Here is a 115343-nt window from a genome sequence, read left to right on the forward strand (position 1 = left end):
CTTGCTCATACGTCATGCTAGCGAGAATTTTCATTCTCTATTTAACACTCACTCGTTGTTCAGTTTTCAAAGGACAATTTTTGTCAGCCATTCAAGCGGCGACTTTTACAATATACCACATTCACTCACTTCATTGCAAGTACTTTTTTAAAGTTTTTTTCTCGATGAGAACCAAACTTACTAAAAAAATCCTCGCCGCCGAAGCAGCGAAGATTAATATATCACAAGCTATTCGACCTAGTCAAGGCTAAACCACATTTTTTTTAAAACCGATTTCTTATATTAACCTTGAATGACATCCTGAATATAAAGACGCCGCTCCGTAGTCAGGTTGACAATCATCCCGTTTACATTAACCCAAGGCCGGGTCGGATGCGCGCGGTCGGAAAACACAATTTCTCCAATCGTGTTGTCACTTAGCTTGACCAGCATGCCGTTATGGAAAGAGGTCACTTTGTTTATAAAGGTTTGTACCATAGCCGGGTCCAGCTTGCCGAAGGCTTCGTTTTGCAGTTGCTCCAGTACCAAGTAGGGAGATATGCCTTTTTTGTGAAACCGATCCGTTGTCATAGCATGGAACATATCGGCAATGGCGACCACTTTGGCATAAAAATGAATTTTATCGCCACGGGTTCCAAGCGGATAACCTGATCCGTCTTCCCGCTCATGATGCTGCAGGGCACACAGTTTGACGCCTTCATTGATAGCAGGCACAGCTTTCAGCATATTATAGCCGATAACCGTATGCTGCTTCATCTCCTCCAATTCCGGCATCGTAAGCTTACTTGGTTTATACAAAATAGCGGAATCCACCTTGGCATTACCGATATCGTGGAATAACCCGCCCAAAGCAATCGGCATCAAGTCCTTGACGGCAATCCCTAACCATTTGGCCAAGCTGTAGGAGGTCAAGCTGACCATAATGCTGTTATGATAAACAAAATCCTGCAATTGAAAGTTTCGCGGACTGAAGGTGAGAATGTTGTAGTCATCCATATCCTTGATCAAGGCTTCCAAATTCGTCCGGATATCCAAAATCGGCAGGTTTTGCCCACCCGAATTAGCGGCGTTGAAAACACGACGAACTAATTGGAGCATCTTCTCATACGTTTCATGGAAAGGCTGCACGACTGCCGTCAGCTCCTGGCCGCCTGCTTCTTCGCCAATTTGCTCGCCTTCCGCCTTGGAATCGGTTTGCACCGTCGGGATCATGAAGGCGCGTAAAATTTCAAGGTCCCGCTCCGTTACGATTTTCCCCTTGGCAAATAGTACATTATTAAACTTGGTCATCACATTTTCGATGATACGTTCTCCTTGTTTCAATTGGGAAACAGGAACGGTTGCCATGGGTAACTCCTCATTTCAACTAGGGTAGCCAGAAGGGCCTCCATTCCCGGCGCTCGTACCAGACTTAGGACCTCATTCTGCCCTCATTATAAGAAAAGCTTCGGATTGAAGCACTTTCGATGATGCTGCATAATCTTAAAAAAGCTTCGAATCGAAGCACGTTCGACGATGCTGCATTCGTGTTTAGAGGCGGCTTTTCTTGAAATATCTGCATGGTTGAGCTACGCTCAAACTTATACATGCTGACATTATAAACGAAAAAGAATGGGGATGTAACCCCATTCTTCTCTGTTTCGCAAATTAAAGCGAAGGTGCCGACACGCTACTCCTCGCTGCCTTCTTCAAGTTCGCCATCCGAAGATTCGCCAGCATTCAGGTCTTCCTGAACATCCTCTTCCGGCTCCTCGTCGCTTTTGTCAACCCGAGCGAGCGTCGATACTTCGTCTTCCTCGCGGATATTAATGACACGGACCCCTTGCGTATTCCGTCCCATTAAGGAAATGCCGGACATACTTGTCCGTATGACCGTCCCGAGCGCGGTGATGACCATCAGGTCCTCATCGTCACGTACGACCTTCAGACCGACGACTGGGCCGTTCTTAGGCGTTACGTTTAATGTCTTGATCCCTTTGCCGCCCCGCGACTGCGTCCGGTAATCCGTTACCGGCGTACGCTTGCCGTAGCCTTTAGAGGTCACAATCAGCACGCTGTCATTGGCCTGTGCCACGTCCATATCAATAACGGCATCGCCCTCATCAAGCTGAATACCTTTGACTCCGGTCGCCGAACGTCCCATTGCCCGCACGTCTTCTTCTGGGAAGTGGATGGACATGCCTTCCTTCGTCCCCATCATAATCGACTGATTGCCGTCGGTCAGACGTACGCCGATTAAGTCATCATCCTCACGGAGGTTGATGGCGATGAGACCGACTTTCCGAATGTTGCCGTAGTCGTCAAGCGGCGTTTTCTTCACGATGCCGTTTTTTGTGGCAAAAAATAAGTATTGCTCCGACTCGAAGCTTTCCACTGGAATAACGGCGTTGATGGTCTCGCCTTGCTCGATCTGAATCAGGTTGATGATCGGCGTTCCGCGAGCCGTCCGGCTCAGATCAGGAATCTCATACGCCTTCAGCCGGTACACCTTACCTTTATTCGTAAAGAACATCAGATAATGATGGGAATTGGTTACGAACAGATGCTCGACAAAGTCGTTGTCCTTCGTATCCATCCCAATCACGCCTTTGCCTCCACGACGCTGGCTCCGGTAGGTCGTAACCGGCAGACGTTTAATGTAGCCGGTATGCGTAATGGTGATGACCACATCTGTCTGAGGAATCAAATCCTCATCCTCAATGTCGCCGCCCATCGTAATTTCAGAACGGCGGTCATCGCCGAATTTATCCTTAATTTCGTTCAGCTCATTGCTGATGATTTCCAGCACCAGCTGCTCGTCCGCGAGAATCGCCTTCAGCTCTGCAATACGCTGCATCAGTTCGGCGTACTCTTCCTCGATTTTCTCGCGCTCCAGTCCGGTAAGGCGCTGCAAACGCATATCCAAAATCGCCTGGGCCTGATCATGGCTTAATCCGAACCGGGCCATCAAGCCTTCGCGGGCCTGCTCGCCTGTGCGGGAGCTGCGGATCAACGCAATCACTTCGTCCAGATGATCGAGTGCAATGCGCAAGCCTTCGAGAATATGAGCCCGGGCTTCAGCCTTGCGAAGCTCAAACTCGGTGCGCCGACGAATGACAACCTTCTGGTGCTCCAGGTAGTGGTACAGCATATCGCGCAGGTTCAGTACCTTAGGCTCGCCATTGACTAGCGCCAGCATAATGATCCCGAAGTTGGACTGCATCGCCGTCTGCTTGAACAAGTTGTTCAGCACGACGTTCGGATTTACATCACGTCTCAGCTCAATGACGATCCGCATGCCGTTCCGGTCGGACTCGTCCCGCAGGTCTGTGATGCCTTCAATTTTCTTTTCGCGCACCAGCTCGGCGATTTTTTCGATCAGCCGCGCTTTGTTGACCTGGTAAGGCAGCTCATGAACGATAATGCGAGCTTTATTGCCGGATTCTTCAATATCGGCCTTGGCTCTCATCGTCACCGAGCCGCGTCCGGTCGCATACGCCTGACGGATCCCTTCGCGGCCCATAATATAAGCGCCGGTCGGGAAGTCCGGTCCCTTGATGGATTGCATCAGATCAAGCGCCGTAACATCCGGATTGGCGATCAGCTGCTGGACGCCGTTGATCACTTCGGTCAAATTATGCGGCGGAATATTGGTGGCCATCCCGACGGCAATACCTGACGAGCCGTTGACCAGCAGGTTCGGAAACCGGGACGGGAGCACAACCGGCTCCAACTCTTCACCATCATAGTTTGGAGCAAAATCAATCGTTTCCTTGTTGATGTCGCGCAGCAGCTCCATGGCAATTTTGGATAGACGCGCCTCGGTATAACGCATAGCAGCCGCCATATCGCCGTCAATGGAACCAAAATTACCGTGGCCGTCCACGAGCATGTACCGCAGCGAGAAATCCTGCGCCATCCGCACCATCGTTTCATAGACGGCGCTGTCGCCATGCGGATGATATTTACCAATGACTTCGCCGACGATTCTCGCTGATTTCTTGTAAGGCTTGTCCGGGGACATGCCCAGCTCCGACATCGCGTACAAAATACGGCGATGTACCGGCTTCAGGCCGTCACGAACGTCCGGCAGCGCACGGCTGACGATAATGCTCATCGCATAGTCCATAAAGGATGTGCGCATCTCCGAGCCGATATCAATTTCTTTAATCTGCGAACGTGGTTCTTCCGACATGTGTACCTCCTACAAGTTTACGGAGCAAACCGCTTCGTATGCGTTGTTATAATGCGGAATGATGGATAATCTTGCCTTGCAGCTTCTGCATGATCATGTTATTCAATGAGTTCGCTCGCACGTAAGGACTGCCTGCATTAAGACGGGGAAGCTGCATCGGATCAGAGCCCCGGTCAACGAGTCCAGGCTGTGTCGTGAAGCCGTACTTCATCCCCGCCTGCCGGAGCAGGTCCACACTGTGCGCATCGTAAGCGCCGAACGGATAGGCGTACGTATTAACCGGACCGCTCTGCAAAACGGCCAGCTTGCTGATCGCCGTGCGCGTATCTGCCAAAATGCGCTGGTCGTAAGCCTCGTCGGTCTCCATGCGATCGCCTTGCCCGAGCTTCGTTGTCAGCAGCGCGCCTCCGGCCGCCGTCTTGGCATGCAAACTGTCAGAATGGCATTGCACGTCGATGTCCGGGTCCTCCGCTTTCATAAGCCGAATCTGCTCAGCGGATAAGGACGGCAGCAGCGCTTCCCCGGGATGATCGAGATCGCGCGTAATGACGAAGTTAACCGCAGGCACGTGCAGCTCCTTCAAAACCGGAAAGGCGCGCGTGTAGAAGCTCTCGTAGCCGTCGTCGAACGTGATGAGGACCGCATTGGACGGAACCTGCTGCCCTTGCATGTAGGAACGGAACTGCTCCAGTGTAATAAACCGGTAACCGCGCAGCTGCAAATCGACCAGCTGCTCCCGGAGACGTTCAGTTGTGATCGTGACCTCGCCGACCAGCGTATCATCCACGTGATGATACGCGAGCACCGCTACCCGATCGGTGTAATAAACAGAGGAACCGCCCGAGTGAACAAACCCGGGCGCGAGAAACAAAACGGACAGTATCGAAATCAGCCAGAGCAGACTGTATTTTTTAACCATACGCCTCCGTCAATGACCGTTAAATATCAAGATTTTTGACATATTTGGCATGCTGCTGAATAAAGTCGCGCCGCGGCTCGACGTTGTCGCCCATCAGCGTATCAAACATAATATCCGCTTCGATCGCATCCTGAATGCTGACCTGCAGCATCGCCCGGCTTTCCGGGTCCATCGTCGTTTCCCACAGCTGGCCCGGATTCATCTCGCCCAGACCTTTATAGCGCTGCACATTCACTTTGGCGCCTTCGCCGAATTCCGCCATAATCAACTCGCGCTGCCTGTCATTATAGGCGTAACGAATCGTTTTGTTGCGCTCCAGCTTGTAAAGCGGCGGCTGCGCGATATAAATATAACCCGCTTCGATGATTTTCCGCATATACCGGTAGAAAAACGTCAGCAGCAGCGTCCGAATATGCGCTCCGTCCACGTCCGCATCGGTCATAATAATAATTTTGTGATAACGCGCCTTGGCCAGGTCGAAGTCATCGCCGATCCCTGTGCCCAAAGCGGTAATGATGGCGCGAATCTCCGCGTTGGACAAAATTTTGTCCAGCCGCGATTTCTCGACGTTCAAAATTTTACCGCGCAGCGGCAAAATCGCTTGGAAGTGACGGTCGCGGCCTTGCTTGGCCGAACCGCCTGCCGAGTCGCCCTCGACAATGTACACTTCGCTGATCGAGGCATCCTTCGATGAGCAGTCTGCCAGCTTGCCCGGCAGCGAGCTTACTTCCAGCGCACTCTTGCGGCGCGTCAGCTCGCGAGCTTTGCGCGCGGCTTCACGGGCCCGCTGGGCCTGAACGCCTTTTTCAACGATTTTTTTGGCGACCGCCGGATTTTCCTCCAGAAATTCCTGCAGCTTCTCCGCAAATAAAGACTCGACAATACCGCGAACCTCGCTGTTGCCAAGCTTTGTTTTGGTTTGCCCTTCGAATTGCGGCTCCGGAATTTTAACGGAAATAATCGCCGTCAAGCCTTCACGCACATCGTCGCCGGACAAGTTCGCATCGCTTTCCTTGATCGTGTTGTATTTCCGCGCGTATTCGTTCAAAATCCGGGTCAGCGCGCTCTTGAAGCCAGACTCATGCGTACCGCCCTCATGGGTGTTAATGTTGTTCGCGAACGAATATATGTTTTCCGTGTAGCTGTCGTTGTACTGCAGGGCGACCTCTACGTGGATATTGTCCTTGTTGCCCTCGACATAGATCGGCGACTCGTGCAGCGCTTCGCGGGTACGGTTCAGGTACTCGACGAATGAAATAATGCCGCCTTCGTAGATAAATGTCTGACTTTCATCGGTGCGTTCATCCGTCAGCACAATTTCGATACCGCGGTTCAGGAACGCCAGCTCGCGAATCCGTGATTGCAGCGTATCATAGTCGTACTCCGTCGTTTCGGTGAAAATAGTTTCATCCGGCCAGAAGGTGACGGTTGTCCCCGTATCCTCGGTTTCGCCAATTTCTCTAAGCTCATATTGCGGTGTGCCGCAGTGGTACTCTTGCTGATAAACCTTGCCCTTCAGCTTGACGGTAACAACCAGCTTCTTGGACAAAGCATTCACGACGGACACGCCTACGCCATGCAAGCCTCCGGACACCTTGTAGCCTTCGCCTCCGAATTTACCGCCGGCATGCAGCACCGTCAGTACGACCTCAACGGTCGATTTCTTCAGCTTCGTATTTTCCCCTACCGGAATGCCTCGTCCGTTATCCACGACGGTGATGCTGTTATCGGCATGCACGGTAACTTCGATTCTTGTACAAAATCCTGCCAAAGCCTCGTCGATACTGTTGTCGACGACTTCCCAGACCAGATGATGAAGTCCGCGGGCGCTTGTAGAGCCGATATACATCCCGGGTCTTTTGCGGACAGCTTCCAGACCCTCAAGTACCTGTATCTGACTTTCATCATAGGTTGTACCCGGATTTACAGACATGCAAACACCTACTTTTCCATGATAAAAACTGCGATTAGAGAGATTCTTGCCGCGCAAGCGCAAGATTCGGTCAAGTTGTGAGTAGCTGGTGCGCGCGCTTCTTCAGCGTCATGGAGGAGATCGGTGAATAGTACACCTTCGTCTGGGTAACGACAAGGGACTTGCTCTCTTCCTCGCCTATGATCTCGACCCGTTTTTCCTTGCTCGCATAAGTTACGAATTGCTTGGATATTTTCGAAGATTTCTCAATGGACAAGTCAAAAATGGCGATGAGCTCCGAGGTGCGGATAATCTTCTCCCCGCCTAAATGGATAAACATAAGCAACCCACTCCTTATCGGCCAAACCATCTATGTCAAGCTTCCGTCCCGGACATGAATCACGGAAGCACTTTCCAATTTTGACAAATTTATACTTTCAATTCCGGTCGTCGTAATGAATGTCTGAACCTTGCGCTGGAACGTCTCGATCAGCTGCGTCTGGCGAAACTGATCCAGCTCGGACAAAACATCATCGAGAAGCAGGAGGGGGTACTCGCCGACTTCCTCGCCGATCAGCTCGATCTCAGCCAGCTTCAAAGACAACGCGGTCGTGCGTTGCTGTCCTTGGGAACCAAACGTTTGCGCTTCCCGATCGTTGATATAAAAGCGCAAATCGTCCCGGTGCGGGCCGACTAAGGTGACGCCTCGTCGCAATTCCTGTTCTTTTGCCTGTGATAACTTTATCATAAATTGGTCAAATAAAACAGCTTCTTCTTGGTCGAGGAAGGGGGCCAGCGCGCTTTCGTAGTCGATTCGCAGCCTTTCCTGATCGTTCGTGATGCCCGCATGAATTTTTTCAGCCCAGTTTTGCAGCTTTTTAATAAAGCTTTGACGTTTTTTTATAATTTTAGTACCAAATTGCGCCAACTGCTCATTCCAGACGTCCAGCATAGCCGGTTTCCCCGTTGAACCGAATAGCTGCTTGAGGTAATTGTTGCGCTGCACGAGAATTTTATTGTACTGCGACAGGTCATACAAATAGGCCGGATGTACTTGTCCGATCTCCATATCGAGAAACCGGCGGCGTACGCCCGGCGAGCCCTTCACAATTTCCAGATCCTCCGGAGCAAACATGACCACATTCAGCGAGCCGATAAAGTTGCTCAGCTTGCGCTGCTCCAAACCGTTCACCTTGGCGCGCTTCCCCTGCGTCGAGACGGAAAGATCCAGCTGCACCGTGCCGTAGCGCTTCTCGATTTCCCCGTGAATCAGCGCCGCCTTCTCCTGCCAGCGAATCAGCTCCTTGTCCTGGTTCGTCCGGTGCGATTTCGTCAGCGCAAGCACATAGATGGATTCCAGCAGATTGGTTTTCCCCTGGGCGTTCGGCCCGACAATGATGTTAACCATCTGATCGGTTGCGAACTCCATCTGCTCGTAATTGCGGTAATTGCGGACAGACAGCTTTTTTAATAACACGGACGTGCTCCCCCCACCTACTCCTGAACAACCTGGAACTCGCCGCAGCCGTCGACGACGACGCGGTCGCCTGCGACCAGCTTGCGCCCGCGGCGGTTTTCCGCCTCTCCATTTACCGAAATCGCAGTTTCCTGTACAAAAAATTTCGCTTGTCCACCTGTGGATATGCAGTCGGACAGCTTCAAAAACTGCCCGAGCGTAATATAATCCGTGCGAATGGCAATAGGTTTCATGTGGATAACGATCTCCTTCCTGGCCTGAACGGCTCGTTTATGTCGTTGTCCGATATGGGAGGATGAGCTGCAGCAAGCTGCTGTTCCCCTCCGGACGGATAATGATCGGCTGCATCGCTCCGGTAAATCCGATATAAATTTGCTCGCTATCCATCACCTTGAGCGCATCCAGCATGTACTTGGAGTTAAATGAAATGCGCAGCAGCTCTCCGGTGAGGCTGACGGCATCGAGCTCTTCGGTAACCTTGCCCAGCTCAGAGGAGCTGGATGAAATTTCAATCGTCTGGTTTTCGCGCATCAGCAGCTTGACGATGTTGCTTTTATCCTCACGGGACAACAAATACGCCCGGTCAATCGCATCAACAAGCCGATCCGTCGGAACGACGAGTTCTGTTTGGAATGCCTGCGGAATCAGCTTTGAGGTATCCGGGTACGTGCCTTCCAGAATGCGGGTATAAAACAGGATGGAGCTCATTTTAAACAAAACCTGATTATCGGCAAATACGACGTCAATCAGCGTGTTTTGGTCGGGCAAAATTTTGGACAGCTCGTTAAGCGTTTTTCCGGCAATGGCTACGTTGGACAGTACAAGTCCTTCCTCTGTGTCGATCGGGGTTTCCCGCGTGGCCAGCCGGTGACGGTCACAGGCGATAAATTTAAGCTTTTTATTGCTGATCGTCCACAAAATGCCGGTCAAAATGGGCGTTGCTTCGTTAGTCGATACGGCAAAGGACGTTTGCTTGATCATCGTTTTGAGCACATCGCTAGGAATTTGGATTCGTTTGCTTTCCTCAATCCCAGGCATAATCGGATATTCTTCAGGGTCAAGACCCATCAGTTGAATTTCAGAAGAGCCGGAGCGGATGATCGTCTGGAAATGCTCCTTCACTTCGATTTCGATATGCTGCGCAGGCAGCTTGCGAATAATTTCCACAAAAAATTTGGAAGGCAAAACAACGCTGCCGGATTGCTTCAAGTCAATCACCTGCAGCTCGCCTTTTTCCAATGGAATAAAGCTTTGGATGGAAATGTCCGTATCGCTTGCCGTTAAAGTCATGCCGGATGAATCCGCATCTATTTTGATTCCTGTCAGAATCGGAATGGTCGTTTTGCTGGAAATGGCTTTGTATACATGCTGAATGGACTCGTTCAGGAAATCTTTCAGTACCGTTAATTTCATACGTGTCACTCCTACAGGTTCTAAAGTGGGACAAAGGGTCATATGCATCTATATTACATGTTTTTTTTATTTAGTTGAAGTAGTAGGGGCGTCTAATATGTGGATATGTGGGTGAACAGCGCAAAACCAAAGCCTATCCACATGTGAATAGTTTGTGCATAGGCTTTGGTTTATTCAGCTGTGAACCTGGTGACAGAAGACGATTTTCCGTTAGCTTTACAACGTCACGTTTTTCACTTTTTCGGTTATGTTTTGAATGATTTTGTACAATTCCTGATCAGCCTTGACCGCTTCCGATATTTTCTCATGCGCATGAATCACAGTCGTATGATCGCGCCCGCCGAACGCCTCGCCGATTTTCGGCAGCGAGAAGTCGGTCATCTCGCGTGCCATATACATCGCGATCTGCCGGGGAAAGGCGACCATTTTCGTCCGTTTCCGCGCTTTGAAATCTTCGATTTTGAGTCCGTAAAACTCGCCAACCTTCTGCTGGATGTCCTGAATCGTAATGACCCGCGGCCTGCTGCTCGGAATAATATCCTTGAGCGCCTCGGCGGCCAGATGGGACGTAATATCCTTGTTGATCAGCGACGAATACGCCACAACGCGGATCAAAGCCCCTTCCAATTCCCGGATGTTGGTATCAATCTGATTGGCGATGTACACCATAGCTTCATTGGGAATATCAAGGTTTTCCGCCTTGGCCTTCTTCCGCAAAATCGCAATCCGCGTCTCCAGGTCGGGAGGCTGGATATCCGTAATCAACCCCCATTCAAAGCGCGAGCGGAGCCGCTCCTCCAGCGTCGGAATCTCCTTGGGCGGCCGGTCGCTGGAAATGATGATTTGCTTGCGTTCCTCGTGCAGCGCGTTGAAGGTATGGAAAAATTCTTCCTGGGTTCCTTCTTTTCCGGCGAGAAACTGAATATCATCAATAAGCAGCACGTCGATCGTCCGGTATTTGTTGCGAAAATCCTCGCCGCGGTTATCCCGGACGGCATTGATGAATTCATTGGTGAATTTCTCGGATGAGATGTACATGACGCGGGCGCTCGGGTTGTGCTCCAGCACGTAATGCCCGATTGCATGCATCAGGTGAGTTTTTCCAAGTCCCACGCCTCCATACAAAAACAGCGGATTATACGCCTTGGCGGGCGCTTCCGCGACGGCCAGCGATGCGGCATGGGCGAATCTGTTCCCCGATCCGATAACGAAAGTATCAAAGGTGTATTTGGCGTTCATAGTATGGGCAATGGTTTCTTCAGCCGCAGACCTGGTTTTCGCTGGAGGAATGGCAGGTGCGGGAGGCGCCCCGAACGCATGAACGTCGTCGTCGGATTCAATGATGAACTTCAGCTCGACTTGCTTGCCGGTATAATCGTAGACCGCTTCCTTAATGTGCTTCGTATACCGATTCTCAAGCCAGTCGCGCGCGAAATTGTTAGGGGTACAGATGACGACGGTCGATTCGTTGAATGCGACAGCCCTTGTGGAGATCAGCCACGTTTCGTAGCTGGGTTTGCTCACCCTTTTTTGCAGAATGGAAAGGACTTGCTGCCATTGTTCGTTAGGATGGCTTTCCACAAATTATTCACTCCTTCAGCTAAGTACCGGTGCAGCGTCGAAGAGCGCCGCTGTAGAAAAAAATGAAAGGTGTCGAAACTCATCCACAATATGCAGATAAGCGACAAACCTTTTATCCAAGCCTCTTGTATTTTGTTCACAATTCTGTCCACAGGCTGTGCATAACTTTAGTTAGCCACATTCGTATCCACAACATAAAACATATTCATGATATCAAAAAAGCCCTTGCTCCGCAATGGAAAGTGATTATTTATCCACATCCCCAATACCTTGTGTATAAAAGTTATCAACAGCACAAGATATTGTTTATAGGCTGTTAACATTTCGACAAAAACCGGGGCCGGTCGTGCTTTTTTATGCACAGGGGGGTGCGAGGGGAGGCGGGCGGATGGCTGTGTATAACTTTTTATGCGATGCGCCGAAGGGGCCGGTTGACTTTTCGTCTGTAAAGTGGTTTAATGTTGTAAGGTATTTTCAGGGCCGGAATGATCCTGTCCTAGAGGAGGTGTACGCTCGAAATGAGACCGACATTTAAGCCGAATGTAAGAAAACGCAAGAAGGTTCACGGCTTCCGTAAAAGAATGAGCACAAAGAATGGCCGCAAGGTGCTTGCTGCTCGTCGCCTTAAAGGAAGAAAAGTACTGAGCGCCTAAGACGAAAGACCACTGCCCGGTGGTCTTTTTTGTTTTCCAATATATAACCGATCAGGTACGCCCGCGCCGGTGCGCGAATGTTTCGGTAGTCGAAGGAAGCTCGAATGCTGCAATGGGAGAGATTAAGCGTGGACAAAAAAAACCGGCTGACCAAACGGGAATATTTCGACAAGGTGTACAGGCACGGCAAGTCGGCGGCCAACCACCAATTTGTACTTTATTATAAAGCGCAGCCGCGCCAGGCGTCGTTCCGCTTCGGCGTATCTGTCAGCAAGAAGCTCGGCAACGCGGTTGTGCGCAACCGGATTCGCCGGGTGCTGAAGGAAATTGTCCGGCTGAATGCGGACCGGCTGCCTGGCGGGTACGATCTGATTTTGATCGCGCGCAAGCCGGTGACGGAGATGTCGTACCACGAGATGGAAAAGAGCGTTTTCCACGTGCTGAGGCGGGCTTCTTTGCTGCGTCGGCGGGAGGAAATACGGCCTGTGGATTAGTTTCTTTGTGAGCGTGAATGTGATATAGTTTATTATTGGAAAAGATGAAGCTGGGAGGATGTTCTTTTGACGCGTCAACTACTGAAATTTTTGCCTCTGACGGCGTTGCTGCTGCTGGCGGGATGTAGCAATCCGGCTACGGCAAAATTGGATCGCGAGAACAGCTTTTGGGACAAGTATTTCGTAGGCCCGCTGTCAGACGTGCTCGATTGGTTCGCCAATTTGATGGGCGGATCGTACGGGCTGTCGATTCTCGTCGTGACAATTATTATCCGTGTGATCATTTTGCCGTTGACGCTCAAGCAATACAAGAGCTCCAAACGGATGCAGGAAGTACAGCCTGAGATCAAGAAGCTGCAGGCTAAATATAAGGATGATCCGAAAAAAGTTCAGGAAGAAACGATGAAGCTGTTCCAGAGAGAAGGCGTAAATCCGCTCGCGGGCTGCTTTCCGATTCTCGTACAGATGCCGATTCTGATCGCGTTGTACAACGCCATTATGCGTAACCCGGACATCGGCACGCATTCCTTCCTCTGGCTGGAGCTTGGACAGAAGGATCCTTATTATATTTTGCCGCTGCTGGCGGCGCTGACGACGTTCCTGCAGCAGAAGATGATGTCTGCACAGATGACGGCGCAGATGCGGAGCCTGATGTTTATTTTCCCGGTATTGATTTTCGTCATGGCGATGAATTTCGCCTCGGCGTTGCCGCTGTACTGGGTATACAGCAACTTGTTCACCGTTGTACAAACTTATTTTATTTACGGAAAACCGGCGGCTGTAAATGGCGCGGAGGCTCTCGAAGGTACGGACACCAAAGCCAAGCCCAAATCCAAGTCTAAAAAATCCGGCGGATCTAAAAAATAAGGGTGGCCGATGAGATGAAAAAAATCGTGGTAACGGGTAAGACAATCGAAGACGCTGTGAAAAGCGGATTGCTGCAGCTCGGTGCAACGGAAGACCGGGTTAACGTACAAGTTTTGGAGCAGCCCTCCAAAGGGTTGTTCGGCCTTATTGGCGTGAAGCACGCCAAGGTTGAGCTGGAGCTGCTGCCCGATGCCATGGAAGAAGCCGTCAAGTTCCTGCAGGAGCTGCTGCGAACGATGAAGCTGGACGTGCGGATTGAACAAAAGCAGGACAAGGACGGCTTCGAGCTGCATCTGCACGGCCACGAGCTGGGGATGCTGATCGGACGCCGCGGACAGACGCTTGATGCGCTGCAGTATCTCGTGAATATTGTGGCGAATCGCTATTCCGACCGCCATCTGCGGGTGGTGCTGGATGCGGAGCAATTTCGGCAGCGCCGCAAAAAAACGCTGGAGGAGCTGGCCGATCGGCTGGCCGAGCGTGTCATCCGAACGAAGAAGGAGGTTGTGCTGGAGCCGATGTCGCCGCAGGAGCGCAAGGTGATTCATTACCAGCTGCAACAACATCCGCGAGTCCGAACGTTCAGCCGCGGCGATGAACCGAACCGCCGCGTAGTTATCGTATTGCGTTGATCTGATGCTGCAATGACGTCATGCTTGAATGACTTCATTGCTTTTTCTTTAGGCACGATAAGTTTGAATTCCAAGATGAGGTGCAGATGAAGATGATGCAAGACACAATCGCGGCCATCGCAACGCCTTCCGGCGAGGGCGGCATTGCGGTGATCCGCGTGAGCGGGGAGGAAGCCGTTGCGGTCAGCGACCGTCTGTTCAGCGGGAAGGCGAAGCTCGCGGACGTGCCGACGCACACCGTGCACTATGGATATATCCGCTCTCCGCAAACCGGCCTGCGGGTAGAGGAGGTTCTCGTCACCGTGATGCGCGGGCCGCGTTCGTTCACGAAGGAGGATGTCGTGGAGATTAGCTGTCACGGCGGCTTTGTATCGGTCCGCAAAGTGCTGGATTTGCTGCTGGAGAGCGGAGCCCGGTTGGCTGAGCCAGGGGAGTTCACGAAGCGGGCTTTTCTGAACGGGCGGATTGATCTGACGCAGGCCGAGGCGGTTATCGACCTGATTCGCGCCAAGTCGGACCGGGCGTTCCGGATTGCGCTCAAGCAGTCGGAGGGCAGCTTGTCCAGGCGGATCGGAGAGCTGCGGCACCGGCTGGTGGAGCTGATGGCGCATATTGAGGTAAACATTGATTACCCCGAGCATGACGTCGAGGAGCTGACCAACGCATTTATTCGAGACAAGTGCAGCTTGGCGCTGGAAGATATCGAGCGTTTACTGGCAACGGCCGAGCAGGGTAAAATCTTGCGTGAGGGCTTGGTTACGGCGATTATCGGACGGCCGAATGTCGGCAAGTCATCGTTGCTGAATACACTGGCTCAGGAGGATCGCGCGATTGTGACCGATATTGCCGGGACGACGCGTGATGTGGTTGAGGAATACGTGCATGTGAACGGCATTCCGCTCAAGCTGCTGGATACGGCCGGCATCCGCGAAACTAGTGATGTGGTGGAGAAAATCGGGGTGGAGAAGTCGCGGCAGGCATTGTCGGACGCGGATCTGATCCTGCTTGTCTTCAATGGCGCGGAAGCGCTGCTGGCCGAGGAACGCGAGATGATCGGCGAGCTGGCCGGTCGTCAGGTGATTGCCATTGTGAACAAGGTTGATTTGCCGCAGCAGTTGGATGAAGCCGAGCTGGCTGCCGCCTTCGGACCGGAGCGCGTCGTACGGATGTCACTGCTTGAGCAGCAGGGAATTGTGGATCTGGAGAAGGCGATCGCGGGAATTTTCTTCAGCGGACAAGTGGAGGCCAGCGACTTGACTTATGTGAGCAATGCGCGCCATATTCATCTGTTGAAGTCGGCCAAGTCGGATTTGCAGGAGGCTTATACGGCGGCCGAGTCATTTGTACCGATAGATATGATTCAGATTGATATTCGCAACGCGTGGGAGCATCTCGGCGAGGTGATCGGCGATTCGGTCAGCGAATCTTTGATTGATCAAATTTTCTCCCAGTTTTGTCTGGGTAAATAATAGACAACATAAAAAGTTAGGAGGATGACAGCATGAATTACAATGCAGGTGAATTCGATGTAATCGTAATCGGCGCAGGCCATGCAGGCTGCGAGGCTGCGCTGGCAGCGGCCCGGATGGGCTGCGAGACGCTGTTGTTGACGATTAATCTGGATATGGTCGCCTTCATGCCATGTAATCCGTCAGTGGGCGGACCGGCCAAAGGGCATGTTGTCCGCGAGATTGATGCGCTTGGCGGCGAGATGGGCCGAAATATTGACAAGACGTATATTCAGATGCGGATGCTGAACACAGGGAAGGGACCGGCGGTGCATGCGCTGCGCGCGCAGGCTGACAAGTTTCTGTACCAGCATAAGATGAAGGAAACGATCGAGCATACGGAGCATTTGACGCTGCGCCAGGGCATGGTGGAAACCTTGGTTGTCGAGGACGGCGTCTGCAAGGGCGTGGTGACCAAGACGGGAGCGACGTATCGGGGCAAGGCTGTCGTACTGACGACGGGCACTTACTTGCGCGGCAAAATAATTATGGGTGAGCTGATGTATGAGTCCGGCCCGAATAACCAGCAGCCAGCCGTCAAGCTGTCGGCCGATTTGCGCGAGCACGGGCTGGAGCTGGTCCGCTTCAAAACCGGAACGCCGCCGCGCGTGCACGAGGATACGATTGATTTCTCGCAAACGTCGATTCAGCCGGGCGATGACAAGCCGAAGTTTTTCTCTTACGAGACGACGGAGGAGGTGCCGAACCAATTGCCATGCTGGCTGACGTACACGTCAGAGGACACGCATCGCATTATTAATGATAATTTGCATCGCGCACCGATGTTCTCAGGAGCCATCGAAGGAACGGGGCCGCGTTACTGCCCGTCCATCGAAGATAAAATTGTCCGCTTCAGCGACAAGCCGAAGCATCAAATTTTCCTGGAGCCGGAAGGCCGTCATACGAAGGAATATTATGTGCAAGGGTTGTCAACCAGCATGCCGGAGGATGTACAGCTGCAAATTTTACGCTCGATTCCGGGGCTGGAGAAGGTCGAGATGATGCGGACCGGATACGCGATTGAATACGATGCGGTAGTACCTACGCAATTGTATCCGTCCCTGGAGACGAAACAAATTCCTGGGCTGTTTACAGCGGGGCAAATCAACGGCACCTCCGGTTATGAGGAAGCGGCAGGTCAAGGCATTATGGCCGGGATTAATGCTGCGCGGAAAGTGCAAGGGAAGGAGCCGGTCATTTTGGACCGTTCCGAGGCGTACATCGGCGTCTTGATCGACGATCTGGTGACGAAGGGAACAAGCGAGCCGTATCGTCTGCTCACCTCCCGCGCCGAATACCGTCTGCTGCTTCGCCATGACAATGCTGATCTGCGTCTGACGCAAACCGGTTATGAGATCGGGCTCATTACGGAGCAGCGTTATGCGCGTTATTTGGAGAAGGGTGCGCGTGTGGAGTCGGAGATCGAACGGCTGAAGACAACACGAGTGAAACCGGAAGAGGCAGCTTCCATGCTGCAAGCACTTGGCAGCGCGGAGCTGAATCAGTCCTCTGATTTGTTGTCGCTGCTCCGTCGTCCGGAAGTAACGTATGCCCACTTGCATGACCTATCGCCTTCACCGGAAGAGCTGACGGAAGATATGATGGAGCAGGTCGAAATTCAGGTGAAATACAGCGGTTATATCGAGAAGCAGCTGCTGCAGGTCGAACGTCTGCGCAAGATGGAGAAGAAGAAAATTCCTGACGACATCGTCTACGAGGATATTCACGGGATTGCGATGGAAGCGAAGCAAAAGCTGGCGAAAATTCGTCCGGTTTCCATTGGCCAAGCATCGCGTATTTCCGGTGTAACACCGGCCGACATTTCTATTTTGCTCGTTCATCTGGAGCATTATAACCGTGTTGTCGCGGCAAGGGCACAATAATGGATCACGTGCAGCAGTTATTTTCGGAGCTATTGCAAGCGAAAGGCATCCAGTTGACCGAGCAGCAGCTCGGTCAATACGAGGCCTATTATCGCGTGTTGGTCGACTGGAACGAACGGATGAATTTAACCGGAATTACGGATCGTGAGCAAGTGTATGTCAAGCATTTCTATGATTCGCTTTCTTTATCATTTTTTACTGACATTCCAAGTGTCGGCACGCTTGCCGACATCGGCTCAGGCGCAGGCTTTCCGAGCATTCCGCTGAAAATCGCGTTCCCGCATTTGCGGATTACGATCGTTGATTCCTTAAATAAACGGATTCAATTTTTACAGCAGGTCGTGCAAGAGCTCGGGCTGCAGCAGGTCGAGTGTGTGCATGGCCGGGCGGAGGACCTCGCAAGACTTCCGGAGCATCGCGACCGTTACGATTTAGTCACGGCGCGGGCTGTCGCCAGGCTGGCGGTATTGAACGAATTTTGCTTGCCGTTTGTTAAGCCAGGCGGCTTCTTTATGGCGATGAAAGGCCAGGATGTGCAGGCCGAGCTGAGCGAAGCGACATTCAGCTTGAAGGAGCTGCACGGTCAATGGGTCGAAACGCAGCAATTTCAGCTGCCTGTCGAGGATGCTGCGAGGCATATGATCCGGATTCGCAAAACAGCGGCAACGCCGCGCAAATACCCGCGGAAGGCAGGCACTCCGCTTAAAGCTCCGCTGCTTTAGCAGAGCAGGTTCAGAGTAAGCGTCCATGCGGTCTGCATTCGCTTGTTTCACGTGGAACGGATTTCCAATAATTCGAATGAATATATAGGCAAGCTGAATTAAAACGTCGCAAGACGTTTTTCTTTTTGGAGAAACCTACAAGAAAGTTATATATTTCCTTAAGCAGGAAAAGGGACCTTCCCCGGAGAATAAGAAAAGGCAAGGAAAGTTAGACAGGAAGCGTTGCAGCATTTGACGCGATCGGCGCATAGCCCTTATATAACAACATTAGCTGGTTCTATCATGATGAAAAAGATCGGGTGGTTATCGTTATGAAGGAACAGATTTCCAGATTATTTGGCTTTAATGAAAAAACGTCAACAGATGAAGTGAAGCATATCCCGGTTGATGAGATCATCGCTAGCCCTTATCAGCCACGGACCGTATTTGACGATGAACGAATCGAAGAGCTGTGCCAAACGATAAAAACACACGGAATTATTCAGCCGATCGTTGTCCGGATGCGGAATAACCGGTTTGAGCTGATTGCAGGCGAGCGCCGCTGGCGAGCGGTTAAGAAGCTGGGCCTGGATACGATTCCGGCCATTATCCGCGAATTTAACGATGCCCAGGCAGCTTCCATTGCGCTGATCGAAAATTTGCAGCGCGAAGGGTTAACCGCGATCGAGGAAGCCATTGCGTACCAGCAGCTGATTGATTTGCATAGTTTGACTCAGGAAAGCTTGGCTCAGCGGCTCGGTAAAAGCCAGTCCACGATTGCCAATAAGATTCGGCTGCTGCAGCTAAGCGAGCCGGTCAAGCAGGCATTAATGGAACGCAAAGTAACGGAACGCCATGCTCGTGCGCTGCTGTCGCTTGATCAAGAGGAAAAGCAGCTCAAGCTGTTGGAAGAAATCATAAGCAAAGAGCTGAACGTCAAGCAGACTGAAGCGCGGATTGCGCTGCTCAAGGAAGCGGAGCAAGTCAAAAGCAAATCGAAGCGGGTTTCGTTTTCCAAAGACGTGCGGCTGGCGCTGAATACGATCCGCCAATCGGTTGATCTGGTGACGTCCTCGGGCCTGCCGATTCATACCGAGGAAAGCGATAAGGATGATCACTATGAGATTGTAATTCGGATTCCAAAACGATAAAATAGATCGTAGACTTATCATTTTCCGGTCACTTGAGGCGTGGGTTTCACAACTCTCTAGTGATTTTTTTTTAAGGCGATCGCGCTATAGTCGTTCCAGTTAACCTCAAGTTGATATACGCTCGGGTGTTGGTAACGTTTTCGATTGGCAATAATTGAGCAAGCTGCAGTCAGGGCTCGGCTATCCTAGTAGTTATTTGAGGTGAAGTAGGTTGTCTAAAATAATCGCCATCACAAATCAAAAAGGTGGGGTTGGTAAAACAACGACATCCGTAAACTTGGGCGCATCGCTCGCTGCTTTGGGCAAGCGGGTGCTGCTTGTTGATATTGATCCGCAAGGCAATACGACAAGCGGGATCGGCGTGAACAAGGCGGATGTGCAATATTGCATCTACGACGTGCTGATTAACGATGTGCATCCTAAGGATGCGATGGTTGAAACAGCCAATCCCAATTTGAAAATTATTCCGGCTACCATTCAATTGGCGGGTGCTGAAATTGAGCTTGTCCCGACCATTTCGCGCGAGGTGCGGTTGAAGCGCTCCTTGCAGCTGGTGAAGCAGCAATTTGATTATATTTTAATTGATTGCCCGCCATCGCTCGGGATATTAACCGTCAATTCTTTGACAGCAGCCGATTCGGTCATTATTCCGATCCAATGCGAATATTATGCGCTGGAAGGGCTCAGCCAGTTGTTGAACACGGTGAGGCTTGTGCAGAAGCATTTGAATACAACATTGCAGATCGAGGGCGTATTGTTGACCATGTTTGACGCGCGTACGAACCTGGGCATGCAGGTCATTGAAGAAGTGAAGAAGTACTTCCAGCAAAAGGTGTATCAAACGATCATTCCGCGGAATGTCAGACTAAGCGAAGCTCCAAGTCATGGTCAGTCCATTATTACGTATGACCCAAGATCGAAAGGCGCTGAAGTGTACATGGAACTGGCGAAGGAAGTGATTGCAATTTGAGCAAGCGAGCAGGCACAGGTCTCGGCAAAGGATTGGGCGCATTGCTGCCCGCGTTAAGTATCAGCGATGATGATAAAGTGGTGGAGATCCCGTTGTCGCAATTGCGGCCGAATCCGTACCAGCCGCGTAAGCATTTTAACGACGAGTCGCTTCAGGAGCTGGCCGCTTCGATTAAAGAGCATGGCGTCATTCAGCCGATCATCGTGCGCAGCGTGCTGAAGGGCTTCGAAATTATTGCAGGCGAGCGGCGCTTTCGCGCTTCTGAGGTGAGCGGACAAGCGACGATTCCAGCCGTCGTCAAAAAGTTTACCGATCAGCAGGTAATGGAAATTGCGTTGATCGAAAATGTACAGCGTGAGGATTTGAATGCGATGGAAATCGCGGTTGCTTACCAGGCGCTGATTGACCAATTTTCGCTCACCCAGGAAGTGCTGTCTACGAAGGTAGGGAAAAGCCGCTCCCATATCGCCAATTTCCTGCGGCTGCTGCAGCTGCCTGAAGAAGTAAAGGACTATGTTTCACGTGGAACACTGTCGATGGGGCATGCCAAGGCGATTGTCGGCCTCAAGGATAAAAAGCTGATCAAAGCATTGGCCGATACGGCGATTCAGGAGCAATGGAGCGTACGGGAGCTTGAAGAGGAAGTCAAGAAGCTGGAGGAAAACAGCGACTCGAAGAAAGCCAAGCCGAAGTCCAAGCGCAAAGATCCGTACATTGATCAAATCGAAGAAAATTTACGGGAAGTATATCGAACGACGGTTAAAATCAAGCATAACAATAATAAGGGCAAAATTGAGTTATTGTATTTCTCTAATGATGATCTAAACCGGCTGTTGGAGCTTTTACAAGGCAAAATCTAGTAGATGGATCAGATAGCATACCAGGATCAGCCTGATTAGATCAGGGGGTTCGAGGTATGCTATATTTATGTAATGTGAAGATCAGATCAAACGTTGAGGGGATGTGTACGTTTCGTGGCTACGATATATCTGGATCATGCCGCTTCTTCATGGCCGAAGCCTCCGGAGGTAGTTCGGGCGATGGTGGAATGTATGGAGCAGTACTCGGCAAATCCTGGAAGAGGGAGTCATGAATTGGCAGTTCGGGCGAGCCGTACCTTGTTCGAAGGGCGCAAGCAGCTGGCTCGGCTGTTTCGGATTAAAAATCCGAATGATATTTCTTATGCATTAAATACGACGATGGCGCTTAATTTGGCCATTAAGGGATTTCTGAAGGAAGGCGATCATGTCATTTGCTCGGCTGTCGAGCATAACTCGGTCAGACGTCCGCTCGAATATGTGCGGCAGACGCGCGGGGTGCAGGTGACGTACGTTCAAACAGACCCGCGCGGTCATCTGCTGATTGACGATGTAGCGGCCGCAATCCGCCCGCAAACCCGGCTGATCGTCTGCAGCCATAGCTCCAATCTGCTGGGCAGCATACTGCCTCTGGAGGCGATTGGCGAGCTGTGCCGCAAGCATGGCATCAAGCTGCTCGTGGATGCGGCGCAGACGGCAGGTACCGTCGAAATTGATGTGCAGGCGCTGGGCATCCATATGCTTGCTTTTCCAGGCCATAAAGGACTGCTCGGTCCGCAAGGCACAGGAGGGCTGTATGTCCATCCTGAGCTGGAGCTGGACCCGCTGCTGCATGGCGGAACCGGGAGCCAGTCCGAGGCCGTGGAACAGCCAACCGTACGGCCTGACCGGTTTGAGGGCGGCACGCAAAATACGCCCGGCATCGCCGGACTGGCAGAAGGCGTCAAGTGGGTGCAGCAGACCGGCGTAGCAAGCATATACGAGCATGAATGGCAGCTGACGCAACAGCTGATGCACGGGCTGCTGGAAATCGAAGGCATTCAACTGCTGGGACCGGAAATAGGGCAGGCTAAAACGGGAATCGTCTCCTTTAATCTGGCGGAAGCCGATTCCTCGGAAATTGCGTTTATTCTCGACCAATCGTTCGGTATTGCGGTTCGGTCCGGGTATCACTGCACGCCGCTTGCGCATGAAACGGCGGGCACGCTGGAGCGCGGGGCGGTCCGGGCCAGTGTCGGCTGCTTTACCACTGCCGCGGAAATCGAGCAGCTGGTTGCAGCTATGCGCGAAATCGCGAAGCATTTGAAAAACACGTAAGGGCAAGGATGGGGGCGTTCAGATGGATGGAGTACCGATTGAAGTCGTTTTACTGGCGGTTGCCGCGCTTTTTTTAATTATTGTCATCATGCTGATTGTACTGGCAGTGAAGCTTCGCCGGATGAAGCGAAATTATGCCGCTCTGCTCAATGGATCGACGGGCCTCAATATGGAAGAGGTCGTGCTCCAATTGCAGGAGCGCTACAACGTCGTGAAGGCGCAAAACGACCAAGCGGACCAGTCGCTCCGGCTGCTCCGGGAGGACATGGCCCGTATGAAATCTCGTCTTGGCGTATACCGGTTTAATGCATTTTCCGAAAATGGCAGTGACCTGAGCTTCGCCGTCGCACTTGTGGATGAGGAGGGGACCGGCGTCGTGCTGAGCGGCATTCACAACCGCGAGCAAACGTACGTGTATGCAAAGCCGCTGGAGAAGGGGCGGTCCAAATATGCGCTGTCGCCGGAAGAGAAGGAAGCGATCAATCGATCTTCACTAAAGGAATAGGCGACCATCTCCGTTTGCGGTGAATCGCTGCATGAATAGATTTGGCGATCGTTTCGGCCATCGACATGACGAGACTGAGCCGCGTATTTTGCAGGACGAAGTACTCCATGAATCCGCCGACATTGACGATGCCGGTTACGTGCATATCGCCGACAGGCGGCAGCTCCTTGTTGACCCCGGCGCCCGGCTTCACCGGCCCATGTCCGAGCTGGATGCAACCGACGCTGGTCAGCTGCCCGAGGCAAGCGTCAACCGCCAAAATATACGGATTGTTATAGTGCTGGTAAATGGTCGTCAGCGTGTCGCTCAAGTTCATCGCATGAACCGGCTGATCAAGCGTTCCGTACAGATGAACGCCATCCGGCTCCATCCGTTTCAGATGCGTGCCAACAAGCGGGCCGAGGGAATCGCCCGTAGAGCGGTCCGTACCGACGCAGACAATAATAATCGGCTGCTGAGCGGGGACGTGCTGGATGCAGGCAAACAAGGATTCGGATAAGAGCTCGATACAGTTCGTTTCGGAGTGCAAAATTTTGAGCGCTTTTGCAGCGGGAGCCGGCTCTTTGGCTTGGGAGGCGTGGTGGTCCTTGGTAAAAGGCAGCTTCATCTCGGATTCCCTCCTTGGGAATGAGGATTTGGAAAGGCTAGCAACATCTGGTCGAATAGAGTAGTACTAGTATACGGATCATAGAAACGTTTTATACATGATTGGGCAACAAAAGCTGAGAGACTGCGCCGTTTTCAAAGATTGATCAGTTGCAAGATGGCGAGCGGTAGGGGGAGAGGTGGAAGTATGCTGCTAATGGCCTTCGATTCGACCCAGCAGGCGCTGCGCGCCGAGATGCTGCTGGAATACGCGGATATTGAAAATGATATGTGTCCGACGCCTAAGGAAATTACGGCCGGCTGCGCGTTGTCGCTGGAGTTTCCGAAGGAGGCGCTGGATGAGGTGCAGCAGATCGTGCGGGAGGAGCAGGTTGAAATCCGCGGGATTTTTTTCAAAAAGGACGGAAAATATGTTACGATGGATGAAACCTGAGTAGGAGGGAAGCCGAATGCAAGCAACTCTGCTTCCGCTCGTAACGGAAGTTAAGACGATCAAGGATTGGGAGCAAAGCCTGTTTACGTTCCGGGAGCAGCTGATCAGCTATGTGTCTGACCCGGAGGTGTGGCTCGGCCTGCTGTTTATTATCATTAAGCTTGTGCTGATCTATATCGGGGCGCGGGTTGCTGCAAAAATCGCTCACCGGGCCGTGGAGCGGATTATTGTTGCCCGGGATCGAAATCCGCTGAAGCTGGATGCCCGCCGTACCCGGACGATCGGCAAGCTGATGGGCAATATTTTGACCTATGTTATTAATTTCATTATGATTCTGATGATTTTAGGTCAGTTCAATATCAATCTCGGGCCGCTGCTGGCGGGAGCGGGGGTTGTCGGGCTGGCGATCGGCTTCGGCGCGCAAAGCTTGGTTAAGGACGTCATTACCGGCTTTTTTATTATTTTCGAAGATCAATTTGCCGTTGGAGACGTCGTACAGATTGGTACATATAAAGGCAATGTCGAGGAAATCGGTCTGCGCATTACCCGTATCCGGAGCTGGACCGGAGAGATTCATATCATACCGAACGGTACGATTGCTCAAGTGACGAACTTTTCGATCCATAATTCCTTGGCGGTTATTGATGTACCTGTCAGCAAAGACCTGGACATCGGCAAAGTTAAAGCGCTGCTGGAAGAAACGATTAAAAAAGGATATGAAACCAACCCGGATTTGGTGAAGGAACCTCAGGTTTTGGGCGTGCAAACGTTTGGAGGCGCGGAGGTTACGCTGCGCGTGACCGCGGAGTGTCGGCCGGATACAGCGAACCGTGTGACCCGGAAGCTGAACGAGCAAATCCGCAGGGCGCTTCAGGAGCTGCAGAGCAGCAGCACGTAACAGAGGGCACGTATGAGGCTTATATAGCTATACAGATCAAGGCTGCACATAGGCCAGGACGCATAGGCGCCGATCAAGGGAAGGGGAGCGGAAGCGATGGAGAGAAAGCAATACGAGCTGGGGGATGTTGTCCAGATGAAGAAGCCCCATCCCTGTGGCACCAATGAGATGGAGATTATTCGCATGGGCATGGATATCCGGATTAAATGCGTCGGCTGCAAGCACAGTGTGCTGGTACCGCGGGCCAAGTTCGAGAGCAAGCTGAAGAAGGTGCTCCGCTCCACGGCCGAACCGGCAGCCGGGCAGACAGCGGAAGACGCTTAGATAAGGAAATGTATGTTCCCACTTGCGCAATAGGGGGAAGTTGTGCTAATATACTACTTGTCCCTTTTGGAAATGCGGAAAGGTACCCAAGAGGCCCAAGGGGGCTGACTCGAAATCAGCTAGGCGGCTCGCGCCGTGCGTGGGTTCGAATCCCACTCTTTCCGCCATAATCTTTAACATCCAACCTCCTACAACTGTAGGAGGTTTTTGCTTGTTGTTTTCATGCAACCAGCTTGCTGTACTGCGTCTTGCTGCGGCTTTCAGCTGCAGCCCATGCATCTGTGGATAAGCCGGTTGCAGAAATAGGCGGGTTTGTGAGTGGGGATAAACCTAAGTAAAGATTCGTACGAGCAGTTATAAACATGTGGATAACCAAGGGGCGGCTGTTATTCGAATCGTTATGAACAGCTGTGCAAAAGTACGGCAGGGCTTGTTTTCCTATGCACGAACGAAAAAACGCGTCCTACCCGACAGCAGGGGGCAGGGCGCGTTTTGCATATAACGAGCTGAGATAACGACCTGAGCCGAGCGGGCCTCTCAGGTTAATGGCCTTGCGGCACCGTTAAGCCGGTGCGGTCGATCAAGGTGCGGCTCTCTTCATTGAGGCCGACCAGCGTAGCTTGCTTGCCGACGCTCTCATATTTGGCCACGGCTTTAGCCAAGGCATGAATCGCCGAATGATCCCACACATGCGAATCGGTGAGGTCCAGAATGACGTGCGCCGGGTCTTCCTGATAAGCGAGCGAGGCCAGCAGCGCAGACACGGTGCCGAAGAATAGCGGGCCTTTGATCCGGTAAACGCGCGTCCCGTCCGGCTGTAACGAGGCGACGGTACGAAGCTTGGACATTTTCCAGGCAAAGATCAGCGCACTCAGCACGATGCCGGCGAAAACGCCATAAGACAAGTCATGGGTCGCGACGACAATCGTCACCGTTACAAGCATAACGGCCGCATCCGGCAGCGGGATTTTGTTAATTCGGATCACCGAGCCCCAGTCGAACGTGCCGATCGACACCATCATCATCACGCCGACCAGCGCGGCCATCGGAATTTGCTTCACGACATCTCCCAGCACAAGAATAAGAAACAGCAGAAACAGACCGGCTGTAAGCGTGGACAGGCGAGTGCGGCCGCCAGACTTGATGTTAATGACAGATTGCCCGATCATCGCGCAGCCGGCCATGCCACCGAAAAATCCGGTGACGATGTTCGCGATGCCTTGTCCCCGCACCTCGCGGTTTTTATTGCTGGTCGTGTCCGTCATTTCATCCACGATGGTCGCCGTCAGCAGCGATTCGAGAATACCGACCATCGCAAGCGAGATCGAATACGGCAAAATAATCCATAACGTATCCAGGGTCAGCAGCACCTGCGGCAGATGAAACACCGGCAGCTCGCTGGTCAGCTTGCCCATATCGCCGACGGTTTTCACTTCAATGTTGAAGGTGATGGTCAGCACGGAAATGACGATGATGGCGACGAGGGCGGAGGGCACTGCTTTTGTAAGGCGCGGCAGTCCGTAAATAATGACGAGCGTCAGGCCGACCAGCGCATACATGATCCAGCCCTCTCCGCGGAAATGCACGAGCTGTGCCATAAAGATCAAAATGGCCAACGCGTTGACGAATCCGGTCATGACGGAATGAGGGACGAAGGTGACAAGCTGTCCGAACCGAAGCAGGCCAAGAATAATCTGGATGACGCCGGCTAACACCGTCGCAGCGAATAAATATTCCAGGCCGTGCTCCTTCACCAAATTAACCATAACCAGGGCCATCGCTCCGGTAGCCGCCGAGATCATGCCGGGCCGCCCGCCTACGAAGGCGATCACAACGGCAATCGAGAAGGACGCGTACAGCCCGACCATCGGATCGACACCGGCAATGATCGAAAATGCAATCGCTTCCGGGATTAAAGCCAGCGCCACAGTGATGCCGGATAATATGTCCGGCCGGATATTGCTGAACCAGCCGCCTGAAGACAAAGGTCTGTTCACAATCAATAAAACCTCCCTGGCTTGCCTGAGCAAGCCTGTAATGGTGACCTTCCACTTTCAGAAAAGTCGGGGACGATAAGTAACCTATGAAATTATACCTAATGATCAGCTCATAGAAGAAATGAATAATCCATCATGTAAGCGCTTAACAAAAAGGTTTATGGTAATTATCTAAATAATTCGCTTGTTTTCGTGGCTAAACAAAAAAGCTCCGAAACGGAGCCTGGTCGGGGGAAATCGGGAGATCGGAGGGCGTAACGGCCAAAACAAGATTGATACTGTCGCCTGGGGCGGTTTACTGCACATTCCGGTTGCTGCGGTAAACGGAAAACCTGTCCACTACATAGCCCATCAAAGCCCAGGACGCAGTCGTTAGTCCGTACAGCAGCAGCGGGTTCACATCGGTATAGGTAAAAATGGGGTAAAACCAGGCAGGTACACTCAAAGCGTAGAATAGCAAATAAACAGGATCATATTCGTGACCGAAATAATGAAGCAGACATAGGGCTGCGCCGATTACGGCAAATAGAGCGGTGCATTTATAGTTCATTCCAGCAACGGCTCCTTCCTTCATTAAGAAATACGAGGATTTGCAAACAAGCAATTCGCTCTGATTGTGTCGGACCAAAGGCACGCCTCGCCGTCTGCGCGGCGGAGCGCACCCTTAGCCCTTAGCTCCACAACGCGCTAATAGCTCTGTTCAGTGCAGGCTGGCTGGACAAGGGGGCGCTAGCCGCGGAACATGCGTTTCCACTTGCGGTTGTGATTGCTCGTTTCCGGGAACTCGTCCCCTTTCTTGAGCTTCACGATTTTGGGGTCGCTGATCCCCATATGGAAGGCTGCTTCGCCCACTTCCATATACTCGCCGTCATTTGGCGCTTTGTCGCCGGGACGGAACTGACTCCATTCACCCATCACAGGTCACCTCCTGCTCGTAGATGTACCTTTAGGTTGACCTGGATCAGTCCGGGCCATGTAGACTAATAACTGGAACATGAAGCTTGCTTCGGCGGGCCGTTTCTGGTATAGTATTCAGGTGCGAGTTTTGACCAGTTATTCATTCTCGCTCCTTGTTCCTGACGGTACAAGCCGGTCAGGGGCCATAGTCCAAAGGGAGGTGACAACATGCGCAAATATGAAGTGATGTACATCATCCGTCCTGATCTCGAGCAAGAGGCGATTCAGGCTACGGTAGAGAAGTTCCAAGGTATCATCAACAACGGTGGCGAAATTACGAAGCACGACGTGCTGGGTAAGCGCCGTCTTGCGTATGAGATCAACAAGCTGCGTGATGGTCATTATGTGTTGGTTCAATTCAACGCTAATAATGAAGTTATCACTGAGCTTGACCGTGTGATGAAGATTTCTGACGAAATCATTCGTTTCCTGATCACGAAAGACGTAGCTTAATCAGTCTCGTAATCGAGCAGGCTGCGGGCAGCGATGCCAGCAGTGAATCCGGGAGGGAATGCGGATGTTGAATCGTGTAATTCTGATCGGCAGACTGACGCGCGACCCTGAACTGCGCTATACGCCTGCAGGTGTAGCTGTAACCCAGTTTACGCTTGCGGTAGATCGGCCGTTCTCCAACCAAGGCGGACAGCGGGAAGCAGATTTTATCCCGATCGTCACTTGGCGCCAGCTGGCGGAGACTTGTGCGAATTATCTTCGCAAAGGTCGTTTGGCTGCTGTAGAAGGCAGAATCCAGGTACGCAATTATGACAACAATGAAGGAAAGCGCGTCTACGTGACAGAGGTCATTGCTGATAATGTGCGGTTTCTGGAATCTCCGAACAGCGGCAACCGTGAAGAAGGCGGAGCACCGGGCGGCGGCAATAATTACGGCGGCAGCAGCAATAGCGGCGGTGGCGGTAATTATGGCGGCGGAAGCGGAAGCAGCGGCAACCGTGGCGGCTACGGCGGCGGACGCGATAACAATCAAGATCCGTTCCAGGACGACGGGCGACCGATCGACATTTCCGATGATGATCTGCCGTTCTAAGGAACGGTACGGAATGAATCTAACGTAGAAAGGATGGAGAACAATGGCATTTGAAAAAAGAGAACGTTCTGAAGACCGCGGCGAGCGCGGCGAAAGAAAGTTCGGCGGACGTGGCAAAAAAGGCGGCAAGCGCCGTAAAGTTTGTTACTTCACCGTAAATAAAATCAAGCACATTGATTATAAAGACATCGAAACGCTGAAGAAGTTCATCAGCGAGCGCGGCAAGATTCTTCCGCGTCGTGTCACAGGAACTTCCGCGAAGTACCAACGCGCTCTGACGATTGCGATCAAACGCTCCCGTCAAGTAGCTTTGCTGCCGTACACAACGGAATAGGCTAACTGCCTAATCAACAAGCATCTATCCCACAGTTCAGTGGGGTGGGTGCTTGTTTTTTTTTGTGAAAAAATGCCTGTTAGGTATGCCAAACTTATTTTACTCATACCTAGTGGTATGAAGTAAGAAAAATCAGGACATATTAAGTGCGGGAAAAGCGTTAAGTGTAGCATTAAGTAAAAAATAGGTTTATTTAAGTAAAATTGATGGTTAAATAAACACAAAGATACCGCTTACATTCAGTTATAATGTTGGATTTAGACTTGTGAAAGGGGAAAAAAGATGAAAACAGCTTCGAAGTGGGCCATTACATTTATGACAGTTTCTTTAGCTTTAACGGCATGTTCTGGCGGAAATAAAGAAGAAGGAAAAGGCGGTCAAGGTGCAGCCGAAGGAGGAAAGGTTACGCTCACAGCTTGGGCATGGAACGTCAATGTAGGCGCTCTAAAGGAAGCGATGACCAGTTACCAGAAAACGAATCCGAATGTAGATATAAAAATCGAGGATATCGGCCGCCTGGATGTGTACGATAAGCTCTCAACAGGTCTTGCAGCCGGTGGAGCAGGTTTGCCTGACATTGTGCTTGTTGAAGATGACCGTATCCAAGGTTATCTGAGTGCATTTCCCAAAGGCTTCATGGAATTGAATTCAAAGGGATATGATAAAAAAATAACCCAATTCCCTAAATTCAAGCAAGATCTCGTGTCCAACGCAGGTAAAATTTATGGTTTTCCATTTGATGCAGGTCCTGCGGCAATGTTTTATCGGACAGATCTTTTCCAGAAGGCCGGTGTAGATGCTTCCAAGATTGAAACCTGGGATGATTATCTGGCTGCAGGCAAAACGATTAAGGAAAAGACGGGCGCTTCGATGCTGCCGATCGATAAATTTAAGGATGACGCTACCTTCCGTATTATGCAGAACCAATTGGGCGTTTTCTATTACGACAAGGATGGGAAAATCGATCTGAAAAATCCGAAAGTCGTCCAAGCCATGGACATGCAGAAAAAGCTGAACGATGCAGACCTCATTAAGGATGTGAACGGTTGGGACGGCACAGTTTCGGCTACGGTGAATGGCTCGATTGCTACCATTCCATTCGGCGCTTGGTATTACGGCACCATTTTGGATCAAGCCAAGGATGCCAAGGGCAAATGGGGCGTGTTCCCAATTCCTGCCTTCGAAAAAGGCGGCAACCGTGCGGCGAACCTGGGAGGAAGCAGCTGGTACGTGACAGCGAACTCCAAACAGACGGATGAGGCCTATAAGTTTATGGATTATTTCTCCACTAACCCGGATGTGCAGCTAATAGCTATGGAGAAATACGGCCTATTCCCGTCTCTGTCCAGCGTGTATAGCAAAGAGGTTTTCCAAAAACCGGATGAATTCTTCTCCAATCAAACGATCTGGAAGCTTTTCACCGATGAGATGTCCAAAATCCCAACACCGTATTACACCAAAGACTACTCCATCGGGAATGATGAGGGGATAAAAGCGCAAGCCGATGTATTCAATGGCAAAAAGCCTTTGGACGCTTTGACGGAAGCTGCTAACAGATTGAAGGATCGCGCCAAGCGTGAGGTTGCTGCTCACTAAATGAGGGACATCGTGGAAGAGATTCAGGATTTCCTGAATCTCTTCTTCTTACTTGGCTTAAACATTCAGTATTCATGCAGGAGGTACTAAAGTGCAAAAAAAATCTTATGTGCCCTATCTGTTTCTGCTGCCAGCCGTCGTCTTGTTTGCGGTGTTCATGGCTTATCCGATCCTGTATTCCTTTCTTCTCAGCTTCCAGAAGAGCGAGGGAGGGGTCATGGTTTATGCCGGAGTAGAAAATTACAAGCGCTTGTTTAGCGATAATATATTTTGGAAATCGCTTGGCAACACCTTCATTATCTTGATCATTCAGGTTCCCATCATGCTGTTTCTCTCCATGCTGCTTGCTTCGGTTATGAATTCTTTAAAGCATTGGAAAGGTTTTTTTCGTGTTTCGTACTTTATGCCGGCAGTTACTTCGCTTGTCGCTTGCTCCATTATTTTCTCCATTATGCTCATGGGGGATGGGATTGTGAACCAGGCTCTAAGCGAGCTTGGAATGGCTCCCATACCTTGGCTGTCCAATCCGATTTGGGCTAAAGTCGCATTGATTCTCGTCATGACCTGGCGTTGGACGGGGTATAATATGATCATTCATTTGGCTGCGATGCAAAATATTTCCGACTCCTTATACGAAGCGGCTGATTTGGACGGTGCAGGAAAGTTGAAGCAGTTTTTCAGCATTACGATTCCGCAGTTGAAGCCAGTGCTGCTGTTTACGGCCATTCTGTCTACGATCGGAACTTTACAGTTGTTTGACGAGCCTTACACGCTGACAAAAGGCGGACCGAGCGACGCTACGTTGACGGTGGGCATGTATTTGTACCAAACAGGCTTCCGTTTCTTTGACTTTGGTTATGCCTCTACGTTGGCCTATGTAATTGTGGTGCTGATTGGAATCATTTCATACGCACAATTTAAGTTAACGGGGGATGAATAATGAGACAGAGCAGCTTTAGTTCCTTTCCGAAATATATATTGCTCATCCTGGGAGCGTTCGTTTCTTTATTCCCGTTTTATTGGGCGGTAATCGGTGCGACTAACCCTAGCGGTAAAATATTTTCCAAACCTCCGTTACTGTGGCCTGGCAATCTGTTTATTCAGAATATCAAAAATCTGAACAGCGCCATTGGTATCGGCCAAGTTGTGACGAATTCGATCATTGTGGTGGTTATTTACACCGCACTTAGCCTGATCATTTGTTCGATGGCGGGGTATGCGTTTGCCAAGTTCAAATTTAAAGGGCGTGACTTGATTTTCGGTATCTTTTTAATATCCATGATGGTACCTACCCATGCACTGATTATTCCATTATTTAAAATGATGGCAGCCTGGGGCTGGTTAAATACGTATCAGGCGCTTATTTTGCCTAATCTGGCGTATCCATTTGCTATATTTCTAATGAGGCAGAATATGATTGCAGTTCCCGACGCATTAATGGAGGCCGGTCGCATTGACGGGATTAGCGAGTGGGGATTGTTTACCAAAATCATTTTGCCTTCGATGAAATCTGCTCTGGCGGCAACAGCTATCTTCTTGTTTATGTACCAATGGAACAGTTTTTTGTGGCCGCTCATCGTCATGAATACGAAGGAGATGTACACGCTGCCAATCGCATTGTCGAGTCTATTCGGATTATCCCGGATTGACTATGGTCAAGTTATGGCAGGGGTCACTATAGCAACAGGGCCTATCGTCATTTTTTTCTTGCTGCTGCAGCGGCATTTTATTTCCGGGATGCTCGGAACAGCTGTGAAGGAGTAGGTTGCCGCCGCCAGGGTTAAGCAAGACGGGCCGGGCATATTGTCAAACAACAGTAAATCTGTCATATTGAAAGTGAGGCTGGTCGATTGATCCGTTCATGTTGGCATGAAGGATTAAGTGATATTTTAACAATGATAAACGAGTCAAGGATGAGAGGGAACTGGCTTATACGGACTGGATGAAGTCCCACGGCTTGTTTCGCCCTGAAAATATTTATACAAGCAGCAGCCTGTTTCCGAGGATGGTTACCAGCTCATGAAAGAAGCCGTATTAAAGAAAAGGGCTGATAAGGCATTTTATCGGGTACAGCATCAAGCAGGCTGCAGACCGGTAGCTGTGATTTTTATATCGCGGAGAAAGTAGCTCACAGTGAACGTCCGCCAGTTGAACTGTGATCCATAAGAAGGACACTTTGAAAAAAGTGACTCTTTGGGTCACAGTTCAATTTGCTTATACCCTGTATGTCCTCGGACACTCGCGTTTCTTTTTCAATCCGGTCAGGAACATGATATGATGAAGGGGCAGGTAGCTTCGGCTGATTGGCGATCTAGAGAAAGGTTGGGAGCCCCTTGAATATTGCATTTTTCCTCGTACCGAAAGATCAGGTTGTTTATTTATCTCCGCAATCCACGATTCGCCAGGCGCTGGAGCGGATGGAGTATCACCGGTATTCAGCCGTTCCGTTGGTTGATGAATTCGGCCGATATGCCGGGACGTTGACGGAAGGCGATCTGCTCTGGAAGCTCAAGCGTTCTCCCGAGATCGGCTTCGAGCATGCGCACAGAGTTCAGCTAAAGGACGTAGCGCAGCATATGACCGTCCATCCGGTGCGGATCGACCAACAGATGCAGGACTTGATCACGCTCGCCACCCGGCAGAATTATGTGCCCGTCGTCGACGATCAAGAGGTGTTTATCGGCATTATCCGGCGCAGTGACATCATTGATTATTGCTTCAAGCTATGGCAGCCCGAACAAAAGCTCTAGAAAATATGATATACTAAGGGTCAGCATCGAGAGGTAACCGCAGCAGTTCATGTCCCGGGATAAGGGGAGAAGCGGCTTGTCATTCATGGATAAGGATGTTGACTTGGCCAAGCGGGCCAAAATTATTGAGTGGTTGAAAACGGAAATCGTTGACCACCTGTCGCATTTGCTCAAAGGCATCTGGGAAGGCAGCCACGCGAAGATGCTCGATGCTTTGGCGAGTATGGTCGCCTGCTGCTACATGCTCGGCAGACGGCTCGGCATTTCGCTGCGCAGTCTGGATGCGGCGGTGCTGGAGAAGCTGAAGAAGCATCGCGAGGAAGGTCATCAGCTTGAGGAATGGTACGGAGATATATCTGCCTTAGAAGATCACTTGCGTAAGAGGTGAAGGGTTTGCAGGAAACGCAGAAGCCGCGAATGCTCGTCTGGAGCATCGTGTACATGGTAACGTTATTATCGCTGTTCGTGCCGCCGGTGCTGCTGGTCACCTTATTTTTCTTGTGGGTGCCGGTGCTGGTGATGTATGTGCGGCTGGGGACCAAGGCGTTCTTCATTCATTATCTGGCCTGTCTGGCCATCGTATATGTGCTGGTGTCTGTTGTGCTGGCCGGTTGGGTCGGCGCGCTGCTGGTGGCCGTATCCTTATTTATGCTGCCCCCGGTGTTCCAGATGGGCAACCTGTATAAGAAGCGGGCGCCTGCCCGCAACGTGCTGACGGCCGGAGCGGTTACGCTGCTCGGAGAGCTGCTGGTCAGTCTCGTTGTCGCTCAGCTGTTCGGCTTGAATCCGATCGGCAAATTCAAGGCGCTTATGCAGGAGTCGTTTAATCTGTATTCACCGCAAATGCGCAATTTGGTCGGCATTGATGTGGATACGCTGGTACAGCTGTCCGTTCAGATGCTGCCGCTGTATATGATCGTATTTTCCATCGTGTACACGGTCATTTCCCATGTGCTGGCCAGACGCTTCCTCGTACGGGCGGGCGAAGCGATTCCGGGCTTCCGGGCGGTCAAGGATTGGATGCTGCCCAAGTCGTTCATCTGGATTTATGTCATCACGCTGGTGCTGGAAATGTTTGCCAAGGATACGAAGTCAACGATGTTTACGCTGGTGCTGAACCTGATGCCGCTGCTTAGCACGGTCTTCGCCATTCAAGCGATTTCTTTCCTGTTCTTCCTGGCACATGTCAAGCGCTGGAACAAGACGCTGCCGATTTTGGGCATTGTGCTGCTGTGTGTGTTTCCGCCGGCCTTTTTCCTGTTGAGTCTGGTCGGAGTGTTTGATGTGGCATTTCCCGTTCGGGACCGGATCAAGCCCAAGGGCTAAACGATTTATGAATCGGAACCTGCGCGATTCTGCAAGATTGGAGCGAATGAAATGCCGAAGTTCTTGTTGAAGCGATGGAGCGGCTTGCCTCTGTATTGGCTGTTTGGCCTGCTGTTCGTGTTGATCTTCTCCTTGTCGTTATTCGAATGGCGGCTCGGGGTTGTCGCCCTGATCTTAACTGCGGTACTCGTCTTGCTGATGATTCGGGCCGAGCAAGCCTTTCGCCAGCATGCGACGGACTATGTCAACACGCTTTCGCTTCGGGTAAAAAAGGCTGGCAGCGATGCCTTGCATGACCTGCCGCTTGGAATTGTGTTATATAACGAGGACAAGGACATCGAATGGCATAACCCGTTCGTCGCCCGGATGTTCGGCAAGGATACGCTGATCGGCGAATCGCTGCTGGAGCAATTTCCCGGCCTCAAAGGACGCAAGGAAAAAGAGCTCCGGATCGAGGTTACGCAGAACGGGCATATTTATGAGATTCAACTCAAGCCTGAGGAGCGGCTGCTTTATATTTCGGACATGACGCTGCTGCGGACGCTGCAGACGCAAGCGATTGAAGACCAGATTGCGATGGGCATCGTGATGATGGATAATCTGGATGAGGCGACGCAGGGGCTGGATGACCAGACCCGCAGCATTATGATGGCCAAGGTGACCGGGGAAATTACGGAATGGGCGCAGAAGTATGAGCTTTACTTGCGGAGAACGGCGTCGGACCGTTATTTTCTTGTGATGAATCATAAAAGCTTGAAGCTGCTGGAGCAGTCACGGTTTGAAATCCTCGATGAGGTTCGCGATATTACGATTGAAAACAAGCTGCCGATGACGCTCAGCATCGGGATTGCGTCGGGAACGTCAGAGCTGCCGCTGCTGGGCCACTGGGCGCAGACAAGCCTGGACATGGCGCTCGGCCGCGGCGGCGATCAAGCGGCAGTCAAGGTTGGCGAGCGGCTGTCCTTCTACGGCGGACGGTCCAATGCGATTGAGAAGCGGACGCGTGTCCGGGCGCGGGTGATCTCTCACGCGCTGCGCGACCTGATTCGCGACAGCGACAATGTGCTGATCATGGGCCACAAGCTGCCGGACATGGATTCGATCGGGGCCGCGATCGGCGTGCTCAAGATGACGCATGTAAGCAATAAGGAAGGCTACATCGTGATTGAGGGCATCAATCCGGCGATCCAGAAGCTGATGGAAGCGATCCATGAGGACGAGCGGCTGAACCGGTGGTTTATTACGCCGGAGCAGGCGCTGCAGATTACGACATCGCGTTCGCTCGTAGTCGTCGTAGACACGCATCGGGCGCCGATGACCAGCGAGCCGCGGCTGCTGCAGCTGACCCAGCGCAGAGTGGTGATTGATCACCACCGCCGCAGCGAGGACTTTATCCACGACGCGACGCTGGTGTACATGGAGCCGTATGCGTCCTCCACCTGTGAGCTGGTCACCGAGCTGCTGCCTTATTTCAATGACCGCATGACGATGGGCGTGCTGGAGGCTACAACGCTGCTGGCCGGCATCGTGGTCGATACCCGCAGCTTCAGTCTGCGGACCGGCGCACGGACGTTCGAAGCGGCATCGTATTTGCGGCGCAACGGGGCCGACTCCTCGCTGATCCAGCGGTTGTTGAAGGAGGATCTGGATCAGTACATCAAGAAATCCGAAATTATCAAAAATGCCGTTATCATCTTCGATCATATTGCACTTGCCGTATCCGAGCCGGGCTGTAAATATTCTCAGTTGAATATTGCGCAGGTTGCTGATACGTTGTTAACGATGACAGGAGTCATGGCTTCCTTCGTGATTAGCGAACGGACGGACGGGCTGATCGGGATCAGCGCACGTTCGCTGGGGCAGATGAATGTGCAGGTCGTGATGGAACGGATGGGCGGCGGCGGTCATTTGACCAATGCGGCTACGCAGCTGGAAGGGACGGTAGCGGAAGCTACACAGCGCCTGAAGCAACTATTAAATCAGATTCATGCTGAGGAGGGGCTTTTCGAATGAAGGTTATTTTGTTAAAGGATGTTAAAGGTCAAGGCAAGAAGGGCGACATCAAGGAAGTATCTGAGGGCTACGCAACAAATTTTTTGTTTAAGCAAAAGCTGGCTTTACCAGCTAACGACTCGGCGGTCAAAATGCTGGATCAACAGAAAAAAGCCGAGGATCGCAAAAAGGCGGAGGAAAAGGCTGCTGCCGAGGAGCTTGGCCGCAAAATTTCAGAGCTGACGGTGCAGTTGAAAGCGAAGTCCGGCACGGACGGCCGCCTGTTCGGCGCGGTTTCGAACAAGCAGGTAGCCGAAGGACTGGAGAAGCTCGGGATCAAGGTAGACAAACGTAAAATTGTCATGGACGACGCGATCCGTACGCTGGGCGTGACGGAAGTTGTGGTGAAGCTGCACCCTGAAGTAACGGCCAAGCTGAAGGTACAGGTGTCGGAGGAATAGGCAGCTTCTGCGGGCTTCGTCCCCTCTGGTCCGCTCGTACATGCGGGCGACGGCGGCGGAGACGGTTTGCAGCAACAGAACGTGTAGAGATGAGGGACGGGAGCCGGTGCGGATGTGCCGGTTCTTTGTCGTTAAGGGGACGGACGTGGAATAATAGCAGCCTGTATCCGTCCTCATTGCCCTCACCGACGACCGCAGGCTGCTCGAGCAAGAAAGCGGGGGAACAAACAGCAATGAACGACAATTTGTTTATGGATCGCGTGCCGCCGCAAAATTTGGAAGCCGAGCAGGCCGTGCTCGGCGCTATTTTGCTGGACGGAGATGCGTTGATCACCGCGATGGAGCGGATCACCGACGAGGACTTTTATCGCGGGGCGCATAAATTTATTTTCGAAGCGATGATCGAAATTGCCGAAGCCAACGAGCCGGTCGATCTGATTACGCTGACCGCTCGGCTGCAGGACAAGCAGCAGCTGGAGGAGGTCGGCGGCATCTCGTATTTGTCCCAGTTGGCCAATGCGGTGCCGACAGCAGCGAACGTCGATTACTACGCGCAAATCGTCGAGGAGAAATCTATGCTCCGGCGGCTGATCCGCACGGCGACCCAGATCGTCTCGAACGGCTATGCGGGTGAGGATGAAGTCGGCACGCTGCTCAGCGACGCCGAGGCACGGATTATGGAAATTTCCCAGGCGCGAGCCGGCTCCGGCTTTATTGCGATCCGCGACGTGCTGATGGAAGTATTTGAGAAGGTCGAGATGCTGTTTACCCAGAAGGGAAGCATGACGGGGATCAAGTCCGGCTTCTCCGACCTTGACAAGATGACCTCCGGCTTTCAGCGCTCCGACCTGATTATTGTGGCGGCCCGGCCTTCGGTCGGCAAGACGGCATTTGCGCTGAATGTCGCCCAAAATATCGGGGTGCGCGAGAAGGAAACGGTCGCCATCTTCTCTCTGGAGATGGGTGCGGCCCAGCTTGTGCAGCGGATGATCTGTGCGGAGGCGAATGTCGATGCGGGCCGGATGCGGACCGGATTTCTGGAGCCGGATGACTGGGAGAAGCTGACGATGGCGATCGGCTCGTTGTCCGAGGCGAATATTTATATTGATGACTCGCCGTCCGTAACGGTTGCGGACATTCGCGCCAAATGCCGCAGGCTCAAGAAGGAGAAAGGGCTCGGCATGATCCTGATCGACTACTTGCAGCTGATCCATGGACGCGGCAAGGGGGATAACCGGCAGCAGGAGGTTTCGGAAATTTCCCGTACGCTCAAGCAGATCGCCCGTGAGCTGGACGTGCCGGTGATCGCGCTGTCCCAGCTTAGCCGGGGGGTTGAGCAGCGGCAGGACAAGCGACCGATGATGTCCGACCTGCGGGAATCCGGTTCGATTGAGCAGGATGCTGATATCGTGGCGTTTTTGTACCGGGACGATTATTATGACAAGGAATCCGAGAAGAAAAACATTATCGAAATTATTATCGCCAAGCAGCGGAACGGGCCGGTCGGCACGGTTGAGCTGGCCTTTCTGAAAAACTTCAATAAATTCGTCGGGCTCGACCGGACTCATCAGGAGCCGGCGAGCTAGCAGAACCCCAGTTAGAAACAGCTTTGAACCCAAGTCGGGCCATTGAGAAGGTATAGCTACGTGTGCGAACATGCAACGAATTAAATCGGGGCTGCGTTCGCAGCCAAGATTTTAACACGGCGCAGCTTTTCAAGCTCCCCTTGAGTTTGAGGCTGTTTTTTGCTGTGCGGTGAACCTTGAGCGGCGTCAGCACATCTAATCCATAGCAAGTTACATGATAGGAGGCCAGGCCGTTGAAACTGGAGGAGGAGGTCAGACTTGCCCGGCAAGGAGACCGCGAGGCATTTACCCGCCTGATTCATCAGCTGGAGCATGGGCTGTACCGGGTGGCGCGCTCGATGGTCGGACAGGACGAGGATTGCGCTGACGCGCTTCAGGAGACGATTTTGAAGGCGTACCATGGGCTGCCTGCCCTGAAGGAGCCGCGGTACTTCAAGACGTGGCTGTACCGTATTTTGATCAATGAGTGCAACCTGATTTTGCGTCGTCGCAAGCGGCTGGCGCCCGCTTCGGCGCTGATAGAAGGCTATGCGGCAGACGCGGGAAGGGCCGGGGCGGCAAGCGAATATGACCATATCGACCTGCGGACGGTCGTCGACAGGCTGGATGACGCGCTGCGGATTGTCGTTACGCTGCATTATTTCGAGGATATGCCGATCAAGGAGATCTCGGAGGTGCTGGGCATACCGGGGGGAACGGTCAAGTCCCGTCTGCACCGGGCGCGTCTGCTGCTGGCTGAATGGCTGGAGCCCCCTGAAGGAGAAAGGATGATGAGCTATGAAGCATGAGCAAGCCGGTCCGAGGTGGGAGCAGTTGCTTCGCCAGGCCGGGCAGGAGACGGCTCAGGCGATTCCGTCCGTGGTCCGCGAGCGTATGGATCGGACGTTATCCTCCCTGCCCGCCCGCAAGCCGCGCAGCCGCTGGCCGAGAGCAGGGCTGGGGGCGGCAGGAGCCGCCGTACTGCTGGGGCTGACGATTGTCGGCTCAAGCTTTGTTTCGCCGGGGATGGCCGCCGCTTTACGGCAAGTACCGCTGATGTCATCCGTGTTTCAGTTCGCCGGAGACTTCGGCTTGCGGGCAGCGGATGAGCGAGGGATGGTGTCGGAGGTGAACCAGCTTGCTTCCGATCAGGGCATTACTTTACAAGTGACTGAGGTCATGTACGATGGAGTCCGGCTGTCGATCGGCTATGTGCAGGAAGCGGCTGCCGGTATCGGGGAGCTGATGGGGCCGGGGCTGGAGGCTGAGGTGGATGGGAAGCATTATGCAGGCGCGTGGAGCTCCAGCGGAAGCTATATCGACGCACATACGTATGCGGGCGTGCTGACGCTCATCCCGGACGAGCAGCTGCCGGAGCGATTTACGTTAGGGCTCAAGGCGTCCCGGATCGGCGAGGTGGACGGCTTGTGGGCATTTGAATTTCCGGTGCGCAAAATGGCCGCGAACAACTATGTCGTGATGCCGATGACGGTCCGGCAGGCCGATGCGATTACAGTAACGGTCAAGCGGATTAGCTTTACGCCAGGCTCTACGGAGCTAAGCGTCGAATACAGCCGGCCATTGGTTTCTGCGGACACGCCCCAGCTGCTTCAATTCGATATGCTCGACGACCAGGGCGTGATGCTGGAGCCGCGGGGCGGCTCGGGTCGCGGCGAGCGGAAGGGGGAGGTTGAGTATTCGTCGTGGACGCAGCAGTTCGGTCCGGCGGCGCGTATTCCCAAGTACGTGACGATTCGCGCTTACGTAGATGCTCATCAGGTCAAGGAGGAGCGGCCGCAGCCGCAGGAAACGCGTGTCCCGCTGGATCGTCTGCCTACCGCTGAGCAGCCCTTGATTTTATCCCAGGGGGCGGCGGGACGACTGCTGGTGACGCAGGTGGAGCGATTGTCGGACAAGACGCTGATCCATTACCGGGCCGAGGGCGATTCCCCGCATCTGCAAGGTACCTCGCTATGGCTGGAGGACGCAGCCGGGCGAAAGCATCTGCTGCTGGACGGGCGGACGAGGGTTGTTGATCCGTATGCGTACAAGTGGGTGCGCGAGTTTCCGGCATTTGCTCCAGACGAGCCGCTGACGCTTGTTACCCGGCAGCAGGAGCTGTCTGACCGCATACCGGGTCTGGAGGCTATCATTCCCGTACGGCCCGAGTAGACGCGGCGGAAGGCAGCCGATATCTTGGGAAATCGCGTCAATAGGGGTAATTTTGAGTATGAAGCGTGCCGGTTGGCTGCCTGCCGGAGCGCGTGGCCGTTTGTGGACGCAGCTTTTGGAACATTTTCCGAACATTGTAGAAGCATGCTTTATAATTGTTCGTTTTTATTGACTTTGCCACGGGTGACTGCTAAACTATTCATGGTGTCATGCGCCTATAAGGCAGATCATGGGTGGTTTCCACCTCGCGGGGGTAGTGCAAAATGTCAACGGTAGTAGTTGTCGGAACCCAATGGGGAGACGAAGGGAAAGGGAAGATTACCGATTTCCTGGCGGAGTCCGCAGATGTGGTAGCACGTTATCAAGGCGGTAACAATGCAGGGCATACGATTCTCATCGACGACAAAAAATATAAGCTGACGATGATTCCGTCAGGTATTTTCAATCAGGACAAGATTTGTGTCATCGGCAACGGTATGGTTATTAATCCGGGCGCCTTGCTCGAAGAAATTCAATATATTCATGACAACGGCTTCAAGACCGATAACCTGAAAATTAGCGACCGGGCGCATGTAATCATGCCGTACCACCTGGTGCTGGACGGACTTGAGGAAGATCGCAAGGGCGACAACAAGATCGGTACGACTCGCAAAGGGATCGGCCCTTGTTATATGGACAAAGCGGCGCGCAACGGAATCCGGATTGCCGACCTTATGGATGCGGAAGAGTTCGCAGGTAAGGTACGCCAGCTGGTGGCGGAGAAAAACGTGCTGATCGAGCAAGTGTATGCCTCCAAGGGGCTGGATGCGGAAGCGATCATTGCCGAATACCTCGGTTATGCGGAGCAAATCCGTCCGTACGTCACGGATACGTCGGTTGTGCTGAACGATCTGATCGACGAAGGTAAAAAGGTGCTGTTCGAAGGCGCACAAGGCGTTATGCTGGATATCGACCAAGGCACCTATCCGTTCGTAACGTCCTCGAATCCGTCCGCTGGCGGCGTATGTATCGGTTCAGGCGTTGGACCAACGAAAATTCATCAAATTATCGGCGTTGCGAAGTCGTACACGACCCGTGTCGGCGATGGTCCGTTCCCAACGGAGCAGATCAATGAGATTGGCGACTGGATTCGTGAGCGCGGTCATGAGTACGGAACGGTAACCGGCCGTCCGCGCCGTGTTGGCTGGTTCGACAGCGTTGTGGTTCGCCATGCGCGCCGGGTGAGCGGTATTACGGGCTTGTCGCTGAACTCTCTGGACGTGTTGGCTGGTCTGGAGACGGTGAAAATCTGTACGTCGTACAAATACCGCGGCGAAACGATCGAGCATTACCCGGCCAGTCTGAAGATGCTGGCGGAGTGCGAAGCGGTATATGAGGAGCTTCCAGGCTGGAGCGAGGACCTGACAGGCGTACGCAGTCTGGAGGAGCTTCCGGTGAACGCACGCCGTTATATCGAGCGCGTATCGGAACTGACAGGTATTCCAATCGCGATTTTCTCGGTCGGACGGAACCGTGAGCAGACGAACATCGTGAAGCCGATCTATTAAACATATATGGCTGTTATGCGGATGATGTCCCAAGTGTCAGGGCATTGTCTTGATGCAAGAGGAGCGGGCCTGCGGGCGCTGCTCCTTTTTTTCTTGTCCGGCAATCGGTTGATTTCCCAGAAACAGGTCAATACTAGAGGGGAATAGACTTGCAGGTCGGCAGGAAGGGGCGAATAACGGCGTGAGGGGATTGAAATGGCTGGTCAAGCTCGCGGTCAGCGCGGCGGTTACCGCAAGCTGCTGCGTCGCAATTACATTTGTAACGGTAAATACATACGTGGATCTGCTGCTGGAGCAGCTGCATATTGAGCGGCCGGCGTCGGCGCGGATCGAGTGGGCGCCGTTTCTGAACCGCTTCGCCGGCGGCTTTGGCGCGGGTATGAAGTCTGCTGACCCGGCGGATCAGGCGTCGCGTGTAGCCGGAGCCGGGCGTGTGAATAGCGCGGACGGTGTGACACGTGTGACTGGTTCAGGCGATGCGGCTGGCTCCGGTGGAGCCTCGCTGAACGGCAGCTCCAGCAGCACAATGCAGGAAGGGGCTGCTGCGGACAAGGAGCAGGCGCTGGCCGCAAACGGCACGGTTCCGTCTAGCGGTGCGGGGGCAAGCCGGGACAGGGGGACATCCTCTACGCCAAGCGCCGGGAATTCCGATCCGTATCGGGTGCCGGAGGATGCTGTTGCCGTATGGAGCCGCCAATCCTCGGGCCCAACAGAGTCAACCGGCTCGGCAGGCACAGCAAGGCCGACGGATGAGGAGCGGCGGGTGGTCGTGTCGGGTGAGCAGTTTACGAAGAAAAAGGAGCAGCTTTCCGAGCAGGCGAAGGGGAAAATTTTCGCGATGCTGGTGTCGCGTGTGCCGCAGGCCGATATGCAGACGCTCTCCCAACTGATGGAAGACGGATTGACGGCGGCTGAAATGAAGGAAGCGGAAGCGATTCTGCAGCAGCATCTGAAGCCGGAGGAATACCGCGACTTGCTCGCGATCATAGGAACGCCCTGAAGCGCAAGTCTTGCGCCTCAGGGCGTTTGTTCGTGTAGCGGTGCAGCGGCATTGCGATACGGCCGAAGCTGGAGCCCGCTGGCGCGGTGAGCCAGGTCGGGCTTGTACAGCCAAGGCGGGGCTGTCACGCCGCCGCTCCGTTAGCGCCACGACCCTCTGGCATGCCGCCACAGCTCCGTTAGCGCCGCGAATCGCCGCTCCGCCACTCCCGCTAATGGAGGCCCCCGCTTAACGCTACCCCTGCTGATAGCCGCCGTACCGGGCGATGGTGTCCTGCGCCTGACGGAGCCGCGACGATTCGACGACAATCTGCAAGCAGCGCGCGGCGTCGGCGGAGCCGCTTTCTCCGCTTGCCCCATGCGTCGGCTGCCACCCGGCAGTCAGGCTGCCTTCCGGCGCTTCGTCTGCACCTCCAGCCAGTAAATCGACAACGCCTTGCTCCCGCAGCTCATGGGCGGCATGCTCCAGATCGAGTTCATTTTCAAAATAAGCCGTTAAAGTTTCCATTGCTTCCCTTCACGCTCCCGCCATGTTTTTAGCTCATTCTGTGGTATAATATACAATTTTGTTGAAATGGGTAGAGACGATGTGTTAAATTTATTAAGTCAACTTTAGAATTCAGCTTCATGGGTATTGTTCCGAATTTTAGGTGTTTTTATGTGCAGATCGCAAGCACACCCAGTTGCAGCCATTGTGCCGGTCGTTTTTCAGCCGCAGGTTGCAGCATAACGTGCTGCGTGCAGATACCGGGGATCGGCGTTTCGGACGCGTTCCCAGGCCAGGCGCGACGTCCGCAAGCGGCGTCAGCAGGCTGATGGCAAGTGTCGACAGAAGGAATGCGGCAAAAAACGGCTTAAAAGGAGAAAAACATGACTATATTCAACAAAGGAAAGGATCGGTTCAGAAGCTTGATGGACAAGCTTCGCGCTGCAGGGCCGGGTGATCAGTCCAACGTGGCGGCTGAAGGCTCCGAAACCGTATCCCATCATAAAACGAATGAACACGGCAGCGCTACGATCGCAGAGCGTCTGCGTCAACATAAATGGTTATTCGGCAAATCCGCGGCAGCTTTTGGCTTGATGATTGCTGTAGTGTGGAGCGGTCACCATTATGTACAGGCGAGCATGGTTGATTATTACCAGGTATTTGTTAATGGCGAAGCGATTGGAAGCATTGCTGATCCATCCAAGGTGGAGCAGCTCAAGCAGGATAAGCGTACAGAGCTATCTGCAGCGGCATCGGATGTTAAAGTTGTCGTGGTGGAGCCCAGGATCGAATTGAAGCATGAAAAGGCTTTCAATGAACAGCTTGACGATGAGGCGTTGTTAAGCCGTTTGGGCGGATTTTTCAGCTCTTATCCGGTCGGCATGGAGCTGCTTGTTGACGGCAAGTCGATGGGCGTGCTGAAAAATGAATCCGAGGTCCAGCAAATGCTGGAGCAGCTGAAGGCGAATGCCGTTGCTTCCTTGTCCAAGAAGAAGGAATCCGGCAAGGTCGGCATTTTATCGGCCGCGGCCAAGGATGTACCGGTATCTACGGAGCTGGTGAAGGCGGATTTCGTCCAGCAGGTAGCGACGAAGGAAATCCGAATTCAGGAGGAAGACCTCGTCTCGCCTGATGCGTTGCTGACGAAGCTGGAAACCGGCAACGTGACGCCGACGAAATATACGGTGGAAGAAGGAGATTGCGTCTCCTGCATCGCCAAAAAGCTCGATATTCCAAAGCAGGTTATTTACCAGAATAATCCTTCTGTACAAAATGATATGATCAAGGTCGGCCAACAGCTCGATCTGACTGTGCTCCAGCCGACGCTGGCGGTGCGGACCGTCGAGAAGGTGGTAGAAAACCAGGAGCTTCAATTCGAAACGGAATATGTCAAGGACGACAACATGCGGCTTGGCGAGAACCAAACGATTACTACAGGCAAAAACGGGTTGAAAACCGTTACCTTCCAGCTGACCAAGGTCAACGGCATGCTGGAGGAGGAAACGGTACTGAGCGAAAATATCGTGATGCAGCCGGTGAAGGCCGTCGTGAAGCGCGGTACGAAGGTCATCAAGGGCGAAGGCACAGGCAAGTTTGCATGGCCGGTATTGTCGGCCAGTATCTCAAGCACATTCGGCACCCGCTGGGGCGCCTTCCATAAAGGAATCGACATTACAGGCAATAAAAATATTATGGCCGCCGATAACGGAAAAGTGATTGACGCGGGTTACAAAAGTGATTACGGCAATTATGTGATTCTTGATCATCTGAACGGATATACGACGATGTATGCGCATATGAGCAAAATTACGACGTCGAAGGGCTCCATTGTAGAGAAGGGCGAGAAAATCGGGATTATGGGCAGCACAGGCGATTCGACCGGCGTGCATCTGCATTTCGAGGTGCGGACGAACGATACGCCGCAGAACCCTCTCAAATTTCTTAACCGGTAAGCAGCATGTTTAAACGAGAAGCAGACAAAAAACGGGGGCATGGAAGTCGCAGGAAATGCGGCGGTTCCATGTCTCTTTTTGTATACGGATATGGTACACTTAATAGAATGAATAGGCTTTCGCAGGAGAGCTGGACAGGCGGGTGAACAGTACGATGGCAAAAATTTTAGTCGTAGACGACGAGCAGCCGATTGCTGATATTTTAAAGTTTAATTTGGAAAAAGAGGGGCATGAGGTTATTCTCGCTTATGACGGCGGGACGGCGGTTGAGCTGGCTTATTCCGAAAACCCCGATCTGATCTTGCTGGATCTGATGCTTCCGGTCAAGGACGGGATGGACGTCTGCCGGGACGTGCGAGCCAAGCTGAACACGCCGATTATTATGCTGACAGCCAAGGACAACGAGATCGACAAGGTGCTCGGACTGGAGCTGGGAGCGGATGATTATGTAACCAAGCCGTTTGGCACTCGCGAGCTGCTGGCCCGGGTAAAGGCGCATTTGCGCAGACAGCAGAAATCTGCGGCGCCTGCCGGAAACGGAGCTGCAGCAGCCGAGGAGCCGGCCAGACCGGGCTTGCGTGTACAGACGTTATTTATTGATACGGATATGTATGTGGTCTACAAGGACGGTGCGCCTCTGGACCTGACGCATCGGGAGTTCGAGCTGGTGCAGTATTTGGCTCGCAACAGCGGCAAGGTGATGACCCGCGAGCATTTGCTGCAGGCGGTGTGGGGCTTCGAATATTTCGGCGACGTGCGCACGGTTGATGTGACGATCCGCCGACTGCGCGAGAAGCTGGAGGACGATCCGAGCCGCCCTGAATATATCATTACCCGTCGGGGGCTTGGCTACATGATGCGGAATACGAAAAATGGCGCAGGCGGGTATTAAGGTGAACGGAAGGTGCTGCGAACGATGAAGGGCATCCGGTTTTTCCAGTCGATCCAGGCCAAGCTGATTATTATTTACCTGCTGATGATTATGATCGCGATGCAGCTGATTGCGGCGTATTTTATCCAGACGCTGGAAACGTCGCTGACGAAGGACTTTATCGACAATATGAACCGTCAGGCGCGGCTCCTGGCGCAGTATGCGGAGACGTATCTGAATGAAAATCAGACCCAGGACGCGGCCAAGGGCAGCGGCAATGAACGCGAGCCCAAGCGGACGTATGCGGACCTGAACCAGGTCGTCAACAGCTTGTTTGCCAGCATGCAGGCGGAAATTCAGGTCATTGACGCCAACGGACTGGTGGTAACGACGTCGCTGGAGTCGAACAAGTCGGTCATCGGCAGTAAAAACACGCAGACCGAGGTAACCCGCGCTTTGCAGGGCATCAAGGAAAATCAGCGTACGTACACCGATCCCGGAGGGACGCGGAAGCTGGTCATTGCGAAGCCGGTCGGCTCCGGCACGAAATATATCGGCGCTATTTATATCGTGTCTTCGATGGAAGAGGTTTACAACACGATGAACCGGATTAACCGGTTTTTTATTACCGGGACGCTGCTCGCGCTGGCGATGACAGCGGTGCTCGGGGTGATGCTGTCCTCTACGATTACGAACCCGATCAAGGCGCTGACGAAGCAGGCCGGGCGAGTGGCCGAGGGCCGGTTCGACGAGCAGGTGCGCATTCTCGGGCAGGATGAGCTGGGGCAGCTCGGTCATACGTTTAACTTTATGATGGAGCGATTGAAGGAAGCCCTTACGTTAAATGAAGAGGAGAAAGATAAGCTGGCCTCGATCCTCGCCAACATGAATGACGGGCTGATTGCTTCGGATGATAGCGGGCGGGTGATCGTCATTAATCGGCGGGCGAAGCAGCTGCTCCAGGTGGATGAAGAGAGGGCGCTGGGCAAGCCGCTCGCGGGGCTGCTCGGATTTACGCCGGATATTGTCCGCCAGCTGGAAACAAGCGAGGATCATTCGGCGCTGCTGCACGTGTATCACGATGAGGAGGATGAACCGCTGTTCGTCAGGGTGACGTATACGACGATTCATAGCAAGGGACGCGGGGCAGCCGGCACCATTGCGGTGCTGCAGGATGTGACCGGGCAGGAGAAGCTGGAGCAGTCCCGCCGGGAGTTCGTCGCTAACGTATCCCATGAGCTGCGGACGCCGCTGACGACGATCAAGAGTTATCTGGAGGCGCTGGAGGACGGGGCGCTGGAGGACCCGCAGCTGGCAGGCAAGTTTGTTAACGTCGCGCATAACGAGACGGAGCGGATGATACGGCTTGTTAACGATTTGCTGCAGCTGTCCAGACTCGATTCACGACGCGTCACGATTGTCAAGGAAGATACGGTTGTGGCGGAGCTGCTGGGCGGCGTGGCGGACCGGTTTTCCTTTCAACTGGAGCAGCGCAGCATCGCGATCCGCGTCAAGGTAGAGCCGGGTGTGCGCCGCATCCTGCTCGACCGTGACAAAATTGATCAGGTACTCGACAATCTCGTGTCCAACGCGATCAAATATACGCCGGAGGGCGGGCATATTACGATGCATGCGGTCTGTCCGGATCGGACCCGGCTGGAAATTTCGGTGCAGGATGACGGGATCGGGATTCCGCGTAAAGACTTGTCCCGCATCTTCGAGCGGTTTTACCGTGTAGACAAAGCCCGTTCCCGCGCGATGGGCGGTACAGGACTCGGTCTGTCCATTGCCCGGGAAATCGTCAAGGCGCACGGCGGCACGATGCTGCTCGATTCGGAGCTGGGTCAGGGGACGAAGGTGACATTTACGATTCCTTTCCACCAGGAGGAGGGCGGCCGATGATGGAGAAGCTCAAGACGGTGACGCTGGCCTGCCTGGTGCTGCTTAGCTTGCTGCAAAGCTATTTGCTGTCCTACAGCTACCCGCAGCCGGAGCAGCCGGTTACGGAAGCCGAGTATGTGAAGACAGAGATGCTGGGTGCGCAGGCTTCGCTGGATGACATGCTGTTCCCGGATCAAATCGTCGTTCATCTGGGCAACCAGCAGCATACGGTGCTGTATCCGCTCAGCCGGCAATATAGCGACATTATGGACACGGTCAAGCAGCGCAGTATGGACGGGCTTCGCAAAACAAGCGCGAGTGCGCTGGGCGTCAATTGGGAAGAGGTGCGGATGAAGCGGCCCGGCGTGGAGGTGCGCTTCCGCGATGGACTGCCGCTGCATGTGCTGAAGCGAATTATTCAGATTAAAGGCGATGTGCCGGTCGACAATGATGTGATTACCCGGATCTGGATTTTCGCACAGACGGATAATGAGGTACGGACAGTTTTGTTTACCGACACCTCGAATGTTGTGTACGAAGCGACCAAGGCCGATTACACGACGAAGGATATTGAGGAACGATTCGTCGGCGCAGTCGGCGCACATCTGCCGTATAAGCTGTTTCAGTCGGATATTTATTTGCCGGAGAAGCCGTTCCCGATGACCGCTTATACGATGGGGACGTCGCAGCTGACGATTGACCAGCTCAAGCGCACCTTCTTCGTGGACCCCGCATTGACGCGCAACTTGACCGAGCGCGACGGTTCGGAGATTTATACGGATTCCAAGCGGGGGCTGCAGCTGAAAAGCGACCAGCACTGGATGACGTATTCCGACCCGGTAGCGCCGTCTACGGATAACCGGATTGATTATGTGGGCGGGCTGCTGACGGCGGTGCAGTTTATCAACCAGCATGGCGGCTGGAACGGCGCTTACGGCGTGCAGCGGGTGCCGGAGCGGTTTCTGCCGGGCAGTCAGGCGTACGTGTTCCGGCAGTATTATCAATCATTTCCGCTGATCAACCCGCGCAATGAAAATATCGGCTTCATGAAAATTACGCTGCAAAAGGACATCGTCTCCGGCTATGAACGGTCAACCGTATCGCTGGAGCCGCGCAATCTGACCTCCAAGCAGATGGAGCTGCCCGGCGGCGAATCGCTGGACTTCCTGCTGGAAAAGTACGCGAAGCGCTCGCAGATCGTCTCGCTGTTCCCGTCGTACCGGCCGATCGTGACGGATAAGACGTTTGAGCTGGTGCCTAAGTGGGCAGTGGAGCTGTATACGGGCGAATATGAGTTTCTGGACTAGCGGAGCTGTCCGGGAGAAGGAGGAGTAGGCGTGGATTGGGGTCGGGCCAAAACAATTCTGATACTGTCCTTTCTTCTGCTGAACATCGTGCTGGCGATCCAACTGGGGACAAGCCGCTCCGATCTGCTGAATGATTTCGGCACGAATCCGGAGGCGCAGGCGCAGGAGGAGCTGCAGCGGCTGATGAAGCTGAACAATATTCAGCTCCCGTCGGACATTTCCAGGGAAACGCCCAAGCTGCGGGAGATCGTCGTGCGGTTCGATGAGCAGTCCAGTCCGGACAAGGCGAAGTCGCTGGCCGCGCCATTCAAGTTCGACCCGCTGATCAACAAGGGGACGTTCAAGGACATGCTCGCCAAAACCGGGATTCCCTATACGGAATCTTATCAATTCGATCCGGTCGGCAGCCGCAACGGGGCGTATGTATTTCACCAGCTGTACGGCTCGCTGCCGATGTTTGAGGTGCAGCTGGAGCTGCTGGAGAAGGACGGGATCGTCACCTCGTACAGGCAGGGGTATGTGGAGGTGCAGTCCGAAAGCGTGCAGAAGGAGCAGACCGTCATTTCACCGTATATCGTGCTGGCGAGTCTGATTGAAAATTATTTGCCGCCAGGCTCCGTTATTACGGGGGTGCGGCTTGGTTATCACGGGCAGGTGTACAACTCGCAGACGATGTATATGGTGCCGTCATGGCGCGTGTCGCTGAGCAACGGCGATCCGTATTTCATTCATGCGATCAACGGGGCGGTCGAGGCTCCGCAGAACAAGCGGCCTTGAGCGGGCTTGGGTTCGGTGTATATTACAGGTTAGGAGAACGAGATGGGCATACAATTTACGATATTGGGAAGCGGCTCGACGGGCAATGCGACGGTCGTCGCGACGGAAGAAGGCAAGGTGCTGATTGATGCCGGTCTGAGCGCCAAAAAGGTCGAGCAGCTGTTGAAGGAACGGGATATGTCGCTGGCGGACATGGATGCGATTCTCATCACCCACGAGCATGCCGACCACATTAAAGGACTAGGCGCGATCGCGCGCAAGTATGACCTGCCGGTCTACGCCAATGAGAAGACGTGGGAGGCGCTGGAGCGTCATATCGGCGAAATCGCCGAATCCAACCGCTGCGTGATGCAGACGGGCGAGGTGCGCGAGTTTGGCTCGCTGCAGGTAGAGTCGTTTGGCATCTCGCATGACGCGGCTGAGCCGGTCGGCTACTGCTTCTACCACGAGGAGCAGAAGCTGAGCGTAGCGACCGACCTCGGGTATATGAGCTCCAAGGTGAAGGAAAAGGTTCGGGACAGCGATGTGCTGGTGCTTGAGTCGAACCACGATATCGACATGCTGCGTGTTGGACGGTATCCATGGAACATCAAGCGGCGTATTTTGAGCGATGTCGGTCATTTATCGAATGAAGCGGCCGGGGAAGCGATGCTGGACATCGTCTCCGAACGTACGAAACGCGTCTATCTCGCGCATTTGAGCCGCGACCATAATCTGATGGATTTGGCCAGGCTGACGGTGAATAATGTGGTAGAAGACCGATTGGAACCGGACGATCACCGGGCGAAGCTGATGGACACCTACCACGACCGGGCTACGGCATGGGATCGGTTGGGCGAGGAGTAGGCGGGGCGTGAGGAGTGGGCCGGGTGCTCGTGGCTGCAGGTCGTTGGCAGGGGCAGGTGGCGGGAGCAGCATGCGCGAGGGATGAGCTTCGTTGAGCTGGGGCGGCGACAGGCTGGCTATAAGCCGCCGGGAAGCCGACTGTGAATCTCTGTGCTGTCCAACTGCTCCAGTTCGCGTGCTTTGTCGGCTAGCTCTTGTACGGTGAGAAGTCCCTTTTCCTGAAGCAGCTCGACGAGAGCGCTAAGCAGCAAGCTGCTGCTGTACTGATGCTCCTGCAGATCGGCCAGCTTGGCGATCCAGGCAATTTCATCAAGATGCGAATGAATGCGGTTGGTTGACATGAGCATCATCCTTTCCTAAAACCAGGCTTCGCTTGAGTGGCGTATGCTTCTATTCTAGTCCGCTTCGGGCGTATATATGCCTGGGGCACGCCTATTTATTTCGTAGATTCATAGGTTGCGTTCATCTGCAATACCATTCATAGCACGGGTCGCTTGGCAACAGGCGCCACACAAGGGGGCAGCGGCGGTGAGTTTATTTGATGACGATTTTTATTCGACGAAAATGTCCCCCAGGGAGGCTTGGCGTCTCCCGAAGCGTAAATTCCTGGGCTTGGAGAAGCTTCCTCGCTGGACAATTCCTGCTGCCGGCGGCGTGCTGACGCTCACGGTGCTGCTGGCGCTGTATGGCAGCGGCGCTTCCTCTGATCCGCAGCAGGAGGCGCTGCCAGCAATGGCTTCCTGGCCTGCAGGCTCTGGCGGAAGCGGCCAAGGCCAGGGCAGCCCATATGGCGTCGTTTCCCCGGGCGCGGGCGGGGGCGAGCGGCAAATGAGCGACACGGTCGTAGGCGCAGCCGCCAAGGTATGGCCCGCTGTAGTCAGCATTCTCGGCAGCGGCGCGGACGGCGGACGGTCGTCGTCCTCCGGCTCCGATTCGGGAGCTGGATCGGGTTCCGGTTCGAGTCCAGGACGCGGCCCCGGTTCGATGGGACTCGGTTCAGGGGTTATTTTTTCCCGTGCGGGAGATAAGGTGCGAATCGTCACAAACAGCCATGTCGTCGATGGCTTCAATCAGCTGGATGTCATTACGCTGACGGGCGAGCGGCGGAAGGCGGTGCTGCTTGGACAGGACGCGATTACCGATCTGGCGGTGCTGGAAATCGACGGGAGCGGGATCAAGCAAGTGGCCGAGTTCGGCGACTCGGATACGCTGCAGCCGGGCGAAACGGCGATTGCTGTCGGCAACCCGCTAGGCGTGGGCTTTGCGCCGACGGTGACGAAGGGCATCATCAGCTGGCCTAAGCAGACGATCCCGGTCACGGTCGGGCGGGAAGGCGAGCTGGATTGGGAAATGGACGTGATCCAGACGGATGCGGCGATCAACCACGGCAACAGCGGCGGCGCGCTGCTGAACCTGGACGGCAAGGTGGTCGGCATTAACACGCTCAAGGTGGCAGGCTCCGGCGTGGAAGGGCTCGGATTTGCCATTCCGATTAATCAGGCTAAGCTGGTCATCGAGCAGCTGATCAAGGATCAAAAGGTGCGCCGCCCGTTTATCGGCGTTGTGACGCAGAGCCTGCAGTCGTTTAAGGACATCGACAGCCTCAAGCTGCCCGGCAGTGTGAAGCAGGGCGTACTGATCGTTGAGGCCAGCGGCCCGGCTAAGGACGCGGGGCTGAAGGGCAGCGACGTAATTGTCGAGCTGGACGGCAACCCTGTCGACAGCACGCTATCGCTGCGCAAATATATTTATAATGCGAAGAAGGTCGGCGACAAGCTGGCTATCACCTTTTACCGCGCGGGTAAGAAGCAAACGGTGCAGGTGACGCTTGAGGAACTGAAAGATCGCTAAAAGGCTGTGACGCTGATTGGCTGGCGGATGCTGGCGCAGCGCAGGTGATGTTAGATGGTTGTGAGTTTGTCCGGATTGGGGTAAACTAGAGATATATGTTGGATTAAGCAGCAACTTAGGGAAGAAAAAGGGGTTTCGTTTATGCATGTGGTTTGTAAAGAACACCTGGAGCTAGCCATCGACATGTTCGTTGATGAATACGAGGATGCGCCCGATATCGTTGATTTGGAGCAGGTGGCATTCAGCGATTGGACACCGCCGGAGACATGCGAACGGTGCAAGGAAGCAGGCAAATTCCTGGTTGTTTAAGTGAAGCAGAGAGAGGGCCGGGAGCGGCCTTCTTTTTTTATGGGGATGGAATGCGAAAGTTCGTTAAAAGTTTTCCAAAGTGCTAAAACGGTAAGATGATAAGGATAAAGCGATAGGACGGGCATGCGAACTCATCGGATTAGATCGTTTGTGGACGTGGGGTTGTGAGGCTGTGTGGTGAAGGCGACCGAGAGACAGGCTAGGCTTGGTTGGTTACATATACGGATAACGGGCTATTGTGGATCTAAATGGAGAAAGCGAGGACAAGTTCGAATGAATATTCAAATTGTGTCGGTCGGGAAGCTGAAAGAATCGTATCTGGTGCAGGGCATCGCCGAATATGCAAAGCGGCTGGGCCCCTACGCCAAGCTGCAATTGGTCGAGGTGCCCGATGAACGGGCCCCTGAATCCATGAGCGCCGCCGAAGAGGCGCAGGTTAAGCAGCGCGAGGGCGAGCGTTTGCTCAGCCATCTGCGCAGCGATGCCTTTGTCGTGGCGCTCGCCATCGACGGTCGCCCTTTGTCCAGCGAGGAGCTGTCGCGGCAGCTGCAGGATTTGGCCACTTATGGGCGCAGCCATGTGGCCTTTATCATTGGCGGCTCGCTGGGGCTTGCCCCCGAGGTGCTGGCCCGCGCCGACCTGAAGCTATCGTTCGGGCGGATGACGCTGCCTCATCAGCTGATGCGGCTGGTGTTGGTGGAGCAGGTTTATCGGGCGTTTAAGATAATGCGGGGGGAACCCTACCATAAGTGAGGCGAAATTTTTGGTATTTAACGCTTACGGGGTGCGGAAACGTGCCCCGAAGGAGCAGGGTGGAGGTCCGGCCACCTTGGGGGAAGATCGTTGCGCAGGAGGGCTTGTGCGGGCTGTTTGGATATTTTTGAAGGTTTAGTGGTCTGTTTTAGAGTAGGTGTTCTACTTTGTCTGGTCGCATTACCAGACAATACTTTGTGGGGGGAAGTACGTGGAGACTTATAAGCATTTTTTTTGTATCGTGGAAGGACATAGGTATTCTTATGATAGTGTGGATAAGGCGGTAGATTTAATTGATATGATTTATTGTGAGGGAGCCCCCGCATATCCGAGACTTCTGGAAAACCTTCAATTTTCAGAAGACACTGCTGAACAAGTGGATCGTATAATTACGGGATTGAAAGAAAAGTTTGAACGAAAGAGGCTGTGGACTCATAGGGCGAAAAGGACCGTATCACCTACTGGATCATACGAAGCTAGTTTTCTTCATCCATTGTCGTATGGAAATTTATTCAAAAGCGAATACCCACAGGGGCGGCCAGTGCGCCGGGTGTTAGACAAATGCTTAAATGAAGCAGATACAATTATTTCAGACTTAAATCTGATCCTAGGTGAACCTGATTTTTGGTTTGGAAGAGGGAAAATAGAAGCGCAACGAATGTTTCACCCTAAAGCATGTGAAGAGTTCTATACACCACGAAAGGGAGGGTGGGGCAATGGCAATTAATTGTCCTGATTTTTACCTTGAACTTCTTCTGTTAAAGTAGAGGGGGATAGAGTTTTAGATGAGTCCGTGCTCCTTAAGACTGTAAAATCGATCATTGACCACAATGACATGGTCGAGAACCTCGATCCCGATAATATCCCCAGATTCGGACAAACGCTTTGTGAGTTGAACGTCCTCCGCAGAAGGCGTCGGGTCACCACTGGGATGGTTATGAGCGCAGATAACAGAGGCCGCAGACCGCTTGATCGCAGCGCGGAAGACCTCACGCGGATGCACTACCGCGGCGTTCAAGCTGCCGACCGAGATTGTCTCTTTAGCGATGACGTGGTTCTTCGTATTGAGAAACAGGCATACGAAGTGCTCCTTCTGCAAGAAGGCCATCTCAGGAGCAAGCAGTTGCCAGACGTCCTGCGGACTGCGTATGATGTATGGGTTGGAGGGTCTTACGTTCAGCATTCTTGCCAGCTGCACGGCAGAGACGATCTGCCGTGCCTTCGCCTTGCCGACCCCCTTGATGCTGGTCAGCTCTTGCTCGGTCGCGTCTAGCAGTTCGGGGACGGAGGGGAAACGGGCGAAGATCTCTTCGATGACGTAGCCGCAAGGCTTCTCGCGCAGGGTGTCCGCCAGCAGGTTTTTGAGTGAGTACAGGTCGTAGAATCCATTCATTGTCGTGTACCTCCAAAATAGAATATCTGTAGAGCAGCGGCGAAGGAGCAAGAAGATGCTTTCGCCCTTCTTTTTGTAATTTTCCGGCTGTTCAAATGGTGATAGTCAAACGTCGTTGTAGTTCAGGAACCTTTCCGTCAAACGGAAAAGCCCCTTCCGCCGCGAGGGCAGAAGGGGCTGCGCTTAAAAAATGGTGTTGGGTCGTTTCATCGAAGATAAGTTCGATTTTGTCAACCTGGCGCTTATCGTTTAGCGTAATCTTGTTGACAATCAGATGAAGCAGTGTTTTTCGCTGCTCAAGGGATGATTTTTGCAGGAGAGCCTCGAAGCGGGCCACCAGTGACCGGACTAATTCGTAATTTACTGTCTGGGTGTTGTTGCAGTGTAACTCGGACTCAATTTCAGACCTGCGAGAGGAAAGCCGGTCTCGCTCGGCATCAAGCTCCCCGATTTTGCCGGAAAGAAGCTCTCGATCGAATTCATCAAATTCGTACAGATCGAAGTATTTACGTTTCCTTTCTTCGATTTGCTCGAGCCGGGATTGGATTGAACCAAGTTCTTCTTTTAGAGGGCCAGTCCGGTTTGCTTGCCGGTCATTAATGCTTTTCACAATGGCTCGCAGGATGTGTGGTTTGGACAGCACTTCTTGCAAGCGGTCGATCAGATATTGCTCCGCTTCCAGCTTGCGAACGCTGTTGGCGCTACAGACGGAGCTTCCCATGCTTCGAAATCGGCTACAGGAGTAGTACATGCGGGTGATGGTACTTCCATCCTTTAGCTTGTTCTTTGTGCAGCTTGCCGTCATAGCTGCTCCGCACTGAGGGCATTTGATAAGGCCCGTAAGCAAGTATTCTCCGCTAAATTTTTTAATGGAGACAACCGACCGCTTTTTCCGGAGCATAAGAACTTTGTTCCAAAGCTCCTCGGAAATGATTGGCGGATGCACTCCGTTCGCGATAATCGGTGCAGCACTCTTTCCTTTGCGTCGTTTATCGCTCCAGTTCTCGTAACGGCTGTAGCGAATTTTTCCAACGTAAAACGGATTGTCTAAAATATCTTTGACCGAGCAGATCGAGAAAGCTTTTCCGGGTTTTGTCTTATGTCCGTCTTGATTCAACTGATTGGCGATGGAGCGGTATCCCTGGCCGGATACAAACCGTTCGAAAATTCTTTTTATGATTATGGCTTCTGTCGGAACGATTTCGACTTGGGTTTTACGCTTGTGCGAGCCATTGCTTCCCAAATCTACAATCTTGTAGCCGAGTGGTATCTTTCCGTTGTGTCTGCCTGTTTTAGCCCGATGTTTTAGCCCCATCTTGACGTTCTCAACAATCGTATTCCGCTCAAGTTCTCCTACGGAAGCCATCATTGATAACCCAAACTTACCCATTGGTGTGGAGGTGTCGAAGCTTTCCGAGACGGAGCGGAAGTCGACATTAAACTTCCGCAACTCTTCTACGATTTGCAAAAGGTTCAGGGTATTGCGGGCAAGACGGTTAAACTTCCAGACAAGAACAAGATTGAACAATTCTGATTTAGCATCCATCAGCATTTGCTGCAATTCAAAGCGTTTATCCATGCTCTTTCCGCTAACGCCCCGATCTACGTACTCCTTGAAGACGGTCATACCATACATTTGGCAGTAGCTACGCAACGTGTCTAGCTGTGCATCAATCGAATAGCCATGCTCTGCCTGTTCTTCCGTGCTGACCCGAACATAGAGGGCTACGAGTAAAGGGAGCTCTTTACTCATGCCGCTGCCCGCCTTTTCCGTTCGCTCCAATAACGTCGCCTTCAATTTGCTGGAATGCTTCAAGTAATGAGACGGCCAGCTTTCCCTTCGGAGTCGTTGCATCAATAGATTTCGATGTCCCATCTAAGGTCGTTCCATCCGCAGTAAGGCTCAGTATGTTTTCAAACATGGAAAGAACGAATTTGCCCATCGGTGTAGTCGATTCAAACTGTTCGGATACGGAAATTACACCAATGCTTTTCTGGGTGAGATACTCTATTGTTGCCAGCAATTCAACGGTTTCGCGGCTTATGCTGCTTAGGTTGTAGACCAACACATGACTAAAATCACCGGTAACTGACTCTTTCAGAAGCCTCCGCAGAGCCGGGCGCTCCGTAGAACTGCCGCTGTGGTCTAGGTCCATATAAACCTGCGCTGCTTCTCTTCCAGTTCGGGAGCACTCTGCCAGAAGAACATTGAGATGCTTTTCGGCTTGCGACGAATCGGCGGCTGCGGTGCGAATGTACAAAGCGACTTTTCCTTTTGTGTTAACCATGATGAATATCCTCCCAATTTTCATTTATTGTTAGATGGTATAGCGCTTCAGTACCGTAAAGAATTGCCTTTGTAATGCAGCGGTCCAGGGGCAGCGAAATTTTCTCGATGAACAGGCTCAGTACTTGTTTCTGCCTTTCTTGCGAATCTGCTTTGAAGACAGCGCTTATTTGCTCCAGCGCAGTACGGATCTTAGGCATTGATACCGTTTCTACAGGTTTCAGCTTTAAACGTCTCTCGGCATGATGCATTTCTTCAGCCAGTTCGTTGTTTCTTGCTTTTATGGTGGTCAGCCGCTGGGCCAACTCTTCCCGTGTAATTCGGCTGTTTTCGTATGCCTGGAAAAGGCTGGATTGTTCTGCAAGCAGCCTTTCATGCTCGTGTTTAAGGCTATCCAGCCTTTCCAATAGCGGTTTTCTGGTCGTATCCTGTTTCCGGCCAATTGCAAGCGAAATTTCCTGCAAGGCAAGCGGGGAACACAGAAGCCGCTGCATCTGGTCAAAGACCCACGTCTCTGCATCATCGGCACGTATTGCGTTGGTGCGGCAGGCGGCAGCGCCTGAATTGCTGAATCTGCCGCAGACGTAGTAATGGTTTCGTTTTATGCTGCCATTTTTGCGAAAGGCTTTTGTGTGGCAAGCAACCATGCTGCCGCCACACTGAGGACACTTCAACAGCCCGGTCAATGGATAAGTTCTGCTGACGAGCCGGACAGGAGTCCGTGAGTTTCTGGCAAGGACCGCTTGTGCCTGTTCCCAAAGCTTGAATGTGAGAATAGGCTTCTGTTCTCCATCCACCCATTCCACGGGGACAGAGCCCTTTGTTCGACGATTCTCGGTAACATTGAACCGAATTTTGCCGATATAATTCCGGTTTGTTAGTATATTTCGTACGCTGCTGATGGTAAAGAGAAGGCCCTTTTTCGTTCTATAACCTTGTTTGTTCAAAAGATTTGTAATAGCCTTATATCCGTACTGTCCCGTAGCATATCGTTCGAAAATATATCGAACCAGCGCAGCCTCTTCCGGCACAATTTCGGTTCTGCCTTCAATGGAGTCAGTGCCTTGCAACCAGTGATAGCCGAGAACGTTATTGCCGCAATTCCACTTGCCTTGTCTGACACGATGAAGCGAAGCGAGCTTTACGTTTTCAGAAATTTGCTCCCGCTCAAACTGCGCTGCGGCACCCATCATTTGAAGTGAGAAAAAGCCGTGAGGTGTCGTTGCGTCAAGCTGCTCAGTCAGGCTGTGAAGTGTTATGTTGTTGCTCCTCAACATGTTTACTACAGTGAGTAAATCAGTCTGGGAGCGGGAAAGGCGACTTAGCCGCCAAATGATGACCTTTTGAAACTTCCCGTTTTGAGCGTCTTCCAGAAGCCATTGCAGTTCCGGACGGTTTAAGGATGCGCCACTTACTCCGGCATCTACATAAGTGCGGTAAACACGAATACCGTTAGACGTGCAGTAATCCTGAAGCTCCTCCGTCTGAGCGTCAATGCTCAAGCCATCTCTGGCTTGTTCTTCTGTACTCACCCGTACGTACAGGGCAGCGAAAAGAGTGTCCATGATGCATCTCCTTCGGTCGGACTACGCAATCTGCCGGAAATCATTGCTTCCCAGCAGCATTGCGGTCAATTCAAGTTCCATGTCCTGCTCATCAGCAACCTCCATCAAGCGGAACACAGCATCCCGTACCTGCTGCGGAGCGCGGCGGCGTTCCTCCTTGGCGAGGAAGTCTAAAATCATGTCGGCAAGCAGGTCAAACGCGGGGCTTGCTTGTGTGTTAGAGTTGTCAGTTTCAGTCATGAGCGTATCCCTCCGTTTTTATCCTGCTACTTCTTTTTCTGATGCTCGATGATTTCAAGAACGAGCTGGGCTACAGCGGCGGCCAGGTTGATAATCGCTTTTTTCATGGCGATGAATACTCTTCCGACAGCTTTGTAGTGCGGTAAGTTTCGTAACCCGGAACGCAGTCATGTTCTGTATCTGTGAAAAGGCTGCGATCTGCAAGGTTAACAATAAGTTGAACTATTTTCATGATCTTGCTCCTTTCTAAATCTGCGTCACCAAATCTGCCTCTCGGCCCGCACAATCATGTCTCTGGAGCCCGTGACAGGCCCGGGAGATTGCAAGTCCCCCTTGCTGTTTGGCGGACATCACCTTCAAGAGCGAGGGCGGCAGAGGACCTGCGGCGTTCGGCTTCCCGTTCTGTGATCACTTGCGGTTTAGTGGGGCAGAGGGGGGGGGAGAGGAAATTTTTTTCTCCAGCCCCTTTTTTTCAATCTCCTCTCCCTCAAAAAACTTTCGTCTTCAAAATAGTTCTGAAAGTTTCCCCCACTCTCCGCCACTGGCACTGAAAAAGGCTACGCAGAGCTGCTGGGTGACCGCGAAAAGCTTCAGGTCTCGTCGGTCGGGTCTTCCTCGAACAGTTGTGGCATCGTGGAACTCTGCTCGGGGTTCCCTTTGCGTCGTTTTTTTAAGGTAATACCGCTAAAACAGTCGCGGCCATTGCTTTTAGTTTCTGTGTAGTCAATTCGTTCTTCGTCCAAAACATTGCGAAACTCTTGCCAAAACCTTTTGTCACTAAGTTCAGACAACCCCATATGTCGGTTCTCCTTACACCAGCGACCGAACTCTTCTCGTATCTGCTTTCGGAAAGAACCACCAGCGCCTGTAGTTGGTTCAAGGCACTCGGTGACAAACGAAAGCATCGGGTTAATGGTTTCGCGATATTCGGTCAGCACCTGTGTAGCCGCCTGCGAAGAGCTGAAATCATAATTTTGTATCCTCAGCCGCTTCAAGCCTCTCAAAGCAAAATTCAGGATGCCTGGTAGTTCAGCTTCCAGTTTTTCGCGGAGATGTTTGTCAGCCGATTTGCTATTAAACCTCGCACGAAAAGGAAGAATGATCAGTCTTCGCGGAAACGCGTGTGATTTGTCCCTGCTGTACGGAAGCCTGTTTGTGGCAAAAACAAGCTTGCAGATCGGCTCGTACATGAAGCCTTTAGCGTGTTTGACATCCACGTTAATGGGATCGCCGGAAACAATGGCTTTAAAATACTGCGTATTCAGCCCCTTATTGTCAACCTCGTTTTCAGCCGCAAGGTTCAGTATCTTTCCGACTATTTCATGGCGAGCGAAAGGGTTCTCCAGTTCGGCGAGTGGAACGCTGCTTACGTTTGCCTTGCCACAAAGTGCTTGCAGTACACTAAGAAGAACACTTTTGCCGTTACTGCCTTGGCCGTACAAGAGGAAGGCCTTTTCCGCCCGAGTCTCCGCAGTCAGACAGTATCCGAACATTTCCTGAACGATGTTTACAAGCTCCTGGTCCCCTTGAAAGACCTCGTTGAGAAACTTCAAAAATGTTGGACACTCGGCCTCCGGCGTGTAAGAAATCGGTAACTGAATGCTTGAATGATAGCTGTGATCATGCTGCAGCAGTTCAAAGCTATCCAGTGAGAGCATCCCGTTTTCAAGGTTGATATAGTCACGCTGTCCGTCCAGAATACCCAGGTACTCGGCCTCGCGAAGGAGGGCCCCGATGTACTGTTCCTCCAGCTTCTCCGTCCAGAAATCAGGAACGATATCGTGCAGGAAATCCCGCAGTTTACGCTTGACGTTCAGGTCGCTCAATTGATTCCAAATGCCCTTATCGTAAAGGTAGAATCGCTGCCCTTCGGCAATTCCGAATTGAAGCTGGGTCAGTACGTATCGGGCATACATGTTCTCATTCATTCCGACCGGTCTACTGATTCCAAATGCCCTTATCGTAAAGGTAGAATCGCTGCCCTTCGGCAATTCCGAATTGAAGCTGGGTCAGTACGTATCGGGCATACATGTTCTCATTCATTCCGACCGGTCTACTGATTCCAAATGCCCTTATCGTAAAGGTAGAATCGCTGCCCTTCGGCAATTCCGAATTGAAGCTGGGTCAGTACGTATCGGGCATACATGTTCTCATTCATTCCGACCGGTCTGCCGCTATCGTTAATATAAAAGCCTTTTTCCAGAAGCGATTTTCCACCAGCCTGTGTGTAGGCGAAAGTCCGTTTCAATTCCTTGAGTGCCTGCTGAAAGGTTCTAAGCGGTGCATTGGAAGAACGAATTCGCTGTTCTAGACGACCGTAGTCAGCAGGAAACCGATCTTTCAGTGTGAGAAATGCTTGCAGTGCCTGCGTTTCCAAGTGAGCCCCGTGATCCCCGGCTTCCATACGTGCGACTGCCTCTTGTGCCAGTTGTCGGGCTTTGCCTGCTTGATCGGGTTTTAAGAGTGCTGCCGGACTGTTCGCAGCGTTTCCGTCAGTGTCGTGTAGCTTCACTCCGTGGCAGCGTTCGATCTGCTCCAGGCCGCAGCCGAAGGTTGCGCAGCGGGTGGGTCCGGCTTGTTCTTCGTTCTTCTCAAGCAAGCGGATACGTGCTTCACTCTGTTCGTTGTGCTTGACCGAAGCCTCAGAGAACGCCAACGCCGCTTCCGTTTGGCCTGCACGGACGAGCAGACTCATCCAGAGGAACCAATCGTTGTAGCTCAGACCAGTTTCCTGCTGAACCTGCCAGCTTTCGGAGAACTTAGCACAGCCTTCGGTCAATTTACCCAGTGCCTCGTTAACCGGCTTAACGCTCTTTTGGTTCGATGGCACAGTCCGGGAGGTCATCTTTCTAATTAGCCATTCCGGAGCGTATGCACAGTCCATCGTTTCCGGAGAGCAGTTATCCTTCCACCAATATACCTTCCCTGTAGCGTGAATGGAGGGGGGGATGACAGTCTGACATCCTTCCCCGAGTAACGAGCATTCCTGATGATTTCCTCCATCAACAGACTGGGACAGCTTCCGCAAGGTCAATCCTTTGGGTATTTTATACAGAAGCCGTCGCCCACTGCCCGTAGTGAACTCCCAAGTTTCTGGCAAGGCACCACCGCTCCAATCGGCTAGTAACTGTTCTCCGCCTTCCCCGTCTACATCGATCCCCACGAAGCCCGACGCACTTCCCAGAACCAGGCCAATGTTACAAGAGGGCCACCAGTTGAACCAATCGGCTACTTCCTTCGGAGTAGTAGAGGTTCGTTTGGACCAGCCCGTAATCATTGGTCTTTTTCCAGGACTATCTCCCACTAAGTCCGCCGGACTTAGCGGTATCACCGGATACCCTTGCTGGGCAAACCAAAGAGCTGCGGCTTTTCGTTGCTCGTGCGTGTTGCTGTTCTGGATGTAGTTGTCTTGCACGATGTTTTGTCTCCTCTCGCTATCGGTTTATGTCGAACGCAGGGTTTTTCTGCGTTTGGTAAAATGTATAATCGAAGAATTCGAAAATATGCAAAATTCTATGTTACTTTGAAAAAATTCTGAGACCGAGCTTCTGCAAGTGTTGTAAAAACCCTTATTCTAAGCGTATTTCGCCAATGTCTTACGCAAACAGCTACTTTCTGGGAATTTTCTTTTTAAATATCGAATCTCGTTTTAGTAGATTAGTAGTAGCGACAAATAGACACCATTAGTCTCGTTACCGAGTTCAACAGCACATAAAAAGCCGCCTATCCTCGCGAGGGTAGGCGGCTACAACGAGCAATGCATGGTAGAAGGGGAGAAAGCTCAATTAATTTTTGTAATCAACAAAACGGACGATAGAATCGGCTTTGCTGGATACTCCCTGTACGACTTCGATCTTGATGAAGAACGTTTGACCATTTGAAGGCTGTAGGGATTTTCCGGTTTTATCAATCAGGTCTTTAAGGCTTATACTCAAGCCATTCTGGCCTAAAGGAATTTCCAGCGGTGAGGAAGGCGTGTACGAATAGTTTTCTGCCTGAATACTTTTTACGTTAACGTATGTGCCGTTTACGGTGCTATCTGTCGTTCGGCGGCTGGTTATGGTGATCTTGTCGCCAGCCATATTTACTTGCAATCCGTCAATCTTGGTCTTCCACGCTTTCTCCAGTTCAGGGACTACGATATTACCAGAATTGCTTTTCGATTGCTCACTCCTCAAATCATACTCATCCGAAGTTTTAATGAGATTGCCCGCGGCAAGCATTACCACAGGTTCCACAACGGGCTTTCCGAGAGCCGTAGTTAGCTCGATTGTGGTTTCCCCTACAGGTACGCCGTTGACGGTAACTTTATCGCCCTTGGCGACGGGTGCGCTCCCGGCAAAGAATACTTGAAAATAAGTGTCATCAATCCAAGAATTTGAGACAGGTGAGGTCTCGTCACCAGTATGGCCAATCGCCAGCGTCAAGGTCTTACCATTGTCCAGTGTGAACTCTTTTATTTCGTCAATCTTGAGGAACGTCACGTTGACGATGCTGGAATGATAGGCAGACACATTCTTCACAATGTCTTCTGGAGCCGCGGTCTTGGCGATCTTATCTAGGGACAACGGATTACTGCCTGATGCAAAAAATGCATTGGAGTTATTATTGATGACACGTTCACTTTCTGCTGGCAGAGATACATGATAGGCTGCAAGTCCAAATTTCAGGCTATCCAGAGCCGAGTCTCCAGCAGGAGAAACTGCGATTTCGCTGTTTTCGTAATCGTCAGCCTTGACGCCACCCCCAAATGGCGTTTCTTGCACAAGAACGGTGCTGGTTTCGGCATCGTAACCGACGAAATATCCGAGTGCTTCCGCTACTGCGCGAGCGGGCAAATACACGCGCCCATCTACATTTTGGGCTGGAACCTCCAGCTTTTTGAAAAGCTCGCCGTTCAGAAAAATGTCCGTAGCGCCGACACGCAGCTTTACAATCTTGTCTTCCTTGGCAATCGTCACACTTTGTTCGGAGGCATTCCATTGAATATGCTGATCGTCGTTGGCTACGCCGAGGGAGATCAGCAGGTCGCGGAGCGGGATTAAACTGCTTCCGTTGTCAATAAACGGGGTACCGTACTCGAAATGGACATTTGCATTATTGATTTTCATTTTCAGTTCGGCAGCATAAGTGGTGTGCATAAATAGTGTTGATGCAATGATGAAACTTATTATGGCGGAAACAATCTTTTTCATGTAAGTTGCGGCTCCTTTAATTGTAGAATAGTCGTCTATTCAATAAATATTCTACGAGCGATTTTGTCCGTGACGTTGGTTGAAACACCGTCAAATACTTCGCCGGTTACACCTCCGACGAATGGGATTGCTCTGTGCAAGTTAATAACGCCGGTTTTTCCGTACTTGGTGAACAGTTGGAAGCCGACCGCTTCGTTAATTTTTTTGATGCTTTCTGCGGATAGCTTTTTAAGCGCCTGTTCCGAAAATTTTTTGCCGAGCTGGATGCCGACGTCCTTGAGTAATTCGACTACGGTATTTCCGCACAAGCAGGCATATACCACTGTCCTAACCTTATCGTCCTTCACGTCATGTCCTCCCATGATGGCGATAGCGGCAACCATCCGAAGTTGGATATACAGAACGGAAGCAAGATTGGCTGGAATGGCTATCGGCAGTGTCACAGCACCTCCCAATCCGGTAACAAAACCGGAAGTCGCTGAGCGGGCATTTTGCCAGCGAATGAGCAGATTAACCTGATCTCTCAACCCTCCTTTGTATTGGAGGTATTCCTCCGCCAGCTCGTAGGCCGTATTTGTACCTGGAATACCTCCGGTCAGTGCTTTCTCATAGCCCCAATCCAGCGCCTTGTTTATGCTTTGCTGAGTTACACCCATTCAGCGCCCCTTTCTAAGCTCTTGCTCTTTGCCAGCCGCGTTTTATCTGCAAGAACAGCATGCTTCGCAACAACTGGCTAAAGTACAACGGAAGCCCCTTGAATTTCCAGCATCTACTTTTGATTATACAAACTTATAAGTTTTGTATCGACAAATTGAGATACTTTGGTATTCTTCCAAGTCTCTTGTGACTCGCCTAACCTCAAATCAGAGGTGACGACATGCCACAAAGGAAAAAGAATACTTTTCAAGTGCTGGTTGGCGCAAAAATACGCGCGGTTCGAAAGAGCAAGGGGCTGTCTCAGAAGGAGCTGGCCGAGCGGGCGGATCTGATCGACACGTACGTAGGGAGCGTGGAGCGGGGGGAGCGTAACGTTTCGCTGCAATCGCTTGGCAAGATTGCAGGAGCGCTGGGCATTTCGCCGGAGGAGCTTTTTCAGTTTCAGGACGTCGATGTGGAGAATGACCTTTATGAGAGAAAGCAGGCAGTAGAAGCTCACAAGGCGCTGCTGTTGGGCCGGAGCCTACGTGAAATTAAAATGGTGCACCGAATTGTAAAGGACATGCTGGAGACTTTCGACGCAGAGAAAGAGGGTAGGTAGCTACTCCTTCTTCCAGCTCTGCAGCAGAAAGATCATGTCAAGCTGAGTATCATCGAGCTTTCGCTGAATGGAGTTTTCAATGATGCGCAAGGCTGCTACGGTCTCCCTGACAGTCTGCGGGTGCAGCGGCTCGTCAGAGCGGCGCAGGTGACCAAGAAAGACGGCGATCAAGTGCTGGCAGGTGTCCATCTGGCGGAGAAGATCATCCTCCAGCTCAATCATGCGGGTGTGCGTCTCGGCTAAATGATCCATCCGTTATTCCTTCAGTTGTATCTCGGACACTACATAGTCAGGGCTAATTCTCACTGTTTCGCTCATGTAATATTTCCAGAAGTTCATATCGCGAGAAGGATTATTCGCTTGCTTCGTAAAGGCATCAGTAAGATCGGGGTTGTCAAACCTGAAGTAATTGCGTCCCTTAGCAGCCGAAAACAGGGCAATCATGGCGTACTGAAAGCTGGCATAGTTGCTGATTCCAGCCGTGCCGAGCGGTATTCTCTTCGAAATCTCGTCAATAGACATTATCGCAATCTCGTTATCGTCCTCCTCCAGCGTGAGCAGAAGGCAGGCAAAAAGAACATCGGCATTGGCACGGTGTACAATCTTGTTCCGATCAAACCGCCTGGGAGCGAACGTATCCCACGAAAACTGTTTAATGGCGGGCTCAATTCTCCGGCCTGTTGTAGCAGACTTCCCCGAAATAAGCATGTTTCCTCCAAAAACCCGAAGAAATTTGTCCAGCATTCGCTTTCGGTCTCCATCCACTTCGATTTTCGTAGCCATTATGTTTACAAATTCGGTAAAGCCTTGTACATCCCTGACCTGATTAGGACGGCTGTGCCACTCCCAGGAGGACCTTGCCCCGGAAATCAGCAAATTCATCGCTTGAAAATGCTGCCTGTCCATGTTTGCGGCGAGCTCCGGCAGCATCAGGTGCGTTACGAAAGTGACCGGTATGACAAAAGGATAATCCGACAGGCGATGCTGCCAAAAAGCAAATATTTTGGTCAAATCCTGCGCGTCCGCCTGGATAAATTCCTCCCAATGCTCCTGCATTTTGGCAATGACCCTTTTGTGCGTTTTTACGTTGTTGTGCTTTCCGTAATGTCCGTACTTCCATTCCAGCGCATCTTTAATCTGCTCAGGCGTGATCGAAGGGGGAGAAGCAAATATCCGTTTCCATTCCTCGTAGGGCTCGTCCGGATACTGGCTTAGAGGATATTTTGAAAGACATTCATCAAGCTTGCTGTTTATTGTCTGCGCAATAGCTTTCTTTTCTTTTTCACTTAGTGTAAGCACGATAGGGTTACCTCCATCTCTTGAAGCTATTTCTGTGGGAAATAGGATTTGATTTGCTGAGAGCGAAAAATTCGGCTGATTGATGCTGATGCGAAGGACTTTTATTGCGACATTGCGCCAAGTGTGAGTTGTTGAAGTTCCCCTTTGGTCAGAAACGGGTCGTTCAATTGCATAATGAGGGGATTTTTATGAATCTGACCGAGCCATGATAAGGCACTGGTGAGTTCACTTCCCTGGCATTTAGGCTCGTATTCAAAGCATTCGTCTTCCATGAAGAAGTCGGCGCTTTGCCTGAGTTCGTCAACAATCATGCAAAAATCGGTGCCATCGACGTAGGGATTCATTCCTTGGGGGGAGGTTGTCCGCAAGATGACGCGAACGAAATGGGTGGGGAGGGTGGATTGCAAACGCCAGTGGTTGGTTTCTTCGAGTGCCAGTGGCAGGAACGGTGCCGCTGCGCAATCGGCGGCAAATGGTCTGACGGCTGCAGCCATGACCCAAACATGGTCGATAGTGCCAGGGGCGGAGACCGAACTTGACTGTCGCTCGAAAGTTTCTTTCAGTTTTTGAAGGATAAGTTCGTTTCCATCAAGACGGCACCGGCTTCGAAGCCACCTGTCTGTCTCCGGCTGAAGATGGGACCTATCTGCAAAAACGAATACCATGCTCTCGTTATCCAGCATAAATGCGGCTTTGTATATCTGGCAGTTAGGGGCGAGCGTGTGCAACTCGGCGTACTCCAGATGAAGGGATGGGATGGGTGCTGATTCCTGCTGCTCTGGATGGATTGAATCAGGCAGGCGATCTTCTGCTTCCAGTACAAACATTTGGTAGCGCTCGGTTAAGTCGTCATCCGCTTCGTTCGAATCTAGCAACTGTCGGTAATAGCATTCGACGTAGTCGATCGCAGCCACTGAATGGGTGCCGCGGGAACGGATACTGTCGAAGTCCTGTAAGGTTTTGATGGTGTACATACATGAAGCCTCCTTGTAAATAAGATATTGGACGCGTGAAATGGGCTTGTCCAAAATCATAATATTTAATTATAACCGCTTTCAATCCGGTCTGAGGCGGAGAACTGCTATGAAAAACGTTGATTACGGAAGTAAAAGACCCCTATCCAAAATGGATAAGGGCCGACAGGCTTAAATTTGAGGGGAGGAATGCTCATCGAGGGCAGAGACGACAGGAGGGAACTCCTCGTCACTGTCATTGTCAGCAATGACAGAATCATGACCGGAAATGATTACAGACGCAATCTTGCCGCTACCATCGGAAAGATAAGTTACCTCGTCAAACGAGATACTGGTCCTTTGGCTGAAATCCAGCTTAAAGACTTCTGCAATTTCTTCCACAAGATCCTTGCAGTAAATCCCTTGCTTTTTGCCGATTTCTTTCAGGTGGAAGCCTTCTGGGCGGGATGTTTCACAGCCCTTGACGGCAATTCCATTATCGGTAAATGCAAGCTCCACGCACTCTGGAGAACCGATTTGCTGGATGATTTCGGCGGCGAAGACGATGCGATTGCCATTTCTTAAGGTTTTGACGATTGTAAACATGGCATCGCCACCTGCTGTCTTTTTGGTCGGTTTGCTCGAAACCGGCCTGAATCCAAAAGCGCTGAGGTTGCCAGCTTTGGTTTCTTCGTTGGTTTGGTTGTTGGCTGTGTTTGCTTGGTTCATTTCCACGATGTGATCGCTCCTTGTTAGTTGTTGTGGCACCAAGTTCCCATGAAGGGAGTGCAGTGAATGTTGGTACGATTGTATATATATTCTTCATTATGTTTGAGTATGACAAAATATAAAATACTTAAAATCTCCTATGCCTAGTTTTGGTGGGGAATAGAATAAAATGAAAGCAAAGCGGTTATAAAATGAAAGTAAGGGCTGGTTTTAATAGCCAAGGGGAGGCGCAATGTTATGTGGAAAAAAAACGTTAGGCAGGAAGCAAATCTCTTGATGCTAGATGAGCCTTGTACTCGTGCAATGAAATCAAAGTTGCATGAAAGGGTGCCTCGTAGTAAGCACAGCCGCGGAAATCGTAGGAGATAAGGTAAGCATCGACAATTATTTCTTTATTTCGGAAGGGGGTGCCATTGTGCTTAAACCAACATTTTCCTTTACTAACATTGAGTTAAGAGATTTCATCGCTAGAAGCACGGGTATTAATGTCGAAACAGTTCTTCGTGTACTTGAAGCAGAGAATATGTATTTCGCTTCATCTGGAACGATGCACGAGGGTGCTGCTTCAATGATTGATGACAATGACTATTAAGTGTGATATTCTTCCGAAAAAAGGCGAGTTCAATAAAAAATGAGAAAAACCAAGCAGGTAGGGACTCCAACTAAGTACCCGACCTGCTCTTTTTTAATGTTTGTTTTTACTTGTAATCGCATCAAAATAAATATAGCCTTTTGTTTGGGCCGCCCTAACCTTTGAATCTAGCATATCTTTTAAAGAGATATTACCTCCAAAAACAAAGCTCAAGTCACCACCATCAATAAGTATTGTTTTACTGCACTTACCCGCAGTAAGCGCAGCGACGGAATCGCGAGAGAAACCGTTTATTGATACGAAGAAGCCCCGGCCATACATCTTTCCTTCTACTTTATGAGCGAAGTGGAAAAGTGAATCGCTCGCTGTAAGGGCATCGTGCCATTTAGCTTCGACGATATAGTTCTCGCCGTCAAATTTAATGGCTCCGTCGATCTGCTCGCCTTGTATCTTGAACGGTTCTGCTGTTATAAGGCCTTCGTACTCTGCTAGATGCTGAAGCAGCTTTTCTAACCGATATCCCCTCTCTTGAGTAGAAACATTGGCAGAATTAAAGAGTTGAATAAATGAGTCATTCAGATCTGACATTTTGATCTTTTGTCGCTGGTTCGCTCTTGTAGTCTCCTGTTGTCTTCGCTCTTCTTTTGTCTTCGCATCTCGGATTTCTTGTACTTGTTTCAGATGATTAATTTGACGCACGGCTTCGGCTTCATCAAGCTTCTTTATTTTTTTGAAATAGTATGGGTCAAAATGATTCCAAGAAATCAAAGAAGCAAGCATGGCACGGAATTGTCCAATCCCCCCATCATCACGAGAGTGGAGGGACTGGAACACTCGATCAATAATTTGGGACCTACTTAGATTATCCTCGACATAGTTTTTAACTATGGCCAAATCGCGGCTTGTACAACTATTATTTTTGAAAAAGTCGATGATGTGCTCTTTTGGCCAGAAAATTGCCAGTATACAGGTTCTCATTGAGTCTGTTATGTCTTTTGGAAACCGAGCGGTCATGAAAATTTTACAACTCCTCATAGAAAGCTATTATAATAAAATGGTAAAATAGTCCTGAGCGTAAAAGTCTGTTAAAGTAGGTGAGCTAATGACAGTCGAAAATCAGCGACTCTATGATACTATTTTATCAAAAATATACAAGAATTATGAAGATGTAAGCCTAGAAGAATTCAAGCGATTATCAGAAGTTATTTGCAGCAGATATTCCGGTGGTGACCTTATTTTAGATCAATTATCCAATGAAGAATTGATTAGGAATATGGACTACTTTGCAAGGTCGTACTTTGAGCTAGCAAAGTACAAAAAAATATGGGGTGTCGGTTCAAAACACTATATACTCAGCAATTTATATAAATCGAGTCATGGACTAAGCTCAGAGAGTCGAAGAAAGATTTTCATCGAAAAAGAGATGTTTATCGAGCAAGATAACATTGGATTCGGGAATAGATCTGGGTTTGCTCATTTTAAGTTTTTTGTAAGAGCGAATATCCCATACTTACTACTAGTACACGAGTACGGATATAACAGTATTACAAATAAGGTAGAAGAATTAGTGTCCACGATCGACAATGATTTTCTACATGATATCGGTTTTGATGTTATTAAGGATGAAGTGCAGATTTATTACAAGGATACAGGTAGTCATTATGAACAAGTGACGCTTCATTTAGGGATTAAGAGTCCAGAATGGAGAAGTCTTGAAGTTTATGAGCAGGTTTGGTTTGACCAGACCTGGGATACAGTTGGTCACGTGACGGATGAGCGGAGCCAACATGCGTATTTCTTTGAAAAAGGTAAGCAATTCGACGCATATAATTCTATTATGGATATCCTTGCGAACGTCAAAAAAGAGTTAATTATTGTCGATAACTATATTGATTCAAGTCTATTCCTCATGTTGGGGGTTGTACCACCTACCGTTTCAATTTCGATACTAACTTCAAAAATGCACGGAGATGCGTCGGTAGCTATAGAGAAGTTTAAGGCTCAAAGAGGAAATTTTGAGTGGAGTAAAGCAAAGGATTTCCACGATAGATATATATTTGCCGATGAAGGCTGCTATTTACTTGGGGCGTCAATTAAGGATTTTGCCAATAAAGCCACTACTCTGGTAGCAATTAAAGAAAAGCCGGTCATTAAACTAATGAAAAACTACGCAAAGGAGAAGTTTGAAGAGGGATTATCGAGAAAATTCGATTAGTAACCTTCTGTTGCTGTAAGGAAGCACCAATGAAACCGAATAGGAGAGGGAGATCAAGTGCAACAAATAAACTTTTTTACCGAAAATACCGACCAGGAATTAGACAAGGTTATCACGTTCTTAAAGGGTATCCCAAATTTTGAGCGGAAGTTAGGCCGGATACTTAGAAAGTCAATTGATGAGGTCGTAAATGGCAGATATACGGGAAGATACAGCATTGAGCAATTGGATAAAACTGAAAAAACGTACATTGGAACTCGTGTTCAACATATGCTTCAGCATGAGTTGGACTTGCCCTATGGAGAAGTTATGGATGCATTAGTTGATGGGATTGAAGTTGATATAAAGTTCACAATCGGAAAGAATTGGACAATTCCATTAGAAGCGGATGGTCACATTTGCTTGCTTATTTCTGCTGACGATAATAAGTCAATTTTTCAAGCCGGATGTTTGAGAATTTCTTCAGAGGTGTTAAACTCGGGAAAAAATAGGGATAGTAAGAGGACGATTAATGCCGAAGGAAGGGAACTAATTACTTGGCTCGTATCCAACGGATCTTTACCAGGGAATGCACTGCTAAAACTGGACCCTGAAGTAATTAAAAAAGTTTACTCCAAGAAATCCGGACAAGAAAGAATTAATGAGTTATTTCGTTCTTGTCCAGGAATTGTCTTCAATGGCGCAGCAATTGAATCTGTTGCAATGCAAAAGGATTCGTCCAAGCGTGTTCGAGATGCACGTAACATTTGGCTAAAGCCCGAGGGGATTAGTATTTATTCCGGTAAATATGACAATGATAAGTTGCTGGAAAAAGGGCTGAGCCCATTAGAAAAAGATGAGTTCATGTCATTTTATGATCTTGAGAGTGAAACAAACTAGGGACTGTCTCTGACGACAGTCCCTAGTTTTTGTTTAGTGAGCCATACTATAAATCTCTGGAGACTCCTTGATTTCTGTTACAACAACAGACTCAGAGAAGACTTCCTCTATTACTTGCTGTAACAATGTGTTGAATTCTGAGGTTGACATTCGGTTCCTATCTTTTTTCAGTTCTGTTGCCGGAATGCGGTCCAACTGCCTGGCTAGATTATTCGCTACGGCTTGCGCCAACATGGGCGGGACCGCATTGCCTATCTGTCTTGCAATCTCCGTCTTTGACCCGACAAAAATGAATTCATCATTAAAAGTCTGGAGCCGTGCCGCTTCGCGATGGGTCAATGGACGATGGGCTTCGGGATGTAAATAGCAACCCTTCTCAGGCTTAAAAAATTCCGTTCTAATGGTATATGCCGGTTCCTCCCAGCGCAGTCTTCCAAAAACGTCCGTACTCCCCGAAGGTTTCTCCAGCCAACACCGCGGCGTGATCTCCGGCGCTTGCCGCATCAGATCGAACCGGTTTCCGCCCGGCGGAATTAATCGATAGCGCCTGAGCGAAATCTCCGTAGGGTTCCTTCCAAAATGAAGATTCTGGAACTTGTCCGTCTCTTCCAGAGAAGGGGACTCCAATGTCGTTGTGTCAGGGTATAACGGTAAATCTGAGATGGCATCCCTCACATTTCTGCGAACTGTGAGAGGCATCGGAAATGTAGGAAGATGCGAACCCAGCAAACCGATTATAAAAGCTCTCACTCTTCGCTGAGGGACACCATATTCGACGGCCTTGAGTTCCCGGTAGTTTATCGTGTATCCCATTCTCTCGGCAAGAGTTCTTATTGCAATCGCTTCTCTCGATCGCAGCAACTCCGGAACATTTTCTATTACAAATGCAATAGGCTTCACTTGGGCTACAACCCGCATGTACTCTTGCCAGAGTTGATTCATTCGCAGGTGTTCGTCTCTTGGAGAGATCTTGCCCAAAGGCGAAAATCCTTGGCATGGAGGACCGCCAATAATAATATCCGCTTTTAGGCTAACCGTACCGAGTTTTCTGATATCATCGTTGAATACATATCCCGGTCTGGCTATATCCAGCATTTCATTTTGCAGCAGATCGTTTTCGATTATGTGGTGATTAAAATTTTTAGCGTAGGTTAGAGCGGCAGCTTGGTCAAATTCAACTGCAAAAACCGATTTATATCTTCCGGTATTGTTGAAGCCCAAGGAAAGTCCGCCCGCTCCCGAAAATAAGTCGATAGTTTTATAGGTTCTTTTGGACATACTGTCGTTAGCTCCTTTCCGAGATAGTTCAACAAAATTGTATCTTTTATAATAACATATTTAGCGATTTGCTTCCTTACTTAGTTTATCACGGAACAAATGTTCCTGTAAACGAATTTGGAATATAAAGGATTATTTCATCTTTTTGTTAAAAGTTTATATTTTGGATAATGATCACTACTATTCTTTGTTAAATAAAATCCTGGATCAAAAAATAATATAATAAAATTATCCTGGATTAAAAAAATAAATTTCCTGGAATTAAAAATAAATAATCCTGGGGTGTTTACATATCTTTCTATTCCTAATATAATAGGCTCATAGTTTAATATTTCCATTAGGGGGAATCGCACATGGTAGCAGGTACAAATGAAGGAACAAGGCCATTAAGTGAACTAATTTCTCGTGGCGATACAACGGAACTACAAGTAAAGGCGTTTCTTTGTAATAACCTGGGTCATACTACATTCCTTGCAAAAATTCCGATGTATGAATTTTATCGCATGTCTGATGTTGCCAATGAACGTAGTGAGCATGGTGAACCTGTTGCACAGCGTAAACTGGATATAAAGCACGCGACAGACTTGGCCCGCTACATTTTAAAAGGTTTAATAGCGACAACTATTCTTCAAAACAGTGAAGATAGAGGACCTATCATGAAAGCAAGGGAGCGGTTAAGGGAGAAAATTGGGAAGCAGCCGTATCTTGCATTGCAACCGATTGTTGCTAATTTAAGAACAGCTGGTGTTAATGGAATCAATTTAAGAGCTCAGCAACTTGAGACGAAAGATTATGAAGGTATAGGGATTAGACTTTGGCTGGGGCAAAAGGACATTCTCTGGGTAGTTGATGGGCAACATCGTCGAAAAGCAATTCAAATGGTTATTGAATTTTTGGAAGAGGCTAGATTAGAGCAAAAATATCCCCCTAAGAAGCAATCGTTGTTTCCTCATAATAAAGATGACCGAGCAATTCCACATGACGAGCTTTCAGTGTGGATGGAGTGTTATGAACTAACTCGAGGCCATTGTACTGTTAGCGTAGAGACTCATTTGGGCTTAAATATTATTGAGGAGAGACAGTTATTTCATGATTTAAATAACTTGGCGAAAAAGGTAGAAAAGAGTCTGGCATTGGAGTTTGATAGCTCAAATCCAGTAAACGCTTTTATAAAAGAGATTCTAATTGATGGCGGTCTCCTTAAAGTTTCATCGACCGAAAAAGTTGACTGGGAAGATGATGATGGGTCCATGACAAGGAAGGACATTGTTGCTATTAATGCACACTTAATTTTAAATAAATCCAACATTAATGGGGCAGCACCAGCATTGGTGAAGGATCGGCTTGGAGTCGCAAAGCGCTTTTGGGAGGCAGTTGTTCAGATCCCTGGTTTTGGTGAAGAAAAGGCCAAACTTACAACCGTTTCTGCCCAACCAGTCGTTTTAAAAGCAATTGCTAAGCTTACCTATGATTTTGCTTTAGGAAGACAACTCAACGCAGAGCTATTGGACAAGCTATTAGATGGCATTACGGATATTGACTTTAGTCATGATAATCCTATGTGGAGATATTATCAATTAACCAATCAAGAGATCGAATCATATGGTCTAAATGAACTAGGAAAGTATTTACCTGATAATTCTACAGGAAATAGAGATGTGGGTAACTTCGATTCGGAAACAAAACGGATGAGATTCGGAGCTAAGCACAATGATATATACCCAATTATTGGTGATATGATTCGCTGGAAGTTAGGGCTTCCTAACCGTCAGGAAATACGCAATTAAATAAACTCAAAAGTTGAAATGATAAGGGGTGTTTAGGTGGCCGCAATTAATTTATACAAAATCCTTGCAAATAAACACGATGATATCACCGATTATTTAAGAACGAACTATATAGTTATCGGGGAGCGTCAGGTTCAGGTCGATAGTGGTATAGATTCAGAGACGGGAGAAATCATTCAAGAGAATTATCAGTTGTCTCTTTTTTTTGGAGCAGGTACCGATGGCAAACCATTGTCATGGAATTGGGCACTGAACTTGTTTGGTCATCAAGAGCTTTCGACTGATGGAACTCCAAAAGCCGTCATTGTAATTCAAGCAGGGGAAGATAAATTTGCGGTCACCTTTGGACATTCTTACTTTAGAATTGACCAATTTTCGGACAAAGAGTGGGCGTTTGAGTTTGCAAGACGCTTAAAATACAAGAATGTTAGAACTACAGCTGTAACAAATCCTAACTCACAGAGAAATAGGACAATAAACACCTATTTAGAGTATGAAAATCTGGATTTAAGCAGCGGAGAAGCCTTGACAAAATTAAAGGCGAATATTGAGCTGACTGTGGACTTTGAACTGTTCTCTGATGTCATTGAAATTGGAAATTCAATTCGAGTTAATTCGGATAACCTAACGTTAGAAAAGATAGTGAAAATAGTATTGTTTATTGAAGATATTAGAATGAATGAAGAAGTAAAAGTAAAAATTCCTTTCTTTAAAACAGTAAAGGAACAAGAGGAAGTACAGATCCTCAAAAGTCAAATGCTACAGGATTTTGAGAATAATAACATGTCGATTGACTTTTCAGAGTATCAAATTTATGCAACAAGGGTTGTATTCCGAGATAATCACGAGTATGAGTATCGACACAAATATAGGCAGGCTAAATGCGATAAGGTTACTCTTGAATCAGTTGAGAATTTTATGCGAGAACATGAGTTCGGCATAAATAATGACCTCTTGGATATTCGAGTGGCAGTTTTTGAGGATGGACGAAGTATTTATTCTACAACAATTGAAAAGCTCATTTATTACACGCATGAGCAAGCACACGCATTGCTTGCCGACGGCTCATGGTATATATACAACGAAGACTATTTACAATATTTGAAAGACTCAGTAGCAGAAATTTCAGCTGAATATGAGGCACAGTATGACTATAGTCATACTGCACATAACGAATTCCTCGAGGGGATATTTCAAAGCGAACGCGAAAATGGGGAATACCAGGATCTAGATGATAGCGCCATTCGAAAAAAGATATCCCAAAAACACTATAAGGAAAGATACTATAATAACTGGCTTGTTGAGTTAGGATTCTCAAATTTTGATCGGGAATTAGAAGCGTTAGGTAAGCATCGACTTGAAGTTATGGACCTGTATAAGGATAATTCCATGTTTGCTGTGAAGTTCGGGAAGAGTTCGGGGAAGTTATGTTATGCTGTTGATCAATCTATCGAAGCTATTAAGGCTTATCATAGGGGTGACATTGAAATAGAAGGTGAGATTGAGAACGTCTACTTATGGCTAGTCTTGGAACGAGGCGACTTACCATTAATTGACGGACAACCCGATATAAATGACCTGAATATGCTCATCTTGAAGAATAAACTGGATCAATGGAAAAAGGAGGTAAGGTTACTAGGATACCGTCCGAAAATTAAAGTAAATTATGCACGAAGTTAAAGAGGAGAGAGCAGCCATTAGGTTTGAGTCTAATGGCTGTTTTTTGTCAAGTTATTTCAAATTCCTTATAGATAGAGATTAATGGCAAGTTTAAAATACCATGAGTAACTTCACCATACGCACAATAAAGTGGTGCAATAATACAAAAGGCAAATTTATTAAGCACCGCGGTACAGAATTTCGCCTCAGAGATGATATGCTGAACCGTACCACAAATAGTTACAACTTTTCAGAGACTATCGAAGTGAGATTTGTTGTGTATATAGTGGCACAAGAAGTCAAGACAGATTTTTTTAATTTCTTAGTTGTACCCTGAGGGTTGGAATATACGATGGGGCATATATCCACATGTGTATTCTTGTAAACAAACGACTCACAATTGGGTATGTAATGAATGTAGATCGTGTCCATTGGAGGAGGACATGTTCAAGAAAGAACCAGCCTCCTTGTGGACAACGCTAGATCACTATTTGTACACAGAAGCAGGTGTCTGGTAAGCGAGAGATTGATGGGGACGAACATGATTGTAAAACTGAAGATACTGTCCAATCCCGATTCGCGCTTCTCTCGGCGTTGCATAATCCTTGAGATAGACCTCTTCATACTTGACGCTCCGCCATAAGCGCTCGGTGAAAACGTTATCCAGAGCCCGTCCTCGCCCGTCCATACTGATTCGTACCTCTGCTTCTTTCAGAAGGTCGGTATACTGTGGACTGGTAAAATGGCTGCCCTGATCACTGTTGAATATTTCGGGCTTATGGATCTGTAGAGCACGGCTAACCGTATCTAAGACAAATCCAATCTCAAGGCTTTGGTCAAGCTGCCACGCGACGACGTAACGGGAATACCAGTCCAGGACGGCTACGAGATACATCCACCCCTGTTGTAAACGAATATACGTAATTGGAGCCCATAAACGGATACAACGTGTATAACTCATCAATCCGGTGTTTAAGGCGAATCTCCTCCAGAGAGGGAGGGACCGGTTTGTAATACAGACTGGTGCGATTCAAGCTGAGCAGCTCGGTATGCACCGCGAGGGACAGTTCGGAGCCGTTTCGATCAAGCAAAGCGATTCGTGCTTCGCGGGTCGTTTCAGAGGCCAGATTTTTTTTTGAGCCACGCGTTATGCGTCGAGAGCTTCCCGACTTCGGCGTAGAGATCATTGATGGTTTTCTCATATTCGGCTTTCATTTTGGTGATGCCTTTACGGTCATCGACAAACAATTGAGGCAGATTCTGTATCGCTTCTGTTTTCCATCTCTGGAGGACATTCGCGTGAATACTATGCTCAGAGGCGAGTTGGGCAACGGACTTTTCTTCCTTCAACATTTCCAGCACAATTTGTGCTTTTTGCTCGGGTGTGAACTTTCGTCGTATCGTGCTCATACAACTAACTTTCTCCTTTTTTTCTGTCTGAATTTCTTAGTCCATTATACTCCAACACATCGGGATTCCAGGCTTTGTCCGAGGTGTTTCCATCGTGCACATCGCCATAGAGGGGGATGCCGTCGGCGTTGCCGATCAAACCGAACTGGATTTGCTTCGCGCCTCGCCGGTCGCGGCTGTAGCCTTCAACGATGCTTAGTGCCTTACTCGGTTTGGTGTACGCGCCGTAGACGGACATACTCGTCGTATCGCCGTGAAACACACCCATCGGGATACGTTCGTGCTGATACACATGCAACTGAAACGTGGAGTAGACCTGATGGATATCCGCTTCGTATAGCCGGTCCAGGTGGCGTCCGAGTGCGTCGTCGTTGAACCAGGAAGCCTGCAAGCCGGGACGGAGCAGTTGATCCAAATCTTGCTCCGCTGCCCATTTGTCGACATTCATCAAGGCATTTCGGCCGCTCAGCATGTCGAGTACCAGCAACTGAACGGCTTCGCCTGCGGTCGTCCGGCATTGCCGATCCACCGGCACAAGTTCATCCAATTTCCGGCGTAATCCCAGGTCGTTCATGATATCGCTGAGTAACGGCAGATAGCCAACTTCATAGAAATTTTCGATTTGCATGTTCGTCATCCGCCCCTAATCCGACTCACGATTCTTTGACTCTAGCATACAACAAAATTCGCCATTTTCAGAGTCATAGGGGTGCGGAATGTGAGTTATACTTCATGGCAGAGCGTCCTCCCACTATAAAGTAATGTAATCTCCTGTTTTCTCACGTATTCTCAATATTTCAACTTTGATAGCATGAGCNTCAAGATAAGGGAGTGATAATAATCCATGTCTGATTTAAGCAGAGATGAATTGATGCAGGTTTTCAAAAAAGTGAAAAAATCAGTTCGTCAGAGAGCAAGAGAGGCAGGGGCCCCATTATTTTATATGCAAGACGGCCAATACATTCGTGAAGAGCCTAATGGCGAAAAAATCGTACTAAATAAGGGGATAAGCGAAACTGATCCCTATTACAAAAACTAGGATAATACCAGAAGAATGTTTCTTCATCTTAAAATGATGCTATTGCAGATGTAGATATAGACAAGCTGGAACCCTTTTCAGTTGAGGATAATCCTTACGCCTGAAAAGGGCTAATTTTAGAATCTACAAGCCAAGGCTTGTTTAATTGGGGGCAATATCTTGAAAATTTCCTCAGTGATATTGTGTATCGCTTTTATTTCTTGTTCAGATCGTGATTTTAACAAGAAATTATGAAGAGTCAGAATATAACCCTTGTTTGTTTCCTCTTCAGAGATTAAATTCTTGTTCATGTTTTCTAGATTAAGAATCTGTTCGAAACCTGCATCCAATGCTGTGATAATCCGTTCAAGAGAGTCCAAAGAAATATTTCGGCTGCCCCGTTCAACTGCTCCAACATATTGGTACATCAGTTGTGCCTTTTCGGCTAATTCGACCTGCGTTAGTCCTTTTTCCTTTCGAATAGATCTTATTTTTTTACCGATAAGTTTTCTGAAAGTATCCATTTTTCCTCCTCCCACTATAAAGTAATGTAATCTCCTGTTTTCTCACGTATTCTCAATATTTCAACTTTGATAGCATGAGCGATAATAGTGGAGAATGTTGCCTAAGCAACTGACTGAAGTCAGAGCGTAGGCGGGAATAGAGCTTAGGATGTCATTTTCCAAAACTGTGAATGATTTGTATGATCGCACAGTTGAATATCCACATTCACCCTCGGGGTTTACCCTCCCATGTCACGCTGGGTCTATGCCCTCACATTCCTTCGTTCTACCTCTCAAGGGGTGGATGCCGATTCTTGCTCCTTTACGGGGTCGTTGCCCTTATGGAATGTAGTCCTTCGGCTGCTCCAGTGCTTCCGTTGTCTTCGCTAATGTCGAGTTTACCGTGATTAACAGGTCATGCTTTGATTAAGCTGCTACTTGCATCTGAGCCTGACGAACCGGCCCTATTACATCATTTGCATCGTATTCTTTCTGCTGTGTTCCTAACGTAAATAGAATTCGGATGAGCTTTCCACATAACGCAATGATGGACTGTTTCTTCTTCAGCGGGTTCTGACTTCTCGTCGTATAGTAATGATGAAGCGCCTTGAATGCAGGGTTTTTAGCCACCATCGGCATCACGGCCCGAAACAGCAGAGCTCGTAGACGCGAGCGCCCTCGCTTGCTGATTCCGGTCCTGCCCTTTCTCTTGCCGGAGCTGTTCTCTTTCAAGTTCAGACCGGCTAAACGAATGATTTGCTGCCCATGGTCGTAGTTGTGGATATCTCCAACCTCACCCAGAAACCCTGCTACCGTCACCACTCCGACGCCTGGCGCCGACAACATCTGTGCAGTGCCCGGAATACTCTCGAGGATCTCCAGCACCTTTGCCATGGTCGTCTCGAGTTGCTCGCTAAACAAGTCGTATTGCTGCAACAAGACGGCCAGTTCAATTCGAGCTGCCTCTACGCCCTCTGTTAGACCGATCGAGGTGGAGGCTGCTTCCACGAGTTTCTCAGCTCGCTTTATCCCTACTCCACGTTTCACTTCTGTCTTCCAATGCTCTAGGACGACCCTAGCGCCCTTAACCCTAATTTCAGCGGGCAGCGGGAACTCTCTGAGCGTCATAAGCGATGCCTTGCCTTCCCAGACTTTGAAGACGTTTGTGTACTCCGGGAAGAAGCGGTCAAACCAATTAACGATACGGCCTTTAACTTGCGTTAGGCTTACCGACATCTTTTCTCGGAGATTCATTAGAATCCGGAGATCTGCATACTCTTTTGTCGGCAGATTCGGCTCAGAGTACTTTCCGTTGCGAATGAGATCGGCGATGACTTTCGCGTCCTTGTAGTCGCTCTTCGTCTGCGAGTTGTCTTCTAACTCTTTGCTTTTATTGACGTGGTGCGGGTTAACGACGACGATTTTAATGCCTTGCTCCTTCAGGTACGCTGCTAACGGGAACCAGTAGTGTCCCGTGGGCTCAATTCCGAAGACAATCTCCGTTTTGGCATGGACTTTTTTAAGCTCCTTCATCCATGTCGCAAGCTTCGTCAGTCCGCTCGCATCATTGTGGAACGCACAGTCTTTTCCGAGTTCAATGCCGCGGAAATCCACTGCCCGGGCTACATGAATCCTCTTGGCGATATCCGCCCCGACGACCAGTGTCGATTCGGTAATTTGTGTAATCCGTTGATTCTGTTTCTGTTTTAGCTTATGCTTCATGTTGAGTGCCTCTTTCGTATGTGGGATTGTTCTTGCCGGAACGTTTCCCAGTATATAAGAGGTGCTTTTTTCGTTCAAAGCTCAAATTACTTCATTACAGGAATGGCTCCTTTTAATTAGGGCATGAATGTGATCGCATTCGAGACCCAGCATACAGGAGGCGCTTTTTTCTTTCAAATCTCAAATTAATTCATTACAGGAATGGCTCCATTGCTNTCATGTTTTTATTTAAAAAAGACATAGTTCAACTAAGGGTTAATGCCATCTTCAGCTTTTCTTCAAGGATCATGAATCCGGAAACCTTGGTATATGTGAGATGAGCATGCCGATTTATAAATTTCTCTCTGAGACCTGGAGGGAAGGGTTAAGTTTTCAAGGAGCATTTTTTTGAGTAAAGAAAAGCTTTCCCAGGATGGGTGAGCGTAAAGCTCTGCTTACAACAACCCGCATTAAAGCAAGCAATAGCTCGGTTAAAGAACCAGGTCGTTTTCTTGCCCGATTGTTTGTAAACCATAGCTCGGCGGGACGATCCCGGCTATGTTATGTGCACCTATCTGCCGTGCCAGCGGTTGTCGCCCATAATGAGCTTTGTTTGGTGAACTTATGGGCTTCACCGAACCCTAATTTAGCGAAGATACGCTATAAGCCTGAAGAATCAGTAAAAAAGAGAATATATATAAAAAGCCAAGAAATTTTGTCTATGTAGACATCATTTCTTGGCTTGGAAGTGCACGAATAAAATATAAAAAGCCCTTTGGCTGGTTAGTCCTTTGACTTCACAAGGAATAACTTGCCCAAGGGCTTAGGGTTCATAGAGAACATTAAATAATCAATCCAAATAGGAATTAAACACAGTCTTCCCTAAGGAAGAATTTAAGGCTTAGAATGACTGCTAGCGCCTGCCGGCAGTGGAGGGAAAAGAGTAAAGTAGGTTATAGGGTCAATATATACCAATAAGAAATGGAATGCAAGCTATAATTCAATAAACCTGCAGCTTTTTTTATATATATTTTAGCTAGTATTATCAAGTTAATATAGGGTGACTTTAAGTCACCCAGTGGTTACTCTAAGTCACCCAAAGGTGACCTTATCTTGGATAGAGATGCCTCTGGGTCACCTTATCCTTTAAATAAACAGATTTTCTGATCAAAATATACCACATAATTACATTTGTGTTGGAAAATCATATCGATTTATCGTTTTTGTATCCACCTTAGGGTGACTTTAAGTCACCCTAAGGTGATCTTAAGGCCATCATACCTTCCGATTTATAATTTGAAGTCAACAATCTGCTAAAGAGAAGGAATTATGTTGAAAAGACTCGAATTATGAAGTAAACGGAATGATCTGAGATGGGGGATAGATATTGATGGCAGTTAATATTAAGAATGAAATTGGACATTTAACTGCAATATGTAAAGAAATGAATTCTGATACTATTCTATTTAGTTTTGAACATAACAGAATAAGAGGTAGTGTAATATTTTTTTTGAATAGCTTAACATTTTTATTTGGAATAAAAGACTACAATGTTGGTTGGCTGGCTCCTGTTACAGACGGGATCCTTTCTGGAATGCTTCCAACAGATGTGTTTAAAAAAATTAAAGATATGCTAGACGTTGTAGAATATGTAAAAACTGATAGAGGGGAATATGCCAAACATTCGACGGCAGGCTTATTCCAAACTATCAGTACAAGAATGAGAATTATTCAAACGGATGAAGTTATGATCCCATCCGACGAAGATTTGATTGAATCCATAAGAAAAACACGAACTAGTGATAAAAATTATGATAAAGAAGGAGAGCTTCCGTTTTTTAAAACTTGGTCAAGAAATACCAATAGAGGGAGAGTTAAAGTAGAGAATCTAGAGAAAACAAAAAGAGTATTCGGAAAAGTGATTGAAAATCATTGCAGAAAAAACAACATCAGTTCAGTTTGGTCCGCTACACCAACAGAAAGAAGTTTGCTTTTTAGAAAGAGGGCTGAAGAAATCATAAACCAAATATAAAAAATTATATAAAGTAAAGGAAGATGCCCATGCCGGTTTACAATAAACTTGTTCGTGACCTTATTCCTCAAGTGATCAAGTCGTCTGGTAAGGAATGTCGTACACGTATTTTGGAGGAGGAAGAGTATAAAAAAGAACTTGTCGTAAAGCTTACAGAAGAGTCAGAGGAATACTTTTCCGCCCAAGGCCCAATAGAATCTTTAGAAGAACTTGCAGATATACTCGAGATCATTCGGGCGTTGGCTACCGTACATGGTGCAACGTGGGAACAACTTGAAACCCTGAGAGAGCAGAAGGCCGAAGCACGTGGTGGATTTCAGGATCGGGTGTATCTAATCGATGTCGACGACAACGCTTAATGCAAAACTTATTAAAAGGATTTTGCGGACTAGTAGAACGCTCCTGAAATAACGTTGTAAACTTAATGCTCTAGCCCATAGCTCCAACGATGGGGCACCGGNAATTAGGGCATGAATGTGATCGCATTCGAGACCCAGCATACAGGAGGCGCTTTTTTCTTTCAAATCTCAAATTAATTCATTACAGGAATGGCTCCATTGCTGAAAAAACCGGGTTAACGAAAGGTTCGATCACTAGAATTAGCAAAAAACTAATAAAGCTTGAGATGATCAAGAGGCAGCAGATTAATGACAATAAGAAAGAAGTGTATTATAGCCTGACTCCAAAAGGCCAAAAGGTTCATCACATTCACAATCGAATCCATCGTGAGATTGAAGAACGATTCATGACCTTTTGGTTAAATACACAGACGAACAGCTTGTTTTTGCAAGAAAGCTAATGCAAGACCTGGTGGAGTGGGATTATTAAAATTGGAAGCGAACATTTCAACCCGCAAAGCCTTAGGGCACCTCATCGGTACCCTAAAGCATTTGCTGTAGGTCATCAAGGATGATTTCTCGCTTCCTTCACCATCTGCGCAGCTGCAGTGCGATCGGCGGCGTGAAGTTTATTGAGCACCAACGTCACATAGTTGGACACGGTTTTTGCGGTCAAGCCAAGCTCTTTGCTTATTTTGCTGTTTGAATAGCCCTCGGCGATGAAATGCAGAACCTCTTTTTCCCGGGACGTTAGTTGGGAGAAGCGATCAAGAGTGGAGGATGGCCGGGTTGCAAAGTCAATCATTCGTTCCGCTACCTCCGCACTAAATATGGCTTCTTTTGCGGCAACCGAGCGAATAGCGCGAATGATCTCGTCCTTATCGGCATCCTTGAGAAGGTAGCCTCTCGCTCCCGTCTTTAAGGCGGTAAGGACCGATGAGTCGTCCTGGTGCATCGTCAGAAAAAGAATTTGCACGTCCGGGTAATTCGCTTTAATTTGTTTGGCTGCATCGACTCCGTTCAGGCCGGGCATTCGGATGTCCATCAGGATGACGTCAGGCGATACCTGACCGCATAGAGTAACCGCTTCCTCGCCGTTCGTCGCTTCGCCTACAACTACCATGTCATCTACCGTTTCTAAAACAGTTTTGAGTCCTTTGCGGTACATGGGATGGTCATCGGCTATTAATATTTTCCACGTTCTCATTCGGTGACACTCCCATCTGTATGAAATTGCAAGGGCAGCCACGCCGCGACCCTCGTTCCTCCGCCTTCAGCAGCCCCAATCTGACTACGTCCTCCCAGCTCTGCAGCTCGCTCCCGAATGGATGTTAAACCGACCCCGCCTTCCGAGGCATGCGACCCCATCCGAGTCGGATTGGAGATGCCAACCCCATCGTCCATAATTTCCACATAAAGCTCTTCAAATTGCATCCCCTTCTGCATCGCGATCGTAACCCGGCACGTGCGTGCTTGCGAGTGCTTGACGGCATTGGTCAACGCTTCCGAGACGATACGGTACACGGCAACTTCAACGGCAGCAGGCAGCAGGGGCAGCGCATGAAGCGACGACACTTCCAATTGAATGTGCTTACCCTCATCCGTTCTATGCGCATTCATTACATACATCAGACGATCTGCCCGCTGGCGAATCGCTTCAACAAGACCATACTGATCCAAGGCCGGGGGCCGGAGATTATGGACGAATTCACGAATTTCGCTGACGATGACCCGAATATCGGCTTCGAGCTCGGCGACGATGCCTTCAGCTCGTGGAGGATTTTTGTGAATCAATGCGCCTGCTGCGGCTGCGGTAAGGGCGAGTGAAGCGAGCTTCGGAGCCATGTCATCGTGCAGATTGTTGCGAAGGGAGCGCCGCTCCTCTTCCCGGGCGAAGACCAGCCTCTCTCTTGACGCTTGCAGCTCTTGCATAAGGCGGTTGATATCAAGAGACTGTTGAAGTCCATGAACGATTCTGGCAGCTTCCCTGCCCAGCATATGGAGCAGGCGCATATCGGAACGGCTCAGCGGTTCATCGGGTGACCGCGGGGAGACATAGAGGCTGCCGAGCTCTTGTCCTCCCACAACTAACGGAAACCGGAGGGACTCCGGTTCACGTGGGCATCCAGCTATCGCCGCTTCTTGCTCCCGATCATTGACGAGTATTGTAATGGAGGCATGAGGCAGCTTCAGCATATCCTTTATCGTCGTTACGACCGTTCCAAGAACCTGCTCGGGCGCATACGGCTCCTTCAACCGATCGCCAAGGCCGATCAGGAAAGAGACGGGGTCTTCCCTTTTGCCATATACGAATCGGTTTACCAGCTTCTCCAAACTTGCCTTCAAAGGACTGAACAAGACCGCAACCAACCCGGTTGCAATTAGTGGATAGACGTCACTTTGGGATTGAAATACAAGTGCCAAATACCACACCGTCGTCAAATAAATGCCGAATACAGTGACGAGCAGCGCTGCGTAAACGAAGCTTCTGCGAACGATGGGGGGAACTCCCCACAGGCGGTCTTTCAGCAAGGCGGAGCCAAGTGCAATAGGAATGGGCAGCATCGTGAGACGAATCAAGAGGTCCAGCCAAAATAATTGGCTCCTATAGAGTTGGGGCCACGCGATTAGCAATAAATTCACACAAATTAGCGCTCCGAAAGCGCCGATAAAACCGAAGGCAACCTTCCGAATAGCCTGTCTTGCCGTAGGGGAGACATTTTCACGATACTGCGTAAATTGACTATAGGACAGCGTGCCGAAAAATAGAACGAGCCAGCCAAGCGATAGCCCCAGCGGCCAATTGTCGATATGCATCGTACGAAAAGGTAAATAATCGGGCACATAGCGGACAAGAAAGGCAAGGATGGCGGTCCATCCAATCCATCTGCGGGTCATTCGACCGCTCGGGAATAGCAAGGCTAGGCACATGAAGCCTGCTAGCCCGGCAATTTGTGCGAGGGGAACGAGTAGACCCGATTCTTCCCGCTGGTGGAAGAAGACATTTCCGAACACGAAGCTCACGAGCGTAAGAGCGGCAATCGAGCTGAGTACATCTTTGGGCTTCAAGATCATAATCAGTGCAGCAACGAATGCAAAACAACAGAAGTAGAACAAGTCGATTCCGATATGAAGCATGGCCAGGCCTGACTCCGTAAGCCCAAGAGTCTCTTTCCACTCTAAGGGGAAGACGCTAATCGTCGTATCCGAGCAAATCCGCATCGGACTAAAGCATGATTCCAGTAGATAGGAATAGTAGGAGGGCAATGATGCCAAATAACATAGGATAAGAAGCAGATTAATGGAGATAATCCCGGTATACAAGGCTAAGAGCCACCGGGAATGGCGGTGGCCGACTGGGCTTGACTGTACCTGGAGTGATTTCTTATGCAAACCCTGCATAGATAAATTCACCTCATACGTTTGCTGGAAATCAAGACGGAAACATAGACTACGCCGAAGAGAATGGATGCGATTCCTCCTAGCATGCCCCAACTGCCCGGGTGGTCTGGTACCGCAAGCGCCGAAGCCCCAAGGTACATAAATGTAAGGCTAACGATAATTCCAAGTGCAAAGGAACCGGCACGCTGCGAAGCTGTTAAAAGGCAGCCATATAACAATACAATCAGCATGGCTGTATATTCGCCCCAGCGGAAATGTTCCCCTGTCTCCGACCATTGCTGCATGGCTGCATGAATGGCTAGCGGGATCAGGAGGATCGCCGCAATCGTCGTCAGCACAAGCAGCGGACTGGAGTAGCCGGTGGATGCAGCGAGCTTGATCGCGGCGGCACGGTTGTGGTAGAACGCGTACAAGATCGTCAATGTGAGTGCGAACATAATGAATACGAAAACTTTCCCTAACGCCAGTTTTGGCGCAGTTGCAGCGAAGGTCGCCAGAAACAGAAGATGACCTACTGCATAAAAGTGAAGCAGCATCGGCTTCTCAAAAGGCCGGCGAAGCAAGGCGATCAGGCTCCCGCTGAACAGAAGGGCGACTAGCGCGCCATGCGAAGCCGCAAGCCAGCGATAAGAATCGGGCACGAACGTTTCGCCGTTGCAGCCGCCGCAATCCGAAGGCAACCAAGGCTCCAACGCTTCGGCAGCTCCCTGTAAGAAGAAAAAATCAAATAACGTAAACAAGACCGCAACAACAATGAGACCGACCTGCTTCCAGCGCTTCGATGGTTTGTTCTCAATCAACACTGTATTCATTTTATTTATCCCCTCTCATTCCTCATGGGATCAGCATAGCGAAACATGCTCCATAAGGAATAGAGGGGAACTCCCAATTGTTCGGGAAAGACGTCAGGAAATTAATTCGCGTTAAGCAACATAATTCCCTGCTGCCCAGATCAGCACTCCGCCAGACGATGAATCCCCTGCTCAATCGCTGCTTCATCTACTTTTGCAAACCCCAGCACCCATCCCTTGCGTTTGCTTTCCAAACAATAGGGACGGAGCGGGTATACACGTATTCCCTTTTGAAGAGCTAGCTTTGTTAAGGCTTCTTCGTCGTAGGACGCTTCAGCTTCCAGGAACATATGTAATCCCGTTTCGACCCCGCTTAGTGTGAAACGCTCCCCTAAACCGCTAGCCATGATCGCCTTTGTCATCGCTTCGTGTCTTCGACGGTACACATTTCTGACTCTTCTCATATGGCGCATAAAATGTCCATGCTTGATGAAGTGGGTTAGAGTCAGCTGGTCCATAATCGGAAGATGACGGTAAGTCAGCTCCTGTACCCTGGCTAGCTGAGCAATTGCCTCCGCAGAGCCAACGATAGCGGAAATACGAATGCCCGGAGCAATCATTTTAGAAAAACTCATGAGGTACAAGGTATGATGAGAGGCCTGGCTAAACAGGGTTGGAAGCGCTTCTCCGCGATAGCGAAACTCACTATCATAATCGTCCTCGATGATCCAGAATTGTTCTTGAGCAGCCTTATGCAGCAATTGTTGCCTGCGCGGCTCCGACATAACGACCCCGACCGCGCACTGGTGCGAGGGGGTCGTAAAAACTAGCTTGGATTGCGGATGGATATGCTCAACTACTAGACCATACTCATCGACGGGAACGGGCGCCACATGCATACGCCGATATTTCATCGCCATCCAAGCAGCCGGAAACCCGGGGTCTTCAACAGAGACGGTGTCGCCTTCGGCTAAAAGCGATTGTGCGATTAGGTCAAGACTATGCTGAGCTCCGGAGGTCAACAGAATCTGATTTGTTTGGATGTGGATGCCCCGTTCAAGTGATAAATAACGCTGAATTTGCTCGCGTAGGGGTGTAAAACCATAGGGGTTACCGTAAGCCCAGTTTGATAATTCCATTGCAGCGGATGCGTGAAGCAGGGATTGTCGCCAGGTCTTTTGAAATTGCCCGTCCAGATAGGGTTCATGGGGACTAAAGTCAATATCCACCTCTCGCTGTTCCTGGCCTCCGAACCAGTCATGCAATTGATCGACAGCCGAGTTCAACAATGGAAGTGAAGGGGGGAAGGGGCCATCTGTTATGAGTTCCTTCGTTGATTCAGTGACTTGCTTCCATGTACTAACCCGCGTCCCCCCTCGGCGGGATGTAACCGTATAGCCTCGACTTAGCAATTCCTCATAAACGATCTGTATCGTTGAGCGAGAGACGCCGACCATGTGAGCAAGCTCGCGGGAAGGAATCAGCAATTCCCCTGGCGCCCAGATTCCGCTAGTAATATTATGAATCGCTTGATCAAGCAATTGCTGCCAGATCGGTCTCTTGTCATTACGAATGACTTTCATCATCATACACACCTCCACATAGAAGCCCCAATCCTAAAACAGGAGTTATGGATTGCTTGAAGCATCTATGTTTGGATATTTCAACACAATCCATTCATTGGTATACTACCGTAATAACGCTGGTGCTTGCAATGGGGTCATTGCTGTAGGCTGGAAAAGTATCGGGGTTGGGGTGGGATGAATAGGGATGAATAGGTTAGGAGTGAAAGGAGAGATGCCTAAATGAATTCGGTTCGTTACAAGATCAGGGAATGCAGGGATCAAGCGAAAATTGAAAGCTTTCTTCATCAAGCGAGAATGGGGTACCTTGGATTGGCTGATGGGAACCTGCCCTATGTTGTACCACTTAATTATGTATGGACGGATGGGAAGCTCTATTTTCACGGGGCCGGAGATGGAAGGCGTAATCATGTCATGAGTGAAAATCCAGAGGTATGCTTTACGGTATGTGAGGAATACGGAACGATCACGGATCCGGTGCCTGCCAAGACGGATACGGCTTATATGAGCGTCATGATTTTTGGACAAGCAGAGCCAATCACAGATTTGGATGAGGCCACCCATGTCCTTCAGGAAATGATCCATAAATACGTACCCGGCTACTATAACCGCCCCTTGTCGAAGCAGCATGTAGACAAGTATAGGTCGGCTGTGTTTGGCGGACCGGTTCAAGTTTGCCGTGTGATTCCTCGCCATATGACGGCAAAAGAAAGTCCAATTGAAGCAGAAAAAATGTATAACACGGTCATGAACGCGGGAAAAAGTACGCTATAAAACGATCAAGGAGCTGCCGCGGCATGCTCCTTTTGAACATCGCCAGTTGTACAGCTTATCCCACACCATCACTTTCTAACAAGGAATAAAAATGATCGCGGTCTTCGTCATCGAAGTTGCCCAGCGTCCGTACCCTGACAAATTCATGTCCGCCATACATGTCTATTTCCTCGCAATTCGCATTGTAAAGCGCGATCATATGGCCCTCCCGATCCAACTCCATGTATCCATAACAGGTTGCCTCAGGCACTTCACCGTAAAGGATCATAAATCTGATTTTGTCCACGCTGTTCATGCAGGTCCTCCGTTTCAATCTTGCGTCATGATCTTGAATTCATTGTGTGCCGACCGGTTGTGTGTATCCTTTGTTTTCCATCAGCCTGAGGAACATTTTACGTGAAACCGGATGAATTGAAAAAGGCGATGGTGCTCCTTATATTCGGAAATGTATTCTTATTTCTAATGTATGAGGGGGGATTTACCGTTAAATCGCTCCTTCACATAGGATATCTTGACGAAATGGGGTTTGGGGAGTATGATATCGTACCGGTCATGAAAATAATAATTCATAGCAGCAGCTTGGCTTCTGGCGAAGCGGAGATGCTTGCTGTAGGGAATAATGAGAGAAAACGAGGGATGATAATGTCATATATCGTTGATTTTAACCATGTGTCCACGGTTGGCCTGGAGTCTTCGCCTGTAGCCGAAGCGCTCGCCGGCTTGCGTGCTAATGAAGCCCGTTATTTTATGAATAAATACAAGCATGCATTTACGGTTGTACCGGCTGGCGAAAGTCAGGAGAGCCTCGATTACGTGAACCGAATTTTGAAGGAAGAACGTAATCTTGAGTTTGCGGCCAAACCTTTAGAAACGTCGCGTTTTCAAGTGGAGAATATCCAATTTACCTATGTCTTTTTTGAGGATGGCCTTGGGCTTAATGTGATGTATACGGTAGATGACCCTAAGAAGCGGGCCGTAGGCTTTAAGCTTTCTGAGGGGATGGAGGTGCCCATGGAGCTGGAAGGGAAGTTTAAGTTTGCGAGACAGAAGTCTAAGCTGGCGGGAACCATTCGGGGCTCGTTTTTTGTAATTAAAGGACAATATTAAACCAAAAGAACAGGCGCCCCGCCGGGCGCCTGTCTTTTGATCGTACCTATACGTTACGCAAGTCTTACTTTAAAATCTTCATAGCCAAACTCTCGCACGACCTTGCAGTCGCCATCTTTGCCTTTGACCGCAATAGCCGGCAGCGGCATGCCGTTGAAGGTGTTGGTTTTGACCATGGAGTAAATCGCCATATCGCCAAAAACCAGTCTATCGCCGTTTTTTAACGGCTTGTCGAACGAATAGTCGCCGATTACGTCGCCGGTCAGGCACGTTTGGCCGCCCAGACGGTATGTAAAAGGCTTCTCGCCCGGCTCGCCGGAGCCAAAAAGCGGCGGGCGATAAGGCATTTCGAGTACATCCGGCATGTGACAGGTGGCCGACGTGTCGAGAATGGCAATATCCATCCCGTTTTCATGAAGATCAAGAACAGAGGTGACCAGGTAGCCTGCGTTGAGCGCGATGGCCTCGCCTGGCTCAAGATACACCTCAAGGCCGTATTTGTCCTGCATTTTTTTGATGCAAGCCTCAAGGGTGGCAAGATCGTAATCTTCCCTTGTGATATGGTGGCCGCCGCCAAAGTTGATCCATTCCATCTGCGGCAGCCACTCGCCGAACTTTTCTTCCACGGCATTCAGCGTAGTCGCCAAATCATCCGAGTTTTGCTGGCAAAGCGTGTGGAAGTGCAGGCCCGTTACGCCTTCAAGCAGCTCTGGACGCACTTGATCGCGTTTGGCCCCGAAACGGGAGCCTGGCGAGCACGGATCATAAATTTCATGTCCGACCTGTGTGGAGCACTCCGGGTTAATGCGGAGGCCCACCTTTTTGCCGGCTTGCAGAGCTTTACCCTTAAACTTTTCCAACTGGGAAAATGAATTAAAGATAATGTGATCGCAAATCGAAATAATTTCGTCGATTTCATCGTCGCGATAGGCAGGGGCAAAGACATGATTTTCTTTGCCCATTTCCTCATAACCCAAGCGGGCTTCAAACAAACCGCTGGCCGTTGTGCCGCTAAGATAGCTTCCGATAAGGGGATACATCGTCGTCATTGAGAACGCTTTTTGAGCTAATACAATCTTGGCCCCTGTGCGCTGCATAACGCCGCCCAGGATTTTCAGATTGTTCTCGATACGCTCATAATCGACTACATAGCAGGGAGTCGGCAATTCATCAAAGTGCATGTTAGCGAACCAGCTCCGGCTGTTTAGCCTGGGCATGCTCATCGTCGACAAGTACCGGGTTAAAGTCTTCTACCCATGGAAGTCCCCATTTATTCAGCTCTTCCATGAACGGGTCCGGATCGAATTCTTCAATGTTGTACACGCCCGCTTTGTTCCACTTGCCAGTCAAAATCATCGCGGCTCCGATCATAGCCGGAACGCCTGTCGTGTAAGAAATCGCTTGGGAGCCCACCTCTTTGTAGCATTCCTGGTGATCGCAAACGTTGTAGACATAGTACGTTTTAGCTTGGCCGTCTTTTTTGCCTTGGAAAATGCAGCCGATATTTGTTTTGCCTACGGTGCGCGGTCCGAGCGACGCCGGATCTGGCAGTACCGCCTTCAAGAATTGAAGCGGAATGATTTGCTTGCCTTCGTATTCGATCGGCTCGATGGAGGTCATGCCTACATTCTCAAGTGCTCTCAGATGTGTCAGGTAGCTTTGGCCGAAGGTCATAAAGAACCGAATACGCTTCAGTCCAGGCATGTTTACCGCAAGGGATTCAAGCTCCTCATGGTAAAGCAGGTACATATCCTTCTCGCCAACTTCAGCGAAATCATACACACGCTTGATTTCCATTGGCTTGGTTTCAATCCATTCGCCGTTCTCCCAATATCTTCCGTTAGCTGAAACCTCACGGATGTTGATTTCGGGGTTGAAGTTCGTTGCGAACGGATAACCATGGTCGCCGCCGTTACAGTCGAGAATGTCGATATATTCGATTTCATCGAAGTAGTGCTTGAGCGCATAGGCCGAAAATACGCCGGTTACGCCAGGGTCGAAGCCGCTGCCCAGAAGAGCTGTGATGCCAGCTTTTTCGAAGCGCTCACGGTAGTCCCACTGCCATTTGTATTCGAATTTTGCCGTGTCTTCCGGCTCGTAGTTAGCCGTGTCCATGTAATGGGTTTTTGTGGCCAGGCAAGCGTCCATGATCGTGAGATCCTGGTAAGGCAGCGCCAGATTCATGACAATGTCCGGTTTGAATTCTTCGATCAACGCGATGAGCTCATCCACGTTATCGGCATCGACTTGTGCCGTCGTAATTTTGGTTTTACCGCCGTCAAGTTTAGCTTTCAGTTCGTCACATTTGGACTTCGTCCGGCTTGCAATACAGATTTCTGTGAATACGTCACTGTTTTGAACGCATTTGTGGATGGTTACCGAGGCTACGCCGCCGCAACCGATAATTAGTGCTTTGCTCATTGTTTTTAGCTCCTCACGTTGTGGTTTTTGAAGTGTAAAATGAATGCCGTCTCAGAACCCGACTTGCTCCGTATTTACCGCTTGTAATGATTCGCAGAAAACGTCCTGGAAACAAAAAAAGCAAATGCAAATACGCCTAGTCGCGCATCACACTTGCTTTTTTTAGATATAATCGCATATTAAAAAGTACAGGGCTCACCCTGTTACAAAAGTAATCAAACCCACTTCTGTAAAAAAGCTCTTTAATATTCGTCATATATCATAAAAGGATCAGAGTCTATATAGCAAATAATCACTTTTACCACTCTTATTGACCGTTTCACAAGTTGATGTGCGGTTGCACAGGTTGTAAAGTAACCAACTTATAAAATTTGAGTTTTGAGCTCAATCAATAAGGCAACTAAAGTTGCCGATCGGCATTTGACCCGGCTGTCCGTATGGCCTTAACATCTTGGATAAGATGTGGTCAAAAATTATCTGCTTCAAAGATCCAGATATATTGAATATCAGCTTTCTTACTTACTACGTTCCTATATTAGCATAAAAGCCACATTTAGCAATAGGTAAATTGTAAATTTTTTTTGAAGCTTCCAACCGGATATCGTAGAGGAGTGAAAGTAAAGTGCCTCCTATATTTATATGCTTGAATTCACCTAAATAAACTCGCCATCTTCTGGAATGACCACAGACCCCACTATATGCGGGTTTCCGGGTAGTGTGCAGCTCAACCCGTTTGAACGAATCTCCGGGGCGGAATTTGGAAAACCTGTCACGATTGGCAACAATGTTTGGATAGGTGGGCGGGCTGTAATCGAGGCAGTCAACGCTGGGGCTCCAAAAGGAGCCTTGGTTTTTTGCATATTTGCGGTAACGCTTCCAACGCTCGAAGGGGCCCCGCATAAAAATTAAGTTATAATTGATATAGGTATTATTTATTGGATTTTAGATCAATTATACGAGATAGTTAAAGGAGTGTTGCAGGCCCTCGCGGCGTGTCTCTCATTTCCTAATTATTCAACGTGTTTGTGCGTACATCTAGTGTTTTATTCTATATCCAATAGTGATACACTAGAATCAGATTATCCTTGATCCAGAAGAAGATGTGAGACGAGGTCGCGCACGTTGATGTGGCGGCCAAGTAGGAATGCCTGCATCCTTTCTGCAAATCATAACATACAAGGACGGTAAACATGAGCAGCATACAAAAGAAAACAGATGTTATCTTAATTGGCGCCGGAATCATGAGTGCGACTCTAGGTTCTCTGCTGAAGGAATTAGTGCCGGACTGGGAAATCACAGTTATTGAGCGACTTGCAACGGCCGGGGAGGAAAGCTCTAACGAATGGAACAACGCGGGCACCGGGCATGCTTCGTTGTGTGAGCTTAACTACACTACCGAGAAGCCGGACGGGTCGGTTGATATCAGCAAAGCGATTAAAGTCAATGAAGAGTTTCAGGTGTCCCGGCAGTTTTGGTCGTACCTGGTAAACAGCAACCTGATCCGCAATCCGAAGGATTTTATTATGCCAGTGCCTCATTTGAGCTTTGTGCAAGGGACAGAGGATGTTTCATTTTTGAAAAAACGCTTTGAAGCGATGTCCAGCAATCCGTTGTTTCAAGGGATGGAGTTTTCCAGTGACCCGGAGAAGCTGAAGGAATGGATTCCGCTTATGATGAAAGACCGGACATCGAATCAGCCTATAGCCGCCACCAAAATCGACTCTGGAACAGATGTCAACTTTGGTGCTTTAACGCGCCTATTGTTTGCCCACTTAAAGAACAAAAACGTGAACATCAAATTCAAGCATAGCGTCGATGACATTAGACGCGCCGGCGACGGCTCGTGGGAAATAAAGGTGCGTAACGTTGATAGCGGCGTTGTGGAGCGTCACACGGCCAAGTTTGTCTTTATCGGCGGCGGCGGCGGCAGCCTGCACTTGCTGCAGAAGTCGGGCATTCCCGAAGGCCAAGGCATCGGCGGATTCCCGGTTAGCGGGTTGTTTATGGTCTGTCAGAAGCCGGAGATTGTCGCCCAGCATCGGGCCAAGGTGTACGGCAAAGCTCCGGTTGGTGCGCCGCCGATGTCGGTGCCGCATCTGGATACCCGTGTGATCGACAAGAAGGAATCGTTGTTTTTTGGGCCGTTCGCAGGCTTCTCGCCCAAGTTCCTGAAAACCGGCTCCATGTTTGATTTGATCACTTCTGTCAAACCGGGCAATCTCGTGACGATGATGGCGGCGGGCGTCAAAAACATGTCGTTGACCTCTTACCTGATCAAGCAAGTCATGCTGTCGAAAGAACAGCGGATGGAAGCGCTCAGGGATTTCATTCCGAACGCCAAAAGCGAGGACTGGGAGCTGTTGGTAGCAGGTCAGCGCGTACAAATTATTAAAGATACGGCTGCCGGCAAAGGTACGCTGCAATTCGGTACGGAAGTCATTAATGCCGCCGACGGCTCGATCGCAGCCTTGCTTGGCGCTTCTCCAGGCGCTTCGACAGCTGTTTCCGTCATGCTTGAGGTCATCCAGAAATGCTTCCCGCAGCATATCAAGACGTGGGAGCCGAAAATTAAAGAAATGATCCCGTCTTATGGGATATCTTTGATGAAAAAGCCGGAGCTTATTCACGATATCCAAACGTCCACTGCACGGACGCTTGGTTTGGCTGAGCCTGCAGAGCCGAAGACTGCACGCCGCACCGTATCGTAATAAATCGGTATCATAGACTTCAAGAAGGCCGTCGAATCGTTCGACGGCCTGTTCGGCATGGGTTTGCTTAGCTTCGTCTTTAGTTGTTCAATTTCGGTTTATCCCGTTAAAAAAATTTTCCCCCCGTTTCCGGCGCCGGAAACGACAGCTCGCACCGCTGCGTGTACGTCGGTCAAGTCAAACGTGGCGCCGGGCGGCATCAGCCGCATGCGGCCGTCCATGACAAGCGTCAGCAGTCGGCTGAAGGTATCGTGCCACACAGGTACGGAAGCTTGCTGCAGCCAATGACGCAAATGAAACAGCTTGCTGTGCAGCTGCGGCTGCTGCGCAAGCTCCGCCCACGGGATCGGCTGCCCGGATAACAGGCCGATGGCGAGGTACATGCCCTGAGGGCGTAGACAGCGGGCCAGATCTGTTGCGGCTGCGCCGCCGACCGAATCAATGGCGGCATGCGCGCCCATTCCTTGTGTCAGCTCCATCACGGCTGGGGACAAGGGCTGCTTGGCCGTGTTGATCACGGCGGCAGATCCAAGCTGCAGCAGCTCGGACGTATAGCGGTCATTTCGCGTCACGGCAAGCAGTCGGAAGCCGAGCAGGGACGATAGCTGGGCAAATAAACGACCGATCGCAGAGCCGCAGGCGATGACGATGAGTACATCGCCTGCACGCAGCCGCAGCACCTCCGTGCAAGCTACCCAGGCGGTTACCGGGTTAATATACATTTGCGCGGCGATGTCGTCCGTGAGCCGGTCAGGCAGCGGGACAACAAGCTGTGCCGGCGCTTTCACCCATTGCTGCCAGGTGCCTTCCCCCCGCAGCGGCAGCACACGTTGGCCGACCAGGCGACGTGAAGCGGAATCCCCCGCATCCACAACTACACCAACACCTTCATACCCGGGAATAGCGGGCAGAGCCGTACGCTGCGCATAGGCGCCCGTCACTGGAATGAGGTCGGATGGATTGATCGGCCGGACGGCCATCCGCACGAGCACCTCGCCGGGCGCAGGTTTTTCAATGATGCGGGGCTCCACCCGCAGGACGCGCTCAGGATTTCCGAATTCGGAAAAGGTGACGCTTAAACCTTCCATCTCAGGTATTCCTTCTTTCTGTGCGAATCACTGTACGAATAGCTGAGCTAGTGACCGCTGATCCGTGTCAGCTTCTCCGGGTTGGACACCAGATAAATGGCCTTGATCCCGCTGCGCGTCTCATCCGGTTGGACAATAAATGCAAACGGGGTGTTGCCCTCGCGCAGCAGCAGCAGTCCCTGCTGGCCGTTGATGCGGACATGCCGCAGATCACCTGTGAGCGAGCCTTTGCGGGCAATGCCGGTGAAAAAAGCGACGATTCGCTGGCGGCTCCTGATCGGATTGATCGCCGAGCGTACGATGCCGCCGCCGTCGCTGAGCAGCACCGCATCTTCGGTGAGCAGATGGAGCAAGGCTTCGAAGCGGCCGCTGCTGATCGCCTGAGCGAATGTTTGCACAAAGGGGATGAGCGATGCGTCCAGCGCGCCTTCCTCCTCGTCCTCCTCGCCGGAGGGGCGATGACCGAGCTTGGCTGCGGCCCGGCTGAATAGCTTGCGGCAAGCCGCTTCGGACTTGTCCATCATCGCCGCGATGTCGGCGTATTCGTAGCCCAGCGACTCGCGCAGCACAAATACGGCGCGCTCGGGGGGCGTACACGTCTGCAACAACACAAGCAGCGCGTAGCCGAGCCGTTCGCGGCGCAGCAAACGTCCTTGCGGCTCATCGTCTGAGCCAAGCTCGATGATCGGCTCCGGCAGCCACTGGCCGGGATAGCTTTCGCGTTGGCGGGGCGCAGACTTCATCACGTTCAGCGCGCGATTCGTTATCATTTTCACCAAATAAGCCTTCGGATGGGCCAGTTCGATGCCGCCAAGCTTGCTGACGGACACAAATACGTCCTGCACAGCGTCTTCGGCTTCGCTCATGGAGCCAAGCATCCGGTAGGCGATCGACATGAGCAGCGGTTTATAGGTACGGTAGAGCTGTTCGACATCAAGCGTCGTTCCGTTCAGCGTCAAGGCGGATCACTCTCCGGGTTCCAGATGATAGTATCTTAACCGTGTTGCGGGAAGAAAGCCACTCGGTGCAGGTTGGACGGAGGCTTGCCGGGCAGAATTCCCCCTTATTAAAGACAAGGGAGCGTCCGGATTTGTGACAAGCCGCCAGCTTGCGCGGAGCTTAACGAAGCCGACGGCATATCCGTATGGACCGGGATTGAAATGGGGATCGGGTCGGCCAACGACCAGCGGCCAACGGCCAACCGAACAAAAGCGACTCCTAAAGCCTTGTTAACGGCTCTCCGGAATCGCTTTTGTTGGTGTCGAATAGTGGGGTTATACGGGAATTGCGCGTAACAACCAGGCCATCTCAGGCTACAGCACAACGTTCGCCCGGCGCAGCGCATCTCGCAGCTGCCCGATATTGACCTCGGCGGGCGTAGCCGTGCCGGTCGCGCAGGCCAGTGCGGCTGCCGTGCCGGCGGCTTCGCCGGTAGCCATGCAGCTAGGCGTCAGCCTTGTCGTCGCCAGCGCTTCATGGGTAGTCGAGATGCAGCGTCCGGCGGCGAGCAGGTTGTGAATGCCTTTTGGAATGAGGCAGCGGTACGGGATGTCGTATGCGCCGTTGCCTTCGATAAAAGCGGAGGCGACGCCTTTGCCCGTCGGGTCATGCAGATCAATCGGGTAGCCGCTGCGTGCGATGCCGTCAATGAAGCGTCTTCCCTGGATGACATCGTCGATGGTCAGGCAATACAGCCCGTCGATCCGCCGCGATTCGCGGATGCCGATCTGGGCGCCGACCGAGGAGATCGACGCTTTGGCGAAGCCGGGGATATGATCCTGCAGAAATCGGGCCATCAGCAGCACCTGCTTGCGGCCTTCTTCCTCCGCCTGTGTCATCTGCTCGATATCGGTAGCGTCCATGCCCTGCACCCGGGTGCAGTTGACCAGCACCTCGTCGTCGGCAGGGCCAGTGAAAAACAGTACCTGATCGCGGTTAATCGGCACATCTCCCGCTTTCCATTCGGCGTAGAAGCCGGAGACGGAGGTTAGCGGCAGGTGATCCAGCTCGGCTACGAGCGTCTTGTGGTAGAAATTGTCCGGGTTTTCCTGAATCGCCCGGCGCACCGCGCCGAGGTCTACGCCGCGCATACGGAATTTCATCGTCATCGGCTGGGTGCGGCCGTCTTCCTGCCGTCCCTGGATCGTCGCCGCTCCGGCCAAATAAGCGACGTCCGCATCGCCGGTCGTATCAATGAACTGCTTGCCGAACACGTCGATCCGGCCGGACTTGCCTGTCAGCCTGACCGATTGAATGAAGCCGCCGGAGGCGAACACCTCATCCACAAAGCTGTGCGCGAGCAGCCTCACACCGGCTTCATGCAGCATTTCGACGGCCAGCACCTTGAATATCTCCGCATCGTACGGGGTGACGCTGTACGTGAAGCCAATGGTATCGCGCAGATGACCGGGGGAACCGCCGCGCTCAACCAGCCGGCTGACGATATCCTCGGCCACGCCCTTGATGACCTGCTCGCCTTGAGCGGTATGGAAGGTCATCCATGGATAAACGGAAGCGGCCGTCGACATGCCGCCTACAAAGCCGTATCGTTCGATCAGGATGACGGATGCCCCTTGACGTCCGGCTGCGATGGCTGCCGCAAGACCGGCCGGTCCGCCGCCGATGACGACGACGTCCGCTTCAAATTTAGCTTTCATGCTGTGAAATCTCCTTCCGGCGGCGCGCCCTTGTACCAGTATGGCCGTTATTCCTTCAGACCGGTCATGGACACGCCTTCGATAAATTGCTTTTGCGCAAAAAAGAACAACACAAGCAGCGGCAGCGTCGCCATGACGGAAGCGCTCATCAGATGATGCCAGGCTGTCCCCGATTCATCCGTAAACAACGATAACGCAAGCGGCAATGTCATCAGCGTACGGTCGCTGATATAGATCAGCGGATCGAAGAAGTCATTCCACGACGCCAGAAATGTAAAAATAACGAGTGTCGCGACAGCGGGCTTGGCCAGCGGCATCATGATTTTGGCGTAAATTTGCGACCGTGAGTAGCCGTCCACCATAGCCGCTTCCTCCAGCTCCTTCGGAATGCCGATGAAAAACTGGCGCATCACAAACACGCCGAACACACCGCCTGCTCCGAAGATCGGCAGCAATATGAGCGGGACATGGGTATTGATCAGGCCGATCTCCCGCATAAACAGAAACATGGGAATGGCGATGACTTCATTCGGAATCATCATCGTACTCAGCAGCAGCAGAAACACGACGCCCCGGCCCCAGAACGGGATGCGGGCGAATGCATAGCCAGCCAGCGAAGCGAAAAATATCGTGCCCAGCGTAACAAGGACGGCGATATAAACACTGTTCCAATAAAACAGATGAAACGGAATGCTTTGCAGCACTTCGGAGTAGTTGCTCCAGCGCACGGGCGACGGGATGAACTGCGGCGGAAAGACGAATACTTTGGCCGGTTCCTTGAGCGAGGTTGAGACCATCCACAGAAACGGCATCAGCATGACAGCCGATACGATGGTCAGCAGCGTATACTGCATCGCTCCGTTGATCCGGCCAGCGCGATGTACGGAAAAACGGTCAGCTTTCATGGATGACCCACCTCTTTCGCATGCCCCACTGGACAAGAGTCAGCGCCAGAATGATCACAAACAGCACGTAGGCCAGCGCCGAGGAATATCCGAATTCATACAGCTTAAACGCCTTCTCCCAGATGTAATACACCAGCACCTTGGTGCTGCCGACCGGTCCGCCCTGCGTCATAACGTAGATTTGCCCGAACACCTTGAGCGAGCCGATGATGGTCATGATGATCGTAAGGAACAGCGTGTGCGTAATCATCGGCAGCGTGATGCGGAAGAAGGTGACGAAGCGATTCGCGCCGTCCAGCTTCGCGGCTTCATACAGATGTACCGGCACCTGCTGCAGCGCCGCGATAAACAGCACCATGTTCAGTCCGACGTTTTTCAGCACGCTTGTAAGGATGACAACCGGCATCGCCAGGTTCTGATCGTAGAGCCAGGCAGGGCCGGTCACCCCGATTAATTGCAGCAGCTGATTGATAAACCCAGAGTCGGTGGCGAACATATATTTCCAGACGATCGACCAGACGATCAGCGAGGTCATCACCGGTATGAAAATGACGGTCCGGAATAGGCCCATGCCGGGCAGCTTTCCGGCAAGCGGCAGCGCGAGCAGCAGCGCCAGCGCGATGTTCAGCGGAACAAGACCGGCTGCGAAGTACAAGGTGTTGCCCAGCACCTTCCAAAACTCGGCATCGCTGAAAATCATCCGGTAGTTATCGAGTCCGATAAACGTGGCCTCCCCCAGCAGCGGCCAATCGGTCAGACTCATATACAGCGCCATCGCCAGCGGAATAAACAGCAGCAGGGCGAAGCCGAGCACCATCGGCGCCACGAACAGCCAGCCTGTCCGGTTCGCGTCCCGGTCAAGCGGACTGCGGCGTTGTTGCGCCCTGACTGTCACGCTGCGGCTAGCGGCGGTCGATTTCATGACGAAGTCCCGCGACCGCACGGCGGATGCCGTCAGCGTCATTGCCGGTGACGACCGCGCCGATCAGCAGCACCTTGATGCCGCTGTCGATCAGCGCCGGAACGTCGGCCGGTACGATTTTACGCTGGGAAGGCACGATGACGGGTAGCCCGGCATGCTGTGCCAGCCAGCGGTAGTTGAGCAGATCGGCGAAGCTGAGGGGGGTGCCGTACTCCTCGCCCGGAATAACTGAAGCTTCCAGCGCCTCGACGCCGAACGCCGACGCGCCTTCCAGCAGGCGCTGGTCGAAGCTGCTGTCAATGGCGAAGGTGCGCGACAGCTTCGGATAACGGAGCAGGAAGGAAGGCATATGGAACGCGTAAATGGACGTAAAGTCCACGCCGAGCTCAGGCAGCGCTTCGATTTCGGTGGGCGACACGCTTTCAAGTGAACCGCCCGGCACGATGCCAAGCGGTCCGTCGAATAGGGAGCGAATCTGCATGATTGCGTCTGCGCAGCCCGCCAGCGGCCCAAAGCTGGTGCCGCTGGCCCGGTGGCCGACGTTGATATGAACCTTCAACCCGTCGGCTCCTTCGTCCAGCGCAGCCTGTGCGAGCGCCGGATCATTAGCCGGCAAGCTGACGAACAGCTGCAGCTTGTCGCTGGTTAACGATTGCTGAAAACGATTCATGGCGCACCAGCTCCTTTTATTTGTTGAGCAGCGGATCAACCTTGTCCGCGACCAGCTTCAAGATGTCTTCCGGCGTGCCGGATTGTCCGAACAGCCGGTCGAAGCCCGATAAAATTTCCGTATCAATCTTCTGCCATTGGATATGGCCCGGCTGTACGCGCGCTTTCGGCATCTCGTCGATTACGGCTTGCTTGATGTCAGCCGGGTCCGGGTTGCCCTCCTGCTTCAGAAACGCGTCCGAGCTGAGCACCGACTTGCGCGGCGGTACGAAAAACGCCGATGTCGTCTGTACGCCTTCCTGACCGGCGAGGAACTTGAGCAGCTCCTTCGCTTCCTGCGGGTGCTTGCTTTCCTTAAACAATACATAACCGGCTTGGCCCATCATCGGCACCGTACCTTTGGAGCCTGACGGCATCGGAGCGATGCTCCACTTGAAATCCTTGATCGCGCGCGCTTTGGAAACGAAGCTGTAATTGTCAAACACCATGCCCAGCTTGCCCGATTCGAAGCTGACCTGCTCGCCCGCCTTCGGGTGCGACTTGTCGGTAAACATCATGGTCTGCACCATCTTCAGCGTGTCTGCGCCGTAGGTGTCGTTCCAGGTAAACTTGGTCATCTCGTTGTTGAACGGGCCGCTGCCGTTGGACCAGGAGTATGAGGCAAGAATAATCCACGTTTTCCAGTCGCGGAAGAAGTTAGCTCCGTAGGTCCGGCCGGAAGCCGGGCCGTCCGCAATCGCTTTGGCCGATTTGGTAAATTCCTCCCAGGTCCATTTGCCTTGCTTCGCCAGCTCGTTCGGCGATGTCAGCCCCGCCTTGGCGAACAAGTCCTTGTTGTAGAAAACGACGCTTGGCGGCGTTGAAAACGGCAGTCCGTACAGCTTGCCGTCCTTGCGGAACAGCTCCAGCGTGGAAGGAATGATGTCCTCGTTGTTGAAGGCCGGGTCCTTGGTTACATCGGAGATGTCCTCCAGAATGTTATTGGCCATAAATTGCGGGACCATTCGCTCGGAAATCCAGGCGATATCCGGCAGCTCGCGTCCGGCGGCGAGTACGGAAATTTTTTGCTGGTAATCCGCGAACGGAATCGAGTCAATTTTGACTTCGATGTTCGGATGGGTCTCCTGAAACTTTGCAGCCAGCTTCTGGTACAGCTCAAGCTGGGCCGGGTTGCCCCATGTTGCAAATTTTAATTCAACCTTTTTGTCGGCAGCATCAGCGGCCGGTGTTTGTTTGTCTGTCGTGCCTCCGCCACATGCGGCTGCAGTCGCAGCCAGAGATACGGCCAGCAGGCCAACCATCGTTCGTTTCATCGCTTTTCCCCCTTAGATGAATGACTTGGTTTTGATATGTCAATTATACTGACACGATAAGGGAAGAGGAAATCACGCATATTTTGGGTTTGGTACGTTTTTTTTGGAGGATGGTCAGGAAAAGAGGGGGGAGCCCGTCACGTCGCTTGTTGATCGCGGTACGTGCCGGGCGTTACGCCGACGAGCTGCTTGAAGACGAGCATAAAATGCTTGGGGCTTTGGTAGCCGGACAGCCGGGCGATATCATAGATTTTCAACTCGGTTTGGGCGAGTAGATATTTGGCGCGGTCCATACGGGCGGCGGCAATGTGATCGGATAGGTTAATGCCTGTCTCCTGCTTGAACAGCTGGCTGACATACGCCGAGTTCAGATGAACAAGGTCGGCCAGCGTTTGCAGCCGCAGATCGCCTTCGGGATGGGCTTCGATGTAGTCCTTCAGCTTGCGGATCAGCCGCCGGCTCTCGACGCCGGTATGCCGTTCCTCCGGCGCAGCGGCCGGTTCTGCCGATTCGGGGCTTCTGCCGCTGCGCTTGAGCAGGAGCGCGTGAATTTTGTCCAGCGCGCAGACAAGCTGCTTGCGGTCGATCGGCTTGAGCAAATAATCGGTGACGCCAAATTGCAGCGCCTTCTGGGCGTAGCTGAAATCGCTGTACCCGCTGATGATCAGCAGCGGCATATCCTCGAATTGCTCGCGGATTTTCTCCAGCAGCTGCAGGCCGTTCAGCTCACGCATCCGGATGTCCGTAATGACCAGATCAACGGCGTTCCGGTTCAAATACTCCAGCGCCTCGCGGCCGTGAGACGCTTCCTTCACGACCGTAAAGTGGGGCGCAGCCTGACGAATCAGCGAAGCGATGCCTTGGCGAATCACGTCCTCATCTTCAACGAGCAATATGCGGTTCATTGTCCGTCTCCTCCTTCTGTCGGCAGCGGAATGGTCATCGTGAACGCTGCGCCTGCGCCAGGGCTGGCATCGACTTGCAGCTCGCAGGCAGCGCCGTACATCAGCTCCAGCCGCTGGCTGATGTTGCGCAGCGCGACACCGTGCCCGTCCGCCTGCTTGGCGTCGGGCGACGCCGGGCCGGACAACGACTGGCGCAGCCGCTCCAGCTCGGCTTCGGACATGCCGCGTCCGTCGTCCCGGACCGTCAGCAGCAGGTCATCCGCGAAGCGAACGGCGTGGACCCAGATCGTGCCGCCCTGTTCTTGATCGCCGATGCCATGATAAATCGCATTTTCAATCATCGGCTGGAGAATTAGCTTGGGGACGGCGTGCGGCAGCAGCTCAGGCTCGATGTCGAACAATATTTGCAGCCGCTGCCCATACCGCAGCTGCTGAATGCTGATGTAGGCCTCGGCCATGTCCAGCTCGTCGCGCAGCTGCACAAGCCTGCGCTCATGCCCGACCGTGTAGCGGAGCAGCCGCCCAAGCGCCGTCACCATATCGGATACACGCCCGCTTTGTCCTTGCACGGCCAGCATGTTAATGGATTCAAGCGTATTGTAAATAAAATGCGGGTTGATCTGGCTTTGCAGCGCGGTCAGCTCCGCTTCCTTCTCGCGCAGACCAATTATATAAACCTCCTCGACCAGCCGGTCGATTTCTTCGACCATCCGGTTAAAATTGCGGCTGAGCTGTCCGATTTCATCCTGGGTTTCGACCTGAACGCTTTGCTTGAAGTCGCCCAGCTCAACCAGCTTCATTTTGTTTTTGAGCGCGGCGAGCGGTCGGTTCAGCCGGTAGGAGAAGTAGGTGGCAAGCGTGCCGCCAAGCACAAGGCTGACGATGCCGATCAGCAAGGTTACGCCGCGCAGCGCGTTCGTTTCCTTCAACAGCGACTCCACCGGGATGAAGCTGACAATTTTAATGTCCGAGTACTCCGAATAATCGGAGATCGCCAGAAACGACTTGCCTCCAAGCTCCAGCCGCCGGACGGTCGATTCATTGGGCAGAGCGGCCGCGCTGGCCAGCTCCTCATTGCGGTCGGGCGGCAGGCCGGGGCCATTTTCCATAAAAAAAAGCTCGGTGCGGCTGTTGACCGCGATCAGGCTGCCTTTATCCTCAAACTTTACGTTGGATAAAATTTGCCGGAAGACGTCCAGCTTCAAGTCAATTTTGACGAGTCCCAGCGCACGATTCGTATTCGGCTCGCGGATCAGGCGGGCGACGGAAAAATAGCTTTGCGGATCACGTTCCAGATCATAGGCAGGATGGTGCGTCGGGATCAGCGTCCAGGCGCCATCGGCCAGCCGTACCCGCTCATACCAGCTTTCCTGCGACGGATCGTTGAACAGGCGGATCGTATTGGCGTCCAGGTTGGAGAAGGTGAAGCCGTTGCCGGCGAAAATATGAATGCCGCGAATTTCCGGGCGGTCATACGTCCCGCTGGCGATATGCAGCAGCATCTTCTCCAGCTCCTCCACGGACGGACGCGTGTCAGCCAGCTCCGGGCTGCTGTATTTGCTGAGAATGGCCAGCACGCCCGGGTCGTAGGTGGACATCAGGGACAGATGCTGCATCTCCTTCAACGTACGATCCAGATTGCGGTTAATTTGACCGACGAGCTGTGTGGAATATTCGGCCGCTCGGCGTTCGGTGGATGAGGAAAAGTCATAGTACGTCCAGAAGCCCTGCAGGCCAAGCGGAATCGCGATCAGCAGCAGGAAAATAAGCAAGGTTTTGGAGCGCAAGCTCCATTGACGCAACGGTGGCAGGGCCGCATGCCAGGATTGCTTTCGGTTTGTCATCGCCAGTCGCCTCTTTTTGCCTTCCGATAGCGGGCTCGGCATATTATTTGCCCCATTATAGCACACCTGAACCCGTCGCCATATCCACCTGTCAAGTTGTGTTCGATATCCTGACATGAACAGAGGGGGGCGGAGGCATGAGTCATACCGCTGATTCTGCTGACAGAGCAGGGCGTTCCGCTCCGCGTCGGAAGCATGGGCGGCCAAACAGAGGTCCGTTTGGATCTCCAGCGTGTCGGCTTATTTCGAACGAAGCTCCCGGTCGGAGCCTCCGAACTGAGCCGTGCCAAACGGGGCGGGCAGCGCTGCAAACAGCCTGTCGGCATCGACGGTGGCGGCGCTGTTGTCGAAGCGGATGATGTCGATGTCCTCCCACAAGCAGCGTTTGCTTTGAATGCTTTGGACAAACGTATCCCAGTTTTCGAATTTCCACGCATCCCGTTCCAGACCGCGCGCTTGCAGCCGTTCCTTGAGCACGTCAAACGCAACCGTCACCTCCAGTACAAGCGGCTTGATGTCGCTCCAGCCATAGGCAGCCTGCAGCTCCCGGATGTAATTCGAATTAGCGAAGAAGCCGAGGAACGGGGCGTCCAGGATGACCGAGCTGCCGAGCTGCAGATTGTCGTTGGCGAGATCGAGCAGCGCTTTGTACTCCAGCTTCATGACAACCTCCGTGTAAAAATCGCAGCCGTCGCGGTCATGAGCCGAGTACCCGTTGGATTCCAGCAGCAGGCCGGTAAACGGGTTGCAGACGATATCTTTATCCAGGTAACAGCAGTTAAAGGTTGAGGCCAAGAGCTTGCCGACCGTGGACTTGCCCGACCCGGCAGCTCCGATCAAAAAAATAACAACAGGTTCCAAGACAATATTCCTCCTAGTAGGTGACATGTATGAACGGAAACGGTGTGCGTACAGAGCTTAGTTAAATTCACATATGCGAACCTAATTCGCTATTATGAATAGCTAGATGTAGCGTAAACCGTTTAGCTCAAAAATTCAACCCCTTTTTAAACGGATAAATGACGGCGCACAACGGAATATATTGGAACACCTCGGCCCAGTCACGGTTAAAAAAGTATTGAATTTTTCTCGAAGATGAACTTATAATGAGTTTAAAGTTCTAAATGGCGAATATGGTTCGCATATGTGAACTTTCGGATGGGGATGGTTCAAATGGATAAGTTCCGAATGAATAAATCGGCGGAACGGGTCGTCGATCTGCTGTTTTTGCTCGCGAAGAGCGGCTCGCCGTTGACGTTGAATGAAATTTGCACCGGGCTGGAGCTTCCGAAAAGCAGCGGCTTCGAGCTGGTGCAGACGCTGCTGTACAAAGGTTTTATTGAGCAGGCGGATGCCCGACTGAAAACGTATCGCATCGGCCTGGGCGCCTTTGAGGCAGGCAGCGCTTATTTGACCAATCTCGGCGTACCGCAGCTGGTCAGACCGTTTCTGGAGGAGCTGAACCGTCAGAGCGGCAGCACCGCTTTTCTCGCCATCGAGGACAAGGGCAAGGTTGTCTATCTCGACAAGGCCGAGCATCATTCGGTCGTGCGCCCGACAGCCAAGCTTGGCTCACGCCGCTCCATGCATACGACAGGGCTGGGCAAGGCGCTGCTGGCCGCATTTCCGGCCGAGAAGCTGCACAACCTGCTCAGCGACACCGAGCTTGCCGGCAAGACGCCGTATTCGAAGGTGACGATGCCGGAGCTTTTGCAGGACATGCAGGCGATCCGTGAGCGGAAATATTCGATTGATGATCGTGAGGATAATATGGAGATGTATTGTATCGGCTCCGCGATCTTTGATCATGCAAGCTTGCCGATTGCGGCGATCAGCGTAGCGAGCATTCATTCGACGATGACGCCGGAGCGTGAAGCGGTGATCGTACGTTTGGTTACGGAGGCCGCACTTAAAATTTCTCGGCAGCTTGGCTTCAGCGGCGAGAGCTTGTACCCGCAATAGAAGCCGTAAGCCGCAGCAAGCAGAGGAAGCAGAGGAAGCAGCGGTGAGCGCGAGGCAGTGAATGACTTGGTGCTATGAGAGCATAAGCAAGGAAATAACGGGCTGTGTCCCGTACAACATGGGGGAATTAACGATGTGGCGCAAACTCGAAAATCTTAAAAAAATTGATGAGAGCGGGATCGTGCTCATTATCCGGTCTGACAGCGAGCAGGAAGCGCTGGACGTCGCCGAAGCGGCGATTGCGGGCGGGATTCGGGTGCTGGAAATTACGATGAGCGTGCCCAATGCGCTTGAGGTGATTCGCGTGCTGGCCCGGAAATACCCGGAGCTGTTAATCGGCGCAGGTACGATTTTGGATGGCGAAACGGCCCGCGCCGCTATTTTAGCCGGAGCCGAGCTGCTTGTCAGCCCGCAGCTGAACCCGGATATGATCAAGGTTGCGAACCGGTACCAGGCGATCACGATCAGCGGGGCGTTTACACCGAAGGAAGTGGTCGAAAGCTTGGAAGCGGGCGCCGACATCGTGAAGCTGTTCCCGGCCGAAGCGGTAGGTCCACAGTATGTAAAGGCGATCAAAGCGCCGCTCGCTCAGGCAGCTATCGCGCCAACGGGAGGCGTAACGCCGCAAAATGTGCATGAATGGCTGCAGGCAGGCTGCGTTGGCGTAGGTGTCGGCAGCTACATTACGAAGGCTGCGCAGAAGGACGGCGATTACAGCAAAGTAACCGCCGCCGCCCAGCAATTTTTGGCCGCCGTTGCCGCAGCGCGTTAAGCTTATTAAGCTTCGACCGAAGACTCCTCGCATCATGGAGCAACCTCCAACTGTCCAGAGACATGTGGAGGTGCGGCTTTATGGTGGGGGAGTCTTTTTCTTGCCTATCGACGATCTTCCGGCCCGCAGCCGTTATTCTCCCTGTGTCTCCATCCATCGTTCGAGCAGCTGATCCAGATGCTTGCCGAGAGCTTCACGCTCCATCCAGACCTTCCCCAATCGAGAGACTGACTCCGTGTCTTGCTCCAGCTCGCTTAGCTCGGCATCAAGCATGGATAGCTGTTGTTCGGTCGCTGCGATCTCTGCTTCGAGCTTCTCGCCGGCTCGATTGTGCTTCTCTCTGAGGGGGACGATGGGCTTCGTACTTTTCGGCTCAGGCCGAGCTCGGCGCTGCTCCTCGGACTCATCCGCGACAGCCCTGGTTTTCTTCCGTCCGCGTCCCGCCCAGTATTCGTCGAAGCTGCCCGGATAAATCGCGAGATGTCCGCGATCCAGCTCCCATATTTTCTGAGCGAGCCGGTTGATGAGATAGCGGTCGTGCGTAACGATCAGCATCGTGCCCGGATAATCCTCCAATGCCTCCTCAAGCGCCTCTCTCGACGCGATATCCATATGGTTCGTCGGTTCGTCCAGAATGAGCAGGTTCGGTTTTCGGTGTACGAGCAGCGCCAGTCTTAAACGAGTCCATTCGCCGCCAGAGAGCAGGCCAACGGGCTTAAACACGTCCGGTCCATAGAACAGGTAAGCTGCCAGCCGGCTGCGGGCTTCCCCTTCCTCCATCCCGGCTTCCCCCCGGTAGTAGTCCAGCACAGACTGTTCCGGATTGTCCGGGAGCTGTTGCTGCGCGAGATAGCCGATATCGACCCTGGAGCCGAGCCGCACGCTTCCGCGATCTGCGGAAATTTCTCCTAGCATGAGCTTCAGAAGGGTAGACTTGCCGGAGCCATTATTGCCGACCAGCATCACCTTATCACCGTATAGAAGCTCTCCCGAAGCTCCCGCTAAAACCGTCTTCGAGTCGTACTTCTTCTCCACGTTGTCCAGGACCACGGCTTGTTTACCAGACCGTTCGGAAGGGCGCAGCTCAAACTCCGCCTCCTTGCGGTTAAGTGCAGGGCGCTTCAGCATCTCCATCCGATCCAATGCTTTCTGCATGCTGGCCGCCCTTCGGAAAAACTTCCCGTTATCGCCGATTCTGCCCCATTCCAGCAGCTGCCTGATCGTCTCCCGCATTTTCTTCATTTTCTTCTTCTGCTCCTGGTAATCGGCGAACTGCCGCAGCAGCAATTCTTCCTTCTCCTTCGCGTATTGCGTATAGTTCGTATGGAATACGGTTGACAGCCCGTCCTCCAGCTCCACGATTTTCGTGGCGACCCGGTCGAGAAAATATCGGTCATGGGAGACGATCAGGCAAGCCCCCTCGTAGCTCAGCAGAAATTGCTCCAGCCACTCTACGGCGGCCAGGTCCAGATGATTCGTCGGCTCATCGAGCAGCAGAAGCTCAGGCATTCGCAGCAGCTGCGAGGCGAGGCTAACCTTCGTTTGTTCCCCTCCTGACAGTGAGTCGTATTCACGGCAGTACCATTCACGCGGGATGTGCAAGCCTTCCGCAACCTGATCCACACGGGCGTCAAGCTCGTAGCCTCCGCCCCGCTCGAAGTGTTCTTGCAGCTTCGCATATTCCGCGAGCAGAGGGTCCAACTGTTCCGGGCTCGTGTCCGTCGCCGCCATGGCTGCTTCAAGCGCGGCCATCCGTTCCCGGCAATCGAGCAATTCCCGGAAGCCCAGCACCAGCACGTCGCGGACAGTCATTCCGCCTTCCGGCGTTGAGCTTTGCTGAAGGTAGCCGATGTGAGTGTTCCTGCGGACAGTCAGCAGTCCCTCATCCGGGTTGTCCAGTTTGGCGATCATCCGCAGCAGCGTGCTCTTCCCGCATCCGTTGCGGCCGACGAGTCCGGCTTTCTCGCCATGATGCAGATCGAAGGTTACATCCTCTAGCACGAGCTGGGCGGCGTTGTATTTTTTTACGTTTTGGCAATTTATCGTTAACAAGGGGGGCTCCTCCTAAGTCGAGGCCCTACCCGCATGAAGACCATGAAGACCCATAAAAAAAGGACGCAGGGAAAAATCCCTACGTCCGTTCCGGTTTTTGATCCGTTCAGGTTAAGGTAGGAGCCTCTTCGCGAATTGTGAAATCGTATGGTTAAAGCTGGACAGACTTCTCCCGTCTTGGGCCAAACCATGAACGATGCCAGCCATCGCGATGGGCAGCCGGCTTACTTGCGTGTTCACAAACTCGCGGTTCATCCTACCTTCACCTCCTTTTGTATACTTGGCTTCCAGTATACTACAATCGAAACAGCTTCCGCAAACCTTACCGCTTCAAATTGTCAATAAGGGTCTTTTTAAAACTTTCATACACATAGGACCACAGGGTTGAATCCTGCGCGTATTGCTTTCTTAACGATCCATAAAGCTCTTTTTGCTTCTCGGCGAAAGCAGGGTCGTCCTTGTCAGGCAACGTGGCGCGGAGCTCATCCACAATCGCTTGTACTTCAGGAGCGCGGGGGCCCCACTTACCAACCAGCTCTCCTTGTGCGTTGAGGATTAATACAATCGGGATCGCTCGACCTCCGTTTGTTAAATGACGATCAATTAAATCGGTGTTCGTATCTCGTAAAACAACGCGCATGTCCAGCTTGGCAGCTTCTGTGACTTTGCGGATAATGGGATTGATCATCATGGCATCGCCGCACCAATCCTCCGTGATGACTAGGAACCGAAGTGAAGCATGCTGGAGCTTCTGGATAAGCCCGTCATCCGGCGCTTCAAATTGTTGAAACACGGCGAAGCTCTCGTCTTTAAGCGAGCTCATTTCATCCATGTAGGTCTGAATCGGCTTTGCTTCCTCAAAGTATTGCTGTTCGGTTTTGGTCATGGCCTCGCACCTCATTTTTCGTATTCGATCAGCTATTCATCCCTGACACTGGCATACAGTTTTTCGAGAATAACCTCTAATGCTTGAATTTCGTTGTCGCTCAAGAATCTTGTCACGTGACTGTGCGCTTCGGTGACAACGGGCAGAAGGGTGGATTTAAGCGTCATTCCTTTATCGCTCAAATACAAGTTATGGGAGCGCCTGTCCATATCATTTAATAATCGGTTGACGATGCCCTTCTTCTCAAGCGAGTGAATCATGCGGACAACTGTGCTTTGATCCCGGTCGATGACTTCCGCGAGTTCTTTTTGTGTCGTTGCTCTTTTCCCATCCAGCACACTAAGAATACTCCACTGCTCGGGGGTGACCTTGTAGGCTTTTAATTTCTTTGTGAAAAAATTGGTCATTTTAACATCCGTACGGTGAATCAGAAAGCCCGTTAATTGATGCAGTTCCATGATCCGCTCCCATTTTAGTTGTCTGAAGGCTTATTGCTGACCACATACATTTCGCCCAGTATCTCATGCGTCTGATAGCCCTCCAGCAATGGGCATGCGGGAATGCGCTCCGACTTCTCTCCAATGCCCGGCTACATCGGACGGTTTGCCAATTCCATTGGACACATCGGATTGGACATCGCATAGCAGGTTATGGGGATTCATTCTGGTTAGCCTCCTTTGATTATTATATGCTATAGCATGTAAATTAGCCTATAGGCTGCTGCGTGTCAAGTGAGAAGAAGCAGGTTGAACAAAGAGCAGCCTGTAAACGTTACTGCATCCATGAGGGATACGCCAATATGACCTGGATCACCTCGATCGCGAACACCCGGGCCCAGGCATTCTTTCACCGCATGGATGACCTTCAGGAGAAGGAGTGGGCGCATTTCTCCATCCGCTAAGCCGCGCGGTAACCATGGCCCACCTCGCTTCATCTGCTCGAACAGGAAGCAGCCGAGTGCATCAAGTCTCGATTGTACCGTTTAAGGTCGTCGAGATTTGACCCGGCCCTGCGCTATACGCGGAACCGTTCCTGCACCCACTCGGTAAACACCTCGAAATCGTTCTCTACCTGGTTGCTGTAGGCGTACGCCCTCCCGGACACATAACGGGCAAACGTCTCCGTGTCATCGCCCATTGCCTCCCGGATTTCCGTTTCGCTGTGGTAAGGCAGCAGGCCCTGATCGACCTCGGCATCGGCTCTCGCATGCATTTTAGCCGTCAGGCAGCCCATCAGCTCG

The 115343-nt window shown here is 51.1% G+C and carries 109 protein-coding genes, 1 tRNA gene and 4 pseudogenes (1 of these 114 running past the window's edge); 58 read left to right on the forward strand and 56 right to left on the reverse strand.

What is annotated here, in order from left to right:
* Positions 1 to 282: 282 nt before the first annotated feature.
* The 9 genes from AC6ROY_RS11020 to dnaA form a co-directional block, all read right to left on the reverse strand.
* Positions 283 to 1347, reverse strand: a complete 1065-nt coding sequence (locus tag AC6ROY_RS11020) for an HD-GYP domain-containing protein (protein WP_500100440.1) — start codon at positions 1345 to 1347, stop codon at positions 283 to 285.
* Positions 1348 to 1669: 322 nt separating this feature from the next.
* A complete protein-coding gene (gene gyrA, locus AC6ROY_RS11025) occupies positions 1670 to 4174 on the reverse strand; it encodes a DNA gyrase subunit A (protein ID WP_500100441.1) in 2505 nt (834 codons plus the stop codon).
* A 46-nt stretch (positions 4175 to 4220) separates the two neighbouring features.
* A complete protein-coding gene (locus AC6ROY_RS11030; RefSeq protein WP_500100442.1) occupies positions 4221 to 5093 on the reverse strand; it encodes a polysaccharide deacetylase family protein in 873 nt (290 codons plus the stop codon).
* A gap of 19 nt (positions 5094 to 5112) precedes the next feature.
* Positions 5113 to 7026, reverse strand: a complete 1914-nt coding sequence (gene gyrB / locus AC6ROY_RS11035; RefSeq protein ID WP_500100443.1) for a DNA topoisomerase (ATP-hydrolyzing) subunit B — start codon at positions 7024 to 7026, stop codon at positions 5113 to 5115.
* 70 nt (positions 7027 to 7096) lie between these two features.
* A complete protein-coding gene (gene remB / locus AC6ROY_RS11040) occupies positions 7097 to 7345 on the reverse strand; it encodes an extracellular matrix regulator RemB (protein ID WP_500100445.1) in 249 nt (82 codons plus the stop codon).
* Between the two features lie 30 nt (positions 7346 to 7375).
* Positions 7376 to 8482, reverse strand: coding sequence for a DNA replication/repair protein RecF (recF, locus tag AC6ROY_RS11045; RefSeq protein WP_500100447.1), 1107 nt, complete (start codon positions 8480 to 8482; stop codon positions 7376 to 7378).
* Positions 8483 to 8499: 17 nt separating this feature from the next.
* Positions 8500 to 8715 (reverse strand): S4 domain-containing protein YaaA, encoded by a 216-nt coding sequence (gene yaaA / locus AC6ROY_RS11050; protein ID WP_500100448.1) that lies wholly within the window; start codon positions 8713 to 8715, stop codon positions 8500 to 8502.
* 37 nt (positions 8716 to 8752) lie between these two features.
* Positions 8753 to 9895 (reverse strand): DNA polymerase III subunit beta, encoded by a 1143-nt coding sequence (dnaN, locus tag AC6ROY_RS11055; protein WP_500100449.1) that lies wholly within the window; start codon positions 9893 to 9895, stop codon positions 8753 to 8755.
* Positions 9896 to 10111: 216 nt separating this feature from the next.
* A complete protein-coding gene (gene dnaA, locus AC6ROY_RS11060) occupies positions 10112 to 11476 on the reverse strand; it encodes a chromosomal replication initiator protein DnaA (protein ID WP_500100450.1) in 1365 nt (454 codons plus the stop codon).
* Positions 11477 to 11994: 518 nt separating this feature from the next.
* Here dnaA and rpmH point away from each other — a divergent pair.
* The 12 genes from rpmH to AC6ROY_RS11120 all read left to right on the forward strand — a co-directional run bounded on the left by rpmH (position 11995) and on the right by AC6ROY_RS11120 (position 22975).
* Positions 11995 to 12129 carry a 50S ribosomal protein L34 gene (gene rpmH / locus AC6ROY_RS11065; protein WP_010502230.1) on the forward strand — a complete coding sequence of 45 codons (135 nt, stop codon included), beginning with the start codon at positions 11995 to 11997 and terminating at the stop codon, positions 12127 to 12129.
* A 128-nt stretch (positions 12130 to 12257) separates the two neighbouring features.
* Positions 12258 to 12623: a ribonuclease P protein component gene (gene rnpA / locus AC6ROY_RS11070; protein ID WP_500100451.1), complete on the forward strand. Its 366-nt coding sequence runs from the start codon at positions 12258 to 12260 to the stop codon at positions 12621 to 12623.
* A gap of 66 nt (positions 12624 to 12689) precedes the next feature.
* Complete coding sequence (yidC, locus tag AC6ROY_RS11075) at positions 12690 to 13490, forward strand: membrane protein insertase YidC (protein ID WP_500100453.1); 801 nt, start codon at positions 12690 to 12692, stop codon at positions 13488 to 13490.
* A 14-nt stretch (positions 13491 to 13504) separates the two neighbouring features.
* A complete protein-coding gene (gene jag, locus AC6ROY_RS11080) occupies positions 13505 to 14122 on the forward strand; it encodes an RNA-binding cell elongation regulator Jag/EloR (RefSeq protein WP_500100455.1) in 618 nt (205 codons plus the stop codon).
* Between the two features lie 92 nt (positions 14123 to 14214).
* Positions 14215 to 15591, forward strand: a complete 1377-nt coding sequence (gene mnmE, locus AC6ROY_RS11085; RefSeq protein WP_500100457.1) for a tRNA uridine-5-carboxymethylaminomethyl(34) synthesis GTPase MnmE — start codon at positions 14215 to 14217, stop codon at positions 15589 to 15591.
* A 32-nt stretch (positions 15592 to 15623) separates the two neighbouring features.
* The gene (gene mnmG, locus AC6ROY_RS11090; RefSeq protein ID WP_500100461.1) at positions 15624 to 17513 is read left to right on the forward strand and encodes a tRNA uridine-5-carboxymethylaminomethyl(34) synthesis enzyme MnmG; all 1890 of its coding nucleotides are present in this window, start codon (positions 15624 to 15626) and stop codon (positions 17511 to 17513) included.
* Positions 17513 to 18235: a 16S rRNA (guanine(527)-N(7))-methyltransferase RsmG gene (gene rsmG / locus AC6ROY_RS11095; protein WP_500100464.1), complete on the forward strand. Its 723-nt coding sequence runs from the start codon at positions 17513 to 17515 to the stop codon at positions 18233 to 18235. Before mnmG ends, rsmG begins: the two co-directional genes overlap by 1 nt.
* A 311-nt stretch (positions 18236 to 18546) precedes the next feature.
* Positions 18547 to 19365 (forward strand): nucleoid occlusion protein, encoded by an 819-nt coding sequence (noc, locus tag AC6ROY_RS11100; RefSeq protein ID WP_500100467.1) that lies wholly within the window; start codon positions 18547 to 18549, stop codon positions 19363 to 19365.
* A 211-nt stretch (positions 19366 to 19576) separates the two neighbouring features.
* The gene (locus AC6ROY_RS11105) at positions 19577 to 20335 is read left to right on the forward strand and encodes a ParA family protein (protein WP_500100470.1); all 759 of its coding nucleotides are present in this window, start codon (positions 19577 to 19579) and stop codon (positions 20333 to 20335) included.
* On the forward strand, positions 20332 to 21195 hold the full coding sequence (locus AC6ROY_RS11110) for a ParB/RepB/Spo0J family partition protein (RefSeq protein WP_500100471.1): 864 nt from the start codon (positions 20332 to 20334) through the stop codon (positions 21193 to 21195). The genes AC6ROY_RS11105 and AC6ROY_RS11110 overlap by 4 nt, the downstream gene beginning before the upstream one ends.
* Before the next feature lie 114 nt (positions 21196 to 21309).
* A complete protein-coding gene (locus AC6ROY_RS11115; RefSeq protein WP_500100474.1) occupies positions 21310 to 22470 on the forward strand; it encodes an aminotransferase class V-fold PLP-dependent enzyme in 1161 nt (386 codons plus the stop codon).
* 22 nt (positions 22471 to 22492) lie between these two features.
* Positions 22493 to 22975 (forward strand): DUF4446 family protein, encoded by a 483-nt coding sequence (locus AC6ROY_RS11120; protein ID WP_500100475.1) that lies wholly within the window; start codon positions 22493 to 22495, stop codon positions 22973 to 22975.
* Here AC6ROY_RS11120 and yyaC read toward each other — a convergent pair.
* Complete coding sequence (gene yyaC / locus AC6ROY_RS11125; RefSeq protein WP_500100477.1) at positions 22950 to 23582, reverse strand: spore protease YyaC; 633 nt, start codon at positions 23580 to 23582, stop codon at positions 22950 to 22952. The genes AC6ROY_RS11120 and yyaC overlap by 26 nt on opposite strands.
* Before the next feature lie 186 nt (positions 23583 to 23768).
* Between yyaC and AC6ROY_RS11130 the strand changes: the two genes are divergently transcribed.
* The 4 genes from AC6ROY_RS11130 (at position 23769) to AC6ROY_RS11145 (ending at position 25403) form a co-directional block, all read left to right on the forward strand.
* Positions 23769 to 24014, forward strand: a complete 246-nt coding sequence (locus tag AC6ROY_RS11130) for a putative Se/S carrier protein (protein ID WP_500100478.1) — start codon at positions 23769 to 23771, stop codon at positions 24012 to 24014.
* Positions 24015 to 24030: 16 nt separating this feature from the next.
* Positions 24031 to 24912 (forward strand): mechanosensitive ion channel family protein, encoded by an 882-nt coding sequence (locus AC6ROY_RS11135; RefSeq protein WP_500100480.1) that lies wholly within the window; start codon positions 24031 to 24033, stop codon positions 24910 to 24912.
* 96 nt (positions 24913 to 25008) lie between these two features.
* A complete protein-coding gene (locus AC6ROY_RS11140) occupies positions 25009 to 25236 on the forward strand; it encodes a DUF951 domain-containing protein (protein ID WP_500100481.1) in 228 nt (75 codons plus the stop codon).
* Between the two features lie 76 nt (positions 25237 to 25312).
* A tRNA-Ser gene (locus AC6ROY_RS11145) sits at positions 25313 to 25403 on the forward strand.
* Positions 25404 to 25778: 375 nt separating this feature from the next.
* Here AC6ROY_RS11145 and AC6ROY_RS11150 read toward each other — a convergent pair.
* From AC6ROY_RS11150 to AC6ROY_RS11160, 3 genes are all read right to left on the reverse strand, one after another.
* Positions 25779 to 27233: a SulP family inorganic anion transporter gene (locus tag AC6ROY_RS11150; protein WP_500100482.1), complete on the reverse strand. Its 1455-nt coding sequence runs from the start codon at positions 27231 to 27233 to the stop codon at positions 25779 to 25781.
* 295 nt (positions 27234 to 27528) lie between these two features.
* Positions 27529 to 27783, reverse strand: coding sequence for a hypothetical protein (locus AC6ROY_RS11155; protein ID WP_500100483.1), 255 nt, complete (start codon positions 27781 to 27783; stop codon positions 27529 to 27531).
* 179 nt (positions 27784 to 27962) lie between these two features.
* Positions 27963 to 28148 carry a YjzC family protein gene (locus tag AC6ROY_RS11160; RefSeq protein WP_500100484.1) on the reverse strand — a complete coding sequence of 62 codons (186 nt, stop codon included), beginning with the start codon at positions 28146 to 28148 and terminating at the stop codon, positions 27963 to 27965.
* A gap of 210 nt (positions 28149 to 28358) precedes the next feature.
* Here AC6ROY_RS11160 and rpsF point away from each other — a divergent pair, with 210 nt between their 5' ends.
* From rpsF to AC6ROY_RS11240, 16 genes are all read left to right on the forward strand, one after another.
* On the forward strand, positions 28359 to 28643 hold the full coding sequence (rpsF, locus tag AC6ROY_RS11165) for a 30S ribosomal protein S6 (protein ID WP_500100485.1): 285 nt from the start codon (positions 28359 to 28361) through the stop codon (positions 28641 to 28643).
* Positions 28644 to 28707: 64 nt separating this feature from the next.
* Positions 28708 to 29235 carry a single-stranded DNA-binding protein gene (gene ssb, locus AC6ROY_RS11170; protein WP_500100486.1) on the forward strand — a complete coding sequence of 176 codons (528 nt, stop codon included), beginning with the start codon at positions 28708 to 28710 and terminating at the stop codon, positions 29233 to 29235.
* A 43-nt stretch (positions 29236 to 29278) separates the two neighbouring features.
* The gene (gene rpsR / locus AC6ROY_RS11175; protein WP_500100487.1) at positions 29279 to 29569 is read left to right on the forward strand and encodes a 30S ribosomal protein S18; all 291 of its coding nucleotides are present in this window, start codon (positions 29279 to 29281) and stop codon (positions 29567 to 29569) included.
* Between the two features lie 282 nt (positions 29570 to 29851).
* Positions 29852 to 31165, forward strand: coding sequence for an ABC transporter substrate-binding protein (locus tag AC6ROY_RS11180; protein ID WP_500100489.1), 1314 nt, complete (start codon positions 29852 to 29854; stop codon positions 31163 to 31165).
* A 91-nt stretch (positions 31166 to 31256) separates the two neighbouring features.
* On the forward strand, positions 31257 to 32105 hold the full coding sequence (locus AC6ROY_RS11185) for a carbohydrate ABC transporter permease (protein ID WP_500100490.1): 849 nt from the start codon (positions 31257 to 31259) through the stop codon (positions 32103 to 32105).
* Entirely contained in the window at positions 32105 to 32929 is an 825-nt protein-coding gene (locus AC6ROY_RS11190) for a carbohydrate ABC transporter permease (protein WP_500100491.1), read from the forward strand. The genes AC6ROY_RS11185 and AC6ROY_RS11190 overlap by 1 nt, the downstream gene beginning before the upstream one ends.
* Before the next feature lie 569 nt (positions 32930 to 33498).
* Complete coding sequence (locus AC6ROY_RS11195) at positions 33499 to 33915, forward strand: CBS domain-containing protein (RefSeq protein ID WP_500100492.1); 417 nt, start codon at positions 33499 to 33501, stop codon at positions 33913 to 33915.
* A gap of 85 nt (positions 33916 to 34000) precedes the next feature.
* Entirely contained in the window at positions 34001 to 34303 is a 303-nt protein-coding gene (locus tag AC6ROY_RS11200) for a MazG-like family protein (protein ID WP_500100493.1), read from the forward strand.
* Between the two features lie 5 nt (positions 34304 to 34308).
* Positions 34309 to 35241, forward strand: a complete 933-nt coding sequence (locus AC6ROY_RS11205) for a DUF2232 domain-containing protein (RefSeq protein WP_500100494.1) — start codon at positions 34309 to 34311, stop codon at positions 35239 to 35241.
* Between the two features lie 51 nt (positions 35242 to 35292).
* Entirely contained in the window at positions 35293 to 37254 is a 1962-nt protein-coding gene (locus AC6ROY_RS11210) for a DHH family phosphoesterase (protein WP_500100496.1), read from the forward strand.
* Positions 37251 to 37694 (forward strand): 50S ribosomal protein L9, encoded by a 444-nt coding sequence (rplI, locus tag AC6ROY_RS11215; RefSeq protein ID WP_500100497.1) that lies wholly within the window; start codon positions 37251 to 37253, stop codon positions 37692 to 37694. The genes AC6ROY_RS11210 and rplI overlap by 4 nt, the downstream gene beginning before the upstream one ends.
* A 233-nt stretch (positions 37695 to 37927) precedes the next feature.
* Positions 37928 to 39280, forward strand: coding sequence for a replicative DNA helicase (dnaB, locus tag AC6ROY_RS11220; protein ID WP_500100499.1), 1353 nt, complete (start codon positions 37928 to 37930; stop codon positions 39278 to 39280).
* 233 nt (positions 39281 to 39513) lie between these two features.
* A complete protein-coding gene (locus AC6ROY_RS11225; RefSeq protein WP_500100500.1) occupies positions 39514 to 40068 on the forward strand; it encodes a sigma-70 family RNA polymerase sigma factor in 555 nt (184 codons plus the stop codon).
* Positions 40058 to 41431 carry a DUF4179 domain-containing protein gene (locus AC6ROY_RS11230; RefSeq protein ID WP_500100501.1) on the forward strand — a complete coding sequence of 458 codons (1374 nt, stop codon included), beginning with the start codon at positions 40058 to 40060 and terminating at the stop codon, positions 41429 to 41431. Before AC6ROY_RS11225 ends, AC6ROY_RS11230 begins: the two co-directional genes overlap by 11 nt.
* Before the next feature lie 263 nt (positions 41432 to 41694).
* The gene (locus AC6ROY_RS11235; RefSeq protein WP_500100503.1) at positions 41695 to 42978 is read left to right on the forward strand and encodes an adenylosuccinate synthase; all 1284 of its coding nucleotides are present in this window, start codon (positions 41695 to 41697) and stop codon (positions 42976 to 42978) included.
* Positions 42979 to 43159: 181 nt separating this feature from the next.
* Entirely contained in the window at positions 43160 to 43978 is an 819-nt protein-coding gene (locus AC6ROY_RS11240) for a hypothetical protein (protein WP_500100504.1), read from the forward strand.
* Between the two features lie 234 nt (positions 43979 to 44212).
* Here the strand turns inward: AC6ROY_RS11240 and AC6ROY_RS11245 are convergent, their stop codons facing one another.
* Positions 44213 to 44485 (reverse strand): hypothetical protein, encoded by a 273-nt coding sequence (locus AC6ROY_RS11245; RefSeq protein ID WP_500100505.1) that lies wholly within the window; start codon positions 44483 to 44485, stop codon positions 44213 to 44215.
* 362 nt (positions 44486 to 44847) lie between these two features.
* Between AC6ROY_RS11245 and AC6ROY_RS11250 the strand changes: the two genes are divergently transcribed.
* The 6 genes from AC6ROY_RS11250 (at position 44848) to AC6ROY_RS11275 (ending at position 52098) form a co-directional block, all read left to right on the forward strand.
* Positions 44848 to 46416: a peptidoglycan DD-metalloendopeptidase family protein gene (locus AC6ROY_RS11250; protein WP_500100506.1), complete on the forward strand. Its 1569-nt coding sequence runs from the start codon at positions 44848 to 44850 to the stop codon at positions 46414 to 46416.
* Between the two features lie 154 nt (positions 46417 to 46570).
* Complete coding sequence (yycF, locus tag AC6ROY_RS11255; protein ID WP_500100508.1) at positions 46571 to 47308, forward strand: response regulator YycF; 738 nt, start codon at positions 46571 to 46573, stop codon at positions 47306 to 47308.
* 24 nt (positions 47309 to 47332) lie between these two features.
* Entirely contained in the window at positions 47333 to 49189 is a 1857-nt protein-coding gene (gene walK, locus AC6ROY_RS11260) for a cell wall metabolism sensor histidine kinase WalK (protein ID WP_500100664.1), read from the forward strand.
* Entirely contained in the window at positions 49186 to 50475 is a 1290-nt protein-coding gene (locus AC6ROY_RS11265) for a YycH family regulatory protein (RefSeq protein ID WP_500100509.1), read from the forward strand. Before walK ends, AC6ROY_RS11265 begins: the two co-directional genes overlap by 4 nt.
* Positions 50476 to 50505: 30 nt before the next feature.
* The gene (gene yycI / locus AC6ROY_RS11270) at positions 50506 to 51252 is read left to right on the forward strand and encodes a two-component system regulatory protein YycI (protein ID WP_500100510.1); all 747 of its coding nucleotides are present in this window, start codon (positions 50506 to 50508) and stop codon (positions 51250 to 51252) included.
* Positions 51253 to 51294: 42 nt separating this feature from the next.
* Positions 51295 to 52098, forward strand: coding sequence for an MBL fold metallo-hydrolase (locus tag AC6ROY_RS11275; protein ID WP_500100511.1), 804 nt, complete (start codon positions 51295 to 51297; stop codon positions 52096 to 52098).
* Between the two features lie 116 nt (positions 52099 to 52214).
* Here AC6ROY_RS11275 and AC6ROY_RS11280 read toward each other — a convergent pair whose 3' ends face one another.
* Positions 52215 to 52439, reverse strand: a complete 225-nt coding sequence (locus tag AC6ROY_RS11280) for a hypothetical protein (protein WP_500100512.1) — start codon at positions 52437 to 52439, stop codon at positions 52215 to 52217.
* Positions 52440 to 52626: 187 nt separating this feature from the next.
* Here AC6ROY_RS11280 and AC6ROY_RS11285 point away from each other — a divergent pair, with 187 nt between their 5' ends.
* From AC6ROY_RS11285 to AC6ROY_RS11300, 4 genes are all read left to right on the forward strand, one after another.
* Positions 52627 to 53949: a S1C family serine protease gene (locus AC6ROY_RS11285; RefSeq protein ID WP_500100513.1), complete on the forward strand. Its 1323-nt coding sequence runs from the start codon at positions 52627 to 52629 to the stop codon at positions 53947 to 53949.
* 141 nt (positions 53950 to 54090) lie between these two features.
* Positions 54091 to 54258, forward strand: coding sequence for a CxxH/CxxC protein (locus AC6ROY_RS11290; protein ID WP_500100514.1), 168 nt, complete (start codon positions 54091 to 54093; stop codon positions 54256 to 54258).
* 273 nt (positions 54259 to 54531) lie between these two features.
* Complete coding sequence (rlmH, locus tag AC6ROY_RS11295; protein WP_500100515.1) at positions 54532 to 55011, forward strand: 23S rRNA (pseudouridine(1915)-N(3))-methyltransferase RlmH; 480 nt, start codon at positions 54532 to 54534, stop codon at positions 55009 to 55011.
* Positions 55012 to 55222: 211 nt separating this feature from the next.
* Entirely contained in the window at positions 55223 to 55738 is a 516-nt protein-coding gene (locus tag AC6ROY_RS11300; protein WP_500100517.1) for a hypothetical protein, read from the forward strand.
* Between the two features lie 54 nt (positions 55739 to 55792).
* On the opposite strand, the gene radC is transcribed toward AC6ROY_RS11300, so the two are convergent.
* The 9 genes from radC to AC6ROY_RS11345 form a co-directional block, all read right to left on the reverse strand.
* The gene (gene radC / locus AC6ROY_RS11305) at positions 55793 to 56404 is read right to left on the reverse strand and encodes a RadC family protein (RefSeq protein ID WP_500100518.1); all 612 of its coding nucleotides are present in this window, start codon (positions 56402 to 56404) and stop codon (positions 55793 to 55795) included.
* A gap of 91 nt (positions 56405 to 56495) precedes the next feature.
* Positions 56496 to 58157, reverse strand: coding sequence for a recombinase family protein (locus AC6ROY_RS11310; RefSeq protein WP_500100519.1), 1662 nt, complete (start codon positions 58155 to 58157; stop codon positions 56496 to 56498).
* On the reverse strand, positions 58150 to 58692 hold the full coding sequence (locus tag AC6ROY_RS11315) for a recombinase family protein (RefSeq protein WP_500100520.1): 543 nt from the start codon (positions 58690 to 58692) through the stop codon (positions 58150 to 58152). The genes AC6ROY_RS11310 and AC6ROY_RS11315 overlap by 8 nt, the downstream gene beginning before the upstream one ends.
* Positions 58685 to 60256 (reverse strand): recombinase family protein, encoded by a 1572-nt coding sequence (locus AC6ROY_RS11320; protein ID WP_500100521.1) that lies wholly within the window; start codon positions 60254 to 60256, stop codon positions 58685 to 58687. The genes AC6ROY_RS11315 and AC6ROY_RS11320 overlap by 8 nt, the downstream gene beginning before the upstream one ends.
* A gap of 21 nt (positions 60257 to 60277) precedes the next feature.
* Complete coding sequence (locus AC6ROY_RS11325; RefSeq protein WP_500100522.1) at positions 60278 to 60496, reverse strand: hypothetical protein; 219 nt, start codon at positions 60494 to 60496, stop codon at positions 60278 to 60280.
* A 590-nt stretch (positions 60497 to 61086) separates the two neighbouring features.
* The gene (locus AC6ROY_RS11330; protein WP_500100523.1) at positions 61087 to 62424 is read right to left on the reverse strand and encodes a DNA primase family protein; all 1338 of its coding nucleotides are present in this window, start codon (positions 62422 to 62424) and stop codon (positions 61087 to 61089) included.
* Between the two features lie 125 nt (positions 62425 to 62549).
* Positions 62550 to 63911, reverse strand: coding sequence for a bifunctional DNA primase/polymerase (locus AC6ROY_RS11335; protein WP_500100524.1), 1362 nt, complete (start codon positions 63909 to 63911; stop codon positions 62550 to 62552).
* Between the two features lie 370 nt (positions 63912 to 64281).
* Complete coding sequence (locus tag AC6ROY_RS11340) at positions 64282 to 65691, reverse strand: copper amine oxidase N-terminal domain-containing protein (RefSeq protein ID WP_500100525.1); 1410 nt, start codon at positions 65689 to 65691, stop codon at positions 64282 to 64284.
* Positions 65692 to 65726: 35 nt separating this feature from the next.
* Complete coding sequence (locus AC6ROY_RS11345; RefSeq protein WP_500100526.1) at positions 65727 to 66347, reverse strand: EcsC family protein; 621 nt, start codon at positions 66345 to 66347, stop codon at positions 65727 to 65729.
* Positions 66348 to 66568: 221 nt separating this feature from the next.
* On the opposite strand from AC6ROY_RS11345, the gene AC6ROY_RS11350 reads away from it, so the two are divergent.
* Positions 66569 to 66949, forward strand: coding sequence for a helix-turn-helix domain-containing protein (locus AC6ROY_RS11350; RefSeq protein ID WP_500100527.1), 381 nt, complete (start codon positions 66569 to 66571; stop codon positions 66947 to 66949).
* On the opposite strand, the gene AC6ROY_RS11355 is transcribed toward AC6ROY_RS11350, so the two are convergent.
* The 4 genes from AC6ROY_RS11355 to AC6ROY_RS11370 all read right to left on the reverse strand — a co-directional run bounded on the left by AC6ROY_RS11355 (position 66950) and on the right by AC6ROY_RS11370 (position 69936).
* On the reverse strand, positions 66950 to 67201 hold the full coding sequence (locus tag AC6ROY_RS11355) for a hypothetical protein (protein ID WP_500100528.1): 252 nt from the start codon (positions 67199 to 67201) through the stop codon (positions 66950 to 66952).
* A 3-nt stretch (positions 67202 to 67204) separates the two neighbouring features.
* On the reverse strand, positions 67205 to 68248 hold the full coding sequence (locus AC6ROY_RS11360) for a hypothetical protein (protein ID WP_500100529.1): 1044 nt from the start codon (positions 68246 to 68248) through the stop codon (positions 67205 to 67207).
* A 101-nt stretch (positions 68249 to 68349) separates the two neighbouring features.
* Positions 68350 to 69222 carry a hypothetical protein gene (locus tag AC6ROY_RS11365; protein ID WP_500100530.1) on the reverse strand — a complete coding sequence of 291 codons (873 nt, stop codon included), beginning with the start codon at positions 69220 to 69222 and terminating at the stop codon, positions 68350 to 68352.
* 171 nt (positions 69223 to 69393) lie between these two features.
* Complete coding sequence (locus AC6ROY_RS11370; protein WP_500100531.1) at positions 69394 to 69936, reverse strand: hypothetical protein; 543 nt, start codon at positions 69934 to 69936, stop codon at positions 69394 to 69396.
* Positions 69937 to 70345: 409 nt separating this feature from the next.
* On the opposite strand from AC6ROY_RS11370, the gene AC6ROY_RS11375 reads away from it, so the two are divergent.
* On the forward strand, positions 70346 to 70522 hold the full coding sequence (locus tag AC6ROY_RS11375) for a hypothetical protein (protein WP_500100532.1): 177 nt from the start codon (positions 70346 to 70348) through the stop codon (positions 70520 to 70522).
* Between the two features lie 93 nt (positions 70523 to 70615).
* On the opposite strand, the gene AC6ROY_RS11380 is transcribed toward AC6ROY_RS11375, so the two are convergent.
* Positions 70616 to 71536, reverse strand: a complete 921-nt coding sequence (locus tag AC6ROY_RS11380) for a restriction endonuclease (protein WP_500100533.1) — start codon at positions 71534 to 71536, stop codon at positions 70616 to 70618.
* A gap of 88 nt (positions 71537 to 71624) precedes the next feature.
* On the opposite strand from AC6ROY_RS11380, the gene AC6ROY_RS11385 reads away from it, so the two are divergent.
* On the forward strand, positions 71625 to 72737 hold the full coding sequence (locus AC6ROY_RS11385; RefSeq protein WP_500100534.1) for a hypothetical protein: 1113 nt from the start codon (positions 71625 to 71627) through the stop codon (positions 72735 to 72737).
* A 57-nt stretch (positions 72738 to 72794) separates the two neighbouring features.
* On the forward strand, positions 72795 to 73616 hold the full coding sequence (locus tag AC6ROY_RS11390) for a NaeI family type II restriction endonuclease (RefSeq protein WP_500100535.1): 822 nt from the start codon (positions 72795 to 72797) through the stop codon (positions 73614 to 73616).
* Between the two features lie 33 nt (positions 73617 to 73649).
* Here the strand turns inward: AC6ROY_RS11390 and AC6ROY_RS11395 are convergent, their stop codons facing one another.
* Positions 73650 to 74894 carry a DNA cytosine methyltransferase gene (locus AC6ROY_RS11395; protein WP_500100536.1) on the reverse strand — a complete coding sequence of 415 codons (1245 nt, stop codon included), beginning with the start codon at positions 74892 to 74894 and terminating at the stop codon, positions 73650 to 73652.
* A gap of 353 nt (positions 74895 to 75247) precedes the next feature.
* Here AC6ROY_RS11395 and AC6ROY_RS11400 point away from each other — a divergent pair, with 353 nt between their 5' ends.
* Both AC6ROY_RS11400 and AC6ROY_RS11405 read left to right on the forward strand, forming a co-directional pair.
* Positions 75248 to 76681: a DNA sulfur modification protein DndB gene (locus AC6ROY_RS11400; RefSeq protein ID WP_500100537.1), complete on the forward strand. Its 1434-nt coding sequence runs from the start codon at positions 75248 to 75250 to the stop codon at positions 76679 to 76681.
* A 36-nt stretch (positions 76682 to 76717) separates the two neighbouring features.
* A complete protein-coding gene (locus AC6ROY_RS11405; RefSeq protein ID WP_500100538.1) occupies positions 76718 to 78361 on the forward strand; it encodes a DUF6119 family protein in 1644 nt (547 codons plus the stop codon).
* Between the two features lie 466 nt (positions 78362 to 78827).
* On the opposite strand, the pseudogene AC6ROY_RS11410 reads toward AC6ROY_RS11405, so the two are convergent.
* A pseudogene (locus tag AC6ROY_RS11410) lies at positions 78828 to 79750 on the reverse strand (IS3 family transposase).
* A gap of 49 nt (positions 79751 to 79799) precedes the next feature.
* Positions 79800 to 80378, reverse strand: a pseudogene (locus AC6ROY_RS11415) (IS1634 family transposase); the annotation flags it as partial.
* 216 nt (positions 80379 to 80594) lie between these two features.
* Between AC6ROY_RS11415 and AC6ROY_RS11420 the strand changes: the two are divergent.
* Positions 80595 to 80789 (forward strand): hypothetical protein, encoded by a 195-nt coding sequence (locus tag AC6ROY_RS11420; RefSeq protein WP_500100539.1) that lies wholly within the window; start codon positions 80595 to 80597, stop codon positions 80787 to 80789.
* Between the two features lie 116 nt (positions 80790 to 80905).
* On the opposite strand, the gene AC6ROY_RS11425 is transcribed toward AC6ROY_RS11420, so the two are convergent.
* Both AC6ROY_RS11425 and AC6ROY_RS11430 read right to left on the reverse strand, forming a co-directional pair.
* On the reverse strand, positions 80906 to 81292 hold the full coding sequence (locus tag AC6ROY_RS11425; RefSeq protein ID WP_500100540.1) for a helix-turn-helix domain-containing protein: 387 nt from the start codon (positions 81290 to 81292) through the stop codon (positions 80906 to 80908).
* Positions 81293 to 81697: 405 nt separating this feature from the next.
* Entirely contained in the window at positions 81698 to 82993 is a 1296-nt protein-coding gene (locus AC6ROY_RS11430) for an IS110 family RNA-guided transposase (RefSeq protein WP_500100541.1), read from the reverse strand.
* Between the two features lie 1369 nt (positions 82994 to 84362).
* Here AC6ROY_RS11430 and AC6ROY_RS11435 point away from each other — a divergent pair.
* The 3 genes from AC6ROY_RS11435 (at position 84363) to AC6ROY_RS11445 (ending at position 85803) form a co-directional block, all read left to right on the forward strand.
* Entirely contained in the window at positions 84363 to 85004 is a 642-nt protein-coding gene (locus AC6ROY_RS11435; RefSeq protein ID WP_500100542.1) for a DUF6037 family protein, read from the forward strand.
* Between the two features lie 29 nt (positions 85005 to 85033).
* Positions 85034 to 85363, forward strand: coding sequence for a nucleoside triphosphate pyrophosphohydrolase (locus AC6ROY_RS11440; RefSeq protein WP_500100544.1), 330 nt, complete (start codon positions 85034 to 85036; stop codon positions 85361 to 85363).
* A gap of 89 nt (positions 85364 to 85452) precedes the next feature.
* On the forward strand, positions 85453 to 85803 hold the full coding sequence (locus tag AC6ROY_RS11445; RefSeq protein ID WP_500100545.1) for a MarR family transcriptional regulator: 351 nt from the start codon (positions 85453 to 85455) through the stop codon (positions 85801 to 85803).
* A gap of 104 nt (positions 85804 to 85907) precedes the next feature.
* Here AC6ROY_RS11445 and AC6ROY_RS11450 read toward each other — a convergent pair whose 3' ends face one another.
* The 4 genes from AC6ROY_RS11450 to pdxR form a co-directional block, all read right to left on the reverse strand.
* Positions 85908 to 86549 (reverse strand): response regulator transcription factor, encoded by a 642-nt coding sequence (locus AC6ROY_RS11450; protein ID WP_500100546.1) that lies wholly within the window; start codon positions 86547 to 86549, stop codon positions 85908 to 85910.
* A complete protein-coding gene (locus AC6ROY_RS11455) occupies positions 86546 to 88480 on the reverse strand; it encodes a sensor histidine kinase (protein WP_500100547.1) in 1935 nt (644 codons plus the stop codon). Before AC6ROY_RS11455 ends, AC6ROY_RS11450 begins: the two co-directional genes overlap by 4 nt.
* 272 nt (positions 88481 to 88752) lie before the next feature.
* A complete protein-coding gene (locus AC6ROY_RS11460; protein WP_500100548.1) occupies positions 88753 to 89556 on the reverse strand; it encodes a hypothetical protein in 804 nt (267 codons plus the stop codon).
* A gap of 140 nt (positions 89557 to 89696) precedes the next feature.
* Positions 89697 to 91121, reverse strand: a complete 1425-nt coding sequence (pdxR, locus tag AC6ROY_RS11465) for a MocR-like pyridoxine biosynthesis transcription factor PdxR (protein WP_500100666.1) — start codon at positions 91119 to 91121, stop codon at positions 89697 to 89699.
* 219 nt (positions 91122 to 91340) lie between these two features.
* On the opposite strand from pdxR, the gene AC6ROY_RS11470 reads away from it, so the two are divergent.
* Positions 91341 to 91892, forward strand: coding sequence for a pyridoxamine 5'-phosphate oxidase family protein (locus AC6ROY_RS11470; protein WP_500100549.1), 552 nt, complete (start codon positions 91341 to 91343; stop codon positions 91890 to 91892).
* 55 nt (positions 91893 to 91947) lie between these two features.
* Here the strand turns inward: AC6ROY_RS11470 and AC6ROY_RS11475 are convergent, their stop codons facing one another.
* Entirely contained in the window at positions 91948 to 92187 is a 240-nt protein-coding gene (locus tag AC6ROY_RS11475; protein ID WP_500100551.1) for a hypothetical protein, read from the reverse strand.
* Positions 92188 to 92534: 347 nt separating this feature from the next.
* Between AC6ROY_RS11475 and AC6ROY_RS11480 the strand changes: the two genes are divergently transcribed.
* Positions 92535 to 92999: a DUF8821 family protein gene (locus AC6ROY_RS11480; RefSeq protein ID WP_500100667.1), complete on the forward strand. Its 465-nt coding sequence runs from the start codon at positions 92535 to 92537 to the stop codon at positions 92997 to 92999.
* 53 nt (positions 93000 to 93052) lie between these two features.
* On the opposite strand, the gene nspC is transcribed toward AC6ROY_RS11480, so the two are convergent.
* A complete protein-coding gene (nspC, locus tag AC6ROY_RS11485; protein ID WP_500100552.1) occupies positions 93053 to 94180 on the reverse strand; it encodes a carboxynorspermidine decarboxylase in 1128 nt (375 codons plus the stop codon).
* Position 94181: 1 nt separating this feature from the next.
* Complete coding sequence (locus AC6ROY_RS11490) at positions 94182 to 95420, reverse strand: saccharopine dehydrogenase family protein (protein ID WP_500100554.1); 1239 nt, start codon at positions 95418 to 95420, stop codon at positions 94182 to 94184.
* Positions 95421 to 96143: 723 nt separating this feature from the next.
* Between AC6ROY_RS11490 and AC6ROY_RS11495 the strand changes: the two are divergent.
* Both AC6ROY_RS11495 and AC6ROY_RS11500 read left to right on the forward strand, forming a co-directional pair.
* A pseudogene (locus AC6ROY_RS11495) lies at positions 96144 to 96329 on the forward strand (hypothetical protein); the annotation flags it as partial.
* A gap of 281 nt (positions 96330 to 96610) precedes the next feature.
* Entirely contained in the window at positions 96611 to 98128 is a 1518-nt protein-coding gene (locus AC6ROY_RS11500; RefSeq protein ID WP_500100555.1) for a malate:quinone oxidoreductase, read from the forward strand.
* Positions 98129 to 98226: 98 nt separating this feature from the next.
* On the opposite strand, the gene AC6ROY_RS11505 is transcribed toward AC6ROY_RS11500, so the two are convergent.
* The 10 genes from AC6ROY_RS11505 to AC6ROY_RS11550 form a co-directional block, all read right to left on the reverse strand.
* Entirely contained in the window at positions 98227 to 99216 is a 990-nt protein-coding gene (locus AC6ROY_RS11505) for a zinc-dependent alcohol dehydrogenase family protein (RefSeq protein WP_500100557.1), read from the reverse strand.
* Positions 99217 to 99263: 47 nt separating this feature from the next.
* On the reverse strand, positions 99264 to 100175 hold the full coding sequence (locus tag AC6ROY_RS11510) for a sigma-70 family RNA polymerase sigma factor (protein WP_500100558.1): 912 nt from the start codon (positions 100173 to 100175) through the stop codon (positions 99264 to 99266).
* Between the two features lie 354 nt (positions 100176 to 100529).
* Entirely contained in the window at positions 100530 to 101873 is a 1344-nt protein-coding gene (locus tag AC6ROY_RS11515; protein WP_500100560.1) for an FAD-dependent oxidoreductase, read from the reverse strand.
* A 47-nt stretch (positions 101874 to 101920) separates the two neighbouring features.
* Positions 101921 to 102727, reverse strand: a complete 807-nt coding sequence (locus AC6ROY_RS11520) for a carbohydrate ABC transporter permease (RefSeq protein ID WP_500100668.1) — start codon at positions 102725 to 102727, stop codon at positions 101921 to 101923.
* A gap of 40 nt (positions 102728 to 102767) precedes the next feature.
* Complete coding sequence (locus AC6ROY_RS11525) at positions 102768 to 103700, reverse strand: carbohydrate ABC transporter permease (RefSeq protein WP_500100561.1); 933 nt, start codon at positions 103698 to 103700, stop codon at positions 102768 to 102770.
* On the reverse strand, positions 103681 to 104370 hold the full coding sequence (locus AC6ROY_RS11530; RefSeq protein ID WP_500100562.1) for a hypothetical protein: 690 nt from the start codon (positions 104368 to 104370) through the stop codon (positions 103681 to 103683). The genes AC6ROY_RS11525 and AC6ROY_RS11530 overlap by 20 nt, the downstream gene beginning before the upstream one ends.
* Before the next feature lie 16 nt (positions 104371 to 104386).
* Complete coding sequence (locus tag AC6ROY_RS11535) at positions 104387 to 105682, reverse strand: ABC transporter substrate-binding protein (protein ID WP_500100564.1); 1296 nt, start codon at positions 105680 to 105682, stop codon at positions 104387 to 104389.
* Positions 105683 to 105819: 137 nt separating this feature from the next.
* Positions 105820 to 106587 carry a response regulator transcription factor gene (locus tag AC6ROY_RS11540; RefSeq protein ID WP_500100565.1) on the reverse strand — a complete coding sequence of 256 codons (768 nt, stop codon included), beginning with the start codon at positions 106585 to 106587 and terminating at the stop codon, positions 105820 to 105822.
* Positions 106584 to 108431, reverse strand: coding sequence for a cache domain-containing sensor histidine kinase (locus tag AC6ROY_RS11545; protein WP_500100566.1), 1848 nt, complete (start codon positions 108429 to 108431; stop codon positions 106584 to 106586). Before AC6ROY_RS11545 ends, AC6ROY_RS11540 begins: the two co-directional genes overlap by 4 nt.
* A 240-nt stretch (positions 108432 to 108671) precedes the next feature.
* Positions 108672 to 109292, reverse strand: coding sequence for a P-loop nucleotide/nucleoside kinase family protein (locus AC6ROY_RS11550; protein WP_500100567.1), 621 nt, complete (start codon positions 109290 to 109292; stop codon positions 108672 to 108674).
* Between the two features lie 312 nt (positions 109293 to 109604).
* Between AC6ROY_RS11550 and AC6ROY_RS11555 the strand changes: the two genes are divergently transcribed.
* Both AC6ROY_RS11555 and AC6ROY_RS11560 read left to right on the forward strand, forming a co-directional pair.
* Complete coding sequence (locus AC6ROY_RS11555; RefSeq protein WP_500100568.1) at positions 109605 to 110393, forward strand: IclR family transcriptional regulator; 789 nt, start codon at positions 109605 to 109607, stop codon at positions 110391 to 110393.
* A gap of 133 nt (positions 110394 to 110526) precedes the next feature.
* Complete coding sequence (locus tag AC6ROY_RS11560) at positions 110527 to 111165, forward strand: bifunctional 2-keto-4-hydroxyglutarate aldolase/2-keto-3-deoxy-6-phosphogluconate aldolase (RefSeq protein ID WP_500100569.1); 639 nt, start codon at positions 110527 to 110529, stop codon at positions 111163 to 111165.
* Positions 111166 to 111297: 132 nt separating this feature from the next.
* Here AC6ROY_RS11560 and abc-f read toward each other — a convergent pair whose 3' ends face one another.
* From abc-f to AC6ROY_RS11585, 5 genes and pseudogenes are all read right to left on the reverse strand, one after another.
* Positions 111298 to 113217, reverse strand: coding sequence for a ribosomal protection-like ABC-F family protein (gene abc-f, locus AC6ROY_RS11565; RefSeq protein WP_500100570.1), 1920 nt, complete (start codon positions 113215 to 113217; stop codon positions 111298 to 111300).
* A gap of 322 nt (positions 113218 to 113539) precedes the next feature.
* Positions 113540 to 114103 carry a thioredoxin family protein gene (locus AC6ROY_RS11570; protein WP_500100571.1) on the reverse strand — a complete coding sequence of 188 codons (564 nt, stop codon included), beginning with the start codon at positions 114101 to 114103 and terminating at the stop codon, positions 113540 to 113542.
* Between the two features lie 32 nt (positions 114104 to 114135).
* Positions 114136 to 114561 carry a MarR family winged helix-turn-helix transcriptional regulator gene (locus AC6ROY_RS11575; protein ID WP_500100573.1) on the reverse strand — a complete coding sequence of 142 codons (426 nt, stop codon included), beginning with the start codon at positions 114559 to 114561 and terminating at the stop codon, positions 114136 to 114138.
* Between the two features lie 75 nt (positions 114562 to 114636).
* Positions 114637 to 114729 (reverse strand): annotated as a pseudogene (locus AC6ROY_RS11580) (DsbA family protein); the annotation flags it as partial.
* Between the two features lie 388 nt (positions 114730 to 115117).
* On the reverse strand, positions 115118 to 115343 hold the 3' portion of the coding sequence (locus AC6ROY_RS11585) for a DUF2252 family protein (protein WP_500100574.1). The gene runs 281 nt beyond the window's last position; only the last 226 of its 507 coding nucleotides appear in the window; the start codon falls outside the window, past its right edge — the gene reads right to left on this strand; its stop codon occupies positions 115118 to 115120.

The organism is Paenibacillus sp. sg306046 (assembly GCF_059821225.1).

Bases quoted from the DNA above. Each gene is read 5' to 3' on its own strand.
- AC6ROY_RS11435 (WP_500100542.1), top strand. From the start codon at position 84,363: ATGGCAGTTAATATTAAGAATGAAATTGGACATTTAACTGCAATATGT.
- gyrA (WP_500100441.1), bottom strand. From the start codon at position 4,174: ATGTCGGAAGAACCACGTTCGCAGATTAAAGAAATTGATATCGGCTCG.
- AC6ROY_RS11155 (WP_500100483.1), bottom strand. From the start codon at position 27,783: ATGAACTATAAATGCACCGCTCTATTTGCCGTAATCGGCGCAGCCCTA.
- pdxR (WP_500100666.1), bottom strand. From the start codon at position 91,121: ATGATGAAAGTCATTCGTAATGACAAGAGACCGATCTGGCAGCAATTG.
- AC6ROY_RS11440 (WP_500100544.1), top strand. From the start codon at position 85,034: ATGCCGGTTTACAATAAACTTGTTCGTGACCTTATTCCTCAAGTGATC.
- AC6ROY_RS11560 (WP_500100569.1), top strand. From the start codon at position 110,527: ATGTGGCGCAAACTCGAAAATCTTAAAAAAATTGATGAGAGCGGGATC.
- AC6ROY_RS11525 (WP_500100561.1), bottom strand. From the start codon at position 103,700: ATGAAATCGACCGCCGCTAGCCGCAGCGTGACAGTCAGGGCGCAACAA.
- AC6ROY_RS11575 (WP_500100573.1), bottom strand. From the start codon at position 114,561: ATGGAACTGCATCAATTAACGGGCTTTCTGATTCACCGTACGGATGTT.
- AC6ROY_RS11530 (WP_500100562.1), bottom strand. From the start codon at position 104,370: ATGAATCGTTTTCAGCAATCGTTAACCAGCGACAAGCTGCAGCTGTTC.
- AC6ROY_RS11135 (WP_500100480.1), top strand. From the start codon at position 24,031: ATGCAAGCAACTCTGCTTCCGCTCGTAACGGAAGTTAAGACGATCAAG.
- AC6ROY_RS11545 (WP_500100566.1), bottom strand. From the start codon at position 108,431: ATGACAAACCGAAAGCAATCCTGGCATGCGGCCCTGCCACCGTTGCGT.
- radC (WP_500100518.1), bottom strand. From the start codon at position 56,404: ATGAATGGATTCTACGACCTGTACTCACTCAAAAACCTGCTGGCGGAC.
- yaaA (WP_500100448.1), bottom strand. From the start codon at position 8,715: ATGAAACCTATTGCCATTCGCACGGATTATATTACGCTCGGGCAGTTT.
- AC6ROY_RS11310 (WP_500100519.1), bottom strand. From the start codon at position 58,157: ATGAGTAAAGAGCTCCCTTTACTCGTAGCCCTCTATGTTCGGGTCAGC.
- AC6ROY_RS11190 (WP_500100491.1), top strand. From the start codon at position 32,105: ATGAGACAGAGCAGCTTTAGTTCCTTTCCGAAATATATATTGCTCATC.
- AC6ROY_RS11340 (WP_500100525.1), bottom strand. From the start codon at position 65,691: ATGAAAAAGATTGTTTCCGCCATAATAAGTTTCATCATTGCATCAACA.
- mnmE (WP_500100457.1), top strand. From the start codon at position 14,215: ATGATGCAAGACACAATCGCGGCCATCGCAACGCCTTCCGGCGAGGGC.
- AC6ROY_RS11020 (WP_500100440.1), bottom strand. From the start codon at position 1,347: ATGGCAACCGTTCCTGTTTCCCAATTGAAACAAGGAGAACGTATCATC.
- rlmH (WP_500100515.1), top strand. From the start codon at position 54,532: ATGAATATTCAAATTGTGTCGGTCGGGAAGCTGAAAGAATCGTATCTG.
- AC6ROY_RS11120 (WP_500100475.1), top strand. From the start codon at position 22,493: ATGGATGGAGTACCGATTGAAGTCGTTTTACTGGCGGTTGCCGCGCTT.
- AC6ROY_RS11350 (WP_500100527.1), top strand. From the start codon at position 66,569: ATGCCACAAAGGAAAAAGAATACTTTTCAAGTGCTGGTTGGCGCAAAA.
- AC6ROY_RS11265 (WP_500100509.1), top strand. From the start codon at position 49,186: ATGATGGAGAAGCTCAAGACGGTGACGCTGGCCTGCCTGGTGCTGCTT.
- AC6ROY_RS11470 (WP_500100549.1), top strand. From the start codon at position 91,341: ATGAATTCGGTTCGTTACAAGATCAGGGAATGCAGGGATCAAGCGAAA.
- AC6ROY_RS11235 (WP_500100503.1), top strand. From the start codon at position 41,695: ATGTCAACGGTAGTAGTTGTCGGAACCCAATGGGGAGACGAAGGGAAA.
- AC6ROY_RS11420 (WP_500100539.1), top strand. From the start codon at position 80,595: ATGTCTGATTTAAGCAGAGATGAATTGATGCAGGTTTTCAAAAAAGTG.
- AC6ROY_RS11325 (WP_500100522.1), bottom strand. From the start codon at position 60,496: ATGACTGAAACTGACAACTCTAACACACAAGCAAGCCCCGCGTTTGAC.
- AC6ROY_RS11400 (WP_500100537.1), top strand. From the start codon at position 75,248: ATGGTAGCAGGTACAAATGAAGGAACAAGGCCATTAAGTGAACTAATT.
- rpmH (WP_010502230.1), top strand. From the start codon at position 11,995: ATGAGACCGACATTTAAGCCGAATGTAAGAAAACGCAAGAAGGTTCAC.
- AC6ROY_RS11250 (WP_500100506.1), top strand. From the start codon at position 44,848: ATGACTATATTCAACAAAGGAAAGGATCGGTTCAGAAGCTTGATGGAC.
- AC6ROY_RS11425 (WP_500100540.1), bottom strand. From the start codon at position 81,292: ATGGATACTTTCAGAAAACTTATCGGTAAAAAAATAAGATCTATTCGA.
- noc (WP_500100467.1), top strand. From the start codon at position 18,547: ATGAAGGAACAGATTTCCAGATTATTTGGCTTTAATGAAAAAACGTCA.
- nspC (WP_500100552.1), bottom strand. From the start codon at position 94,180: ATGCACTTTGATGAATTGCCGACTCCCTGCTATGTAGTCGATTATGAG.
- AC6ROY_RS11315 (WP_500100520.1), bottom strand. From the start codon at position 58,692: ATGGTTAACACAAAAGGAAAAGTCGCTTTGTACATTCGCACCGCAGCC.
- AC6ROY_RS11160 (WP_500100484.1), bottom strand. From the start codon at position 28,148: ATGGGTGAATGGAGTCAGTTCCGTCCCGGCGACAAAGCGCCAAATGAC.
- AC6ROY_RS11290 (WP_500100514.1), top strand. From the start codon at position 54,091: ATGCATGTGGTTTGTAAAGAACACCTGGAGCTAGCCATCGACATGTTC.
- rpsR (WP_500100487.1), top strand. From the start codon at position 29,279: ATGGCATTTGAAAAAAGAGAACGTTCTGAAGACCGCGGCGAGCGCGGC.
- dnaN (WP_500100449.1), bottom strand. From the start codon at position 9,895: ATGAAATTAACGGTACTGAAAGATTTCCTGAACGAGTCCATTCAGCAT.
- AC6ROY_RS11245 (WP_500100505.1), bottom strand. From the start codon at position 44,485: ATGGAAACTTTAACGGCTTATTTTGAAAATGAACTCGATCTGGAGCAT.
- AC6ROY_RS11500 (WP_500100555.1), top strand. From the start codon at position 96,611: ATGAGCAGCATACAAAAGAAAACAGATGTTATCTTAATTGGCGCCGGA.
- AC6ROY_RS11200 (WP_500100493.1), top strand. From the start codon at position 34,001: ATGGATAAGGATGTTGACTTGGCCAAGCGGGCCAAAATTATTGAGTGG.
- AC6ROY_RS11570 (WP_500100571.1), bottom strand. From the start codon at position 114,103: ATGACCAAAACCGAACAGCAATACTTTGAGGAAGCAAAGCCGATTCAG.
- AC6ROY_RS11535 (WP_500100564.1), bottom strand. From the start codon at position 105,682: ATGAAACGAACGATGGTTGGCCTGCTGGCCGTATCTCTGGCTGCGACT.
- AC6ROY_RS11330 (WP_500100523.1), bottom strand. From the start codon at position 62,424: ATGAATGAGAACATGTATGCCCGATACGTACTGACCCAGCTTCAATTC.
- gyrB (WP_500100443.1), bottom strand. From the start codon at position 7,026: ATGTCTGTAAATCCGGGTACAACCTATGATGAAAGTCAGATACAGGTA.
- AC6ROY_RS11130 (WP_500100478.1), top strand. From the start codon at position 23,769: ATGCTGCTAATGGCCTTCGATTCGACCCAGCAGGCGCTGCGCGCCGAG.
- AC6ROY_RS11345 (WP_500100526.1), bottom strand. From the start codon at position 66,347: ATGGGTGTAACTCAGCAAAGCATAAACAAGGCGCTGGATTGGGGCTAT.
- AC6ROY_RS11455 (WP_500100547.1), bottom strand. From the start codon at position 88,480: ATGCTTCATATCGGAATCGACTTGTTCTACTTCTGTTGTTTTGCATTC.
- AC6ROY_RS11480 (WP_500100667.1), top strand. From the start codon at position 92,535: ATGTCATATATCGTTGATTTTAACCATGTGTCCACGGTTGGCCTGGAG.
- AC6ROY_RS11540 (WP_500100565.1), bottom strand. From the start codon at position 106,587: ATGAACCGCATATTGCTCGTTGAAGATGAGGACGTGATTCGCCAAGGC.
- rsmG (WP_500100464.1), top strand. From the start codon at position 17,513: ATGGATCACGTGCAGCAGTTATTTTCGGAGCTATTGCAAGCGAAAGGC.
- yyaC (WP_500100477.1), bottom strand. From the start codon at position 23,582: ATGAAGCTGCCTTTTACCAAGGACCACCACGCCTCCCAAGCCAAAGAG.
- AC6ROY_RS11140 (WP_500100481.1), top strand. From the start codon at position 25,009: ATGGAGAGAAAGCAATACGAGCTGGGGGATGTTGTCCAGATGAAGAAG.
- AC6ROY_RS11030 (WP_500100442.1), bottom strand. From the start codon at position 5,093: ATGGTTAAAAAATACAGTCTGCTCTGGCTGATTTCGATACTGTCCGTT.
- ssb (WP_500100486.1), top strand. From the start codon at position 28,708: ATGTTGAATCGTGTAATTCTGATCGGCAGACTGACGCGCGACCCTGAA.
- AC6ROY_RS11365 (WP_500100530.1), bottom strand. From the start codon at position 69,222: ATGTACACCATCAAAACCTTACAGGACTTCGACAGTATCCGTTCCCGC.
- mnmG (WP_500100461.1), top strand. From the start codon at position 15,624: ATGAATTACAATGCAGGTGAATTCGATGTAATCGTAATCGGCGCAGGC.
- yycF (WP_500100508.1), top strand. From the start codon at position 46,571: ATGGCAAAAATTTTAGTCGTAGACGACGAGCAGCCGATTGCTGATATT.
- AC6ROY_RS11180 (WP_500100489.1), top strand. From the start codon at position 29,852: ATGAAAACAGCTTCGAAGTGGGCCATTACATTTATGACAGTTTCTTTA.
- AC6ROY_RS11230 (WP_500100501.1), top strand. From the start codon at position 40,058: ATGAAGCATGAGCAAGCCGGTCCGAGGTGGGAGCAGTTGCTTCGCCAG.
- remB (WP_500100445.1), bottom strand. From the start codon at position 7,345: ATGTTTATCCATTTAGGCGGGGAGAAGATTATCCGCACCTCGGAGCTC.
- AC6ROY_RS11520 (WP_500100668.1), bottom strand. From the start codon at position 102,727: ATGCAGTATACGCTGCTGACCATCGTATCGGCTGTCATGCTGATGCCG.
- walK (WP_500100664.1), top strand. From the start codon at position 47,333: ATGAAGGGCATCCGGTTTTTCCAGTCGATCCAGGCCAAGCTGATTATT.
- AC6ROY_RS11505 (WP_500100557.1), bottom strand. From the start codon at position 99,216: ATGGAAGGTTTAAGCGTCACCTTTTCCGAATTCGGAAATCCTGAGCGC.
- AC6ROY_RS11460 (WP_500100548.1), bottom strand. From the start codon at position 89,556: ATGAATACAGTGTTGATTGAGAACAAACCATCGAAGCGCTGGAAGCAG.
- dnaB (WP_500100499.1), top strand. From the start codon at position 37,928: ATGAACGACAATTTGTTTATGGATCGCGTGCCGCCGCAAAATTTGGAA.
- rplI (WP_500100497.1), top strand. From the start codon at position 37,251: ATGAAGGTTATTTTGTTAAAGGATGTTAAAGGTCAAGGCAAGAAGGGC.
- AC6ROY_RS11380 (WP_500100533.1), bottom strand. From the start codon at position 71,536: ATGACCGCTCGGTTTCCAAAAGACATAACAGACTCAATGAGAACCTGT.
- rpsF (WP_500100485.1), top strand. From the start codon at position 28,359: ATGCGCAAATATGAAGTGATGTACATCATCCGTCCTGATCTCGAGCAA.
- AC6ROY_RS11490 (WP_500100554.1), bottom strand. From the start codon at position 95,420: ATGAGCAAAGCACTAATTATCGGTTGCGGCGGCGTAGCCTCGGTAACC.
- AC6ROY_RS11515 (WP_500100560.1), bottom strand. From the start codon at position 101,873: ATGAAAGCTAAATTTGAAGCGGACGTCGTCGTCATCGGCGGCGGACCG.
- AC6ROY_RS11320 (WP_500100521.1), bottom strand. From the start codon at position 60,256: ATGGACACTCTTTTCGCTGCCCTGTACGTACGGGTGAGTACAGAAGAA.
- AC6ROY_RS11275 (WP_500100511.1), top strand. From the start codon at position 51,295: ATGGGCATACAATTTACGATATTGGGAAGCGGCTCGACGGGCAATGCG.
- AC6ROY_RS11430 (WP_500100541.1), bottom strand. From the start codon at position 82,993: ATGAAGCATAAGCTAAAACAGAAACAGAATCAACGGATTACACAAATT.
- AC6ROY_RS11385 (WP_500100534.1), top strand. From the start codon at position 71,625: ATGACAGTCGAAAATCAGCGACTCTATGATACTATTTTATCAAAAATA.
- AC6ROY_RS11450 (WP_500100546.1), bottom strand. From the start codon at position 86,549: ATGAGAACGTGGAAAATATTAATAGCCGATGACCATCCCATGTACCGC.
- jag (WP_500100455.1), top strand. From the start codon at position 13,505: ATGAAAAAAATCGTGGTAACGGGTAAGACAATCGAAGACGCTGTGAAA.
- AC6ROY_RS11210 (WP_500100496.1), top strand. From the start codon at position 35,293: ATGCCGAAGTTCTTGTTGAAGCGATGGAGCGGCTTGCCTCTGTATTGG.
- AC6ROY_RS11555 (WP_500100568.1), top strand. From the start codon at position 109,605: ATGGATAAGTTCCGAATGAATAAATCGGCGGAACGGGTCGTCGATCTG.
- AC6ROY_RS11280 (WP_500100512.1), bottom strand. From the start codon at position 52,439: ATGTCAACCAACCGCATTCATTCGCATCTTGATGAAATTGCCTGGATC.
- AC6ROY_RS11475 (WP_500100551.1), bottom strand. From the start codon at position 92,187: ATGAACAGCGTGGACAAAATCAGATTTATGATCCTTTACGGTGAAGTG.
- AC6ROY_RS11355 (WP_500100528.1), bottom strand. From the start codon at position 67,201: ATGGATCATTTAGCCGAGACGCACACCCGCATGATTGAGCTGGAGGAT.
- AC6ROY_RS11395 (WP_500100536.1), bottom strand. From the start codon at position 74,894: ATGTCCAAAAGAACCTATAAAACTATCGACTTATTTTCGGGAGCGGGC.